Source organism: Desulfosediminicola sp. (assembly GCF_048381775.1).
GTDB classification, from domain to species: Bacteria; Desulfobacterota; Desulfobulbia; order Desulfobulbales; family Desulfocapsaceae; genus Desulfopila; species Desulfopila ganghwensis.
On record NZ_JBLXGE010000013.1, the window covers coordinates 1 to 115,343 of the forward strand.

The 115,343-nt window shown below is 48.0% G+C and carries 92 protein-coding genes, 1 tRNA gene and 1 pseudogene; 70 read left to right on the forward strand and 24 right to left on the reverse strand.

The window, feature by feature from the left end; genetic code table 11:
- The first annotated feature begins 422 nt into the window (after positions 1 to 422).
- The 10 genes and pseudogenes from ACN5NT_RS18850 (at position 423) to ACN5NT_RS18895 (ending at position 11,477) form a co-directional block, all read left to right on the forward strand.
- A complete protein-coding gene (locus ACN5NT_RS18850; RefSeq protein ID WP_419176470.1) occupies positions 423 to 1,763 on the forward strand; it encodes a lipopolysaccharide biosynthesis protein in 1,341 nt (446 codons plus the stop codon).
- Positions 1,764 to 2,139: 376 nt separating this feature from the next.
- Positions 2,140 to 2,329, forward strand: a pseudogene (locus tag ACN5NT_RS18855) (chloramphenicol acetyltransferase); the annotation flags it as partial.
- A gap of 193 nt (positions 2,330 to 2,522) precedes the next feature.
- A complete protein-coding gene (locus tag ACN5NT_RS18860) occupies positions 2,523 to 3,815 on the forward strand; it encodes an O-antigen ligase family protein (protein WP_419176471.1) in 1,293 nt (430 codons plus the stop codon).
- On the forward strand, positions 3,805 to 4,752 hold the full coding sequence (locus ACN5NT_RS18865; protein WP_419176472.1) for a hypothetical protein: 948 nt from the start codon (positions 3,805 to 3,807) through the stop codon (positions 4,750 to 4,752). Before ACN5NT_RS18860 ends, ACN5NT_RS18865 begins: the two co-directional genes overlap by 11 nt.
- Before the next feature lie 342 nt (positions 4,753 to 5,094).
- Entirely contained in the window at positions 5,095 to 6,261 is a 1,167-nt protein-coding gene (locus ACN5NT_RS18870; RefSeq protein ID WP_419176473.1) for a glycosyltransferase, read from the forward strand.
- Positions 6,262 to 6,451: 190 nt separating this feature from the next.
- Positions 6,452 to 7,564, forward strand: coding sequence for a glycosyltransferase (locus ACN5NT_RS18875; protein ID WP_419176474.1), 1,113 nt, complete (start codon positions 6,452 to 6,454; stop codon positions 7,562 to 7,564).
- A gap of 74 nt (positions 7,565 to 7,638) precedes the next feature.
- Positions 7,639 to 8,751, forward strand: coding sequence for a glycosyltransferase family 4 protein (locus tag ACN5NT_RS18880; RefSeq protein WP_419176475.1), 1,113 nt, complete (start codon positions 7,639 to 7,641; stop codon positions 8,749 to 8,751).
- Between the two features lie 49 nt (positions 8,752 to 8,800).
- Positions 8,801 to 9,598 carry a hypothetical protein gene (locus tag ACN5NT_RS18885; protein ID WP_419176476.1) on the forward strand — a complete coding sequence of 266 codons (798 nt, stop codon included), beginning with the start codon at positions 8,801 to 8,803 and terminating at the stop codon, positions 9,596 to 9,598.
- Positions 9,599 to 9,944: 346 nt separating this feature from the next.
- Complete coding sequence (locus ACN5NT_RS18890) at positions 9,945 to 10,859, forward strand: glycosyltransferase (RefSeq protein WP_419176477.1); 915 nt, start codon at positions 9,945 to 9,947, stop codon at positions 10,857 to 10,859.
- Between the two features lie 174 nt (positions 10,860 to 11,033).
- A complete protein-coding gene (locus ACN5NT_RS18895; protein ID WP_419176478.1) occupies positions 11,034 to 11,477 on the forward strand; it encodes a transposase in 444 nt (147 codons plus the stop codon).
- A gap of 161 nt (positions 11,478 to 11,638) precedes the next feature.
- Here the strand turns inward: ACN5NT_RS18895 and ACN5NT_RS18900 are convergent, their stop codons facing one another.
- Entirely contained in the window at positions 11,639 to 11,797 is a 159-nt protein-coding gene (locus ACN5NT_RS18900) for a hypothetical protein (protein ID WP_419176479.1), read from the reverse strand.
- A 400-nt stretch (positions 11,798 to 12,197) separates the two neighbouring features.
- Here ACN5NT_RS18900 and ACN5NT_RS18905 point away from each other — a divergent pair, with 400 nt between their 5' ends.
- The 6 genes from ACN5NT_RS18905 (at position 12,198) to ACN5NT_RS18930 (ending at position 20,183) form a co-directional block, all read left to right on the forward strand.
- Positions 12,198 to 13,547 carry a hypothetical protein gene (locus ACN5NT_RS18905; RefSeq protein ID WP_419176480.1) on the forward strand — a complete coding sequence of 450 codons (1,350 nt, stop codon included), beginning with the start codon at positions 12,198 to 12,200 and terminating at the stop codon, positions 13,545 to 13,547.
- 16 nt (positions 13,548 to 13,563) lie between these two features.
- A complete protein-coding gene (locus tag ACN5NT_RS18910) occupies positions 13,564 to 15,507 on the forward strand; it encodes an alginate lyase family protein (RefSeq protein WP_419176481.1) in 1,944 nt (647 codons plus the stop codon).
- 51 nt (positions 15,508 to 15,558) lie between these two features.
- A complete protein-coding gene (locus ACN5NT_RS18915; RefSeq protein ID WP_419176482.1) occupies positions 15,559 to 16,872 on the forward strand; it encodes a nucleotide sugar dehydrogenase in 1,314 nt (437 codons plus the stop codon).
- Positions 16,856 to 18,070, forward strand: a complete 1,215-nt coding sequence (locus ACN5NT_RS18920) for a glycosyltransferase family 4 protein (protein ID WP_419176483.1) — start codon at positions 16,856 to 16,858, stop codon at positions 18,068 to 18,070. The genes ACN5NT_RS18915 and ACN5NT_RS18920 overlap by 17 nt, the downstream gene beginning before the upstream one ends.
- Before the next feature lie 18 nt (positions 18,071 to 18,088).
- Positions 18,089 to 19,267 (forward strand): nucleotidyltransferase family protein, encoded by a 1,179-nt coding sequence (locus tag ACN5NT_RS18925; RefSeq protein ID WP_419176484.1) that lies wholly within the window; start codon positions 18,089 to 18,091, stop codon positions 19,265 to 19,267.
- A 193-nt stretch (positions 19,268 to 19,460) separates the two neighbouring features.
- On the forward strand, positions 19,461 to 20,183 hold the full coding sequence (locus tag ACN5NT_RS18930) for a sugar transferase (protein WP_419176485.1): 723 nt from the start codon (positions 19,461 to 19,463) through the stop codon (positions 20,181 to 20,183).
- Between the two features lie 125 nt (positions 20,184 to 20,308).
- Here the strand turns inward: ACN5NT_RS18930 and ACN5NT_RS18935 are convergent, their stop codons facing one another.
- From ACN5NT_RS18935 to gmd, 3 genes are read right to left on the reverse strand one after another with little or no spacing between them, the layout of a single operon-like run.
- On the reverse strand, positions 20,309 to 21,424 hold the full coding sequence (locus ACN5NT_RS18935; protein ID WP_419176486.1) for a nucleotidyltransferase family protein: 1,116 nt from the start codon (positions 21,422 to 21,424) through the stop codon (positions 20,309 to 20,311).
- A gap of 37 nt (positions 21,425 to 21,461) precedes the next feature.
- Complete coding sequence (gene fcl / locus ACN5NT_RS18940; protein ID WP_419176487.1) at positions 21,462 to 22,457, reverse strand: GDP-L-fucose synthase; 996 nt, start codon at positions 22,455 to 22,457, stop codon at positions 21,462 to 21,464.
- A 48-nt stretch (positions 22,458 to 22,505) separates the two neighbouring features.
- Positions 22,506 to 23,621, reverse strand: coding sequence for a GDP-mannose 4,6-dehydratase (gene gmd, locus ACN5NT_RS18945; RefSeq protein WP_419176488.1), 1,116 nt, complete (start codon positions 23,619 to 23,621; stop codon positions 22,506 to 22,508).
- Positions 23,622 to 24,251: 630 nt separating this feature from the next.
- Between gmd and ACN5NT_RS18950 the strand changes: the two genes are divergently transcribed.
- From ACN5NT_RS18950 to ACN5NT_RS18980, 7 genes are all read left to right on the forward strand, one after another.
- Entirely contained in the window at positions 24,252 to 25,757 is a 1,506-nt protein-coding gene (locus ACN5NT_RS18950) for a PilZ domain-containing protein (protein ID WP_419176489.1), read from the forward strand.
- Between the two features lie 259 nt (positions 25,758 to 26,016).
- Complete coding sequence (locus tag ACN5NT_RS18955; protein ID WP_419176490.1) at positions 26,017 to 26,466, forward strand: hypothetical protein; 450 nt, start codon at positions 26,017 to 26,019, stop codon at positions 26,464 to 26,466.
- Between the two features lie 91 nt (positions 26,467 to 26,557).
- Positions 26,558 to 27,874, forward strand: a complete 1,317-nt coding sequence (locus ACN5NT_RS18960) for an outer membrane beta-barrel protein (RefSeq protein ID WP_419176491.1) — start codon at positions 26,558 to 26,560, stop codon at positions 27,872 to 27,874.
- A gap of 185 nt (positions 27,875 to 28,059) precedes the next feature.
- A complete protein-coding gene (locus tag ACN5NT_RS18965) occupies positions 28,060 to 28,836 on the forward strand; it encodes a polysaccharide biosynthesis/export family protein (RefSeq protein ID WP_419176492.1) in 777 nt (258 codons plus the stop codon).
- Positions 28,837 to 29,159: 323 nt separating this feature from the next.
- On the forward strand, positions 29,160 to 31,412 hold the full coding sequence (locus ACN5NT_RS18970) for a GumC family protein (RefSeq protein WP_419176493.1): 2,253 nt from the start codon (positions 29,160 to 29,162) through the stop codon (positions 31,410 to 31,412).
- Positions 31,413 to 31,578: 166 nt separating this feature from the next.
- A complete protein-coding gene (locus tag ACN5NT_RS18975; RefSeq protein WP_419176494.1) occupies positions 31,579 to 33,921 on the forward strand; it encodes an O-antigen ligase family protein in 2,343 nt (780 codons plus the stop codon).
- A 262-nt stretch (positions 33,922 to 34,183) separates the two neighbouring features.
- A complete protein-coding gene (locus ACN5NT_RS18980) occupies positions 34,184 to 34,549 on the forward strand; it encodes a four helix bundle protein (protein WP_419176495.1) in 366 nt (121 codons plus the stop codon).
- A gap of 126 nt (positions 34,550 to 34,675) precedes the next feature.
- On the opposite strand, the gene ACN5NT_RS18985 is transcribed toward ACN5NT_RS18980, so the two are convergent.
- The 3 genes from ACN5NT_RS18985 to ACN5NT_RS18995 all read right to left on the reverse strand — a co-directional run bounded on the left by ACN5NT_RS18985 (position 34,676) and on the right by ACN5NT_RS18995 (position 37,029).
- The gene (locus ACN5NT_RS18985) at positions 34,676 to 35,215 is read right to left on the reverse strand and encodes a hypothetical protein (protein ID WP_419176496.1); all 540 of its coding nucleotides are present in this window, start codon (positions 35,213 to 35,215) and stop codon (positions 34,676 to 34,678) included.
- 618 nt (positions 35,216 to 35,833) lie between these two features.
- Complete coding sequence (locus ACN5NT_RS18990) at positions 35,834 to 36,676, reverse strand: sodium:proton exchanger (RefSeq protein WP_419176497.1); 843 nt, start codon at positions 36,674 to 36,676, stop codon at positions 35,834 to 35,836.
- Between the two features lie 98 nt (positions 36,677 to 36,774).
- Positions 36,775 to 37,029, reverse strand: a complete 255-nt coding sequence (locus ACN5NT_RS18995) for a thioredoxin family protein (protein WP_136797643.1) — start codon at positions 37,027 to 37,029, stop codon at positions 36,775 to 36,777.
- Positions 37,030 to 37,343: 314 nt separating this feature from the next.
- Between ACN5NT_RS18995 and ACN5NT_RS19000 the strand changes: the two genes are divergently transcribed.
- Positions 37,344 to 37,817: a CreA family protein gene (locus ACN5NT_RS19000; RefSeq protein ID WP_419176574.1), complete on the forward strand. Its 474-nt coding sequence runs from the start codon at positions 37,344 to 37,346 to the stop codon at positions 37,815 to 37,817.
- A 390-nt stretch (positions 37,818 to 38,207) separates the two neighbouring features.
- On the forward strand, positions 38,208 to 38,861 hold the full coding sequence (locus ACN5NT_RS19005) for a YkgJ family cysteine cluster protein (protein ID WP_419176498.1): 654 nt from the start codon (positions 38,208 to 38,210) through the stop codon (positions 38,859 to 38,861).
- A 64-nt stretch (positions 38,862 to 38,925) separates the two neighbouring features.
- Here ACN5NT_RS19005 and ACN5NT_RS19010 read toward each other — a convergent pair whose 3' ends face one another.
- From ACN5NT_RS19010 to ACN5NT_RS19025, 4 genes are all read right to left on the reverse strand, one after another.
- A complete protein-coding gene (locus ACN5NT_RS19010; protein ID WP_419176499.1) occupies positions 38,926 to 39,708 on the reverse strand; it encodes an ATP-binding protein in 783 nt (260 codons plus the stop codon).
- 223 nt (positions 39,709 to 39,931) lie between these two features.
- The gene (locus ACN5NT_RS19015) at positions 39,932 to 40,582 is read right to left on the reverse strand and encodes a hypothetical protein (protein ID WP_419176500.1); all 651 of its coding nucleotides are present in this window, start codon (positions 40,580 to 40,582) and stop codon (positions 39,932 to 39,934) included.
- A 137-nt stretch (positions 40,583 to 40,719) separates the two neighbouring features.
- A complete protein-coding gene (hcp, locus tag ACN5NT_RS19020) occupies positions 40,720 to 42,357 on the reverse strand; it encodes a hydroxylamine reductase (protein ID WP_419176501.1) in 1,638 nt (545 codons plus the stop codon).
- 465 nt (positions 42,358 to 42,822) lie between these two features.
- Positions 42,823 to 43,614 carry a class I SAM-dependent methyltransferase gene (locus tag ACN5NT_RS19025; protein ID WP_419176502.1) on the reverse strand — a complete coding sequence of 264 codons (792 nt, stop codon included), beginning with the start codon at positions 43,612 to 43,614 and terminating at the stop codon, positions 42,823 to 42,825.
- A 238-nt stretch (positions 43,615 to 43,852) separates the two neighbouring features.
- Between ACN5NT_RS19025 and ACN5NT_RS19030 the strand changes: the two genes are divergently transcribed.
- Positions 43,853 to 44,395: an NADH peroxidase gene (locus tag ACN5NT_RS19030; protein ID WP_136797654.1), complete on the forward strand. Its 543-nt coding sequence runs from the start codon at positions 43,853 to 43,855 to the stop codon at positions 44,393 to 44,395.
- Positions 44,396 to 45,251: 856 nt separating this feature from the next.
- On the opposite strand, the gene ACN5NT_RS19035 is transcribed toward ACN5NT_RS19030, so the two are convergent.
- From ACN5NT_RS19035 to ACN5NT_RS19050, 4 genes are all read right to left on the reverse strand, one after another.
- Positions 45,252 to 46,397, reverse strand: coding sequence for an MBL fold metallo-hydrolase (locus tag ACN5NT_RS19035; RefSeq protein ID WP_419176503.1), 1,146 nt, complete (start codon positions 46,395 to 46,397; stop codon positions 45,252 to 45,254).
- An 82-nt stretch (positions 46,398 to 46,479) separates the two neighbouring features.
- The gene (locus tag ACN5NT_RS19040) at positions 46,480 to 47,292 is read right to left on the reverse strand and encodes a rhodanese-like domain-containing protein (RefSeq protein ID WP_419176504.1); all 813 of its coding nucleotides are present in this window, start codon (positions 47,290 to 47,292) and stop codon (positions 46,480 to 46,482) included.
- A gap of 58 nt (positions 47,293 to 47,350) precedes the next feature.
- Positions 47,351 to 47,833, reverse strand: coding sequence for a hypothetical protein (locus tag ACN5NT_RS19045; protein WP_419176505.1), 483 nt, complete (start codon positions 47,831 to 47,833; stop codon positions 47,351 to 47,353).
- 40 nt (positions 47,834 to 47,873) lie between these two features.
- Positions 47,874 to 49,073 carry an FprA family A-type flavoprotein gene (locus ACN5NT_RS19050; RefSeq protein ID WP_419176506.1) on the reverse strand — a complete coding sequence of 400 codons (1,200 nt, stop codon included), beginning with the start codon at positions 49,071 to 49,073 and terminating at the stop codon, positions 47,874 to 47,876.
- Positions 49,074 to 49,395: 322 nt separating this feature from the next.
- On the opposite strand from ACN5NT_RS19050, the gene ACN5NT_RS19055 reads away from it, so the two are divergent.
- The 8 genes from ACN5NT_RS19055 (at position 49,396) to ACN5NT_RS19090 (ending at position 57,388) form a co-directional block, all read left to right on the forward strand.
- Positions 49,396 to 49,599: a ferredoxin gene (locus ACN5NT_RS19055; protein ID WP_136797663.1), complete on the forward strand. Its 204-nt coding sequence runs from the start codon at positions 49,396 to 49,398 to the stop codon at positions 49,597 to 49,599.
- 250 nt (positions 49,600 to 49,849) lie between these two features.
- Positions 49,850 to 50,566 (forward strand): TVP38/TMEM64 family protein, encoded by a 717-nt coding sequence (locus ACN5NT_RS19060; protein WP_419176507.1) that lies wholly within the window; start codon positions 49,850 to 49,852, stop codon positions 50,564 to 50,566.
- 75 nt (positions 50,567 to 50,641) lie between these two features.
- Positions 50,642 to 51,379 (forward strand): DUF547 domain-containing protein, encoded by a 738-nt coding sequence (locus ACN5NT_RS19065; protein WP_419176508.1) that lies wholly within the window; start codon positions 50,642 to 50,644, stop codon positions 51,377 to 51,379.
- A 155-nt stretch (positions 51,380 to 51,534) separates the two neighbouring features.
- Positions 51,535 to 52,461 (forward strand): ribonuclease HI, encoded by a 927-nt coding sequence (gene rnhA, locus ACN5NT_RS19070; RefSeq protein ID WP_419176509.1) that lies wholly within the window; start codon positions 51,535 to 51,537, stop codon positions 52,459 to 52,461.
- 245 nt (positions 52,462 to 52,706) lie between these two features.
- On the forward strand, positions 52,707 to 54,725 hold the full coding sequence (uvrB, locus tag ACN5NT_RS19075) for an excinuclease ABC subunit UvrB (protein WP_136797671.1): 2,019 nt from the start codon (positions 52,707 to 52,709) through the stop codon (positions 54,723 to 54,725).
- Positions 54,722 to 55,390 carry a lysophospholipid acyltransferase family protein gene (locus tag ACN5NT_RS19080; protein WP_419176510.1) on the forward strand — a complete coding sequence of 223 codons (669 nt, stop codon included), beginning with the start codon at positions 54,722 to 54,724 and terminating at the stop codon, positions 55,388 to 55,390. The genes uvrB and ACN5NT_RS19080 overlap by 4 nt, the downstream gene beginning before the upstream one ends.
- Before the next feature lie 182 nt (positions 55,391 to 55,572).
- On the forward strand, positions 55,573 to 56,970 hold the full coding sequence (locus ACN5NT_RS19085) for a cobyrinate a,c-diamide synthase (RefSeq protein WP_419176511.1): 1,398 nt from the start codon (positions 55,573 to 55,575) through the stop codon (positions 56,968 to 56,970).
- Positions 56,971 to 57,115: 145 nt separating this feature from the next.
- Complete coding sequence (locus tag ACN5NT_RS19090) at positions 57,116 to 57,388, forward strand: hypothetical protein (protein ID WP_419176512.1); 273 nt, start codon at positions 57,116 to 57,118, stop codon at positions 57,386 to 57,388.
- On the opposite strand, the gene ACN5NT_RS19095 is transcribed toward ACN5NT_RS19090, so the two are convergent.
- Positions 57,385 to 57,741 (reverse strand): hypothetical protein, encoded by a 357-nt coding sequence (locus ACN5NT_RS19095; RefSeq protein WP_136797677.1) that lies wholly within the window; start codon positions 57,739 to 57,741, stop codon positions 57,385 to 57,387. The two genes, ACN5NT_RS19090 and ACN5NT_RS19095, sit on opposite strands and share 4 nt — an antisense overlap.
- Before the next feature lie 815 nt (positions 57,742 to 58,556).
- Between ACN5NT_RS19095 and ACN5NT_RS19100 the strand changes: the two genes are divergently transcribed.
- From ACN5NT_RS19100 to secA, 6 genes are all read left to right on the forward strand, one after another.
- Complete coding sequence (locus tag ACN5NT_RS19100) at positions 58,557 to 58,742, forward strand: ATP-binding protein (RefSeq protein ID WP_136797680.1); 186 nt, start codon at positions 58,557 to 58,559, stop codon at positions 58,740 to 58,742.
- 170 nt (positions 58,743 to 58,912) lie between these two features.
- Positions 58,913 to 59,338: a hypothetical protein gene (locus ACN5NT_RS19105; protein WP_419176513.1), complete on the forward strand. Its 426-nt coding sequence runs from the start codon at positions 58,913 to 58,915 to the stop codon at positions 59,336 to 59,338.
- A 19-nt stretch (positions 59,339 to 59,357) separates the two neighbouring features.
- Positions 59,358 to 60,488 (forward strand): alanine racemase, encoded by a 1,131-nt coding sequence (gene alr / locus ACN5NT_RS19110; RefSeq protein WP_419176514.1) that lies wholly within the window; start codon positions 59,358 to 59,360, stop codon positions 60,486 to 60,488.
- A 150-nt stretch (positions 60,489 to 60,638) separates the two neighbouring features.
- Positions 60,639 to 62,297, forward strand: coding sequence for an arginine--tRNA ligase (gene argS / locus ACN5NT_RS19115; protein ID WP_419176515.1), 1,659 nt, complete (start codon positions 60,639 to 60,641; stop codon positions 62,295 to 62,297).
- 12 nt (positions 62,298 to 62,309) lie between these two features.
- On the forward strand, positions 62,310 to 62,570 hold the full coding sequence (locus ACN5NT_RS19120) for a hypothetical protein (RefSeq protein ID WP_136797688.1): 261 nt from the start codon (positions 62,310 to 62,312) through the stop codon (positions 62,568 to 62,570).
- Between the two features lie 530 nt (positions 62,571 to 63,100).
- Positions 63,101 to 65,659, forward strand: a complete 2,559-nt coding sequence (gene secA, locus ACN5NT_RS19125; RefSeq protein WP_136797690.1) for a preprotein translocase subunit SecA — start codon at positions 63,101 to 63,103, stop codon at positions 65,657 to 65,659.
- Positions 65,660 to 65,803: 144 nt separating this feature from the next.
- Here the strand turns inward: secA and ACN5NT_RS19130 are convergent, their stop codons facing one another.
- The 3 genes from ACN5NT_RS19130 to cls form a co-directional block, all read right to left on the reverse strand.
- Positions 65,804 to 66,781 carry a polyphosphate kinase 2 gene (locus ACN5NT_RS19130; protein WP_228721370.1) on the reverse strand — a complete coding sequence of 326 codons (978 nt, stop codon included), beginning with the start codon at positions 66,779 to 66,781 and terminating at the stop codon, positions 65,804 to 65,806.
- Between the two features lie 98 nt (positions 66,782 to 66,879).
- Positions 66,880 to 67,677 (reverse strand): metallophosphoesterase family protein, encoded by a 798-nt coding sequence (locus ACN5NT_RS19135; RefSeq protein WP_419176516.1) that lies wholly within the window; start codon positions 67,675 to 67,677, stop codon positions 66,880 to 66,882.
- Between the two features lie 29 nt (positions 67,678 to 67,706).
- Positions 67,707 to 69,200, reverse strand: a complete 1,494-nt coding sequence (cls, locus tag ACN5NT_RS19140) for a cardiolipin synthase (protein ID WP_419176517.1) — start codon at positions 69,198 to 69,200, stop codon at positions 67,707 to 67,709.
- 369 nt (positions 69,201 to 69,569) lie between these two features.
- Between cls and argJ the strand changes: the two genes are divergently transcribed.
- The 10 genes from argJ (at position 69,570) to ACN5NT_RS19190 (ending at position 80,925) form a co-directional block, all read left to right on the forward strand.
- On the forward strand, positions 69,570 to 70,757 hold the full coding sequence (argJ, locus tag ACN5NT_RS19145; protein WP_419176518.1) for a bifunctional glutamate N-acetyltransferase/amino-acid acetyltransferase ArgJ: 1,188 nt from the start codon (positions 69,570 to 69,572) through the stop codon (positions 70,755 to 70,757).
- Between the two features lie 13 nt (positions 70,758 to 70,770).
- Positions 70,771 to 72,342, forward strand: coding sequence for a CHAD domain-containing protein (locus tag ACN5NT_RS19150; protein WP_419176519.1), 1,572 nt, complete (start codon positions 70,771 to 70,773; stop codon positions 72,340 to 72,342).
- Positions 72,343 to 72,364: 22 nt separating this feature from the next.
- Positions 72,365 to 73,111, forward strand: coding sequence for a ParA family protein (locus tag ACN5NT_RS19155; protein ID WP_419176520.1), 747 nt, complete (start codon positions 72,365 to 72,367; stop codon positions 73,109 to 73,111).
- Positions 73,108 to 73,617 (forward strand): SixA phosphatase family protein, encoded by a 510-nt coding sequence (locus tag ACN5NT_RS19160; protein WP_419176521.1) that lies wholly within the window; start codon positions 73,108 to 73,110, stop codon positions 73,615 to 73,617. The genes ACN5NT_RS19155 and ACN5NT_RS19160 overlap by 4 nt, the downstream gene beginning before the upstream one ends.
- Positions 73,618 to 74,184: 567 nt before the next feature.
- Positions 74,185 to 75,141 (forward strand): nucleoside recognition domain-containing protein, encoded by a 957-nt coding sequence (locus ACN5NT_RS19165; RefSeq protein WP_419176522.1) that lies wholly within the window; start codon positions 74,185 to 74,187, stop codon positions 75,139 to 75,141.
- Positions 75,142 to 75,169: 28 nt separating this feature from the next.
- Positions 75,170 to 76,429 carry a valine--pyruvate transaminase gene (locus ACN5NT_RS19170; RefSeq protein ID WP_419176523.1) on the forward strand — a complete coding sequence of 420 codons (1,260 nt, stop codon included), beginning with the start codon at positions 75,170 to 75,172 and terminating at the stop codon, positions 76,427 to 76,429.
- Between the two features lie 40 nt (positions 76,430 to 76,469).
- On the forward strand, positions 76,470 to 78,332 hold the full coding sequence (locus tag ACN5NT_RS19175; RefSeq protein WP_419176524.1) for a hypothetical protein: 1,863 nt from the start codon (positions 76,470 to 76,472) through the stop codon (positions 78,330 to 78,332).
- Between the two features lie 406 nt (positions 78,333 to 78,738).
- A complete protein-coding gene (locus ACN5NT_RS19180; protein WP_419176525.1) occupies positions 78,739 to 79,374 on the forward strand; it encodes a DUF4177 domain-containing protein in 636 nt (211 codons plus the stop codon).
- 257 nt (positions 79,375 to 79,631) lie between these two features.
- Positions 79,632 to 80,210, forward strand: a complete 579-nt coding sequence (locus tag ACN5NT_RS19185) for a sigma-70 family RNA polymerase sigma factor (RefSeq protein ID WP_419176526.1) — start codon at positions 79,632 to 79,634, stop codon at positions 80,208 to 80,210.
- 10 nt (positions 80,211 to 80,220) lie between these two features.
- Positions 80,221 to 80,925, forward strand: a complete 705-nt coding sequence (locus tag ACN5NT_RS19190) for a hypothetical protein (protein ID WP_419176527.1) — start codon at positions 80,221 to 80,223, stop codon at positions 80,923 to 80,925.
- Positions 80,926 to 81,384: 459 nt separating this feature from the next.
- Here ACN5NT_RS19190 and feoB read toward each other — a convergent pair whose 3' ends face one another.
- The 5 genes from feoB to gltX form a co-directional block, all read right to left on the reverse strand.
- Entirely contained in the window at positions 81,385 to 83,604 is a 2,220-nt protein-coding gene (gene feoB / locus ACN5NT_RS19195; RefSeq protein ID WP_419176528.1) for a ferrous iron transport protein B, read from the reverse strand.
- A 45-nt stretch (positions 83,605 to 83,649) separates the two neighbouring features.
- Positions 83,650 to 83,883, reverse strand: a complete 234-nt coding sequence (locus ACN5NT_RS19200) for a FeoA family protein (protein ID WP_136797715.1) — start codon at positions 83,881 to 83,883, stop codon at positions 83,650 to 83,652.
- 324 nt (positions 83,884 to 84,207) lie between these two features.
- Positions 84,208 to 84,501 carry a FeoA family protein gene (locus ACN5NT_RS19205; RefSeq protein ID WP_167495780.1) on the reverse strand — a complete coding sequence of 98 codons (294 nt, stop codon included), beginning with the start codon at positions 84,499 to 84,501 and terminating at the stop codon, positions 84,208 to 84,210.
- Positions 84,502 to 84,795: 294 nt separating this feature from the next.
- Positions 84,796 to 86,487, reverse strand: a complete 1,692-nt coding sequence (locus ACN5NT_RS19210) for a glutamine--tRNA ligase/YqeY domain fusion protein (RefSeq protein ID WP_419176529.1) — start codon at positions 86,485 to 86,487, stop codon at positions 84,796 to 84,798.
- Between the two features lie 36 nt (positions 86,488 to 86,523).
- Entirely contained in the window at positions 86,524 to 88,005 is a 1,482-nt protein-coding gene (gene gltX / locus ACN5NT_RS19215) for a glutamate--tRNA ligase (protein ID WP_419176530.1), read from the reverse strand.
- Between the two features lie 540 nt (positions 88,006 to 88,545).
- On the opposite strand from gltX, the gene serA reads away from it, so the two are divergent.
- The 20 genes from serA to ACN5NT_RS19315 all read left to right on the forward strand — a co-directional run bounded on the left by serA (position 88,546) and on the right by ACN5NT_RS19315 (position 115,064).
- A complete protein-coding gene (serA, locus tag ACN5NT_RS19220; protein WP_419176531.1) occupies positions 88,546 to 90,138 on the forward strand; it encodes a phosphoglycerate dehydrogenase in 1,593 nt (530 codons plus the stop codon).
- 49 nt (positions 90,139 to 90,187) lie between these two features.
- The gene (locus tag ACN5NT_RS19225) at positions 90,188 to 90,526 is read left to right on the forward strand and encodes a DUF1844 domain-containing protein (protein WP_136797725.1); all 339 of its coding nucleotides are present in this window, start codon (positions 90,188 to 90,190) and stop codon (positions 90,524 to 90,526) included.
- A gap of 54 nt (positions 90,527 to 90,580) precedes the next feature.
- Positions 90,581 to 91,507 (forward strand): 4-(cytidine 5'-diphospho)-2-C-methyl-D-erythritol kinase, encoded by a 927-nt coding sequence (gene ispE, locus ACN5NT_RS19230; RefSeq protein ID WP_136797727.1) that lies wholly within the window; start codon positions 90,581 to 90,583, stop codon positions 91,505 to 91,507.
- Positions 91,471 to 91,546 (forward strand) — tRNA-Gln (locus ACN5NT_RS19235). The genes ispE and ACN5NT_RS19235 overlap by 37 nt, the downstream gene beginning before the upstream one ends.
- Before the next feature lie 48 nt (positions 91,547 to 91,594).
- Positions 91,595 to 92,533 (forward strand): ribose-phosphate diphosphokinase, encoded by a 939-nt coding sequence (locus tag ACN5NT_RS19240; RefSeq protein ID WP_136797729.1) that lies wholly within the window; start codon positions 91,595 to 91,597, stop codon positions 92,531 to 92,533.
- Positions 92,534 to 92,636: 103 nt separating this feature from the next.
- Positions 92,637 to 93,188: a 50S ribosomal protein L25 gene (locus ACN5NT_RS19245; protein ID WP_136797731.1), complete on the forward strand. Its 552-nt coding sequence runs from the start codon at positions 92,637 to 92,639 to the stop codon at positions 93,186 to 93,188.
- Positions 93,189 to 93,312: 124 nt separating this feature from the next.
- Complete coding sequence (gene pth / locus ACN5NT_RS19250) at positions 93,313 to 93,906, forward strand: aminoacyl-tRNA hydrolase (RefSeq protein ID WP_419176532.1); 594 nt, start codon at positions 93,313 to 93,315, stop codon at positions 93,904 to 93,906.
- A gap of 286 nt (positions 93,907 to 94,192) precedes the next feature.
- Positions 94,193 to 94,672, forward strand: a complete 480-nt coding sequence (locus ACN5NT_RS19255; RefSeq protein WP_176360070.1) for a CarD family transcriptional regulator — start codon at positions 94,193 to 94,195, stop codon at positions 94,670 to 94,672.
- A gap of 57 nt (positions 94,673 to 94,729) precedes the next feature.
- Positions 94,730 to 95,689 (forward strand): RluA family pseudouridine synthase, encoded by a 960-nt coding sequence (locus ACN5NT_RS19260; protein WP_419176533.1) that lies wholly within the window; start codon positions 94,730 to 94,732, stop codon positions 95,687 to 95,689.
- 23 nt (positions 95,690 to 95,712) lie between these two features.
- Positions 95,713 to 96,315 carry a dephospho-CoA kinase gene (gene coaE / locus ACN5NT_RS19265; RefSeq protein WP_419176534.1) on the forward strand — a complete coding sequence of 201 codons (603 nt, stop codon included), beginning with the start codon at positions 95,713 to 95,715 and terminating at the stop codon, positions 96,313 to 96,315.
- 434 nt (positions 96,316 to 96,749) lie between these two features.
- Positions 96,750 to 98,000, forward strand: a complete 1,251-nt coding sequence (gene rho / locus ACN5NT_RS19270; protein WP_136797738.1) for a transcription termination factor Rho — start codon at positions 96,750 to 96,752, stop codon at positions 97,998 to 98,000.
- Between the two features lie 174 nt (positions 98,001 to 98,174).
- Entirely contained in the window at positions 98,175 to 98,390 is a 216-nt protein-coding gene (gene rpmE, locus ACN5NT_RS19275; RefSeq protein WP_136797740.1) for a 50S ribosomal protein L31, read from the forward strand.
- 143 nt (positions 98,391 to 98,533) lie between these two features.
- The gene (prfA, locus tag ACN5NT_RS19280) at positions 98,534 to 99,604 is read left to right on the forward strand and encodes a peptide chain release factor 1 (protein WP_419176535.1); all 1,071 of its coding nucleotides are present in this window, start codon (positions 98,534 to 98,536) and stop codon (positions 99,602 to 99,604) included.
- Between the two features lie 119 nt (positions 99,605 to 99,723).
- Positions 99,724 to 100,599, forward strand: coding sequence for a peptide chain release factor N(5)-glutamine methyltransferase (gene prmC / locus ACN5NT_RS19285; RefSeq protein ID WP_419176536.1), 876 nt, complete (start codon positions 99,724 to 99,726; stop codon positions 100,597 to 100,599).
- 23 nt (positions 100,600 to 100,622) lie between these two features.
- Positions 100,623 to 101,903 (forward strand): UDP-N-acetylglucosamine 1-carboxyvinyltransferase, encoded by a 1,281-nt coding sequence (gene murA, locus ACN5NT_RS19290; RefSeq protein WP_419176537.1) that lies wholly within the window; start codon positions 100,623 to 100,625, stop codon positions 101,901 to 101,903.
- 637 nt (positions 101,904 to 102,540) lie between these two features.
- On the forward strand, positions 102,541 to 106,413 hold the full coding sequence (locus ACN5NT_RS19295; RefSeq protein ID WP_419176538.1) for a hypothetical protein: 3,873 nt from the start codon (positions 102,541 to 102,543) through the stop codon (positions 106,411 to 106,413).
- Between the two features lie 126 nt (positions 106,414 to 106,539).
- Positions 106,540 to 107,550: a hypothetical protein gene (locus ACN5NT_RS19300; RefSeq protein WP_419176539.1), complete on the forward strand. Its 1,011-nt coding sequence runs from the start codon at positions 106,540 to 106,542 to the stop codon at positions 107,548 to 107,550.
- Between the two features lie 182 nt (positions 107,551 to 107,732).
- Positions 107,733 to 108,224, forward strand: a complete 492-nt coding sequence (locus ACN5NT_RS19305) for a hypothetical protein (protein WP_419176540.1) — start codon at positions 107,733 to 107,735, stop codon at positions 108,222 to 108,224.
- A 136-nt stretch (positions 108,225 to 108,360) separates the two neighbouring features.
- The gene (locus ACN5NT_RS19310; RefSeq protein WP_419176541.1) at positions 108,361 to 109,425 is read left to right on the forward strand and encodes a hypothetical protein; all 1,065 of its coding nucleotides are present in this window, start codon (positions 108,361 to 108,363) and stop codon (positions 109,423 to 109,425) included.
- A gap of 122 nt (positions 109,426 to 109,547) precedes the next feature.
- The gene (locus ACN5NT_RS19315; RefSeq protein ID WP_419176542.1) at positions 109,548 to 115,064 is read left to right on the forward strand and encodes a hypothetical protein; all 5,517 of its coding nucleotides are present in this window, start codon (positions 109,548 to 109,550) and stop codon (positions 115,062 to 115,064) included.
- Positions 115,065 to 115,343 lie beyond the last annotated feature (279 nt).

Here is a 115,343-nt window from a genome sequence, read left to right on the forward strand (position 1 = left end):
CAACAAACCTAGAAGTGAAATGGTCGAAATACAGCATCGGAGCAGATATGAAAAAAAGGCTTAAACTAGCGCCATTCTGGTTTGTCCCCAATTAATTTCTGACTGAAATGACGCTAAAACAATCTGATGGTAGTCGAAGACTATTATATCCATAAATCGACTATAGATACTTACCTGCCGGAGTAATAAGAGAGAAATTGGTGGGCTATTAATGCTGTGCCTTTAAGCGGAAAGTATGAGAGAAACAGAAATGTGAAACCTAGCAATTAAGAAAAAACGTTGTCTGTGCCTGATTAATTTGACAAAGATATGCGCTTAAAAACAGATAAAGACTTAGAGAAGGGAAAGGAACAGCTTCAGCGCAAACTCGGCGAACTGGCAAATGGTGTTGAGTTTCCTGAAAAAGAGTTTCTTGGTGTAATATGAATGCTGGACATGTTAGAACCAAACGTATAAAGAAAAATGTAATTGGCTCTTTTCTTGTGAAAAGTGTCAGCATTGTAACAGGATTTATTTTAGTCCCCGTTACAATTGAATTTGTTGGTACAGCCGAGTATGGGCTTTGGTTAACTGTTGCCTCCTTTTTAATGTGGTTTGGGTTCTTTGAAATTGGTTTAGGTAACGGTTTACGTAATAAACTCGCCATAGCTTTGGCAAACAGCGATTACGATTTAGGGAGAAGGTATATAAGTACAACATATGCATTAATAGCGATAATCTTTGGGGCGTTACTTCTTGTTTATCACTTAATTACTCCTTTAATAAATTGGAACGCAGTCTTAAATTCTGATCTTGATGCATCTGTTCTGAGTAGTTTAACCACCATCGTTTTCACTTTTTTCTTAATCCGTTTTATCGTTAAACTTATAGGGGTAATACTTGTTGCTGATCAACAACCAGCGTTGTCAAATATGTTGGGGCCAATTGGTAATGTCATTGCTCTGTTAATTATATTGTTGGTTAAGGGTAATGTGCAAAATCCATTACTTTTTCTATCATTTTTAATGTCTGCAATGCCTGTATTTGTGATGATACTAGCCTCAATTTTTTTCTTTGGTGGGAAATACAAAAGGCTAGCGCCATCTATCAGGTATGTTGATTTTAAGTATTCCAGAGAACTGATGTCTCTTGGAGTACAATTTTTTTTATTACAATGCTTTACACTGGTATTATTTCAAAGCACTAACTTTTTAATAATTCATTTTTTTGGACCAGAAGAAGTTGTGTCATATAATATTGCTTTTAAATATTTTAGCGTTCTCAATATGGTTTTTACAATGATGAATGCACCATATTGGTCTGCATACACAGAAGCGTGGGAAAAAAATGACATTCAATGGATTAAGAATGCTATCAATTCGAAATTAAAGATTTTTGCTGTTTTTATAATCGGATATAGCATAATGACAATTTTCTCAGATGCATTTTTCCGAATTTGGATTGGTAGTGATAGGATGGAAAATTTGCATATTGGTTGGTCATTGAAGATAGCACTTGTTTGCAATTTTGCAGTATTGTCTTTCGGTAGAATATTTATTTTGTTTACTAATGGAGTAGGTAAATTAAAAGTGCAGATTCTATCCCTCTTGCTTGGTGCGCTATTATTTATCCCTTTGGTGTATTTTTTTGTAAAGATATTGCATATGGGAATAGAAGGAATTGTGGTCGCATCAATTTGTGCAAATTTCTACTCTTTGATTATAGCTCCGGTTCAGTACATGATGATAATAAGTGGGAGGGCAGATGGGGTCTGGAATAAGTAGAATTGTTAGAAATTTAAACCCTGTAAGAATTAAAGCATTATATAAAAGACGATGTCAGTATAAAGAATTTGGTGAGCCGACCCTTAAGCTTGGACTTTACTCAGAATTTATTAACACAAAGATCGGTAAGTTTAATTGTTTAGGTCCTAACCTGCGGTTCAAGAATGTATTTATTGATTCACATTCGTATGTAAATTATAACACAAAAATTCAGTTCTGTTCTGTAGGAAAATTTTGCTCTATAGGCGCTAATGTTTTAATATCAATAGGAGAACATCCGACAAATCTTATATCTAGTCATCCTGCGTTTTATACAAATTCTAAGAAATTTAAATGTTTTGCCGATAAAGGATATATCGAGGAGTATAAGGAAGTTGAGATTGAAAATGATGTGTGGATAGGTGAAGGCGTCACTATTATGGGAGGTGTTAAAGTTGGTAATGGTGCAATTGTAGGGACAAAAGCATTAGTTACGAAAGATGTACCACCTTATACGATCGTAGGGGGCGTTCCAGCGAAAGTGATTAGAAAAAGATTTTCAGATGATAAAATTGAATTTTTATTACAGAGCGAGTGGTGGAATAACTCGGAAGATTGGTTCCAGAAAAATTGGAGGGCTTTCTTGGAAAATGATATTTCTGTTTTGCAAAAGAGCACTTGTTTAGTTGATAAGCATAGACATGAATTGGATTAATTACTTGTTTTGAATTTGTATCTTTCTGGAACTAACTAAATATCTTGAATATGTCAAACCATGGCTTGAAGAAGAGATCACTTGAGAGGATAGATTATTTCTATTTCTTTGTTGTTGTAATTTATGCAGCGATGGCTGTTCCTGCTACCAAAAGTATGGTCCGGCCTTGGAATGGAGGGGTAATTGAATATCTCATCCCGTGGGGCACTACCATATTTATGGTATTGAGACATAGAATCCGATTTGATAACGTTATTCTTTTAAAAGTTATTGGGATTTATATGTTTTGGGTGCTCTTGCAAACTATTAAAATTGATCAGTTTTATGATGGTAGTATACTGTTTTTATTGAATATTATTATATCTTATATTTTGATCAAAATTTATGGTGTAACAATGTTCTCTTTATATGAGAAAATTGTCACGCATTTAAGCGTTGTTGCAATAATTGGCTGGGTTTTACAAGTTATTATTCCAGGTTCGTTTACTGAAGTAATGAAAGCCACCAGTATACATGATTTTCCATCATATAATACTATTATAGCCAATAATATCTTTTTCTCATTGTCTAGTTATCATCAATATGGCGGATATGAATATTTTTTACCACGCAATTCAGGTTTTTCCTGGGAGCCCGGTAGGTATGCAGCTATGGTTGTCTTCGCTTTGTATTTCAATTTAATGAAGCAAAGCAGAAAGGCAAAAGACATCCTCAGTTTTTGGGTGTTGTTCTTAGCTCTTCTAACTACCCAATCGACTACAGGCTATGCTGCATTAGTGGTTCTGTTAGTCTATTTTCTAAAAAAATATAAAAACCCTATCATTAAAATCTTATCATCATATGTGGTTTTTATTCCTCTACTTGTAGTGATTATTGTTGCACCTTTCATGTTGGAAAAAATATCAGCAGGATTATCTGTTGAAAGTGAGTTGGCAAGACTTACAGAAATTGCTCAAAATAGAACTCAGGGTGATCGAGTTGTGGTTCCACAGCGTTTTGTGAGTTTGTATTTGAACTGGATGAATATAAAGGAGTCTCCAATACTTGGGTATGGAATAGATAGTGCAAATTCGTTCGTTAAAACTCAAATATCTCCATTCCTTTCGCCTACAGGAGGTAGTTTGAGAATCTTTGCGCAATTTGGATTGTTGTTGGGTGCAATAGTATATTTTCAACTGTATAAGAGTTCAGTCTTCTTCTCAAAATATTATAAATATAAAGGGAATTGGTGTTTCTTTTTTGTTTTTTCAGTGCTGTCTGTGAGTTACTCCTTTTGGATGGTTCCAATTTATATGTCTTTATGGATGTTCACCTTATTTTACAATAAAAATGATATATTGAAAGATTATGCCTGCTAAAGCTAAGGTTTTGTATATTGTCTCTGCTGGTCATTCTGGCTCTACTCTCTTAGATTTGATTTGTGGAACTTTACCTGGTGTTTTTAGTATGGGTGAAACACATTTCTTGTCATGGCAACTTAAACAAGGGGAGATAAAAAATGATCCTCAATCTTATTGTTCTTGTGGGCAGTATTTTGATAAGTGCCACTTCTGGTACCCCATTTTACGCGAATTTACTGAAGATTTAAGATCTGATATATTTGCTAATCCTGAGAAAAGTGATTTTTCTTTAAATAGGGGGATAATTAGAGGAAAACGATATGTCCAGCATAGATATCTCAATGCCCTATTTAGCAGGTCTATGAGGTTTAGAGTACTGCGACCGTTAAAGAATATCATTTTTTGGGTATATAGAGAAAGAGTTAAAAATGTTTGGAAACTTTATGATAGAGTCGCTGCAAAATCAGGTTGCCAATTTGTAGTAGATTCCTCTAAAGACATAAATAGAGCGTTTTTATTAAAAATGTATCGTCCTTCTGATGTGCAAATTTTGGTGTTGAAGCGTGATGTAAGAGGGGTCGCATCTTCAAGTCATTATGGTTTGACAGATGAAATGGTAAAAGAGAGGACAAAACGTTGGGTCGAATTTTATTATAAAAAGTTGCCAGAATATTTTGTGCAGTTATCAGAGCAAGAAATTTATGAGGTGAATTATGAAAAATTGTGTTCAGATTATAATGGAGTGAGAGCAGATATTTTTGCTTTTTTAAAGCTTGAGCCAACTTTATTGAAACCAATTGAAAGTATAGCACCATACAAATATCATACTGTTCAAGGGAACCCTATGCGTCTTGCAAAGGAAGATTTGAATATAAAATATGATGAGAGGTGGAAGCAAAGGCTGAAAGAAAATCAAGTTAGGTGGATTAGCCAATATTGCGAAAATAATATATAGTTGTTTAACATTGATAGATTGATTATAAACCTTTAATAAGGTTGTTGAAAATAAATGATGATTATATCCAGTGAGTCATTTGAGGGTAGGTATTTCTTTGCACAAAAGTGCGTGAAGAGAGTGTTTGGTCGTATTTGTTCAGTGGAGAGAAAGCTAGTAATATTTAGAAAGATAATCGGCAACAAGATGTCATTTTTTAGGAAAAATGATATTTTAACTTCATTATATATAATGAGATAATTTGAAAACGTGCTACAGGGAAAAGCTAGTGGCTTGTTTTATATCTATCAATGTAATACTCTCAATAGATTATGATTGCAAAGGAAAAAGTGTTGCCTCCATATGAAAACAAATAATGAATATCACGTCACCTATGTTGGGACAAATAATTTCCCTAAAGGATTAGCAACAGTTCAACGTCAAACGTTAATTGCAAAAGGATTGATTACTAATGAAGTACAATGTATTGTTTTAAGCAGATTTAATACATCCACCGAAAAAAACAGGCTAGGAAAAGGGACTATTGAAGGTGTTGAATTTATAACATGTTCTCCACTTTTATACCGCCACAAGAGTGTTTTGGTAAGAAACTTAAATAAGTTTGCCGGTTTCGTTATCGAGTCGTTATATATAATTCGATTTAAAAAGAAAGGTGTCACTAATGTTTTGTTGAGTACAAGAACATCATTTATTAGAACCTGCTACTATAGAGTTTTAAGTTGGTTGTTGGGGATGATTTATGTTGTTGACATTAACGAGCATTTGTCAGGGGTAAGAGGCCTCCCCATAAGTGTACGGCTAAATCACTTTTTGTTTGAGAAATCAGTTTTGTATTTAGTGGACCAGCTTATTGTAATAAGTGAATATTTAGAAAAACATTATAAGTCTAGGACCCAAAAACCGATAATTAAAATACCGGTAATTTGTGATGTTGATTTTATTAAAGAAGTAAAGACTAAGTCACTCTCTAATGAATATGTGTTGTATTGCAGCTCTGCTGCTTATCTTGAAAGTATTCAATTTACAATAGACTGTTTCAAACAATCTCAGATAAAACAGGATTTGGTTCTTATTATTTCAGGTGATAAGAAAAACATCCAACGCATAGTAAAATATATTGAAAGATTAGGGCTAAGTGATGTGGTTAAGGTTTACAGCAATTTAGAATACGAGAAATTAATTCAAATGTATAAAAGTGCGAAAGCGCTTATTTTGCCATTACCCGAAACAGAGCAACATGAAGCTCGCTTTCCTCATAAATTAGGTGAATTTGCTGCATCTGAAGTTCCTGTTATTGTAAATGATTGGGGGGAGGTACGGAATTATTTCTCACAAGAGAATGCTTATATAGTTCCTCGCTATTCTGTGGAAGCCTTTGCAAAATGTTTGCGAAATGCCATGGAAAAAAACTCAGTAAATACGGGTGCTAGGGCTCTAGCTGTCGCGACGGAATATTTTGATTATAAAATGATAGGAAGAAAAGTTTCAATATTTTTTGAGAAGAGGTGATGCATAACAACTATCAATAGCTGTAAGCACGAATGTTGAACCCGAATCAATATGCTGTTACTTAGGGAAAAATATTGGAGACGATACGAGATTTGTGTTTTTCATAAGCGTGAAAAATACAAATCTTATAAGAATTGGAAGTAAAATAAAAAAGTGCCTCCATCAAGAAACGGTTGACGAAGGAAAATATATGACAAAAATGAAAATATTATTCTTTATAGCAAGTCTTAATCCTGGAGGGAAAGAACGCCGATTAGCTGAGTTGATTTATTTTTTAAGGATTAATACTCAGTTTGATATTCAGCTTGTTTTAATCGAATCAGCCATACATTATGAATACCTATATGATTTAAATATTAAAATAGAAATACTGGGTCGTAATCATATTAAAAAGGATCCTTCACTGTTTTTCCGTTTACATAATATTATTAAAAAATATGACCCTGATATTATCCATTCGTGGGGGATTGAGCCGTCTTTCCTGCTCATCCCAACCAAGCTTATTACAAAAAAAACAATGGTTTCTAATTTGGTTTCCGATGCCAAACCAAAACTTGGCAGGTTTTCTTTACGAAAGATGGCATTTATGGCAGCTTGTCACTATACTGATATGATTTTAGCCAATTCTAAGGCAGGATTGAGGGCCTACCGGGTACCAAAGAAAAAATCCAGATTAATATATAATGGCGTTAGATTAGATAGATTTGATCATTATTCAGATCCTCGGAAAACGAAAGAAGAACTGGAATTAGTAGGCTCCTCTTATATAGTCATGATGGTTGCTAGAGCCCATACTAATAAGGATTATGATTTGCTGTTAGATCTGGCGAAGCATGTCAAAAATGTTCGAGGCGATATAACCTTTATTGGTGTAGGTGAAGGGGTAGAGATGGAACGGTTAAAGGGGCGAGTGAAAACAGAAGAGATCAATAATATGCTATTTTTAGGTAAACGGCAAGATGTAGAAAAACTAATCTCAGCAGCAGATGTTACTGTTTTGTTTACTAATTGTGAGGAGCATGGTGAGGGGATTTCTAATTCAATCATAGAATATATGGCATTGGGAAAGCCTGTAATTACCACTGATGTTATTGGCGGTTCGGAGGAAATAATAGAAGACGGTCAGACTGGTTTTATTGTTGAAAATGATATTGGTATTATAACAACTCATTTGTTCCGCTTGCTTGATGATGATAAAAGCCGAAAGGAAATGGGAGAAAAGGCAAGGCGTGTAATAAAAGATCGTTTCTCTATAAATAGAATGGGTGATGAGCTTATTGAGTTATATAGAACCATCTTGTGATCTCATTGCTGGATTAGTAATTAACTCCATAAATTATATAATCTCATATTAGAGGTTAAAGCCTGGCGTAATACATGATAAAGATTGCCATAGTACCGGGATTTAAAGATGATACGTTTTCAAGCATTGAGAAAATGTATATTGGCCTTGACCGGTATCTCAAAGACAAGAAGTTAATGAAGTTGGTTTGGGTAGTTGAAAAGGTTCCAGGAGGAAAGAACCCGATATTTGTCCAGAAATTAATAGAAAACAATGGTGAAGTTTGTTTTTGTAGCACTGGACTATTTGGTAAGTTTCTAACGTTGTACAAAATTTTCAGAACGCATAAAATTGATGTAGTTTGGACGCATTTTGGAGCTATACGGTATTTTGCGCAAATAGTTGGGAAAATAGCAGGTTGTAAAACAGTGTTAAATGTTCATGGTGAATATTTAGCTGAATGGAGAAAAGGGCAAAAAATAAAACAATTACTTTGTAAGATATGTATTGATAATTATATTGGTGTATCTGAATTTGTATTGAAGCCCTTTGAGGTTTATGGCAATACATATTTACTACACAATGCAATTAACTTATGTGGTTCTGAATTTATAAATGAAGAGGAACTTAATGGTTTTAGAGAGCAGTATGGTATTCCTAAAAATAAACAAATAATAACCATGGTTTCAGCCTTCCGAAAAGAAAAAAGACATCGTTTGATGATTGAAATATTTTCTAAGATATTGAGTCAATATGACAATGTCTTGCTGTTTTTAGCCGGTGATGGTGAAACAAGATCAGAAATTCATGAATTGATCAAAGAACGGGATATAGCACATTCTGTAATAATGAGTGGGCACATTTCAAATGTAAATTTACTTTACGCCGTTTCTGATATTTTAGTACTACCTTCAGAAAATGAGCCTTTTGGGATGGTTTTGCTAGAGGCCATGTATAATAAATTACCAGTAGTCGCTTCAAAGAGTGGAGGAGTGCCAGAATTTATTGTTAATGGACTCGAAGGCTTACTTATTGATAAAGACAATGAGTCTTCTGCTTTTGTATCAAATTTAATCGGGTTGTTAGAACAGGATAAGCTGAGACAGGAAATAGGGCAGAACGCTCGAAAAAAAGTTGCCAGATCTTATAACATCGATTTGTGGTTTGAAAAACAAACAAAAATACTGGAACAAATCACAAAAAATTAACTAAAGATCAACGTTTAGGCGGTGGTTATAGAAAAAATAGAGGGCTGTGTTGGCAAAAAACATTTTATATATACTGGGATGTGGTAGAAGCGGGAGCACATTGCTCGGTTTTGTTCTGGGTAACGGAAATGGTTTTATTGATCTAGGAGAGGTCGTGGACTTTTGGCGGTTTAAAGGCAGACCAAATGGTTTTTCTCCGGACAGTGCAAACTATAAATTCTGGAGCAAAATATTAACAAAAGTAGAAAGAGAAACTGGTGATGAAGGCCTTGTGAATTTAAGAAAGGCATATGAAATAGTTGGAAAGCACAATTACTTTCCTTTTTTATTTTTCTCCTTAAGAAAGAATAAACGAGAATTAGAGTGTTATCAAAAAGGAATCTGTGCTCTTTATGATGCTATTTTAAATCAGAGCGGTGGGGTGCAGATCGTTGATAGTTCAAAGTTCCCAATTCATCTTTTACACCTTCTCAAAACCGGATACCGCAAAAAAATAGACACTCTTTTTTTAATAAGAAACCCTGTCGCACTATATCGGGCTTTTAACAAAAATGAGCAGTCTCACAAAAAAGATATATTTTCTTTTTTAGCATATTACTTTGGCGTTAACATAATGGCCATGTTGGTTTTAAGTTCTTATCGGATAAAGTATACATATATCTCTTTTGAGCAGTTATTGAAGGATCCAGAGGTGATATTGAAAAATGTAGAAGAAAGGGTTGGTTGCGATTTGAGTGTTGCGCGTAAAAAAATTCAAGATCAACAACCACTTGAAAGAGGTTTTATTTTTAATGGCAATAGGATGCGCATTAGCGAGAAAGTTGTGTTTAGGCAAAATGAAAAATGAATTACTGGTTCTAACCGCCGCGATTGTAGAAGTATGTCATCTTTTCTTATTATAAAAAAGAAAATTACTATTTTGTTTTGTTGGAGTATAACTGGCCATGACTAACAGGCCTAATCGCTGACCGACATTTGGAAGATCAATGTTATTTCGAGTCAGATTTATGATATAATCTATTTAGGGAAATATTACATTGAAGTATTTTGCGAAAATATTAATGGTTGGGACCTCACCTGGTACTTGTGGAGGTATATCGACGGTAGTGAGAGGGTATTTAGATTCCTCTCTGTTAGAAAATTATAAAATCAATTATGTTTCTACACATTGTGACGGTTCTCCATGTAGTAAGGTGAAAATTGCGTTTTGTGGCTTTGTGATTTTTATTACTAGGTTGTTTTTTGATAGACCTGATATCATTCATATACATGCTGCTTCTCGTGCCAGTTTTTATCGAAAGATACCGTTCGTCATTCTTTCAAGATTGTTCAGGGTACCTCTTGTTTATCATCAGCACGGTGCCGAATTTATGGTTTTTTTTCGTGATGAGTGTAACCCATTGCGGAAATGGCTTATTCGGTGTGTACTACGTCAGGCTGATGTGATAATTGCTCTTTCCATGAGTTGGAAGGAGAATCTTCACACTATTTGTCATGATCTTCCAGTTGAAATTCTGCCTAACGCTGTCCCACTTCCCAAGTTTACAGTCAGAGAAAACATAACAGTGCCTACTATTCTGTTTATGGGGCGAATTGGTGAAAGAAAAGGTGTTCCAGAATTGATTGATGCCGTTGAGATAATAAGCCGAGAATATACAAAATTTCATTTATTGCTTGGAGGTGATGGTGATGTTGATAAATGGAGAGAAGAGAGCAGGCGGCGTGGCCTGAATGAGATAGTTTCTTTTTTAGGTTGGGTTGCCGGAAAGGAAAAAGAAAAAATGTTCCAGAGCGCTGATATTTGCGTTCTGCCTTCACACAACGAGGGATTACCAATGTTTGTTCTTGAGGCTAATTCTTATGGCAAGCCTGTGGTTGCAACTGATGTTGGTGGGGTAGCCGATGCTATAGTTGATAATCTGAATGGCTATCTTATTCAGCCTAATGACGTAGAAATGTTGGCAGTTCGCTTAAAACAATTGATTGTTGATAATGATTTGAGGTTGACTATGGGGGCCGCAGCCAGAAAAATTGCGGAAGAAGAATTTGATATAAAAAAAATTGTTGAAAAGCTTAGTTTGATATACTCGAAGATGTTATGTGAATAACCAATTTGGTTATTTATTTCTTTATCTGATTACCCCTAAAACTCATTACGCAAAGTTTTTCTTAAGGGTAGTCACTACTTGATACCCATGGCAGGTCATAATTCCCTTGATAACCTTCACAATGAGAAATGACATGCCAAGAAACAAGGTTCAATTTCAAAAAAAGGCCTCAGTTTGAAGATTTTTCTAGATATATACGGCAAAGAGGAGCAGTGCAGAGATAAACTCTTCAAAACCCGCTGGCCAATGAACTTTATGTGTCCCCGATGCGGCCATGCCAAATACTACCTTGTATCGACAATAAATCTTTATAAATGTCGTGGCTGTCGATACCAGTGTTCGCTTACAAACGACACAATCTTTGCTTCTTCAAAAATCCCACTTACTAGTTGGTTTCTTGGCATTTTATTTATCACCCAATCCAAAGAGGGGATATCAGCTCTCAAGTTTAGGCGATCGCTTGGGATCTCTGTCTACGCTGCTATGAAAATGAAGCATAAACTACAGCACGTTATGAAAATCGCCGATGACAGTCTCGCTCTAGAAGGCTTGATTGAACTAGATGCGCTTATTGGGGTGGTAAGTGATCCGTTGACAAGCGTGGAAGCGGAGCACTAGGTAAAACCCCAATTCTTGCAGCTATAGCACTGAATGAAAAAGACCATCCGATTCATATGCGGATGAGCAAAGTAAAATGCTTTTCTTCCTTGGAAGTCAGCAAATGGTTATTGAAGCATATTCACCACGAAGGTGTTGTCATCAGTGACAAATTCATTCTGTTACGGAGAGTTGCTGACAACGTTGTTTTTCACTGAGTTATCAACACAAGCAAGACCTATGATAACCCAGACAACAAGATCTTCCACTGGGTCAACACCATGATCGGTAACGTCAAAAAAGCCATACATGGCACACATCACGCCGTGACTCCAAAACATTCGCACGTTATTAGGCTGTGTTCTGTTTTCGTCTAAATAACCTTTTTTGCATGGCCACCATGGTGGACACCCTTATTAGGTATTCTGCAGTCGCTGGTCCAGTACCTCAACGTAATTAAAGTTTGCTGAGGATGAGGGGTAAACAGATTCATTTTTATAGAAGAATATAATACACCTAGTAATAAATATAGAACAGTTAGTATATCTTAAAACCATACATTACAGAGCAACATGCAAGTACTGCGTATGAATTGGCACGCTGTCTATATTCGAGAGGTGGGTAAGTTAACAATCCTTATGCTTTTACGGAGTCAGATATGCTATATAGACAACCTAAGAGTCATGCTTGAAGAAAAGTTAGATGAAAAAGTAGTGACTTTAAAAACATATGGTGGAAGCTATGATGTTAGATTTTAAATATTCATTTAAAGGTCTTGTTTCTAAGTTGGTTCGTGAGGGGGCATCTTTTCAAAAATGTTGTGATTATTTGAACAAAACTCAGTGGTTTGACGAAAAACAACTGAATGATTTAATGTGTGAACAACTATCAAAAATTGTAAAACATGCAACGCTAAATATTACCTACTATAAAAAGAGTATTTATAAAAATATACTAGACGGGAATAATAATATTAATTTGGACTATTTTCAGGATGTTCCGTTTTTATCAAAGGAGCATTTATATAAATTTTCAGATGAGTTAAGGTTGCCGAAGTGGAAATGCCCAATTTATTCTGCTTCGAAAACAAGTGGCACAACAGGTAAACCACTTACTTTATATAGGGATATATATTCTGTTAACTTCGAGCATGCAACTATTTTTCGTCAATGGAGTTGGGCTGGATATAGGGTTGGTGATTCCTTTGCAACGATAAGAGGGGAGTTGATATCAAGAAACACTTCACCTCCAGTATTTTGGGCTTACAACAAAATCCAGAATGAGTTGATTATGTCCTCCTTCCATATAAGTGATTCGACGATAAAAGGGTATATAAAAACGTTAATCTCATTTAAGCCTAAGTTTATATATTGTTATCCTCAATCAATATTTACGATATTAAAGTATGCTAAAGAAAAAAAAATAGATTTACAATCAATGAGAGTTAAAGCCGTATTTACTTCATCTGAAACAGTTTCCAGTGAGCTACGAAATATGGTCAAAGAACAATTAGGATGTTTAATATTTGATTATTACAATATGGCAGAACGTGTAATGCCAATAGCCACTTGCGAAAAAGGGAATTATCATTTATTAGAGGATTATGGATATGCAGAATTTTATCCAGTAGAAAACACCGAATCTAAATATGAATTAATTGGAAGTGGCTTTTTAAATAAAAAAATGCCTTTAATACGATACCGAACTGGAGATGTAGTTGAGCTTTTACCTGATAAAGAAGATCGAGAATGCGAATGTGGCAGAAGATTTAGGCAGGTAAAGAGTATAGTTGGTAGACCGACTAATTATATAATAGGAAAAAACAATAGGCAAATAAGCGAGGCCGGTTTGACCCATATTTTTTATGGAGAAGATTTGCCTATATTTGAGTCACAAATAATTCAAAACCAATTGGAAGAAATAATAATCAGGGTAGTGCCATTAGATGATTTTGAGACCTTTCATGCCGACAAATTGATAAATGCAATTCAAAATTATACAGGTATCTATCCGTTGATAGAAAAAGTAGATAAGATAGATAGGACAAAGGCAGGGAAATTCCAATTCGTAAAACGATATGTAAATCTATAGTCAGATGGTAAAGAAAATGAGTTGGTATATAGAAAGGCTTTCAAAGATGCCGTCGGCTGAAATCGTTCATCGCCTTCATCATAAATTTAGGGAGAAGCTTGATGAGAAGAAGCTGTGTAATATTACTCCAACAATAAACTCTAATTTCGCTAGTTCTCTTTTTAATGATGGACCGATTACAAAATTGTCGAGGGACGCTATTCCACAGAGAATATCTGCATACCCCAAATCAATTGATGTCTTTGGGATAGAGATCCTATTTACCAGTGCAATCGATTGGCATAAAGACCCCAAAACAGGGAGAGAGTGGCCTTTAGACTTCTGGGCAAAGGTTAATATACGTGATGGTAAAAAGATTGGTGGGCCAAAGTTTGTGTGGGAAGCAAACAGGCTTTATTTTCTTAACCAACTTGGTCTAGCATATGCCAAGACCGGTGAGAGGCAGTACGCAGATAGAATCTTTAATTTGTTGGTTGATTGGATGGAGAAAAATCCATACGGATTAGGGGTTAACTGGACCAGTTGCATAGAGCTAAGTGTTCGGCTAACGAATGTGGTTTGGTGCCTTTCCTTACTCAAAGGATATGAAATATCGGCTGAACAGGAAAAGGCTTTAGGAGAATTTGTCCATTATCATGGGCGACATCTTTATCGTTATCAATCAAAATACTCCTCAAATAACAACCATGCCATAGCCGAAGCGTTCGGACTCTTTCTGATCGGTGTATACTTCCCCTCTTTTCCTGATGCGAAGAAATGGCTTGAATTTGGGAAAGGCGTGCTGGAGCGGGAGGGACTACGGCAGGTCTTACCTGATGGAGGTAGTTATGAATACTCCACAACCTATCTTTCTTTTGTCTTTGACTTTTTCCTGTTGTTCAAAGTGATTTGTGATAATCACGCTATTTCTTATGATAAAAGGCTGAACGAGAGGTTGGAAAGATCATGTGAATATATTGCCCATCTTTTAGATGAAAAAGGCAATATACCCAATATTGGTGATCAAGACAGTGCGGTTCTTGTTAATTTCGGTCTTAATAATCATGAAAACTTTGCATCCATTCTCAACACTGGTGCAATTTTGTTTAATCGACGGGACTTTGTTAGCAGTAATTTCCCAGATTTTAAAACGACTGCATTATTGGGAGAAAAAAGAATTGTCGATTTTAAAAATGATTTACTGCCCCAAAACGCGTTAAGAGAAAAAGCGTTTCATAAAATATATGAGCAAAGTGGGTTGGCGGTTATTTCCGATACCGTCGAGAAAATAAACATCCACTTTGTCGGCAATGCAACCCCTCTTGGCATGCCGCCGTTATATGCCCATGGCCATCTCGATGCTTTGAGCTTTTATCTGTCTGTTGATGGTTTAGAGTTTTTTGTGGACCCAGGGACATATCTGTATCATTCTGGTGGAAAGTGGCGAAGATATTTTAGAAGTACTGCCGCCCATAATACTGTGCGGATAAATCAGACAGATTTTACTGAAATGCCAGGTGATTTTATGTATGGTAAACCATATAAAATCACCAAGCATTGTCTTGAGGAGCAGGACGGAGTGGTTATCTGGCAGTCGGAACATGATGCATACATGAGATTGCCGGAGAAGGTAAAACATTGCCGTTCGGTGTCATGGCAACGAGTTGATGGAGAATTTATTGTAGTAGATAATATTCGAACTGGCGGATCCTGCGAAGGGGAATGGTTTTATCATCTCCATCCTGGTTGCGAGGTCTCCTGTGAAGAGAACAAGGTTTTTATTACAAACGGTAATGTAAAATTAGAAATGGAGATAGACAAATCTCTATCTCTTTCCCTATATAAAGGGAGTGAAGAACCGTTGTTAGGCTGGTTTTCAAAATCGTTCAATCATCTGCAGAAAACATATACTCTTGTTGCAAATGGGAAAGTGCAGAGTGGTGATAATAGGATAGTTTCAAAAATTAAAATCGTGTCGTGAAATTGGAAATAGAATTGCACGATTACCAATATTTTAATGGGTAGAGGGGAAATGAAGATAAGCATATTTGGCATGGGGTATGTGGGTGCTGTTTCTGCGGGATGTCTGGCCCATGATGGACATGAGATTATTGGTGTCGATCCTGTTCAGACCAAGGTCGATCTTATCAACAGCGGGCAGACGCCGATTATAGAAAAGGATATCGGCGAGATCATTGAGAAGGCAGTTGCGGAAAACAGACTTCGTGCGACAACAGATGGTATTGAAGCAGTGCTGGCAACCGATATTTCCTTTGTCTGCGTGGGAACGCCCAGTCAGTTGAACGGCAACCTCGATCTTAAATATATACGAAGGGTGTGTGAGCGGATCGGATGTGCCATAAAAGAGAAGAGAAGGTACCATGTCGTCATCATTCGCAGCACTATCTTGCCAGGCACTATGCGCAATGTCGTGATTCCGACCTTGGAGGAGTATTCAGGTCTGCAGGCAGGTGAAGGTTTCGGTATCTGCAATAACCCTGAGTTCCTGCGTGAGGGGACTGCTGTCTACGATTATTACAATCCTCCCAAAACGGTTATAGGTGAGATAGATACGAAGGCCGGTAATGTGCTGGCAGATATCTATGGCAAACTCGATGCGCCGATGATTCGTACCGAAATCGAGACGGCGGAGATGGTCAAGTATGTCGACAACTGCTGGCATGCGGTAAAGGTTGGTTTTGCCAATGAGGTGGGCAATATCTGCAAAGAGATCGGGGCCGACGGCCACAAGGTGATGGATATTTTCTGCCAGGACCTGAAATTAAACCTTTCTCCCTATTATTTGAAGCCAGGCTTTGCCTTTGGTGGATCGTGCCTCCCCAAGGATTTGAGGGCCTTGACATATAAAGGAAAGAGCCTCGATCTTGAGTTGCCGATCTTGAATTCAATTTTGCCTAGCAATGAGCGCCAGGTAGAACGAGGCCTGAATATGATCCTGCGCAAGGAAAAACGGAAGGTCGGTATTCTTGGTTTCAGTTTCAAAGCCGGGACTGATGACCTGCGCGAGAGCCCAGTGGTCGAGGTGATTGAGCGGCTTCTTGGCAAGGGCTATGATGTCAAGGTCTACGATAGGAATGTCAATCTGGCCAAGCTTGTTGGTGCTAACAAGGACTATATCTTAAACCGTATCCATCATATCTCCAAGATCATGGTCGAGAGCATGGATGAAATTCTGGAACATGCAGAGACGGTTGTGATCGGCAACGGTTCGCCGGAATTCTGTGATGTGATGTCGAAGGTAAGAAGGGACCAGAATGTGGTTGATCTGGTGCGGATCAGCAAGGAGCCGATAGGCGAGGAGGCCTACGATGGCATCTGCTGGTAAGGAAAAAAAACGCCGGGTCCTCATTATCATCGAGAACCTGCCTGCGCCCTTTGATAGAAGGGTGTGGCAGGAGGCAACGACCTTAAGAGATGCCGGGTATGGTGTCTCTATTGCTTGCCCCACAGGTAAGGGGTATAAGAAGCGTTATGAAGTTATAGACGATATACGGATCTATCGCTATCAACTCCCCACCGAGGGGGCTGGGGTCCTTGGGTATCTTGCGGAGTATTCTGCGGCGTTGTTCTGGCAGTTCTTGATATCATTCAAGGTGTTATTCGGGCCGGGTTTTGATGCCATGCATGCCTGCAACCCGCCCGACAATATCTTTCTGGTGGGTGGGTTTTTTAAACTGTTTTTCAGGAAAAGATTCCTCTTTGATCATCACGATATAAACCCGGAACTGTACGAGGCCAAATTCGGCAAACGTGATTTCTTTTATAAGGTTATGCTTGCCTGGGAACGTTGGACCTTCAAGACGGCCGATGTTTCCATCGCCACCAACGAATCATACAAAAAGATTGCCATAGAGCGTGGCGGGATGGCACCTGAGAAGGTGCATGTGGTCAGGAGCGGACCAATGCTTGACAGGCTGAAGATTATTCCGGCTGTTCCTGAGCTGAAGAAGGGCAGGAAATATCTTGTTGGCTATGTGGGCGTGATGGGGGCACAGGAAGGGATCGATTATCTGCTTCGTTCTGTTGAGCATATTGTCAAAAAGATGGGACGTGATGATATCCATTTTGGACTTGTCGGCGGAGGCACGGATCTGGATGGTATGAAGGAGTATGCGCGGGAGCTTGGTGTTGCTGAGTATGTTACTTTCACAGGCAGGGTTCCCGATCAGGAACTGCTGGAGATGCTCAATACCGCAGATATCTGCGTGAATCCCGATGTCGCCAATGAGATGAACGACAAGTCGACCATGAATAAGATCATGGAATATATGGCCCTGGGCAAGCCCATCGTGCAGTTCGATTTGACGGAGGGCAGATTTTCAGCTCAGGATGCTTCGCTCTACGCAAAAAAGAATGATATTGTCGATATGGCGGAGAAGATCGTTCAGTTGTTGGAAGATCCTGTTGTACGTGAGAAAATGGGGGAACTCGGAAGAAACCGTGTTATCAAAGAGTTGGAATGGAAATATGAGGCTCCCAAACTGTTGTTAGCATACGACATGCTGTTCGGCAGTACACGTTAAAAACGGATACCATGCCGCATGAGATACGAAGATCAGCTGCTCGTAAATTGTCTTCTTGAATCTGCTGAGTTTCCTGTGTCTGGAGAAAAGGGTGCACTTGGCTGCTCTGTTATTGATTGGGAGTATTTTCTTGAAGTGGTAGCTCGCGAAGGGACGGAGCTGTTTGTATTCCCGATCCTTCTTGATAAACTCACTTCTTTAGTCCCTGAAGACCAGAAGTCGGCTATCAAATCCATCCTGCTGAAAAAGACGGTAATCTCTCTCCGTTATACCGGGGTTTTAGTCAATATCATCACTAGATTTGAGAGAAAGGGTGTTGATGTAATTCCTTTTAAAGGTCCGATACTTTCGCAAAGGTTGTATGGAGATCCTGCGAAGAGGTCATTTGGGGATCTGGATATCCTTGTTAGGCCAGAGTATGTTTTTTCTGCGATCACGGTATTGAGAGATGCAGGGTATACACCTCAACTTGAGATTTCGGAAGAGCAGCTGGATTTGTATTGTGAACATGAAGACAATATTATCTTTAGCAACGCTTCATTATCATCAGTCATCGAGTTGCACTGGGAATTGTCCGGTAGGGTTTTTTCCAGACCTTATATGTATCTTGATGTTGTAGAGCGTTGCGCTGCTATCGATATTGCAGGCAAAGAGCTACTTGCTTTTGGTGATGAGGATTTGCTGGTATACCTGTGCGTGCATGGTGCCAAGCACAGCTGGGATCGGTTGGAGTGGTTGTTGAGTGTGAAAAAGCTTCTGGATATTTCTGGTGCATTGAACTGGGACATTGTTTTTCTGTTAATGAAAAGATTTAGATGTCGACGAAACGTGCTGTTTGGGTTGTATCTGGTTAAGGAGTTTTTCAACGTAAACTTTCCTTGGGATGTTTCTCAAAAGATAGAAGCAGAAAGAGGTTTTGCCGGCATGGTTAGCTATTGCGGCAGTCCGCTCTTGAAGGATAAACTTGGTGTCGTTTCGAAATCAGAGCATCCAGACCGTTTCTCAGTATTCCAGTTCGCCATTCAGGATAACCTGTATCAGAGAATTCGCTGGGGGGGGATTTTGTTGTTTCGGCCAACAGAACGAGACTGGCGGTGTTGGCCTTTACCTAGGCAATTGAAAGTCCTGAATTATGTATTTCGTCCTTTTCGGTTACTGGTGGCTGGATTTCAGCGTATTTGGTGGTGCTCAAAGTGAATCCGCGTTAATTCAGGTTGCGATAAAAAATGGAAGGAATGGACAAAAAAACATAGATCTTTCCAGATAGGGATTTCGTGTTTCTGCTTTTGTCAGTTTTAGTGGTTGGCAGGGAGCAGCTGATAAGATGTCTATAATTGCAATTGAATGTGAAATAGTTGATTGAATAATACTTTATTAAATTATTAAAAATATGAATACAGATACAGAACCCAAAGAGGCCTTTCCTTACACCCCACCATCAGAGGAGATTAGGGAAAAATATAAGCAAATATTTGAGATGGAAGGGCCTCTTAAGGTGCCACTGCCAAAGTTGATTTTTGACAAGATGGTAGCGTTGTTTTTCTTTATACTCACATCTCCGATGTTAGTATCTCTATTCATCGCCAATTGGTTGGAAGGGGTAATCCTACCTGAGAACAGAGGACCTCTTTTCTTTTATTATTATGGTGTGAGCCATGGCAAGAAGTTTAAAAAGTGGAAAATCAGGCTAATAAAAGAGTCCTATATTGATAAGGAACTCCAAGCCAAGGGTGACTGGCATGCCTATAAAAATGAGTGGATGCCTGAGGCTCATACCTATCTGGGGAAATTCGTAAAGAAGTTTTATTTAGATGAGATCCCGCAATTTTACCTGATTCTCAAAGGGGATATGTCATTTGTTGGGCCGAGACCTCTTGCAGTGCATCATTATGAGAGGGATTTGGGCCAGGGGAATGTTACTCGTAAATTAGTGAGGGGCGGTTTGCTTGGTTATGGCCATGTTCGTAAAGGAACTCCTGAATTCGGTAAGCCTATTTATGAGTACGAGTATGTCCATCGCTATTTGAATTCTTCTGCGCTAGGCCTTCTAGCCACTGATCTGTATGTGATCTGGAAAGGAGTTGTTGTTGTTGCTAAAGGTGGTGGGCACTGATTGCTTACGAGGGCCAGTCCGTTCCTCAGGCCTTCATGGGAATTCTTCTAAGCGAGACCTAACAAAGGTTAAAGCAAATGGTGAATAGGATATTTTCGAACTCAAGATATTGTTTTCACAGTTTGTCATGCACTAGTGTATAGATCTTTGAGTCTGGTCTGTACATAGTGTAGTTGGTATTTAATGCCTTGTCTGATTCGGTCAGGGAATGTCATCTGGCCTAGTAACTGTATTGCCCTATAGCTGGAAGACTTACTACTCCTTGCGTTTCGTAGTATCTGTGATTGCAGGATCCTCTTATTGATCAAATCGACATTTTGACCAGGGGCTATGCTGTCGAATAACTCTTCCGGGCAGGGTGTTCCGATAATGGTCTTGCAATTCGACAAAAGATAATATAGCACTTTCTGCGCCCCCCAGTCTTTTGCGAGTGCGATGAGTTTATCGTGGTCTGGCTGCCACTGCAACCAGACTTCATGGGCATCCAGCAGGTTATGGTTGCAAAAGTCGAGATCCCTAAATGCATGGACTGCCAAATGCAACAGCGTATCTTCTGATGAGAGAATTCGTATAAATTCAGAATCGTATTCAGGGTGTCGCCTGCTTGCTTCCCACATGGATTGCGGGTCGATATTGAATATATGTGGGTTGGTCAGCCCACGATGAATTTCGACAGGGGGGCCGAATCCCTTGCGAGGTGTAAAAACCCTTTCGAAAAGTGTTTCATGGGTTGCTAAACGTTTGCTATCAATAACGACAGGCCGCATCGTTTCTTCCATGAGGGTGCAGGCCTTTTGAAAATCATCTTCCCTGACCAGGAAGTCGATATCGCAACCAATTCGCGGGAAATTATCCGGATAGAGGTTATTCGAAAACGCTGCACCTTTCAGTAGAATGATGGGTATTTTTTCTTTTGCAAATTTGGGAAATTGGCCTGCTAAGCAGTGCTTATTCGCAAGATCGGTTGCGATGAGTTGCAGTGCCCTGTTTTTCAGAAGTGACTGTGCCTCAAGCGAAAGCTGACTGAAGACTCCTGTCTTGACAGCCTTACGGTAAATGAGCGGGAGGAATGGGCGAATTTCTGATTGGAAATTTGATGATAGTGATTCTAAATCATTGAACAACAGCTCGCTGTTTGCGAGCTGTGTTTCAGAATCCTCGTGGTCATCATGTATTCTCGCATAGCGGAGCAGGCGAAGATACCGATGTTGTTTATCAGGGTGGTAGTAAGGACATGACATCGTGATAAAATATAATCTTCGTTACTGTTATAATGCCTTATTGCCTGATGGCAGTTTGGTTTGCCAGGAACCATTCGTACGCTTTGCCCAAACCATTTTCAAGTGGCGTTGTAGCCTGCCAGCCTAATCGTGAGAGCCGGGAAACATCCAAGAGTTTTCTTGGAGTTCCATCAGGTTTTGATGTATCGAATACGACATTTCCCGTAAAGCCTGTCACTTTTGCCACGGTCTCTGCCAGTTCACGAATGGTGCAGTCAATCCCCGTGCCGACGTTTATGTGGCTGAGCATGGGATCTGTGCATTGCTGGTAGGTGTTGTTGTCCAGTTCCATCACATGAATGGACGCGGATGCCATATCATCCACATAGAGAAATTCGCGCATGGGTTTGCCGCTACCCCAGACGGTTACCTCCTTTTCACCATTTTCTTTCGCCTCGTGGAACCGTCTGATGAGCGCAGGTATTACGTGTGAGTTTTCAGGGTGGAAGTTGTCATTTGGACCGTAGAGGTTGGTCGGCATCACGGAACGGTAATCGACCCCATACTGGCGATTGTAGCTTTCGCAGAGCTTTATGCCCGCTATCTTCGCTATGGCGTAGGGTTCGTTGGTCGGTTCCAGCAGGCCGGTGAGTAAGGTCTCTTCTTTCATTGGTTGCTCTGCATGTTTGGGATATATGCAGGAGGAGCCAAGAAAAAGAAGTTTTTTTACCCCTGACTTGAAGGCTGAATGTATGACGTTAGCTTCGATCATCAGGTTTTTATAGATGAACTCCGCCGGGTAGGTGTTGTTGGCGACAATGCCGCCAACCTTAGCGGCGGCTAAATAGACCTGGTGGATTTTTTCTTTGGCGAAAAACTCTTGAACCGCTTGTTGATTGGTAAGGTCTAGTTCTGCAGATGAGCGCAGTATCAATTCAATATTAGAACGCTGTTTAAGTTGCCGCGCTATGGCGGAGCCGACCATGCCATTATGGCCTGCGACAAAGACTCGTGTTTTTGGGGTCATAACTGGTTCGTTTGTTGTGTGTTTCATACAGCTCTGAATTGAATTGGTGCCGTGGTCTCTTGGGATACTTTTGAGTTACTCTTGAGTAACTGATACATTGAAACCATTTGCCTTTAACAGCGCATGCTGTTTTGCCTGCTCGAGATCGTTGGCAACCATTTCGGCACACATCTCTTCAATAGAGATTTCCGGCACCCAGCCGAGTTTGGTTTTGGCGTTGGTAGGGTCACCGAGAAGAGTTTCGACTTCGGCGGGGCGAAAATAGCGGGGGGAAACCCGCACTATGATATCACCTACCTGTACTCCAGGTGCTTTATCGCCTGAGATTGCTGTTACTGTGGCGGTCTCTTCAACACCTGCACCAGAAAATTCTAACTCAAGGCCGACCTGAGCAGCGGTCATCCTCACGAAATCCCGCACTGAAATCTGCTTACCGGTTGCTATAACAAAATCTTCGGGCTTATCCTGCTGCAGCATCAGCCATTGCATACGTACATAATCCTTGGCGTGGCCCCAGTCGCGTAATGAGTCCATATTGCCGAGGTAAAGGCAGTGTTCAAGCCCTTGGGCGATATTGGCCAGGGCGCGGGTGATTTTGCGGGTAACAAAGGTCTCGCCCCGGCGGGGAGATTCGTGGTTGAAGAGGATGCCGTTGCAGGCGTACATGCCGTAGGCCTCACGGTAATTCACGGTAATCCAGTATGAGTAGAGTTTTGCAACTGCATACGGGCTGCGCGGATAAAATGGGGTGGTTTCTGATTGTGGGGTTTCCTGTACCAGGCCGTACAGTTCAGAAGTAGATGCCTGGTAAAAACGTGTTGTATTTTCAAGACCTAGGAAGCGAATAGCCTCAAGCAGGCGGAGTGTACCCATGCCGACAACATCTGCCGTATATTCGGGAGCCTCAAAAGAAACGGCTACATGGGACTGGGCACCAAGGTTGTACACTTCGTTTGGCTGCACTTCTCGAAGAATACGAGTGAGGTTTGATGAGTCGGTCAGGTCCCCGTAGTGGAGATGAAAACACTGATTTTCGGAATGCGGGTCCTGGTAAATATGATCAATACGCTCGGTGTTGAATGATGATGAGCGCCGTTTTATTCCATGCACCTCATAGCCTTTTTCTAGCAGAAACTCGGCTAGATACGATCCGTCCTGTCCTGTAATACCTGTTATCAGTGCTCTCTTCATAATTTCAATTTGTTGATAAAAGTTCTGGGTAGGGTGCTGTTAGTAGCTGTTTCCGGTGATTATTGGGATACGTGTGAAAGGTAGATACAGTTTGTGTTGGAGTTACTCAAGAGTTTTCAGAGGGCGGGTCGCAGAGTGCGAAAATGTGTGTGAGCTGGCGGCCATCCAAAAAGCAAAGAAGCGTAGTTTCCTGATGCAACTGAATTTACCTCATAATTAAAACTGGTTGTCGTTGTATAACAGGGGGTGTCGGGGAGGTAAATAGGTAATCATGCCTATTTTACAGCCTTAACTATTTTTTATCACTCATTGGGTTCAAGAGAAAAACAGCGAGTGAACGGCAATGAGTGATTAATCAGCGGTACGCAGGGTGACCAGCTCTTTACTAATGTTGACTGGTTATGTCTGCGGGATTTCATCTCTCAGTCAGATGTTGAGCTACCGGAGTGTGCGAACTTTTGAAAATGAAAACCCTGGTCAGGGAGGTCGGTCAGTTTTTTGCTGCAAAAATATCCTGAAGAATTTTGCCGAAATCGATGAAAAATAGGTAATTGTACCCATATCCATGGTGTAGATGGTGTGTTATACAACTGATTCTAATCATTATTTTGTTAATAGGGTCACTATGTCATGCTTACTGTAGAGTTACGCTTAATTCTGGTATTCCTCACTTCACTGTTTATCGCTCTCTTTGCCTTGCCGAAGCTTTCCAGCATTGCTTTACGACTTGGCTTGATGGATAAGCCAAATAGTCGAAAAGTGCACACTCAGCCTAAACCACTGGTTGGTGGGATAGGGATGATGATTGCAGTCACCTTTGCCAGCATGCTCTTTATCCCCATTGCTGGTTTGCGTGGTTTTTTTCTGGGGCTCGCAGTTCTTTTGTTTATCGGTTTTCTCGACGATTTTATGGAACTTGGGCCGAAACAGAAGTTTGCAGCCCAGATCATCGCCGCCTGTCTCATGATCTATTTCAGCAAGGCGGTTCTCTTTTCTTTCGGAGATCTGTTTGGTAATGGGGAACTGCTGGTACCCGGTGGTTTACTGGTTGCCTGGCTCGTGACGGTGTTCTGCGTGGTAGGGGTGATAAACTCCGTCAATCTCATTGATGGCCTCGATGGACTGGCGGGTGGTATTTCTTTTATTGCCTTTCTCTATTTTAGTGCCCATGCCTCTTTTGCCGGTAACACAAATCTTGTTTTACTCAATCTTGCTCTGGCTGGAGCAGTTCTTGGGTTTCTGCATTTTAACTGGACACCTGCCAGGATGTTTATGGGGGATGCGGGAAGTCTCTGTTTAGGATTTGCCCTGGTCTTTATGGCCATTGTAGGTTCCCAGGGAATTGCTCCGATACTTAAGCCAGTTTCAGCGCTGTTGATACTTGCGGTGCCGGTCACCGATACAATTGTCGTAATGGGCAAGCGGTTAATGCGTCGTCAGAACCCTTTTGTTGCCGATAAGTATCATTTGCATCATATCTTTCTGCGTTACGGGTTGAGCAAGGAGGGGGCGGTGCGCCTCATTTTGATGATTAGTGCAGGGCTTGGCGGTTTGACTTTATTAAGCCCGCTTTATTCTGCCTCTGAGTCTGCTCTTTTTGCTGTTTATGTGGTCTATTTTTCATGCTATTTACTGGCTTCATTCTATATTACAAGTTTTCTTCGTTTCACATATCGGTTTCGTCGGCATAATACCGAGAGGATAACGAAAAGTAATATGACATCGTTGCTTTTTGGAGTCTTTGATTTGCTGCAGGTTTATCGCAAGGCGAAACGCTACCCTGTTCGTCTCAATTGTAGAGTAACGACTGATGATGGTACGGTTTCCGCAAGAATTTTAAATATTTCCAGAATAGGAAGTCTGGTCAGGTGGAAATCGGAAATAGCCATGCCCACTAAAAGCAATTGCATGATCGACGTTCAGGTGCACGATATAACTGAACGGATGGAACTCAGGTTTGAAAGTGTGTGGTCTTGCAAGCAGGGAAATGCAACGTTTTATGGTGTGCGGTTTGAGGGCATGAGCGTTGAGAGCAGGGAAACGCTTGGAAGGTATATAAGTGAGTTGAAGAGGTTGGAAGCAGAGAAAATGGGTGTTCGGGGTTGGGCGTTTGAGGTTGGGGGGAAGGGTAGGTAGGAGGGGATTGCAACAGGAAATGCAGGTGGGACGGAACGGCGGGTTGGACGTTGGATGTTGGACGTGACTGCGCAGGCTGGAGAGGTGTTAGGGGTGAGGGGGGAGGAGTAACTGCAACGGCGACTGCGGGGAACTGCGGGTAGGGCGTTGGATGTGGGAAATATGTAAAAGCTGAAGAGTATTATATAAAGCTGAGTATATATATAGGAAACAGGGAAATTATATATCTGATAAGAATAACGGTCAGAGGAGGGAAGACATGAAAAAGATTATAGCTGCACTAAGTATTGTTGTTGTTTCTGCTACAGTGGCGCTTGCCGGTTGGTTGGAAGATTTTCAGACTGCATATGAGGCAGAGAATATTCAGGTTGCGGTTGAGGGTGCTCTCGAACAGGGAACCGCCCCGGCAGAAATCATTGAAAGCGCCTTGGGTATAGAGAGTCTGAACCCGCAGAATCTGGTTAAAGCTCTCTATTGCGCCGGGGTAAACGGCATTGATATTAATGCGGCAGCCAAGAAATACAAAATATCTGAAGATATTGTGATTGCAGGGCACAAACAGAGCGTCGCAGAGTGTGGCGATCAGGTAGTCGATGCCCAGGCATACCCCAACAACAACAGTCGGTTTTTCAACCCACCGCCAAATGGTAATGGCAATGGTCATGGGCCGCGTCATGGGGCCAGCCCTTTTCAACCTGAACCAAACTGATTTGAGTTGTGTAACGGAAAACCCGCTCAATGACTGTAATGAATTTCAGGTGGTTTGATTGAAAGAACGTTCTATTATCTGGTGAGTAAAAATGAAGCAATTACAATATATCGGGCTGGCAACGGCCTGTGCTTTACTGCCGTTCACAGCGTCTGCGCAAAACACCGTGGACGTCAATGATCTGGTTGTGGTTCCGGCCGAAAATGGTGGCTTTGCTGATGATGAGATCTTCGGAGTCCGGGGTGGCTATATTCATCCCTATCTCAGTCTGCGGACTGGCTGGACCGATAACGTCTTCAATGTTGACGACGATACCGACAGCAGCTGGCTCTATACCATTTCTCCTGGCGTGTGGTTCTCGCTCCCACGCATGCGTGTGGTTCCCATAACCATTGCCCCGCATAATACCTCTGCGGGTGGCTTGCAGCTGGAGCTTGATGACGATGTCGGTACGGATAAGTACCAGCTTTACGCGCTTGTTGGCTCGGATATCAACATGTACTCGTATGATTCCGACTTGAATTCAGAAGATTACTATGCGGAAGGAATGGCGCGCTGGAATATGGCCAGCGGCCTCTCCCTGCGTGTACTGGACCGTTTTACCCTTGGGCACGACGATTTTGGCGTGGGCGAAGCAACTGATGAAGACCTGCGCGAGTTTGATACCAACCTGCTCATGTTGACTGCGGACTGGGAGCTGACCGAGAAGCTGCGCTTCAAGGTGGATTATTCCAACTTCCTGCTTCAGTATGATGAGGCTGACAACGCCTTCTTCTTTGACCGTACCGATAATGTTATTGATCTCTACGGCTATTACAAATATTCTGAGAAGACTTCGCTGTTCCTGCAGTATCGTTATACCGACGTTGAGTATGATAACGATACGGCCAAGGATAACAGCCAGGACTACTACTATGGTGGTGTCCGCTGGGTTAGCTCCGACAAGCTGGCCCTGTTGTTCAAGGCAGGTCTGCAGAGTAAATCGTTTGATGCTGAGACTGACGAGTATCAGGACAGCGATAATTTCACCCTGGATCTTCAGGCCCATTATCGCATGACCGACAAGACCGACATGACCCTCGATCTGTACCAGAAAAACGAGGAATCCGACAATGCCGGAGCCTCGGAGAAGCTTGTTTTGGGTGCCCGCTTTGTTTACAGTCAGGCGATGACCGAGAAGATCACGGCCAAGCTGGGGATGGGGTATGAGAACTCAGATTACGAGCAGCTTGTCGGGCAGGCCGACCGCGACGAAGATACCTTTTACATCTCCCCTGCGGTTCAGTTCCTGGTACGCGACTGGTTGATGGCGGAGCTGTCGTATTCGTTTGAGACAACGGATTCGTCTGATGATGCTTATGACTATGATACCAATACTATTTATCTCAGTCTGAACTTCGCGATGTGATGGCTGGAGATGTTGTAGTCAGTATGCCACGCCAGTCTGGGCGGTGTTGGCCTCTGCGATGTTCTGAATACAAATGTAACTGCCGGGAAACGCAGTTTGCGTTTTGCCTCAATCCCCTCATTACGTGAGGGGATTGTTTATTATTAACTGAATGGTTAGAGAGAGTGGTTTTTGTGAGAAGGAGCGTGCTGTATCTTTTTTGTTTGCTGGCGTTGTGTGTAACGAAGATTGGTGTGGCAAGTGAATACCACGTCGGTCCGGGGGATGTACTCAGTATAACTGTGTATGACAATGATGACCTGGCAACCAAGGTTCGGGTTTCCACTGCAGGTACCATAGTCATGCCGCTGATTGGTCAGGTGGAGGTACAAAGCCTCACCGTAAATGCCATTACTGATAAAATCACGGCCTTGCTGTCCGATGGTTATCTGGTAAGTCCCCAGGTAAATGTCTTTGTCGAAGAATTTCGCTCCAAAAAAGCGGTAATCCTCGGAAGTGTACGCTCACCTGGCCTGGTAGAGCTTAGTGGCCCGACAAGTTTCCTTGAGCTGGTTTCAAAAGCCGGAGGTCTTGAGAAGGACGCAGGGGATACCGCCACCATCCAGAGAAAGAACAGCAGCAAAGAAAACCCCATTATTATTGTTGACCTTCAGGCCCTGATTGAAAAGGGTGATCTCACCCATAACATGGCTATTCAGGATGGAGATACCGTTTTTGTCTCCAAGGGGGGCATGTGCTTTATTACCGGCCAGGTTGAAAAGCCCGGCACCTACACCTGTGGTGATGACACCACAGTCCTCAAACTCGTGGCGCTGGCTGGTGGGTTTACCGGCAAAGCTTCACGCTCCGGTATTAACCTTGTTCGTATCGTCGATAATCAGAAGAAGGTCTATAAGAAGATCGATTTGTATACACAGTTAAAGGATAGCGATGTTGTTGTCGTTCCGGAAAGCTTTTTCTAGGGGTAGGAGAATGCACTTTTGGCTCATCTCCGCGTTATCGAAGAAAAATTAATGCTCGACATATTAATATATGCCTCCGCTTAATTTTTCTTCGATGCCTTGATCTGAAACCAAAATTGCAATTCTCTGACAGGGAGTTGCTTAGTGAGAGTTATGGGACAATGGACTGCTATTCTTCGTCGCTTTTGCGAATCGCATACTAAGGTAGAGCGATTCGCAAGTCTCCTTGACTAGCAGACTATCTCAACTCACCTAATCCTCCCGATGTAAACGTTTCAAATTCAAATAATTTATTAAAGAAACTTCAGGCTTGGCTCCACACAATGGAAAGAGATAGAAGAGATCAGAGAGAGTATCGGGATTACTATCCCGAGGAGTTTGAGGAACAGGAAATTCATCTTCGTGATTATCTGCAGATTGTCAGCAAGCGCAAATATCTCATTCTCACGGTGTTGGCGGTTGTTTTTCTGGTTGTTGCGTTGAAGACGTTTACAACTACCCCGATCTATACTGCCTCTTCACAGGTGCTGATCGAGAGGAATTACGGTTCTAAGGGGTTGGAGAACCAGTTTTCCCGCTGGGAGCCAGATTTTCTCGAAACCCAATCGCAGATTATTCAGAGCACCAATGTAGCCCAGAAGGTCGTGGAGCAGTTGAACCTCACCACCCGCTATCGCTCATATTTCTTTGAGGAAGATACCGAAGTTACTTTTGTTCAGTCCGTAAAGCAGTCAATCAAAGCTGTGATAGGGCCGGCTTATGACTGGCTGCGTAACCTGGCCGGGGGCAGTGAAGAGGTAGAAGCAGGCGTTGCCGGTGAGTCTTTCAATGATGAACCGATGACCGAAGAAGAGATTATCGCATCGATAATCCAGGGCGGTCTTTCGGTAACGCCTGTCAAGAATACCAAGATTGTCACTATCTCCTTTTCTCACGAAAACCCCGGTATCGCCAAAATCGTTTCAGATGCGGTAGTTAAGGCCTATATGGATGAGATGCTGGAAATTCGTTTGAGCACCAGCAGCTATTCGGTAAAGTGGATGACCGATAAGGCCAGGGAAGAGCGTGAAAAACTCGAGCATTCAGAGCGGCTACTGCAGCAGTTCATGCGGGATAACGACCTGGTGACAGTGGAGGATAAGCTTACTGTTTTGCCGCAGAAACTTTCTGGTTTTGGTAATCAGATCTCTAAGGCTGAAGCCGAAAAGAAAGAACTAGCCGATCAGCTTGCCCAGATTCGTGCAGCGGGTAATAACCTTGATAGACTTGAGAAAATCCCAACCCTGGCTTCAAGTGAGGTGCTGAAATCGATCCGTGAGCGTATTTATAAGGCGAATCTGGATATTCAGGAGTTGTCTAAAAAGTATGGGCATAAACACCCGAAGATGATCCAGGCCCAGAGTGAGTTGCGCAGTCTGACCGATGAAAAAAGCTATGAGATAGAGCGAGTGCTCAGCTCAATAACCAACTCTTATGAGCTTGCGGCCTCAAAGGAAGAGAGCCTGAAAGAACTGCTGGCCGATACCAAGTCGCAGATGCTGGAGTCGAACGAAAAGTTCATGCAGTATAAGGTGATGAAGCGTGAGGTAGACAGCAACAGGGCAATGTATGATACCCTGCAGGCGGGTATCAAGAAAGAGAGTGTTACCGAGCAATCCCAGAGCGTGAATATCTGGGTGACCAAAAAGGCGGAAATGCCGCTTTTCCCATCAAAGCCGAACAAAAAGCGAAACCTGATGCTGGGCCTCATTCTTGGCCTGTTTGGTGGTGTTGGTTTGGCGTTTTTTATCGAATATCTCGATAACACGGTTAAAGACGAAAAGGATCTTGGAGATCGGTTTGGTGGTTCTATCCTTGGTTCTGTAGAAGAGTTGAAGAAGAATGCTGACTCGATCGAATCGGTGGTGGTAACGAAACCCCTGAGCCCGGTTGCGGAGAGTTATCGTCTTATTCGCTCAAGCCTGCTGCTATCTGCTGCGGGTAAACCGCCTGAAACGATATTGGTAACTAGTATGGGGATGGGGGAAGGCAAAACTACCACTACCGCTAATCTGGCTCGAATTTTGGCCCAGAACGATAAAAAAGTGCTGGTGATTGATTGCGATCTTCGCAAACCACGCCTCGGTTCTTTTTTCGGCGTGAGAAATGAAGTTGGGCTTAGCTCGATTTTAACGGGCTCCGGTGGAAGTGAAGCTATTGTCCAGCCACCCAACGAAGGGATTTCCGCTATTCTTTCCGGCCCGATTCCACCAGCTCCTGCCGAATTGCTCGGTTCCGACCGTATGAAGATGCTTATTGAGAGCATGAAGCAGGAATACGATTTCATCCTCCTCGATTCCCCTCCTGTCCAGAGCGTCACCGATAGTCTCGCTCTCTGCCAGCTTGTTGACGGTGTGGTTGTTGTTGTCCGCGCAGGCAAGACCACTAATGAAATGCTGGAAAGCGGCCTGAAGAAACTGAGTGATGTTAATGGCAAGGTTCTGGGTTTTGTGTTGAATGGCATGAAGATGAGGGGGAATGGGTATTATTCGTATGGGTATGGGAGTTATTATGCGAGAAACGAAGGTGAGGAGTAAGGGGTTAGGTGTTAGGAGATAAAAGCAAAATGCCATGAGAAAAGACAGAAGCGTTGGTTGAAAGCTATTAGGAGTGAGGTGTTAGGAATGTTTTTTCCACCTCACTCCTATCTCCTAACCCCTCTCTATTGCCCCCCCCCTCACCATTGAATCCGCTCAGTAAGCTATGAAAATAATTACAACCCTCTACCTCGTAATATTGGTCTTCGCTCCAACAGCCTTCGGCACTACCGAACTCTGGTCGATGGTGACGGTGGAGATGCTCACCGGGTTGGTTGCGGTTGGGGTGTTTACCTATTTCTGTTTTTTGAAAAAGCGGCTCTACGTCATTCCCGGCATAGTGCCGCTTTTGTTGTTGCTGGCCTTTATGGTGGTGCAGCTGGTGCCGTTGCCTCCTGAGCTGGTGAGGGTGATTGCGCCCGCCAATTACTCCGTTTATGAACCGCTTTTTGCTGTCGCAGGAGAGCAGTGGTGGATCCCGCTGACGGTTAATCTCAAGGCGACCATACAGGAGCTGTTTCGGATAGGCTGCTACGCCCTTTTCTATATCGTTACAGTCCAGTTGCTGCAGTCTCACGCTACGCTCAAGCGAACAGTCAGCGTGGTGGTCTGGCTTGCTGCGATCATTGCCTTTCTGGCGCTCATTCACCGGGTGACTTCGCCTGATACGCTGTTCTGGTTCCGAAAAGGCCCTGAAGGGTCTTATACTGTAGGTCCTTGGGTATATCATAACCAATATGCAGGGTTCATGGAGCTTCTCAGCCCGCTGGCAATTGCCTTGTTTCTTTTCTATAAACCGAGAGTGACGCCCGATGAGGGATGGCGCCAGCGGATTGTGGATTTTTTTACAATGCCTGGGACTAGTCTGCATATGTTTTATGGTGTTGCCGCAGTGGTCATCACCATGTCGGTGTTTGTGAGCCTGAGCAGAGGGGGAATTCTCACCATCTTTGCCTCGCTCTTGATTTTTTTTCTGCTTTACAACCTGAAAAGACCCAAGCACGGCCGTTTGACCTTAATCCTGGTCATCTGCTGCGTTCTCACCTCCGTTTCCTGGTTTGGCTGGGATATTATCGTTGCCGAATTTAACCAAGGGGTTGACCAGTCTACCGGGGCGATTAAGGATGGCAGGCTTGACATCTGGCGAGATTGCTGGCAGCTCATCCTGGCTTTTCCAATATTAGGGGCCGGTTTTGGTACCTTCGTTGATATATTTCCATCATACCGGACTATACTGGGCAGTTCGTTTTTCGTGCATGCCCATAACGACTATCTTGAACTACTCACCGATGGTGGTGTGATCGGCATCGGGCTGGCCGGCTGGTTTGTGTTGGCGGTTCTCCACCATGGCTGGAAAAAAATTCGGATGCGCAGGGACAAATTTTCAGTGTTGCTGGGTATCGGTGCCATGACCGGAATCATTGCCATACTGATCCACTCCGTTACCGATTTCAACATGCATAATGGTGCGGTGGGGCTCTACTTTTTCTTTCTCTGCGGCGTTCTGGTGGCAGCGGGCAACAGCAGGTTTACTGCTTATGGGGCCCAGAGCCTGCTCGGCAGGTACAGCCTCGGCAGAAACGCCCTTTGCGGTCTTGGGGTATTGGGCTGCGTTGCTGTTATGCTGGTCGTGCAGTACCGAACCCTGGCCGGTTTCATGGCCTATGGGCAGGTGCAAAATATTTACCTCTCGCAGTATCTCAGGCCGGAGCGGCTGCATGATCTTATCGACGGCACAGAACGGGCCAGGCGGTTGGATCCTTTTGCTGGGGGGTATAGTTCTGCCCTGGCGAGTGCATATTTGCATCAGGGGGAATATCAAAAAGCTTATGATTTCCATCTTGAGGCAGCGAGGAAATCACCGACCAGCGGCGTCGATCTGCAATGGCTCGGGCTCCTGACTGAGAATGCGGACACTGCCGCCATCTTGATGGAAGAGGGGTATAAACGCGCCCGGCATAAGAATGATCTGGTCATGCCTTATTTGGAGTATCTGTTGCGGCAAGGCGAACGCCAGCGCGCGGCTGCACTTATGCAAGAGAAGTTGGAACTCGAAAATGGCTTGGTCAAAAGGGTGGCTCCATTTTTCTCAGAGTTTGATTTCTCCCGCGACGAAATTGATTACGCACTTCCCAAAACCCCTTCGGTGTGGATTATATATGGCGATTACCTGCAGAAAACAGGTGACATCGAAGGGGCGGAATACTATCGCAGCAACGCCCTGAACCACATCGACTCTACTGAAGAGATCTCTCCCCACTGGTATCAGCAGCTTATCTCTTTCTACAACTCAACCAAACAGCGTGACAAGGCGGTCCGCACCCTGCGCCTGGGCGTGGAATCTGTGCCCAATTACGCACCATTCCATACCCAGCTCGGCGATTACTATCGCACTGAGGGCATTACATACCGCGCCGAAGAGGAGTATCGCACTGCGCTCTTGTTAGATCCTCGTTCTAAGGGGGCGAAGCGGGGGTTGCGGTTGATGGGGTTACTTGACGCATATTGATCTGCTCGTTAGGAGAGAGGTGTTAGGAGAGAGGGGGGGACTGCTTCCCCCCCCAGTTAGGTGTGAGGAGTGAGGAGTGAGGTGAGGGACTGCAACTGTATGATAATTTGAAGAAAGGAGATAGGCGTGAGGTGAGGGGCTGTAACCGCAAAAAAACGGTTAGGAGGGAGGGGTTAGGAGTGTGGGGGGACTGCAACTGCAAAAAACCGGGTAGGGGTGACGCGTAAGGTGTGAGGGGGTAGGCCAAAAACAAGGGGGGAGTATGGAGCAAGTAAAGCGGTTGCATCATGATTTGGTTGTTTGGCAGGAAGGGATGAAGCTTGTTGAACATATTTATGGTGTTGCTCGCCGGCTACCCGATTACGAGAAGTACGAACTTAGCAGCCAATTGCGGCGGGCTGCAGTCTCTGTTCCTGCCAATATTGCAGAGGGCGCTGGTAGAAATGGGCAGAAGGAGTTTCTTCATTTTCTCACGATCGCACGAGGCTCTTTATGTGAATTAGAAACCCTTCTCTTACTGTGCTCCCGGCTTGATTATATAAAGAATATCGATACAGAATTAAAAAAGCTCAATGAGACTCAAGCACTGCTTAACGGTCTCATAAACGCAGTAAGAAAAAGGATCTGAAAAGTTTGTTTATTCCCTGCTTTGCTTTTGCAGTTCCTCCTTTCCCCTCCCTCCTCTCACCTCACTTTTCCCCCATAGAAAATAGCTGCCCAGCGCAGATAATCCCTCTCCCATCCCACGATGTCGTCATCGCGAAATCCTCTCCTCCACATACTCAGCCATCAATTCATGGATATCATAGGGAGGGCGGACCTGAAAGTAGTGGTCGACCACGGCGTGGCCGAGTTCGTGGGCAACTACTTTGAGTTTTGCATCGTCCACTGAGATGTAGATTGTGTTTTCAGAGAGAGAGTAGTAAGCGATGTGGTTGAATTTCTTTTGGTATTTCTGGCGGTATACTGCAGCTATGTCGTATCTTGAGGGAAGTAGGACCACCTTTATATCGAGGTTTGCAGGAAACATGTCCAGAATAATTTCCGCCTTCTCAACAAGGATATCAAGTTTGGCGGCAACCTCGTCCTCGACAGAGTGATACTCTAACTTCTTGAGGTTATATCTCAGTTTTCTGCTCAACTTCAGGTTGCTGTTGAATTCACGGAGCAGTTGACCATCACTGTGATACTCGACAGTAACATACCGCCCTTCGACTACAGCGGCCCGAGCTTCCGGGAGGCTGATGCCAAGAAACAGTGAAGCGAGAATTATTATGTGAATACACCTGTTCATTCTTCGGAGTGAAAGACCTGCTAAGCTGGGAACTTTCGAATTATACTCCGTCAAGAAAAGACAGAGCTTTGCACGTTCTTCTTCCGCGTCATCAGCTACATATAATTTAGCGACAGGGCCAATATTTGTGGTAGAGCCGGGGTAATGCTCATCCTGCAATTTTCTCAGGCTGAATAGGCGACCTAGCCACCATATCGTTGAGTTTTAATCAGATACAGACCGGTAACAAGCTTCAAGGTAAAAGATTCAATTGGTTGTTAGGCTTGCTTCGAACAGCATAACAGGTAATTGACCTTGCTGCAAATCGTGATTGGCCCATTTGGCGGTGAAATGACCAGGGTGCTGGCTCAACTGGGACTGTGGGTTGGACAGAACTACTACGGGATTAACAGTGAGGAGTGAGGGGTTAGGTGTGAGGAGGGAACTGCGATAGGAACAACAAGGTAGGAGTCGGGAGTTAGGTATGAGAAGGGAGCTACAACGGGAATAACGGGTAGGGGTAGGGAGTTAAGGGTAAGGTGGGAATTGCAGTTGCAGTTGCCTTTTCTCCTCACTCCTAACGCCTCACACCTACCTATTGTCGCAGTTCCTCCTCACTCCTCACACTCCAAATAGTTCCTACCTCAAAACCAAATACGTCGCCACGCCGGCAGCGGCAAGCCAGATATTAGTAATATTCGAGACTGTAATATTCAATATCGCAGCGAGGTGTTTCCTGCGGTTAAGCAAAGCCAGGCACGACTTGAATTCGGGCCAGCTGGTGAGAGTGGCCAGAACCAGGAAGCCAATCACTCCTTTGGGTGCGTGGGAGTGGGTGGCGGCGAAGGTTACAACACCGTCCAGGAAATAGCCGGTCACAGTGAGCAGGATAATCGCCGGTAACAACCAGAGTTTGGGGTTGATATGGTGATCTTCCTCTTCTTCTGAGTGGTTTTCATCCGGGCGCAGGAAGAACATAATAGAACTGAAAGTCACAGCACCAACCACCCAATAGAGATATTGTTCGGGTTTCATAAAGAAAAACGACCCGGCAAAGGCGGCGGTGCCAAGTACGGTGGTAAGGGTATACCCCGCTCTGGTTTTAGCGGTAGCCGCAATCTGTCCGCAAACCAATGCGGCGACAAAAAGCAGAATTGGGTTCATGAAGTTTGAGCCCAATGGGGTTGACGCAGCGAAGATAATATCACCCACAGCAAGACCGACGATGAGGCAGAGAGCCTCCGGGCCATTGGTGATAAACCCGGTGAGGGTGCCAATTCCCTTAGTGTTTTTCAAGCATTCTATGATGAGTTCTATAGCCATGCCGATCAGCAGCATCTCAAGAATTACCCCGCCTGCGCCGATAAATGAATATTGGAGATTGCCGCCAAACAGCAGGGCGCTGCCGCAAAAGAAAAGAATTACGAGTACCCAGACCAGCAGGTCGAGTTTGCCGATTGAGTCGAAGAGTATTTGTCTCATTGGATATGTCTGTTGTAGTCCCTGAAAAGCCAGCTTGTATGAACTGGTTTAATTATGACGGAAAAAAGCAAAATATCAATTGCCTGTGGGTTTCGGGCTCAGCCGGAAAAAGTGAGTTGTTCAATATATTGCTTGATTTGATCGTTACCAAGCCATATCCCGCTCAGTCGATGATCGCCACAGACCAGGGCAGGGATCATCCGCACGCCATCTTTTATGGTGCGCTGGGGGGCGACGAGTACATCGACAAGCTCTATGGTAATATCATCACGTTCAGCTGTGAGTTCTTCCAGGACCCTACGGGTAAAATGACAGCGAGGGCAAAGACTTGACTTATAAAGAGTGATTTTCATATTTGTACATTAAAATTTAAAGTTACGTCTGTTAAGTGCTCAGTTAAATATGTGCCTGAAAGTAGCTTAAAAAGATAGTGACTTCAACCCGACTTTGCCATACGCTGCACTTTCTATTGCTTCTTCATCGTCTGGTTGACGAAACATGCCATGAAAAAAACGTCGTATTATGGTATTTCCTGCACTCTGCTGAATAAAGACTCCTAACCAGATAGTCTGCATGAAGTCTGGTCGAAACCTTGAAAGTAGTGATCATTATGAAATCGCACAATAGAAGAGGTTACGTTGTGAATACTGATAACAGAACGAAAATAATGGGTTGTATTTTGGCACTTGCGATGCTCGTGCCGGCAACGACTGTCTGGGCGGACGGAGAGCTGATAGGTGAGGTTCGCACCAAGTTCAAGATGCTCGGCGCCAATGATAAAATCGTAATTGAGGCTTTTGACGACCCCGATATTCCTGGAGCTACCTGCTACTTAAGTAGAGCAAAAACAGGCGGCATAAGCGGGTCTATCGGGTTGGCGGAAGATACCTCCGATGCTTCCCTCGCCTGTCGTCAGACCGGTAATATTCAATTGCCGGGGAGCGTGCGTTCCGGCAAGGATGATGGCGAGCAGGTTTTTAAAAAATCGACTTCGGTGCTCTTTAAATCGATGCAGGTAGTAAGGTATTACGACAAAAAACGCCATACCCTTATCTATTTGACCTATTCCAACAAGCTTGTTGATGGCTCGCCGAAAAATGCTGTTTCGGCGATTCCGATTCTTGATAAGTGGAATGATTGAGGGAGAAGGGCGGAACGGCTGGAAGGCGTGAGGCGATAGGGGTGAGGTGTTAGGGGGGACTGCTGAACTCCGGAGCTACTGAACTGCGGAAAGGCGTTGGACGTTGGATGGGGGACGTGACCGCGAAAAGCAACTGCAACGGCAGGAACGAACGGCAGGAACGGCAGGAACGGCGGTAACGGCTGAAAAGCGTGAGGAGATAGGGGGTAGGTGTTAGGGGGGACTGCGAAAAGCAACTGCGGAACGGCAACTGCGGGGAAAGCTGGAACAGCGGAAAAGCTGAACTGCGGAACTGCGTTGGAAGTTGGAAGGCATGTTCCAAGGGCGGTTGTTGTGATTGCCGATAGATATATAAATTTGGATGAATTCGTTGAAGGACGTTGAAATAATATGAGTGAAAAGCAAGAAAGTTGTAAGCAGTGTGGGCGTTGCTGTAAGGCGGGTGGACCTGCTTTGCACACCAAAGATCTGGAGATGGTACGAGAGGGTAAAATTCCACTGAGGAACCTTATTACCATTAAAATGGGTGAGTTGGCTCACAATCCGATAACTGGTAAGATTGCACCGGCCAATGTTGAGCTGGTGAAAATCAAAGGTAAAGGAAAAGATTGGGACTGCTGTTACCTGGACGCGACATCAAAGAATTGCACTATTTACGGCCACAGACCTGAGGCCTGCAAAGTGCTGAAGTGCTGGCAGCCGGAAGAACTACTGGGGATGGTCGAGAAAGACACCATCTCACGACTGGATATCCTTGCCGAGGATAACCCGATCAGACCATTGGTGGAGGAGCATAAAAATCTGATTCGCTGCCCGGATTTTGAGGAAATTGCCGCCCTACGCCCGAATATCCCGGAGCCGAAGCGCAAGGCTCTTCAGAACCTGGTGAATGAGGATATCAAACTCCGCGTTTTTGCAGTGCAGGAGCATCAGCTCGAACTGAGCGAGGAACTGTTCTACTTCGGCCGCCCGCTGTTTCAGCTTTTACAACAGCTTGGGGCGAAAGTGAGAGAAACTTCGGAAGGGTTGGAGTTGCGGTGGTAACACCGTAAGGAGATAGGAGTGAGGTGTAAGGTGTATTTTCTCCTCCCACCTCACTCCTCATACCTTACTTGATTACTTCCTCTCCCCTCACAGAGAGAACAATCCTCTTAATCGGCACATCAACACCAGCACGTTCAATTGCCTTATTGATGATGACGTTCATGGAGGAGCAGCAGGGTACTTCCATAATCAGCACAGTGATTGACTGCAGGTTGCAGGTCTGGATGATGTCGGTGAAACGCTGAATATAGAGTTCAGCGTCATCAAATTTCGGACAACCCATCATCACGGCTTTACCGTCCAGGTATTTCTCCTGGAAGCTACGGGCGGCAACTGCGGTACAATCCGCGGCTACCAGCAGGTGAGCATTCTGCAGGAACGGTGCAGTTGGCGGAACCAGACGAATCTGCACGGGCCAGTGTTGAAGGCTGGAGGTGGCCTCGTCCGCAGCAGCCACAGCAAGTTCGCGCGGCTGGCTGGCAGTCTGGCAGGAACTCATCGGCTTGATTGGCTGGTTAAAGGACTGGATATGGCTGGATGCACACCCGCAATCCATTGTTGCTGCAGGTGTTGCCGGCTGCTCTTTTTCCTGCTTGCGCTTTTCTTCAGCCAGAAATTGCTCAACAGCTTCTTCGTCGAATTCGTCGGCTTCGCGCTCGATAATCTGCAATGCACCGGTGGGGCAGGAGCCCAGGCAGGCGCCGAGGCCGTCACAGAGATTATCGGCCACCAGTTTGGCTTTGCCGTCTATAATCTTCAGTGAACCTTCAGCACAATCCGGAACACAGACTCCACAACCATTACAGAGTTCTTCATCAATCTTGATAATCTTACGTATATTTTTCATGCTGCTCCTCCCAGATCAAATGACTGTACAATCCGCCTGAAGATCTATCGGTAACGTGTTTATTGCATCATTGCGCCGGTCTTCCTGCTTATGGGCGCTCCTTTACGATCATGACCACATAGTATCTGAAAAGGCGGTATGTTTCGTTGACCTGGGTCAAGTGATGTCGTTTTTTATTGGTTTATATGAAATAATTTTCCATCAATAAGGATGGAGGCTTTTATTACCCGTTGCCCAGTACTTCCTTTGTAAATCTATCTACGCCGTAAAATTCAATAAAACGGGCAGTGCGCATTTTGGGCTTTGCGTTTTCTAGGTAGATGATAAGGCATCTCAGAATCAATTCAACAGCTTGCTCGTCGGTCAGCCCGTCTGCTATTACATCTCCAATTTTTGGTCTGCCGCCACTGTTGCCACCGAAAATCAGCTTCCAGCCTTTTCGTTCGGCGATTAAGCCAATATCACGGACAAATGGGGCGGTGCAACACATCTTGCAACCGGCAACACTGACTTTCACCTTTGCCGGCAGTTCGCCGGGCAACCGTATGGCGTCGAGGAGATCAGTTATTGGGGTGATGTCCCGTATTCCATGTTTGCAATTAGTACTATCCGGGCAGGTTCGGACGGTGCTGAAACCAGATTGATTCTTGGCGATAGCTGCCGCTGATAGCCCTGGATCAAGATTCTGTAATCCTTTGGAAATCACCTGCAGGGAATGCTGGTCTGTCGGCGGTATGGATAATTGATGTCTGCCGGTGATCTTGAGTTCCATGACCTGATGATCTTTCAGCAGGGCAATGATTTTCTCTAAGGTTGCGACAGAAAGAGTGTTGGCGGAAAAGCCGGGAATACGAACGAAGGTTTTATCAGACATAACTTTTTAACAATAACTATTAGCCCAGATATTTCATGAAAATTTTGTGTCCTCGGGCGAGTCACACTGCAAAGCGAAAAAAAAGGCAGGATGCGAAGGTGCATCCTGCCTCATGAAGCGATGATAAGCAACAAAAACTAGTTCAGGATTGTTTGCAGATCTTCAGCGGCAGTGGCCGCGATTGGCTTGATATCGAAGTTTTGTACCAGTACATCAAGAACATTAGGTGTAATAAAGGCCGGCAGGGAGGGTCCGAGCCTGATGTCTTTAATGCCGAGATGCAGAAGTGACAGCAGGATGACGCACGCCTTCTGCTCATACCAGGAAAGTATCATGGACAGCGGCAGTTCATTGACATCGCACTCAAATGCGTTGGCTAAAGCAACGGCGATCTGAACCGCTGAGTATGCATCGTTACATTGGCCTACATCGAGCAATCTGGGGATGCCGCCAATGTCGCCAAGTTTTTTATCGAAAAAGCGGAATTTGCCGCAGGCCAGGGTCATTACTATACAGTCCTGGGGTACCTGGTCAACGAAATCGCTATAGTAGTTGCGCCCGGGCTTAGCGCCGTCACAACCGCCAACCAGGAAGAAGTGACGGATATCTTTATTCTTCACACCATCAATCACCTTATCAGCAACACTGAGTACGGTGTTTCTGCCGAAGCCGCACAGCACAGTGCCTTTATCAAGGTCGTCTGTGAAGCCATCCATTTCCAGAGCTCGTTCGATCACCGGGGTAAAATCTTTACTGTCTCCGATATGAACCAGGCCGGGCCAGCCTACCAGTCCGGTGGTGAATACATTTGCCTCAAACGATTCTTCCGGCTTCTGAATGCAGTTGGTGGTGAACAGGATGGCACCAGGGAACTCCGGAAATTCCTTTTTCTGATTCTGCCAGGCGGTACCGAAATGGCCGTAGAAATGGTCATGTTTTTTGAGTTCAGGGTAGGCGTGGCAGGGCAGCATCTCGCCATGAGTATATATGTTTATACCTTTACCTTCAGTCTGTTTCAGGAGTAGCTCAAGATCGCGCAGATCATGGCCTGAAACCAGGATCGCCTTGCCTTTCTTGTGCCCCAGCGGTACCTCGGTGGGAACGGGGTGACCATAGGTGCCGGTGTTGCCGGCATCGAGCAGTTCCATAGCTCTGATGTTCACCTCACCGCATTTGAGGGCGAGACCAACCAACTGCTCAAGTGATTGTCCTTGTCTGGCCAGATCTGCCATGGTGTCGTGGATATAGGCATAAACTGCGTCATCTTCCTGGCCAAGGATAGCTGCATGATCAGTATAAGCGGCAAGACCACGGATGCCATACAAGGTCAATTGCTTGAGTGAGCGAAGGTCATCATTGGTATCAAGTTTTTGTATCAGATCAAGTTGATCTCCCTGTTCTTCGAGTTCTGCAAGGGTCGGTGCGGGAGTGTAAGAAACCGGGGCTTCAGTAAAATTGACATTGCCGCCTGCATTTTTCACTTTCACTTTGAGCTCTTCACGAAGCTTGACCGCAGTGTTGATCCAGTTTGCGAAACGGTCCGGGTCAAAATCAACGTTGGTCAGGCAGGCAAATATTGCTTCCGCGGCGAAGCGATCGACGGCATTATCGACAACACCATTTTTTCTACCCTCTGAAGCAACGACTGAGAGTCCCTGAACTGCATAGGTCAGCAGGTCCTGGAGAGCTGCAACTTCGGCCTTTTTACCGCATACTCCTGCAGCTTTGGTACAGGCGATACCCTGAGCTGTTTGTTCACATTGATTACAAAACATAGGAAAACCTCCGGAGGCATGGTCCGCGATGCGGATATAGGTTAATTTGAACTGCACTAACTCTCGACGGATAAGGCAGAGGCTCAAGGTCAGGAGAACCTCTTTATAATTCAAGGGTACAAAAGTAGTGTCGCAAAAACCTTGACTCAGGTCAAGAAACTAGAATTTCTTGGAAAGGTGGTTTGTGGTGAGGGGTGACTGCGTTAACGACGACGGGAAAGGCGGGTGGGAACTGCAACAACAGTTAGGTGAGAGGGGTTAGGTGGGAGGGGGACTGCAAGTGCGGAACTGCAACGGGAACTGCGTGTAGGACGTTGGAAGTGGGACGTTGGACGGAACTGCTGCTGGAACGGCAACTACTTGTAGGATGTTGGATGGGGGATGTTGGACGTGACGGCAACTGCGTTAACTGCAAAGGCAATTGCGTTAACTACAACAGCTACTGCAAAGGCGGGCGACGAGTGGTTATTCGGTTTTGCGGCAATGGAGGAGGAGCATATTGGGGGAAGGGGTGGCGCTCGGGTAATAGCGGTTGGTTGAAGAAAGGATATCAAACCCTGCTGCTTCAATATAGCGCATCCATTGCTCCTGGGGGGCGGAATGCAGTTGCATGGTATGGCTGAAATTTGTGTTGGGTTGTCCGGCCTGCATTGGGCGAATCTTATAACGTTCAGTCATCTCGAGCACGCCAGTCTCTGGATTAATTTTTTTAATGATCTCCTTGACGATTTTCCCGCCAGCCGGGCGATCGAACATTTGAAATTGAAATGATGCGTTTCTGTCATCGGCATTTACAGCATTGGGAATGTACAGCTGTAACAGGAGTTGCCCGTCTGTCCGTAAATGGCTGTGGCATCCTGTGAGGGTGCGAAGAATATCCTGCTCGTCGGCAAGCAGGTTGAGCGTATGGTAAGGAATGATGACAGCGTCAAACTTTTCGGACAGCTGCAGGTCACGCATGTCCATATTAATATAACGTATATTGGTACCGCCCTTTTTTCCGGCGCAGGCAAGCATAGCTTCAGACAGATCAATACCTGTAACCTGGTGTCCCTCCTCAGCAAGCAACCGGCTCAACCGACCAGTACCGCAACCTATCTCAAGAATCGATGACCTGGCAGCTAAAAATTCCTTGTAATAACAAAGGTCAGCGTCGAACCTACCCATTTCCAGTTCATACATCTCTGTATAAAATCCGGGAGAAAGCGGTTCGAACTGATCCTCGGGTTCTTGATCGTAGTCGGAATAAATCTTCATGAGTGGACAAATTCTAATGGAGTTTTGCTAAAAAAAGACGGTCTGAGAGTCTGTCGGACTATCCCACAACCTCCCGGAGGATAAGAAGATACAGGCTTTATGGAAGATAAGCTCAGTATTATTAAAATTAAAGAAAAAAGGTCTTGCAAAGCGATTACGGACTATGTAATATGCCAATCAATCGAGTCAGTAATGATTCTCAATAACAAATGATAATAATTATTCAGGAGATTCTCCAATGCAAAAATATGTATGTACAGTTTGTGGTTACGTAGCCGAAGGATCCGCACCAGAGAAATGCCCGCAGTGTAACGCTCCGGCAGAAAAGTTCAAGGCTCAGGAAGAAGGTGCATTGGCATGGGCAGACGAGCATGTCATTGGTGTTGCCGAAGGCGTTGACCCGGAGATCGTTGAGGGACTTAGAATGAACTTCACCGGTGAGTGTACCGAGGTTGGTATGTATCTCGCCATGGCTCGCCAGGCAGATCGTGAAGGATACCCTGAAGTTGCAGAAGCGTACAAGCGTATCGCCTGGGAAGAGGCAGAGCACGCAGCGAAATTTGCAGAACTGCTGGGCGAAGTTGTAGTTGGTGACACCAAGGCAAACCTCGAGGCTCGTGTAGCAGCAGAGCACGGCGCATGTGAAGGCAAGAAGCAACTCGCCACCCGCGCCAAGCAGCTGAATCTCGATGCTATCCACGACACTGTACATGAGATGTGTAAGGATGAGGCGAGGCATGGGCAGGCTTTTGCAGGCCTCCTAAACCGTTATTTCAAGTAAAAACGTTGGATATGACCTGATCTCCTTCGTCAATGGCCCGCATCGTATATGAAAGATATTACGATGCGGGCAAATCCTCGGATATCAGGTCATCTACAACGTTTTCGTGGGTAAAGGTGATTGGCTGGCTATCGAAATATATCTTTTGTTCAAGATATTAGATGATTAAGTAAATTCTCGGATTTCAGCGCTCCTGGCTTGTTGGGTAGGTGGTGTTGGGGTGATCGCTAATGTCGTTTGGTAGCGATTGCAGGTAAATATGACCTGTAGAAAAGAACAGACCGGACCCACTGTTCGTGGTCAGTGGTTGTACTATGCCGCTGATCAGTTCTACCGGGGCTGGCACGAGATTATCTCTTTAGAGATGCTATCTGTATGTGCAATAAAATATGGGTAAGCAATCTGGAGGAAAAGGTTGATCTCATGCTTGACCAACTCTTTCATTTACCAGAGTGAAAGAGGTGAAAACTGGAAAATTAAGCAGGTAGAAGATGTCCTGCCGGCGAGGTGTTCCAGGATTTGATTCAGTACTGCCACTATCTCATATCCTCCCAGGGAACGGTTTTTAACCATATGAGAGCAAAAAAGGTTGAGCGGAATTTCTTTCCGCTCAACCTTTTTTATTAACATAACATCCTGGTATTATATCCCACCCGCAGTTGCAGTAGCCGTTACATCCAACGTCCGACATCCAACGTTCAACCTGCAGTTGCTATTCCGCAGTTGCAGTTGCCCTTGCAGTTCCGTCCAACGTCCCCCGTCCAACTTCCAACCTGCAGTTGCCCTTGCAGTTCCGTCCAACATCCAACGTCCAACGTCCTACATGCAGTCGCAGTTGCAGTTGCCGTTCAACCCTTCAACCCTTCCCCATCTGTTCCGCAGCACATTCATTTTTGCCGAGATCAAGTTCCTCTGCCCGGTCAGCGTCAACTTGCAGCAGGTTTGCGTTCACTTTGCGTATTTCGGCATATTCAGGTGGTTGTTCCCGAATGTTGGCTTTGATGAATTTCAGGAAATCGGTTTCGTTGCTGATGTCGTAAATGGCTTTGTTATCACGTATCGCCTGTTTGAGAGGGGCGGCGAAAGTGAGCTTTTCAGTGGCTTCCTGCCAATTGATAAAGTGGCCGGGTAGAATAATTACGGCCGGGTCGAGTTGCTGAATATTCTGCAGGGTTCTAAAAAGGTAATCGGACCACTCATCAACCTTGCCGCCAAGATCCGGTCTACCGACAGACTTTATAAAAACAGTATCTCCGGAGATTAAATATCGGTTGTCGATCAGGAAACAGGTGGAGCCTGGGGTGTGGCCAGGCGTGAATAACACACGAATCTCAGGGCCACCGGCGGCTATGGGGAGAATCTGGTCATTTTCAAGGGGTGTCCAGGTGAATTGGGCACCGGTAAAATCGCCTGCATTGGCGAGCACCTGACATCCTGTTTTTTCGCTGAGCAAACGACTGCCTGCGATATAATCAGCCTGCAAATGTGTCTCGCAACTGAGACTGATGGTATAGCCTCTCTCCTGGGCGAAATTGAGGTAGAAGTCGGTGGCCCGGGTGGGGTCAAAAAGGATTAACTCACCTTTATAACCGAGCCCATAACTGCAGGATGCTTTGCCCGGTCTGATGAACTGGTACAGTTCATATGGCTCATCAGGATTGAGTAATACGGGCACAAGCAGGTTGCCCCAGGACTTGATACCATCCTGCAGGTAACCGATATCGCGAAAACCATTTTTTTCGAGCAGATCGGCAACAAATTTGGCTGAGCCTTCCTTGGCGCAGACTATCAGGATCTGTTTATCACGGGGCAGTCGGGCGACACATTCCTCTTCGATCTCCATGAAGTCAAAGTAGGATATGTTCAACATTTCGAAAGGGTAGGGTGACTCAATCTGGAATCTTTGGAAATCCGTTGAGTTTCGAACATCGAGAACTACCAGCTCTTTTCTGGCGGTCAGCCAGTCGAACAACTCTGCAGCAGTGTACAAAAAAATACTCATACCTTCTTCTCCTTGAAAGATGAATACGGTTTTAACGTGACTGTCCCGGTCGTATCTGGTTCATGAACAGTCGGCCGGACTGCTAGTTCAATTGTTTGTTCAACTCCTTAGCGAGGATTTGCAGATGTGTCTTCTCTTCTGCAGCCATTTTGAGGTAGAAGTCTTTCAGCTCTGATTCGTCTGTTTTGTCGGCCAGCCGGTTGTACATGTCGTACGCCTGGGCTTCAAACATCATTCCCGCCTGTATAATCGACTCAATGTCTATGAGTTGGTCACTGTAACGAGCCAAAAATGCTTCGGGCTCAATCCCGCCTTCTGCAGGCGCGGGCCTGGCGATGGTGGCGTTGGTGGCGAGTGCAGGATACTGGGCGCGGAGCTTGGCCATATGGCTGTCTTCAAAAGTTGCAAGCCTGGTAAGGAATTGCTTGTTTTCCTGAATGTCGGTTCGTTCAGCCAGCAACATGTAAAGTTGTTTAAGGGCAACTTCCATGGCAAAAGCCATCTGGGAGGCTGAACTGAAATCGGCATCGAGAAAAAATTCGAGACCGAGTTCTTCTTCGCCGCTGGCCTGGTAACCCTGCCAACCGATGATGCCACCTGTCATATTCAAGACCTGAGAGAAATTCGCTTTGCTGAGGATCTGGCTGCCTGCCCGGCTGCGTACTCCACTCCGGCAGTAGACGATTGTCTCTTTATTCGGGTCAAGTTCATCCAGGCGATCGGGCAGTTCGCCCAGGGGGATGAGTTTGGCACCGGGGATATGCGACTGTTGGTACTCACCTGGCTGGCGAACATCCACCAGTTGTAGGGAACCGGGTGGGCTGGAGTCCAGGTATTTTCTGGCTTCATCCGGGCTGATGTTCTCGTTTTTGGCGAAAAGTGAAAACCAGTTCATCACAATTTCCTCGTTATTAAAATGATTCCCTAATCAGAGAATGGGTTTTCTGAAAGTATTACATATGCAGAATACCGGCTTCTTCGGGTAATTCTGAGTAACAGTCGAGATGAATCAGCCAATATTTGTCCGGTGCTGACTGGAGTTGGCTGCGTGCCTGATCTGACAGCCTGTGACTGTCTGATTCGATGCTGTAAAAGTAGGAGTCAATGCCAATGAAGCCATCGAGCAAGTGGGCCAGGATATGAAAGACTTTACTGCTGTATCCCGGGTCTTTGCTTCTCAGGTCACTAATTCTGTTGATACCAGCCGATTCCAGCTCATCGATCAATGAATTGATGGTGAGCTGATTCTTCTGCTCAGCTTTTTTGAGTTCCGGGAAAAAGTCTGCATCCGGACCGTGGTGGCAGAGCTCATCAATGACCTGGATGCAATCGTATATTACCAGCGAGGTGAGATCGAAGAATTTCCGGACTCTGTCGCAGCATTGCTCGAAAGAGTTGCCCGCAACCAGAATTTTATGTTGCGCAATCCGTTCCATGCTCACCTCATTGTGGTTTGTCTAACGCGAATCAAAAGAGCTATTCGGCGTTCTTCTCCTTGATGGTCGCGCCAATTCTGCGGCCCATCTCCAGACATTCGTCGAGAACTTCCGGTCCGGGCACGTATTTATGCCTGAATCCTTCTTCAACCAGTTCTATTTTTGCTTCCTCCAGCGCCTGATTAAGGAGCTTGACCGATTCACCACTCCAGCCAAAGGAGCCAAAAGCGGCACCGATCTTACCAACCGGTTTAAGGCCTTTCATGTAGGTGAGAAAGCCAGCCATTCGCGGCAGAAGCCCGTTGTTGAGGGTTGGGCAACCCACCACCAGTGCTTTTGCCTCAAGCACTTTTGTCATAATGTCACTATGGTGGTTATAACGCAGGTTGAGCATTTCAGTAGAAACCCCGGCCTCTTCAAGTCCCCCTGCTATTGATTGCGCCATCTGCGCAGTGGACTGCCACATGGTGTCGTAAATAACCAGTGCTTTCTCATTTGCCTGGCCGCTACACCACCTCTGGTAGGCTGCCAGAATCTTATCCTGGTTGGTGCGCCAGATAATACCATGATCCGGAGCGATCATCTTGATGTCGAGGTTCATCTCTGCCACTGAGGCGAGCAGTTTTTTGACCAGCGGGGAGAACAGATAGAGGATATTGGCGTAATATTTTGCACTCTCCTCCATTACCTCTGAGAGTGGTACCTGGTCATCAAAACGTTCGCTGGTCGCATAGTGCTGACCAAATGCATCGCTTGAAAAGAGGATGCCGTCTTCCTTGATGAAGGAGAACATGGAGTCAGGCCAGTGCAGCATTCTGGTTTCAAGGAATTGAATGGTGCGCTTGCCAAGGCTGACCTCGGTGCCGGACTTTACCACCTCGTATGGCCAGTCTTCCCTGTGGAAGTGATCGAGCAGGGCCTTCTGGCCCATTGGCGAGCAAAACAGTTTTTCCGGTTTGATGATATCCATCAATTCAGGCAGGGAACCGGAATGATCCATCTCCACATGATTAACGACGAGGTAGTCGATTTTAGCAGGGTCTATAATCGCGCTGACATGACGCAGCAACTCACCAAGATGAGAGCGCTTTACAGTATCGAACAGGGTTACTTTTTCGTCGACGATGAGAAACGCGTTGTAGGTTGTGCCACGGTTGGTGGAGTAACCGTGGAAATCGCGGACATCCCAGTCTACCGCACCTACCCAGTAAATACCTTTGGCTAATTCTGTCGGGTTCATTATCACTCCATTTGCAGAAATACGATATAAGAGTTAAAGCCAACCTCCACCTTCTACGACGGTTGCAATATGAAACAGGCAAGAGCTGCCATGCAATTGCGGCTCGGTCATATCTCTGCATTATCCTTAGATCTTATTTGAGATATGAGGCGATTACAAGAAGAGATGGTGCGAGGGAGCCAGAGTTGACATAGATGATTAAGTAGTAATAATTATTGGAAGTGTCAAGGGGATTGTGAGCTTTGATTGTATTGAAAAATCGGGCAAGCCTATAGGTTGGCTGAGAATTAAAAAATTATGTATGGCATGAAACAGGTAAGGAATGAAACGCATATTGGTCATTGATACCGGGCGCTGCAGTGACTGTCGTGGCTGCATAGAGGTTGCCCCGGAGATTTTTCGTTATAATGAAATAACCGGCAGAATGGAAGTTGTTGATGTGGAAACATATCCTGCCGAAATCGTCTGGGAGGCTATCAAGAATTGTCCCAAAGACTGCATTTATTGGGAAGATATAGATGAATGATCGGCTCTAAAACAAAACTTCACGAAGTAAGAGGTGGGAGGGGCACAGTCCGCGCATCGTCTTCATTTTTTTGCTGTTACAATAGGCTACTATCATTTACTTCCGGTGATAATTGAAGCGAAGGCTGCCTGAGCTGAAAAAAATGCGGGCTGGGCCTGTGGTGCGAGGAGAATGTGAGCGAGTCTGGATGAAACTCTGAACAAGACCGCAGTTGATTTGTATGACTGCAGATGAGGATGCGGGTCACCCTATGAAGAAAAATTTAGTGAAAAAGAGCATTCTGGGGGCATTGGTAATTTGTGTGGTAACTGTCTTCTTTTACTACGACCTTGGGCAATACCTCAGCCTGGAATATCTCAAGAGCTCCCAGGAAAAATTCCAGCTTCTCTATGAACAGCACCAGTTGGCGGTGATCGCAGCCTATATGGCCATCTATATACTGGTTACCGCTCTGTCGCTTCCGGGAGCGGCGGTTATGACGCTTGCCGGTGGCGGCTTTTTCGGCCTGGTGCTGGGAACTGTTGTGGTGTCTTTTGCCTCTACCATCGGAGCCGCCCTGGCCTGCCTGGTGGCGCGCACTCTGCTGCGGGACTGGGTGCAGCAGAGGTTTGGCGGGAAATTGCAGACGATCAACGAAGGCATTGACCGTGAGGGTGGCTTTTATCTCTTCACCATGCGTCTGATTCCGGTGTTCCCGTTCTTTGTCATCAACCTCGTCATGGGCTTGACGACTATGCGGTTGATCACCTTTTTCTGGGTCTCCCAGCTTGGGATGCTGCCCGGTACCATTGTCTATGTCAACGCGGGCAAGGAGTTAGCTAAAATTGACTCGTTATCGGGGATTCTTTCCCCCAGTCTCATCGCTTCGTTCGTCATTTTGGGGTTGTTTCCACTAACCGTTAAAAAAATCATGCAGTTTGTCCGGCCCCGGGTAATTGGGGCCGGACAGCCGAAGGAAGAAGAGTAACTGGTCTGATACAGACCACATATTTGTGAGCGGTTGAGCAACATAGCGCATGCTATGCAAAGAATGGAGGGAGCCATGCCAAAAGCGATTTGCCTGTTGCTGTTACTTCTTGTACCTCTCAGTGTTCAAGCAGTGGATCTGCATAGTGATTGGGATCAGTTGCTCAAAAAGCATGTCCACCAGGGGGAGGTGAACTATACGGCCCTTAAGGAGGATGAGAAGAAACTTGATGTATATCTGTCCCGACTTGATGCAACGAATCCCGGTGTGTTGAGTCGTAACGATCAGTTGGCGTACTATATAAATGCCTACAATGCCTATACTGTAAAACTCATCCTGCGTAATTTTATCTCAGGAAGACCTGTTGAGTCGATAAAAGATATCGGCGGTCTTTTCTCATCACCCTGGTCAATTTCTTTTGTTCATATCGGAGGACTGAAAATGAGCCTCGATGATGTTGAGCATGAAATATTGCGGCCACGCTTTAATGAGCCAAGAATCCATTTCGCCATAAACTGCGCTGCCAAAAGCTGTCCGCCACTCATCTCTGAGGCGTATACCGGAGCTGAGGTGGAAAAACAGTTGCAAAGAAATACGGTATCGTTTCTCAATGACCCCAAAGCAAATTATGTTGCCGGCAACACCCTCTATGTGTCAAAAATATTCAAGTGGTTTGGGGTAGACTTTGGTAATGATATCGGTGGATTTGTGAAAAAGTATGCCGCGCCTGAGATGCTTGGGGCGATAAATGGCGCTGGAAGTGATTTGCAGGTGCGATTTTTGAAGTATGATTGGTCGTTGAATGGGTTTTAATTGCGGAACTGTAACTGCAGGTAGGACGTTGGATGGGGGACGTTGGACGTAAGTGCTACAGCAACGGCAACTGCGGGTAGGGCGTAAAAGCAAAAGGAACAGCAACTGGAACCGCTGGGTAAGAGGCGTGAGGTGGGAGGAGAAAGGAGTGAAGGGTGAGTGAGGAGATGAAGGCAGAAGACGGTTTGCCGGAGGTGCGGATTTATACGGATGGGTCATGCAGCCCCAATCCCGGGCCTGGCAGCTGGGCAGCGATAGTGCTGGATAATGAGGACCAGCGTGAGACTCTAACGGGGACTGAGGAGGCAACAACCAATAACCGTATGGAGTTGACCGCAGCCCTGAAAGCCCTCCAGTCACTTTCTGCCAGTCACCGGGTGTGTCTGTTCACCGATTCCCGTTACCTGAAAGATGGTATTACCGAATGGCTCCCCAACTGGCAGCAGCGCGACTGGTCGACCATTACCGGAGATGCAGTGCGAAACCGGGATCTGTGGCGGGCTCTGCTGGTTGAGGTAAATCGGCATCAGGTCGATTGGAACTGGGTTAAGGGCCATGCGGATGACCCTTTGAATAATGAGGTGGACGAGCTCGCCCGAAGTGCGCGACCAGTACCGGTGTTGCCGTTGGGTGACCAGAACAGCGTGCATATTTTTCTGGCGATTACCTGGAGGCAGAAAAGTTCCTCGGGCGCCTGGGCGGGAATCATGCGCTTTCGCGATCACCATCGGGTGATAGGTGGAACCAGGCAGGTGGGAACCGGCAATGGCCTGCACATTGTCTCTGCCATAGAAGCGCTGAAACTGCTTAAACGCAAACTGCCGGTCCATGTCTACACGACTTCCGGCTATTTAAAAGATGGTGCCGGTAACTGGCTGCGACAATGGCAGCGTCGTGACTGGCATACCCGAGAAGGGCAGGAGGTCAGCAACCGTCAGGAATGGCAGGCGCTGGCTGAACTTCTCAAGTCGTACCCGGTCTTCTTTCATCAGATCGATAAGAAAGCTCCGCCGTGTCACAACGCAGAAGCAAAAGAGCTGGCGGGGGAATTTTATACAGAAATCATTCCGCAGGAAGCATAAGGCTGTTTCAGCCGGTCTTCTTGACGTATCGCTTTGGGAGATATACGGATTGTCTCTAGGGAAAATGAAATTCTGGTGCCTGTTCGAACCGGATTCACAGGTATATATTCCAGAAATCCGGTCTTCACACTGGTCCGTAGTAAATCTTCTCCTCATCTGGTAAATTATCCGTCTTAAGCAATTGCACCTCAAACTCTCTGATTGCAAGCGCAGCGTCATTTGAGAGGACTGCGTAATATATAGTTATGGAAAAGCCTTTTAAACTTGTTACCAAGTTCACACCCTCCGGAGATCAGCCTGAAGCGATAGAGTTGCTGACCAATGGAATTCAGAATGGAGCAAAGCATCAGGTACTGCTTGGTGTAACCGGCTCAGGTAAGACCTTCACCATGGCAAGTGTGGTTGAAAAGGTTCAGCGACCCACTCTGGTCATTGCTCCCAATAAGACCCTGGCGGCACAGCTTTTTACCGAGTTCAAGGAGCTGTTTCCGGAGAATGCGGTGGAGTATTTTGTCTCCTATTACGACTACTACCAGCCAGAGGCCTATATCCCCCAGTCGGATACCTATATTGAAAAGGATTCCTCAATCAATGATGCCATTGATAAACTGCGCCACTCCGCCACCCGATCACTTCTGACCCGGCGGGATGTACTGATTGTGGCCTCTGTCTCATGTATCTATGGTCTTGGTTCCCCTGAAGAATATAAAAATATGCACCTGTTTCTGCAGCGCGATAAAGAACATCCCATGGAGGATGTGCAGCGCAGGCTGGTGTATATGCTCTTTGAGCGAAACGACATCTCTTTTCATCGGGGTACTTTCAGGGTTCGCGGCGATGTTATCGACATCTTCCCCGTGCATGAGGAAGATCGGGCCATTCGTCTGGAATTTTTTGGCGACACCCTGGAGGAGATTTATGTCATCGATCCTCTTCGCGGCGTGGTTATCGAGAAGCTCGATGAATATACGGTTTTTCCAGGAAGCCATTATGTTACTTCTAAAGACAGGTTGCAAATCGCCAACCGGACAATCAAGGAAGAGCTGAATTGGCGGCTGGAACAGTTCCATAGTGAAAACAGGCTGGTGGAAGCGCAACGGCTGGAACAGCGGACCATGTTTGACCTGGAGATGATCCATGAGTTGGGCTATTGCAACGGTATCGAGAACTACAGTCGTCATCTAACCGGGAAACCGGAAGGCGCTCCACCGCCGACCCTGCTCGATTATTTTCCCGAAGATTTCCTGATATTCATAGATGAGAGTCACATCGGAATCGGCCAGTTGAATGGTATGTACAATGGTGACCGGTCCCGTAAGACAACCCTGGTCAATTTCGGTTTTCGCCTGCCCTCAGCCCTGGACAACAGACCTCTTCGCTTCGATGAGTTCAAAGGACGAATCCACCAGGCGATCTATGTTTCGGCCACCCCAGGTGACTGGGAAGTCGATAAATCCGAGGGGCGCATTGTCGAGCAGGTGATCAGACCCACCGGTTTGCTTGATCCTGTGATCGAGGTGCGTCCGGCGACCAGCCAGGTGGATGACCTGCTGGAGGAGATCCGTGTCCGTTCAGAGCGTGATGAGGCGGTGCTGGTCACTACCCTGACCAAGCGTATGGCGGAAGATCTCACCGACTATTATCACAAGTTGGGTATCCGGGTTCGTTATCTGCACTCTGACATCAAGACCCTGGAGAGGATAGAACTGATCCGTGATCTGCGAAATGATGAGTTTAACGTTCTGGTTGGTATCAACCTGCTGCGCGAGGGACTCGACATTCCGGAAGTATCGCTGGTGGCTATACTCGATGCGGATAAGGAAGGCTTCCTGCGATCGGAACGGTCACTTATCCAGACCTGCGGCCGCGCTGCGCGAAACGTAAACGGCAGGGTAATAATGTATGCAGATGAAATTACCGGTTCCATGGAGTATACCATTGCTGAGACGGAGCGTCGCCGAGCCCTGCAGCATGAGCATAATATAGAACATGGTGTGGTACCCCAGACCATTTTTTCAAAGGTCAAGGATACCATGCAACAGCATCTGCATAATTCCGGATACAAGATGGACGAGCGCCAGCAGGCCCTGCTGGAGGCTGCCGAAGAGTTGCCGAATTTCAGCTCGGTGGGTGAGCTTGAGAGAGAAATCAAAAAGCTTGAAAAAGAGATGCAACAAGCCGCCAAGGAGCTGGCCTTTGAAGAGGCTGCGGCACTGCGCGACAAAATAAAAACTCTGCGCAAACTGGAAATTGAGTTGGGATGAAAAAGTATTTGAAAAAACTGGCGATATATGTGCTACCTGTGCTTATCGGCGTGGCAGTGCGGCTTGTCTATGCCACCTGTAAAATACGGGTTCATGGAGCTGAAAATCGCAACAATACGATAGGCAGCGGCAAAGCGGTTATCGGCTCTTTCTGGCACTACTCCCTGCTGGGGATGTTTTATCATTGCCGTAAGGATAATGCCGTAATTATGGTGAGTTCCAGTGCCGATGGTGAATATATCTCCAGGATGCTGGAACATTTCGGTTTTAAAACCGTGCGTGGCTCCCGCAATAAGAAGGGTGTGCAGGCTTTAAAAGATCTGGTCAAAGCGGCGAGGAACGGCGAGAATACCGCGCTGGTCACGGATGGCTCACAAGGCCCGGAGCGGGTGGCTCAGCCCGGAGCGATCCTGATCGCTTCGATGAGTGGAACCCCTATTGTACCCATGGCCTGGGCAGCTTCCCGTTATGGTACCATTCGCTCCTGGGATCGGACCGCCTTTCCCAAACCATTTTCGACAGTAGATCTTGTTTACGGTGAGCCGTTTGGGGTACCGCCGGGGGTGAAAGGAGACGCGGTGGAGACCTACCGGCTGGAGCTGGAGCAGAGGCTCAATGCACTTTACCACGAGATGTGGGCTCTACACGGTAAGAAGGTTCACTGAAGGCCGGAGCAGAGCAGAAAGGCTTTGGGGCCAACCCGGCGCTATCGAGATAAAAAATATTGCTCGCGTACCTGACTTGTGGCAGAAAACCAGTTCTCCATCAGGCTTTGCTGAGCATATCATAGAATTTTACGGTTTAAACTTTAACAGGCTTCAAAAAAGAAAAGAGTAAAACGGAAATTATGCAGACTAAAGGGATAGTGGTTGCAGGGCTTGCCGGAGGTTCGGGCAAAAGTGTGGTATCGGTCGGTCTCACAGCCGCCTTTGCCGCCCGGGGCCAACAGGTTGTGCCATTTAAAAAAGGGCCGGATTATATCGACGCTGGTTGGCTGCAGTTGGCCTCAGGTGATAAATGTTACAACCTCGATCCGTATCTGGTCGATGAGCAGAAGTTGAAACAATCGTTTTACACCCATGCAGCAGGAGCAGACATCGCCCTGCTCGAGGGCAACCGGGGGCTCTATGACGGAGTCAATGCCGAGGGCGGGTTTTCCACGGCAGAGCTTGCCATTTCACTTGATCTGCCCGTTATTCTGGTGGTGAACTGCACCAAAACCACCAGGACGGTAGCAGCAATGGTACTGGGCTGTATGGAACTGGACAAACGCATAAATATTCAGGGTGTGGTGTTGAACCATATTGCCACAGAGCGCCAGAAACGTCTGGTGACGGAGGCGGTTGAACGCTATACCGGAGTACCGGTTCTGGGGGTGATTCCCCGTATGAAGCGTGATATTTTTCCGATGCGTCATCTTGGCATGATACCCCATCAGGAATATACCGATTCGACGGATGCGCTCTCTTTTCTCATTGAAACGGTCTCAGAAAATATTGACCTGGCACGGGTTGAAGAGATCATGAAACCTTTGGACGCTGATCTCGCACAGAAATACCTGCCGGTTGAAGTTGCTGCCGGGCCGGTCGCCAAAGATGTGCGTATTGGTATTCTGCAGGATGCGGCATTTCAGTTCTATTATTCAGAAAATCTCGAGGCTCTGGAGCAGGGTGGCGCAGAGCTGGTACCTATTAATGCCCTGGAAGATGAAGCGCTGCCCGAGCTGGATGGCCTCTATATAGGTGGAGGTTTTCCTGAGACCAGTGCCCGCTTGCTAGCCGCCAACAAAAGTTTCCGCCAGTCAGTCAGGAAGGCGGCGAATGACGGGCTACCCATCTACGCTGAGTGCGGGGGATTAATTTATCTTGGCGAATCCATTGAGCTCGATGGTGAAGAATTTCCGCTCGCAGGAGTTTTTCCCGCCCGTTTCGGCATGTCGGTAAAACCCCAGGCGCATGGCTACTCGGCCTTTACCGTGGACCGTGAAAATCCTTTCTACCCTGTGGGAACCAAGGTTAAGGGGCATGAGTTTCGTTACTCAACCGTGATAGACTGGGGTTGGGATGAGGAGAGTATGACAGTGGCGATGGAGCGTGGCAAAGGTTTCATGGAGTCACGTGACGGGCTCTGCCATAAGAACGTACTCGCCCTGTACACCCACGTTCACGCGGATGGTACACCTGAATGGGCGCCTGGCTTGCTTGCGAAGTGTCGGGAGTATAAGGCTAACTGCGAAAAAGCGTAATTGCGTAACTGCGTAAAAGCGTAAAAGGCGTTGGGCGTTGGATGTTGGAGGTTGGACGTGACTGCAACAGCGACTGCGAAAAGCAACTGCAACTGCAACTGTAACTGCGGGTTGGGTGTAACCGCAACTGCAGGTAGGACGTTGGATGGGGGATGTTGGACGTGACTGCGATGTAACGGCAACTGCGGGTTGGAATGGGGGACGTAACTGCGACTGCGACTGCGGAACTGCAGGTTGGACGTTGATCGATATGGCGACGCCGGATAGCGTGCCATATCGACTCAATCAGGATCAGTATGCTGGGCTTGAACCTCTAACAATCTATATCGAAGTCTCTCTTTGCTCGCTTGTCTGCGAGCATGACTTTTTCATCGATAACGCTGATCTGGGCAAAAACGATTTTTCTGTAGACTTCTAATGGGTTGGGCTGGAACCTATAACCTTGATATAGATTTTTTCCTGCTCCTCTTCCGAAGGTGCCGGATCTACCCAGTGAATAAAGGATTCGGTTACCCGCATAAAGTCGCCATTATCCTTCTTGCACTTGGCACAGATGGTTTCGGCATCGTCACGGTACATGATGATTTTTGATGCAGGTTCTCCACTTTTATCAACCGCAGCCATCTTGCGGCAACCGCAGTCAAGGCGAATGACAACAACCCCGATACCATCCGGGCTGCCTTCAAGGATTCCTTCGATCATAGCCAGTTCACGCTTCTCTGCCATGATTTCATTCTTTTTCTGGTTTCGTTCTGAGATCTTTTTTGCCATGATGTGATAATTGTTGTTTCAATGGATTATCTTAAACCACCGGAAGTTAAGTTCCGGCAGATCGTTTTTTTCTCGTTGGTGAAGAACCAGCAACATAATTACAAAGCCGTCCTCGGGTCAACTATAATCTCGATTTTTGACAGTGCGGCAAAATTACTAAACAGCGATTGCGCCGAAGGTTTTACCGGGAGCCCGGAATTCTCATCAGCTCAGGCGGGCATGATACCAAAAACATCCCTGTCAGTTTCAGCAGTGCATAGTGCTATAGAAGTGATGGCTCAATGGTGGTGCGGAATTTGGGTACGTCACAGTCAGAGGGCATAGCATGTTGCTGGTGCCGAAGCGATTTTGCCGACCACGTGACTATTTTGTAACATGCAGGGAAAGAAATACAGAAAGAGTCGAAAGACAGGTGTTTTTTTATCTCCCTGGAATAAGGTGCTACTTTGTGGTCGTGGCGGGTTGGCTGCAGCTTATGGCCCTTTATAAGGATTCCCGGCCATTACAAGATGCGAAGCCGGGGTATATGGGAACGGCCGGGAGATTCAGCACTCTATTTCACGGACTTGGGCGGCATTAAAACGAATGGTCTTAGGTGGGTGTATTATCGGCAAAAGTCTGTCTGGAAAGATTTAAGTTCCTGTAAATGCGGAAAAAATATACATAGAGTACGGGCTGAGTTTTTCCTTGACAAAAGACTGGCCGTACATTAAACGGAGTAATACACGAAAACACATGTTCGTGAAGGTATTTCGATTACATACAGAGTGTAATATAAATACTTCTTTAAATTATCCAATTCATGGAGGTGAAATATGTTTGAAGTAGTTGTAGATAAAGATAAGTGTACTGGCGATGAGGAATGTGTATCAGCATGTCCTGCACAGGTATTTGAGATGGCTGACGGCAAAGCAGAAGTAGTTGAGCCGGATGAGTGTCTTGGTTGTGAGACCTGTGTTGAGGTTTGCCCTGAGGGTGCTATCACTGTTACTGAGATGTAATAGTCCTCATCGCACAGTGTAATGCAGCAAGCCCATCTCCGATTTGGAGATGGGCTTGTCTTGTTTGTACCCGTTACAACGATCTCCATCTGGCACGAAACTGCAAAAGTCATAAGGGGATCAGATTTTCCACTGTGCTGTTCGAGCAGAGTAGAGGTTAGAGAAGTTCCATGCCATCAAAGCTGTCCCGATTCAAGCCGGGCGTGCAGAGGAAGACACATCTGCTGCTTGCGGCGTCTCTCTGGACCGGTGTAGGTTCCCTGCTGATGTGGAGGGGGATGCGCTGGCTGGATGTCGCAGACCTTCTCATTCTGGTTATACCAGCAGTAGCGCTTGGTTTTCTCAAATCACGCTTTATCCTGGACAAAGCTTCCCGGCGAGTTCTGGAACGTATCTCTCAATTCAACGATGGGACCTGTCTTGGCGCTGTCTATTCCAAGGGAACCTGGTTGATGGTGATAGTCATGATGGTTGCCGGCGTGCTGTTACGGGAGTCTCATATTCCCAGAACGATATTGGGAATGTTGTATGTTACTGTCGGCTGGGGTCTTGCCTGGTCGAGCCGAAACAGCTGGCGGGCATGGTTTAAAGAATGATCTTCAAGTGTAAGACGCGATGAATCCCACTCCGAGTTCCTCCAATATTGTCACAATCGATACGGCAGCGCTCACTCATAATTATCGAATTGTTTCCTCCTCACTGCCCTCGGGGGTAGAACTTCTTGCCATGGTGAAAGGCGACGGCTACGGCCATGGCATGGTCGAGTCTGCCAGGGCGTTTGCCAAAGCCGGTTGCCACCTTTTTGGTGTGGCCGAAGCTTGCGAGGGAGTCTGTCTACGACAAGCCGGGGTTGAGGGCGAAATATTCGTAATGGTCGGTTTTCAGCCCGATGCTGTCGAATATTTTTTCACCTCAAATCTCACACCGGTCGTCTTTTCAGCCGATGCGGTTGAGCTGCTTTCAAAGACAGCAGTTCGCCTGGGGCGGGAAATAACTCTGCATCTGAAGATCGACACAGGAATGAGCAGGCTGGGTGTGATGCCCGGTGAGGTAGCCACTTTTGCCGAACTGATCGAAAATCTGCCCGGAATACGACTCGGTGGTCTCTTGAGCCATTTTCCGGAGGCGGATAACGTTGACTCGCCGAATACCATCAACGCTTTTCGTGTATATTCAGATGCATGCCGCAGCATAGAAACACAATTTTCTGGTATCCGGCATATTGCTAATTCCGGTGCAGTGCTTAATTTTCCCGAGACCTTGTGCGACATGGGGCGGGCAGGTATAGCTCTATATGGTTATTCGCCCAGTGGACAATGGCAACACGGCAAGGTGGGAGATACATATCTCAAGCCTGCCATGAGTTTTACCACCAGGATAGCCATGGTCAAGGAAGTCGCTGCGGGGGTGGGCATCAGCTATGGCCACAGCTATGTAACGACCCGGCCAACCCGGCTGGCGGTGCTGCCGGTGGGGTATGAAGATGGGTACTCGCGCCTGCTTTCCAATCGTGGAGAAATATTGGTTCACGGTAAGCGTGTGCCGATACTCGGCAGGGTTTGCATGAATCTGTGCATGGTTGATATTACAGACATAGAAGGTGTGCAGGCTGGCGACGAGGCTGTGCTCCTGGGTGAGCAGGGTGACGAGAAGATCACCGCAGATGATATTGCTGCCTGGGCGGAGACAATCAGTTATGAGGTTCTCTGTATGCTCGGCAACAATAACCAGAGAAAATTTATTTGAAGTTCGGGAGAGTCTCCTCCGAAATTTAATGTAACGTACCTTATTCGACAGGGCAGTAAGAAAAAAATACAGCAGATTCAATGGGAGTGAAGCGCCAGTGGGCCTTCCTGTCATGTTGCCCTTAATGATAGCAATAGACGAGTATAATTCATGATCAGAGCACGAGTAAAAGAGGTAGTTGACAGGTGTTTCCAGCAAGGTGTTGAAAATGGCAACTGGTCTGACGCCGGGGCTGGTAAATATGCGGTTGAACTGCCCAAGCGCAAGGGCCAGGGCGACTTTGCCACCAATATCGCGTTAGTTCTCGCAGGTGTTGAGAAACGCAACCCACGTGAGATAGCACAACAGGTAGCAGATATGCTGGCGGCAGAGACCGCGCTTATCGCCAAGGTCGATATCGCAGGTCCAGGGTTTGTCAATGTGTTCATTCAGCCGGACGTATGGCGCGGTATTATCCCCACCATCGTTGATAACGGAACACAGTTCGGCTTGAGCGCAGTAGGCGATAAGCGTAAGGTTATGGTCGAGTTCGTCAGCGCCAATCCTACCGGGCCGCTCAGCATTGGTCACGGTCGTCAGGCTGTACTCGGTGACTCTATTGCTCGTTTGCTCGAGGCCACCGGTCATGATGTCTATCGCGAATACTATTTCAATGATGCCGGTCGCCAGATGCGGGTTCTCGGTGAGTCCACCAGGGCCAGGTACCTGGAAAAACTCGGTTTGCCGAATGAGTTTCCTGAAGATGGTTATCAGGGCGAGTACATCATGGATATCAGCCAGGAGCTTATCGACGAGCAGGGCGATAGCTTGAAAGATGAGCCGGATGTGACTCCCTTCAAAGAGAAGGCCAAGGATGTTATCTTCAAGGATATCGCCGGCACCCTGGAGCGCATGGGCATTAACTTCGACAACTATTTCAACGAGCAGTCTCTCTATGATGACGGGCATATCGATGATGTAGTGGCAAAACTGCGAGAGAAGGGGCTGGTCTACGAGAAAGACGATGCTACCTGGTTCAAAACCACTGAGTTCGGTCAGGAACAGGATCGGGTAATCATCAAGAATACCGGCGAGCCAACCTACAGACTGCCGGATATCGCCTATCACCGCGAGAAATACAAGCGCGGTTTCGACTGGATGGTAGACATCTTCGGTTCAGACCATATCGCTACTATCCCCGATGTTCTGGCGGGTATGCAGGCGCTTGGTTATGATGAGTCCAAGGTGACTGTTGTTTTGCACCAGTTTGTGACCTTGACCCGTGAAGGCAAGCAGGTGAAAATGTCTACCCGCAAGGCGAACTTTGTCACGGTTGACGAACTGATCGATATGGTCGGTGTCGATGTTGTCCGCTTCTTCTTCATGATGCGCAAGGCGGACAGTCAGCTCGAGTTTGACCTCGATCTCGCCACCAAGGAGAGCCAGGAAAATCCGGTGTACTATGTCCAATACGGTCACGCCAGGATGTGTTCCATACTCGAGCAGGCTGCCGGTAAAGGTGTAGAAAAAGTAGGCTTTGATCAAATCGACCCTTCTCTTTTGAAAGAAGAAGAGGAGATGCAGCTCCTGAAGACCATGTCGCAGCTGCCGGCGGTCATTGAAGGTGCAGCTCTTGACCTGGCCCCGCATAAAGTGATTTTCTACCTGCTCGACCTTGCTGCACAGTTCCATAGCTACTACAACAAACACAAGGTTATTACAGAAGATGTTCAGTTGAGTCAGGCTCGATTGTGTCTGATTGAGGCCTTGCGCCAGGTGTTCAGTAACGCACTTGCCATTGTCGGGCTGACCGCTCCTGAACGTATGTAAACGGGGTACGATATGGCACCAAGGCGAAAGCCGGCGGGAAAAAAGATAAAGTTCGAGTTGACCCCGAGTGGTATTGCCGGGGTCGGCATAGTCTGCTTCTGCATCTTTTTATGGATGTTTCTCTTCGGGGTCTGGACAGGACAGTCATTGCTGTTGCCTGCACCGAAACTGGGTGTCAATGAACGTCATATTGCCCGGGGAGAGGTCGAAAAGAATGACCCGGCCCGACATATTCAGGCTGAAGAACTGAAAAAAATCAGAACAAGGCAATAAAACAGGATCATTTTTCAAGTTATCGGACGGGAAAGAAGTGAATGTTTCTTTCCCGTTAGCGTGCAGCTTTTCTTTGATCTTTCAACCATTATATGTAATTGTACAGGGTTCGTGGGCTGCTTTGCTAAGCGCTCGCAGAAAGGCAGACCGGGTCGCGCTGCCAACGCTGTTTCCCGAAAATTTCTGGTAAGCAGCTTCAGGGAGTCTGTCGGAGGGCCGCCATTTTTTCTTAGATCAGGGCCTTGAAGGGAAGTGGTTCACAGTAATATATCGAATATTGCGGGAATTGGTTTCTTTCAGGGGCGAAGATAAGAAGAAAAAAAGGTATTTCTCCGATAGGCTCTTAGTCCGGATTTCTCAACAGTTGGAGTGGGTCCCAAGGGCATTCCTTCCTGGGCAACACCGGTGAGCATTGAAAAATTACCTCAATGAACATGAGAAATCAGGGTTTGTGCGCACCGCCAGTTGTCCTGCTGTTATATGCACTCCATAGTTACATAATTTATTACATCACAGAGTGACCACACATTATGATTGGAACATTATTAACCAAGGTATTCGGCAGTAAAAACGACAGGGTACTGAAGCAGATTAAGCCGATTGTGAATAGGGTGAACGAGCTGGAGAGCACGATTCGGCCACTGGACGATGCGGAGATTGCGGCAAAAACTGTTGAGTTCAGAGAACGCTTCGAAAAAGGTGAGTCCCTCGATTCCCTGTTGCCGGAGGCATTTGCAGTCGTTCGCGAGGCTGGTCGCAGGGTGCTTGGTGAGCGGCATTACGATGTGCAGCTGGTTGGTGGTGTTATTCTGCATAATGGCAAGATTGCCGAGATGAAAACCGGTGAGGGTAAAACCCTTACCTCCACTCTGCCGGTATATCTGAACGCTCTGAGCAGTAAGGGTGTTCACGTGGTAACAGTCAACGATTATCTCGCTGCCCGTGATGCCGAATGGATGGGCCAGGTTTACAACTTCCTTGGTATGAGCGTAGGACGGATCGTGCATGGTATGGATGACCAGGCTCGAAAAGAGGCCTATGCCGCCGATATTACCTATGCCACCAATAACGAGCTGGGCTTTGATTATCTGCGTGACAATATGAAGTTTGAGCTGGAAGATTTCGTTCAGCGCGGCTTTAATTACGCCATCGTGGATGAGGTTGACTCCATCCTGATCGATGAGGCGAGAACACCTCTCATCATCTCCGGACCTGCAGATATATCCACTGAGTTGTATGGCAATGTCAATCGTATCATCCCGCGCTTCAAGCCGGATGAGCATTATGTTATCGATGAAAAGGCACGTCAGGTAAGTCTTACCGAAGAAGGTATTGGCCTCGGTGAGGAGATGCTGGAGGTAGACAACCTCTACGACCCGAATAATATTGAGCAGCTTCACCATTTGAACCAGGCTCTGAAAGCCCACACCCTGTTCAAGAAGGATGTGGATTACATCGTCAATAACGGACAGGTCGTTATCGTCGACGAGTTCACCGGCCGCACCATGGAAGGCCGCCGCTACTCAGACGGTCTGCACCAGGCGCTTGAGGCCAAAGAGGGTGTGAAGATCGAGCGTGAGAACCAGACCCTGGCTTCGATTACTTTCCAGAATTATTTCAGGATGTATGACAAGCTGGCGGGTATGACCGGTACAGCAGATACCGAGGCTCCTGAGTTCAAGAAGATCTATGATCTCGATGTTGTGGTTATGCCTACCAACATGCCAATGGTTCGTGATGACTACGCTGATGTAATTTTCAAAAACGAAGCGGCTAAATACCGTGCTGTTGTTCGCGAGATTGCAGAGATGCATAAGCAAGGCCGTCCTGTTCTGGTCGGAACCATCTCGATCGATATCTCTGAAAAGATCGCCAATATGCTCAAGAAAGAGAAAATCGATCACGAGGTGCTGAACGCCAAGCATCATGAACGTGAGGCTGAGATCATCGCCCAGGCCGGCCAGAAGGGCAGAGTGACCATTGCCACTAATATGGCTGGTCGTGGTACGGATATCAAGCTCGGTGAAGGTGTTGTCGAGGCAGGTGGTCTGCATATTCTGGGTACTTCCCGTCATGAATCCCGTCGTATCGATAACCAGCTGCGTGGTCGAGCAGGACGTCAGGGTGACCCAGGTTCTTCCCGCTTCTTCCTTTCTCTCGAGGATGATCTGCTCCGTATTTTCGGTTCAGACAGAATTACCGGAATTATGGAAAAGCTCGGTATGGAGGAGGATGAACCGATCGAGCATAGCATGATCAGCAAAGCGATTGAAAACGCCCAGCGCAAGGTAGAGGGACACAACTTCGATATCCGTAAACACCTGCTCGAATATGACGATGTCATGAACAAGCAGCGTGAAGTTATTTATCAACAGCGCCGGGAAGTGCTTGAGGGCGGTGATGTGGCCGGTGTCATCCAGGAGATGATCAGCGATGTCACAGAAAGCGTTATTGAGGATTTTTACCAGGATCGCATCGACTCGATAGATTGGGATTGGGATGGATACCATGATCGTCTGACCGAGCTTTTCAATATCACCGAGAAGTGGCCGGAAGAAGAGCGGGCTGATCTCAAAGAAGCTGATTTCCGCGAAAGAACCATAGAGATGGTCAATAAAGCGTATGCTGCCCAGGAAGAGATCAACACTCCTGAGAATATGCGTCAGATCGAGAAGATCTTGTTACTGCAGATCGTTGACACTGCCTGGAAAGATCACCTGCTCTCCATGGATCACCTTAAGGAAGGAATCGGCCTGCGGGGGTATGGGCAGAAGAATCCGCTCAATGAATATAAGCGCGAAGGTTTCGAACTTTTCAATAAGCTCATGGAAGCCATCCGTGTTCAGTGTGTTTCTTCCCTGATGCGCGTTCGTATCATGCAGCAGGATGATGTCGAAAGGCTCGAGGAAGAGCGTCGCCGTAAAAAAGAGCAGGAGATGGAGATGAGCAGGGTCACCTCCTCCGCTGCCAACGAAGACGAATCGGCTGATGCCACCATCAAGCGTGAAGGTGACAAGGTTGGCCGTAACGCTCCCTGCCCATGCGGTTCGGGCAAGAAGTACAAGAAGTGTTGTGGTCAGGCAAACTGATCGTATACTTCGGGCGAGCAATTAAAAAGAAAAAGCCGGTCTCCGCTTTGGGAGACCGGCTTTTTCTTTTTTGGGTGTTATCTTTTTTTGTGGTGAGCTCAAGTGTGTCTTGGCAGGTGAACCGTGGTATTTATCCCTGAACAATCAGCGTAAAGCTGAACCATACTGTTTTTTCTCAGCCATCATCCTTTTAAGTTCCACATTTCCGGGGATAACGATATCAGGGTCCAGCTTGAAGTTTAATGATCGGCTTTTGCCACGGTATTTTACTGAATTCAGAATCAGCTTCATGGTTTCACGCCGGGCCAGGTGTTTATCATCCGAACGGACAACCCACCATTTTGACGTATTAGTGTGGGTTTTCTGCAAAAGAACTCTTTTCTTTTCAGTGAACTCATCCCACAGCTCCTGGGCCTGCAGATCGACCTCACTCAATTTCCACTGACGCAACGGATCATTGCGTCTGCGCTCAAATCGTTTAGCCTGCTCATCTTTGGAAACCGAAAAGTACAGTTTGAGGAGAGTGGTGCGGCCGGCATCGAGGATAAAATTTTCCTCATAGCTGTTGACCTTTTTCAAAAAGCGTCGGTATTGGTCCTCGCTGCAAAAGCCCATTACCGGTTCAACCATTGCCCGGTTATACCAGCTGCGGTCAAACAGGACGATCTCTCCTGCGTGGGGGAACTGTTCGATGTATCTTTTAATGTGCAGTTCGGTCTGTTGGATTTCGTTGGGTTTGCCGAGAGCCACCACGCGATAGCGCTTTTCATTCATGTAGCGGGTAACCCGACGGATGGTGCCGCCTTTGCCGGAGGCATCACGGCCGTCGAACAGAATGATCATTTTTTTGCCGGTCTTTTCAAGATGAACCTGCATTTTGATGAGCTCTGCCTGGTACGGTTTCAGCTCTTCCGCATAATAATACTTCAGAAGCGCTGCCTCAACAATCTCATCCTTATGCTTGGCAGGGAGCAGTTCCGACATTGCCTTGGTTATCCCGGAAGGCGGCACAGATTTGAGGTTCTTATCAAGGTCCTTGACGAGATCCCTGATTATGGAGGAGGCACCCCGATCAGGATCGAACATCGGTGAATTCTGTTTGCTATTGGTGGGTAAAGACATGAAAGGTGCTCCAATATATTAATATAACAAAAATGTGAACAGGATGATTGATAGCGGATATGAAAAATAACAGTAAATTGTCAGGAAAACATTAGGCTTTAGTTAAGTTTTCGCCCCTGTCGATACATCTCCACGTATACGGGGGGCAATTTCAAACGCTGAAGTTCTTGTGTGGTCAGGGAAATATCGTAGGGTATACGATGATGTCTGACCGACAGGCGAAGAGTTGTATCGGGGCTCAGCGATAAAGCCTGGTCTGTTTCCTGATAGTTTTGCCCTTCCTGAAGCTCTATCACCGCGCAGCTGACCGAGGGGTCGCTGTCAAACATTCGGCCGGCTGATCCAGGGTTTATGAAGTGGACCTCACCCAGATATTTGTGGTACGGACTGTGGGAATGGCCTGTTACAACGATATCAGAACTGACGTGTTCAGCTAACTCATAAAAGCGGGATTCCGGGGTAGAATCAGAAAGAAATTCATGAGGTCGAGCCGGGCTGCCATGGTAAATGCCGATGGTAACAAAAGTGTTTCCCGTTTGCACAGAGCCCATAGGGATTTCAATGGTGCGCTTCACCGGAAACGAACGAAGATATTGTTGGTTCGCTTCTGAAAGTTGTTTTGCCGTTACCTGGTACATGATGCGTTTTTCAGGATTCGATGGCTTCTTGAAATCTTCGCCTTGCAAAAGCTTGAGTACCTTTTTGTCGGTATTGCCCAGAATGGAAAGGGCTTGCTTTGCTCTCAGCCAATCAAGAACTTCATTGGGAAATGGTCCATAGACCGTAGAGTCTCCAGAATTGATTGTATATTCAAATGTATTACCTGCAAAAAAGTTGTCAATTGCTTCCAGGCCGGGGTAGTTGCCGTGAATATCTGAGAGAAGGAGAATTTTCATAATAGCACACTATATCGAACTATATTGAATTACAGCAATGGCCCCATGAGCAGTACCGCATTTTCCTTAAACTGTTCAAGTGTAGAACGATTCTGGTAGTCTTCCTTGTCAAGATCCCTGGAAGAGGAGATATATTCCTGCTGGAGTTCGCGAAGTTGGGTGCAGGCTGGTCTGTCGTAAATAACAAGCGTAGTTTCGAAGTTGAGCCAGAAACTGCGCATGTCGAAGTTTACGGAGCCAAACAGAGCAAAATCGCCATCTATGGTGATGGTCTTGGAATGGAGCAGACCACCGAAAAAGAGCTTGATATGAACCCCCGCCTGCAGAAGTTCACCAAATCTGGCACGGCTGGCGTAGTCTGCAAGTTTGGAGTCGTTTTGCGCAGGAATGATGAGGATGACCTGAACACCTCGCAGTGAGGCGGATTTCAGGGCAGCGAGCAAAGCATCATCCGGGACGAAATACGGAGTAGTGAGTATAAGCTCCTTTCGTGCTGCATATATGGTGGTCAAAAGCAGGCTGTGTATCGCTTCTGTGGTAAAATCAGGGCCAGAGGGAACAAGCTGTACAGCCACGTCTCCTTCCGGTTCAAGTTGATGTACATCGGCTGCCTTTCGGAATGATTCTACCGCGTGGGATGTTACGGCTAACGAAATCTGCCTGGAACTGGATTCCAGATACCAGTCGTTGATGAATGTGCCTGCGAGGCTCTCTACCACCGGCCCGCGGAGTTTGAGCATTACATCGACCCATTGGCCTACTCCGGCCCCGGCTTTAAAACAGCTTGGATCAGCCATGTTCTGGCTGCCGGTATAGGCGGTTTGACCATCGATCACTACAATTTTACGATGATTACGGATGTCGACCCTGGCAAAGAGCGCCTTGATCAGCCCAGCGGGAAGTGCTTCACGAATCCGCACCCCTCTTGCCTGCAGCTTTGCCGCAGAGTCGCTGACCAGGAACTCACGGCTACCGATGGAGTCGAGCAGTATGCGGCATGCGACACCACGATCTGAGGCTCTGCAGATTGCGGCCATGACATCGTCAACCATGCCCCCTTCCTGCCAGATGTAAAACTGGAGGTGGCAGGTGGAGCGAGCCTGTTCGATGTCGCCAATCAGCGAGTTTAAAAACTGTTCCGAGCTGTTGAGTAGTACGAGATTGTTACCGGCCATGGCGGGCAGCCCGGTGTGATGCAGAGCAAGGTTATGGAGGGGCAGGCACTCTGCGCCAAGATGTTGCCACTGTACCGGAGCACGGTCCTGCAAAGATTGCAACCAGTGCTGGTAATACTTAAAGGAATGCTGCATGCGCTTTGTTCGGCGTTCGGAGATACGGTTTTCGCCAAAAAGCAGGTAAAGAATAACGCCTATGAAGGGAAAAAGGAGTATCACAACTAACCAGGCCAGGGTAACGCCGTGCGACCTTTTCCGCATAATTACCCGAAAAGAGAGGCCTACCCTGATAGCGAGGTCCACCAGAAAAAACAGCGTGGAAAAGAGCGAAAAGTTGAGTTCCGGCATAAAGAGATTGGTAATAGTGTGGAATGATCTGTTATTAACGGCCGTAACGGCTACTGAAAGATGTTAGAACTGTGGTCGGTATTCTGAAGTATGCGGGTTGCCAATCACTATTGTTCCCTAGTGTTTTTAGATGGGGAGCAACACTGGTCTCTATGATTTTAGGGTAGCATATTCAGACAGATAAATGATAGATTGTATTGAATCACGCGCCCGGTTGCAAGGGAAATGATATCTTGCAGATCCGTTCCGGGGCTGAGATGCACAAAAGTCAGACGGGGGAAATTGGTCGGAGATGAAACTGAAAATCTCTGATCGGAGAATAATGGAAGCTTTCATTGAGTTTCATTCACACACAGGACATTGAAATACATGGGCGTTAAAGGATTTAAAACATCGGCGGTAGCTGCTGGCATTAAGTACAAAGACAGGTTGGATCTTGGATTGATCTTCAGTGAGAAGCCTGCTGTCACAGCAGGTGCTTTTACCACCAGCCAGGTTAAGGCAGCACCTGTTGTGATTGATATGGACCGGCTCAAACAAGAGGGCAAAGCCCAGGCGATTCTGGTAAACAGCGGTTGTGCAAATGCCTGTACCGGCAAGCAGGGTATGGATTCTGCCCTGCGGTCGAGTAAATTGCTTTCAGATGCTCTCGGGATCGCCGATAATATGGTTCAGCTTTCGTCTACCGGTGTGATTGGTGACCAGCTCAATATGGAGGCTTTTGAGACGAGTATTCCAACCCTGGTTGAAGGTCTTGATGAAGGGAACTTCGGCAAAGTAGCGGAAGCGATCATGACCACCGATACCGTTCCGAAGACCGCTGTGAAAAAAGTGGTGATAGGCGGCAAGGAGATTACTTTGATGGGTATGGCCAAAGGTGCCGGCATGATCATGCCGAATATGGCAACGATGCTGGCCTTTGTGCTGACGGATGCCCAGGTAGGTTTTGTTGAACTGCATAAAACCCTGGTCAGCAGTGTCGAGCGAACCTTTAACCGAATTACGGTTGATGGCGATACCAGCACCAATGACATGGTACTGGTAATGGCAAATGGCGAGGCCGGAAATCCTTGGCTTGATGAAGAATGTGCTGACGATTACGCAATATTTCAGGATGCGTTGGAGTCGTTATTACGCGATCTGGCGCTCATGATCGTAGCGGATGGTGAGGGTGCGAGCAAGTGTATCACTATTCGGGTTTGCGGTGCCCGGGAGGATGAAGAAGCGGAGAAGATGGCCAGGACTATTGCCAACTCCGCTCTGGTTAAGACAGCCTTCTTTGGAGAGGATGCAAACTGGGGGCGGATTATGGCGGCAATGGGGCGGTCGGGTGTTCGCTTCAATCCGGATCAGGTCGATATTGCCTTTAACGATGTGGTGATCGCCCGTGACGGTCAGGCTGTGGGCAAGGAGGCGGAAGCTGAGGCATCAGAAGTTTTGAAAGAGAAAAAATTCAACGTTTGCATCGACCTGAAAGAGGGTAATGGTTGTGAAGAAATCTACACCTGTGATTTCTCGATTGATTATGTGAAAATTAATGCCGATTATCGGTCATAACGGAGTTTCCTGCATGGAGAATAACGTATCCTATCTGTTGCCACCCGGCTATGATTTGTCTCGACTCTACCAGCAGCTTGAAGATCTCTATCTGCTTGAAGAGACCGGTGAGCAACAGTACCGCTCCACCTATCTTGATACCTGGGACTGGAGACTTGTTTCCAACGGGGTAATGGTGGAGCGTGCAGGATACAAATATACCTTTTCCAACCTCGACGGAGCTATCCTTGCTTCGGAGACCGGCTCAAGAAAGCCACGCCCTTTATTGCGGGATTTTCCCGAAGGTGCCTTGCGTGAACATCTGGCAAAATGTATGGACGTTCGTGCGCTGCTGCCGCAGTTCACAGTCGAAACTGCTCAGAATGATGTGGCCTTGCTGAACAAAGATCAGAAAACGGTTCTGCGGTTCAGCGTTATTCGCCAGAGTGCTGAGCATGGAGATGAACACCGTGAGCTGCAGCCCTTGCTCATCCTCAAACCATTGCGAGGATATAACAAGCCGAAGAAGAAGGTGGTAGCCCTTCTGAGAGCTGAGGAATTCCGGAAGTGCGGTGAGGATGAGAGCCTGATGGAGAGGTTGCACCAGGCTTTTGGAGTGGACAGGAGTATAACCAGTTCAAAATTTTCCTGCCGGTTATCGGCTGAGGCGAGTATCGCTGAGGCGGTGCAGCAGATTTGCATTGTGCTTAAAGAGGCAATGCTCAGAAATCTTAGCGGGACTCTGGACGATATCGATTCGGAGTTTCTCCATGACTTTCGTGTGGCGGTGCGAAGGACCCGCTCTCTGCTGTCTCTGTTGAAAAAATATCTCCCGCAGGGCGAGGTGCGCCAGTTTCAGGAGGAGTTTAAGTGGTTGGGTACCGTCACCGGGCCGGTTCGTGATCTGGATGTATATCTGTTGATGACAGACCAGTACCAGGGGATGCTGCCGGTGGAACTTCAACCCGGTCTCAAAAGTTTTTTTCTTATTCTGGCCAGCCAGCGAAAAAAGGATCTTCGTCAAATGAAAGCTGCGCTTCAATCGGAGCGATTTTCTCAGCTGATAGAAGGGTGGCAGCAGTTTTTAGAGCTGTTGCCGGATCGGGATGATTATCCAGCGGGAGCTGCAAACTGCCGGGAGGTTGCCGAGAAGATTATCCGTAAACGGTTTAAGCGCATCCTGAAAGAAGGTGGCAGGATTACTCCGGAAACAGGGGATGACAAACTCCATGAGTTGCGTATAGAGGGCAAAAAATTCCGTTATATGCTCGAGTTTTTCTGCTCAATATTTGCTGAAGAGGCAACTCTTGAATATCTGAAGCAGATGAAGAAGCTGCAGAATAACCTCGGCGATTTCAATGATTATTCGGTACAGCGGGAGGTGTTGCTGGCACGACTGCAGCAACTTAAACCGACTACACCCGACTCGTTGGCGCTGGCTGCGGCACTTGGCGGGCTCATTGTCCATATGGGTGATGCGCAGCAGGAGGTCAGGACCAAATTCGAACAAACCTTTCAGAATTTCGCAGCCAAAAAGAACATAGATCTGCTTGAGCAGATATTCGCCGGCAGGTGCGAACAGCCTCCTGAAAGGAAGGTAGATTGAGAGCTCGGATGTAGAGGGAAGGATGAAGATTTTTGCGGTATATAGCAGCAAAGGAGGGGTGGGCAAGACGGCTACGGCGGTGAACCTGTCATATTGTGCTGCGCGGCAAGGTCACAGGGTTTTGCTCTGTGATATTGACGCCCAGGGCGCCGCTTCATACTATTTTCGAGTTAAAGCCGCCAAGAGTTTCAGTGGTAAAAAACTACTGGGCGGCGGTTTCGATAAGTATATCCGTGCCTCTGATTACGAAAACCTCGATCTGTTGCCGGCCCATTTTTCTTTCCGCAATCTTGACCTTGCCTTAGCTAAGCTTGAGGCGAGTACCAGGCGCCGGGCTCTGAAAAATCTTTTTGACAGCCTGAGCGACCATTATGATGTACTGGTTATGGATTGCCCGCCCAATATAACCCTGCTCTCAGAGAATATCATTCTCGCCGCAGACTCTGTCGTTACTCCGGTCATTCCAACAACTCTTTCCCTGGTTGCCTTGAAGCAGTTGTTGAAGATCTTTCGTAAAGTCGGAGCAGAAGAGAAACGAATCAACGCCTTTTTTTCGATGGTTGAACCACGTAAACTGATGCATAAGGATGTGGTGGAAAAATTTCAGCACTACCCGATCTTTCGTGATACCCAGATCCCATTTCAGGCAGAGATAGAGAAAATGGGAATATATCGGCAGCCGGTTGGTGCTGTTTCTCCAACATCTGTTGCCGCACAGCGCTATCAGGAGCTGTGGCAAGAGTTGTGGGACAGGAGTGAGTTGATATGAAGGAGCTGTATCTGATACGCCATGCAAAGTCGAGCTGGAGCAATCCCGGCCTTGATGATATTGAGCGTCCGCTGAACAAACGCGGCAAACGGGACGCGCCTTTCATGGGTTCGCGTTTGAAAAAGTATGGAGTGCGGCCGGATATGGTCTATACCAGCCCCGCCAAACGAGCCAGGAAAACTGCAGGAACGATTGCCGAATGCGTCGGCTATCCGCAGGAACGTATTCAGCAGCGCGGTGATATTTATACCTCAGATATGAATAAGTTACTTCTCGTCGTTCGCCAGACAGAGAATCGAATCAGACGGCTTTTTCTGGTAGGGCATAACTATGTGCTTACCGATTTTGCTGAATATCTCACCAATGAGCCTTTAGGTAATGTTCCCACCTGTGGCATCGTCGGGATCGCTTTTGATATCGATGGCTGGCATCAGGTGGGAGAGGCTGGAGGGCATTTGCAGTTCTTCGACTACCCCAAGAGGCATCCTGAACATAGTCGCAAGTGACGGATCACTGTTCCATCGAGGGCCGGATCGATCCGGCCTGCCTGCCGTATCCCCATTACCCTTCCAACACAGTGCTATTCCTGTGGCATTTTTATATTGTGGTGGTATCTTTCCTTTTATTCCTGAGAGGATAATTGACAAGAGCTTCGTACATTGAGCTCTTCGCGATCAGGAAACGAAAGATTCCAGTTGGCTTTCCAGCCAATGTATATCGATAATTTTCAGCCATTGATGAAGAGGCGTCAGATGTCGTCTTCCCAGCGTTGTCGTAATTGCAAATTCTTCTATATGACCTACGAGGCTGCACGATCTTATGCCTGTAACGCCATTGAATTTATGAAGTAATCGCAATCCGGCCATAGTGGTATATGAAAACTCCGGTTTCGACTGTCAGCTTTCTTGCCGAAGACGGGAGGTAAGACGGGAAATTGGCAAAGAGTCTGAAACAGACCTTTCCTCTGGTGGTTTTCACGTATGGCATGATATTTAGATGTAGCTGTTTCTATTAAATCTTATGAATGTCTTGTAAGGATCTGCACCGTTTTTCGAGTGCATTGGGTGGTTGAGTTGGTAGAACGAATACGGAGCCTGGCGCTCTCTTTAGCAAAGAATACCTGGCTGACGAGCTGGGAGTTGATCAAGATCACAGTCCCGATCATGATCCTCACCAGAATTCTGGAAGAACTCGGCATGATTGTCGTAATCTCCAGATGGCTGGAACCGCTCATGGGCCTGATAGGTTTGCCGGGTGAGCTGGGTCTGGTCTGGGCTACGGCTATGCTCACCACCCTGTATGGCGGGATGGCAGTGTTCGCAGCCCTTGCATCGGGCCTGGAGCTGACGGTTGCGCAGGTGACCGTGCTCTGTGCGGCGATGCTGTTCGCTCACTCTTTGCCCATTGAGCTGAGTATCAGCAAAAAAACCGGAACTCCGGTTATGCCCATCGTGCTCCTGCGCCTGGGTGGCGCGGTGCTCTATTGCTTTATGTTGAGTCGCCTCTGTATTGGTTTTGATGTGTGGCAGCAGCCGGCTCCCACTATTTTTGCTGTGGCAACAGAGCATCTGAACCATTGGCAATGGCTGTTGCAGCAATGCAAAAATATCGGCCTGATCATTGTGGTGATCTTCTGTATCCTGCTTTTTATGCGGATATTAAAGGTACTGGGGGTGCTGGATCTGCTCGAGAGACTTCTTGCCCCGGTGCTGCCCCATTTCGGTATGGGCCGGGACGCTGCGCCGATTACCGTAGTGGGCATGATTCTTGGTATTGGCTATGGCGGCGCCCTTATTATCAGGGAAGTTGCCGCAGGTAAGATGGCCAGGGTGGAAATTTACAACTCGATGGCGCTGATGGCCCTTTGCCATGGCCTGGTTGAGGACACCCTGCTGATGTTTGCCCTGGGCGGCAAGCTCGGTGGGATTCTCTGGGGCAGGATAATTTTTTCCCTGGTAGTGATTTATATATTGGTGCGTCTGCGTGCTCAGTTTGCAGGCAGAAAAGAGATGTCTGACAACGTAATATGAAAACTTCAAAAGCTGAAGACAGTCAAATATGAAATTTACAGAATTTGGTGAACAACTTACGTGCAATGCGGGAATTCTCTCGCTGATGGATGACCTGGGTGAAGCAAAGGCCCTTGGTGGCGACAACATGATCATGATGGGTGGCGGTAACCCAGGAGTGGTTCCCGAGTTTCAGGATATGCTCAGGGAAAAGCTCAAAGACATGTGCTGTGACCGCAAGGAGTTTCATCGGCTGATCGGGGCCTACGATCCGCCACAGGGGGAGAGTCGTTTTGTGTCCGGCCTTGCGAAAATGCTGCAGCGTGAGTTCGGTTGGGAGGTTGGCCCGGAAAATATCTGCCTGACCAATGGCAGTCAGACCGCCTTCTTCATGCTCTTCAATCTTTTCGCCGGACGTTATGCTGACGGTTCGAGAAAAAAGATCTGTCTGCCGTTGGCGCCTGAGTATATAGGGTATGCGGACCTGGGGTTGAGTGATGACTTTTTTGTTTCGACCAAGCCCATAATAGAGGTCGATGGTGACCTTTTTAAATACCATATTGATTTTGAGAACCTGACCATTGGTGAGGATATCGGGGCAATCTGTGTCTCAAGACCTACTAACCCTACAGGCAATGTCATTACCGATCATGAGCTGGAAAAACTCAACCAGCTGGCATTAGAGCGTGGGGTGCCCCTGATCGTCGATAATGCTTACGGGCTGCCGTTCCCCTCTATGGTGTATTGCGAGGCCACTCCGTCATGGAACGAGAACATGGTGGTATGTTTCTCATTATCCAAACTAGGATTGCCTGCTGTTCGCACCGGTATAATTGTGGCAAAACCCGAAATAGTACGGGCTCTGGCCAGCATTAATGCCATCATGTCTCTTTCGCCCAGCAGTTTCGGTGCGGTACTCACTGAGCACATGATCGACAACGGGGAGATCATTGACATCAGCCGTTCCACCATCAGACCTTTTTATAAAAAGAAGATGGAACGGGCGGTGGAAGTGGTGCGAAAAGAATTTACCGGTGTGCCGTACCGCATTCATAAACCGGAAGGCGCGATGTTTCTCTGGCTCTGGTTTGAGGATATGCCGATTTCGAGCCTGGAGCTTTATGAGCGGCTGAAGAAACGTGGTGTGCTGATTGTTTCCGGGCACTACTTCTACCCAGGAATAGACGAAGAGTGGCAGCATATGCAGGAGTGTATCCGGGTAACCTATTCGCAGGATGACGATGACGTGGCGCGGGGGCTGGCTATCATAGCGGAAGAGGTTAAAAAGGCGTACTCTCAGGGAAAATAAGGGAGAAAAAGGTTAACCTAATCAGGAGTAAGGGGACACTGTGGGCGTGAAAAGAGTGTTGCAGCTGGGGGCCGTATGTGCGGTATTGACAGGTGGGGTTTGTAGTGCCGGTGCGGAATGTATTGAAGGGAACTGCATTAACGGCACAGGTGTCTATATCCATTCCGACGGGCGGGAATATCGTGGCGGGTTTGTAAACGCCATGGGGAGCGGTGAAGGTACCCTGCGTTACCCGGATGGTACTGTCTATGAGGGCAATTTTCGTAACGGCCGGTTTCATGGCAAGGGCAAATTGCTCGGTGCTGATGGCCGAAAATACATTGGTAATTTCCGTGAAAATGTCATCCATGGCCAAGGTGAGCTGATCAGCCCAGATGGCGTACGGTACAGCGGGGATTTCAACCTGGGTAAATACCATGGTACCGGTACCCTCATGTATCCTGATGGGCGCAGCTATACCGGAGAGTTCAGAAACAGCATTATTCATGGTGAGGGTAAGTTGGATTATCCGGATGGGACCCGGTATGAAGGACATTTTGCCCACGGGAAAAGAGATGGGGAAGGAACTCAGACCTATGCAGATGGCAGCCGCTATAGCGGCGGCTATCGTATAGGTCAGTGGCATGGGCCAGGCAAACTGGAAAATGCTGACGGGAGCGTCTATAGCGGCATGTTCGCGCTCGGCGGATTTAATGGTGAGGGGACTCTCATCTATCCTGACGGAAGTCGCTACAGCGGGATCTTTCGGCATAACAAGCGACATGGCAAGGGTGCATACTTTTCCACAGAAGGCTGGGTCTATTTTGGGCACTTTGTTGACGACCGGCAGGAGGGCACCGGTGTACTCGAATACCCGAACGGCAGCAGGTACGATGGTGAATTCATTGACGGCAAGCGGCACGGCTTCGGCACCTTTCATTATAAGGATGGCAGTGTTTATACAGGAAATTTCCGCAATGACCAGATAGAAGGTGAGGGCGAACTTACCCGGGCTGACGGTTCAAAGTTTGCCGGTGCCTTTGTGGCCGGTAAACCGGTTTATCCTGATCCGGTTGAGATACGAAGCCAGCCAACGAAAGCCATCGTTGACCAGGCATATCCGGCAGCTGAGTCTCTTGTGCCACGTGAGGAGCAGGTGGCAGATGAAAACAGTGATGAAGTCGTACCGGCAGCAGTTGCAGCAACTTCAGCGATAGCGATGGCTGTGACCGCCGAAAGCGGAGACGCCCCTGTGGTGAATGAGATAACTTCACCTGAAGAACTCTCACCGAATGGTGACGGGTTTGTTTACCATGATGGCCGTATCTGTCATGACAACATGACCTACGAGCCGGTGACCGGCTCGGCACAGATGCTCTTCCCGGACGGCTCAATCTATTCAGGCGGGGTGCAGGATGGTTTGATGCAGGGGGATGGAAACTTGCGTTTTGCCAATGGTGACGTCTATGAAGGTCAGTTTTCGTTTGGGAAAATCCACGGTCAAGGCATCTACACCTATTCAGATAAGCGTGAATATCGTGGTGAATTTGCAGACGGTGTAAAAAACGGAAAAGGAACGTTGACCTACCCGGATGCTACTTCATATACCGGTACATTCGTCAACGACCAGTTTTCCGGTGATGGCATTTACATTTTTGCGGACGGTTCCGTCTATGAAGGAAACTTCGACGCAGGCAAATTTAGTGGAACTGGCAGATTGACCTACAGTGACCTGAGTGTCTACCAGGGTGAATTTTTAGAAGATGTGCCCCATGGCAATGGCGTGCTTGTTTCCAACGATGGGAGCAGATTTGAAGGGCAGTTTGAAAAAGGCCGCCGTGATGGTACCGGCACTCTGACTCTACCGGACGGCGGGGTTGTACGCGGGGTGTTCGAAGATGATAAATTGGTGGAACGGCACTGATCTCTTGCCTCTCATGAGGCCTGTTCGACCGGATCGTCAACTATATACCCGATGATATCTCCCCTGTTGACGCTCAGGGTACCAGTGAGCAATGTCTTACCTCTGATTTCTCATAATGTACTGATGAGAAATCAGGGGCAACCCGAATATCTCATCAGTTTGCTGCTTCCATAATCGGGAAATTTGAGGTGTAGTTGCAAAAATCTACTGCCCGTATCTGATAAGGAAGAGTATGGTGTCAACAGATGTGACCGGGGGGTGGGAAGAGGATGAGCCACCAACGTGAGCAAAGTATCACCTGGAAAAGAACGACACGTCAGACGTAAAAAAGCGTCGCTCTTTTGCTGAGATCAGAAAACCTTTTGAGTTTTCATGAAATATTTTGTTGAAGCGTAAGGAGGTGGGTGTGCGCTGGAGTTATAAGACAATACATTTTGAGTTGAAAAAAGAGGGATTGCTTGGTTCCGCTTTTCTTGATGTACCTGAGATCGAACAGGTGCTGAACGATTATGGGCGAGGGGGCTGGGAGTTGGTTTCGATCGTTGAGACGGGTGATGGTATTGTCGGAGTTCTCAAGCAACCCATAAATGTTGAACGTGCCGACATTGAAAGAGCCGGCTCCCGAGCAGATGCAGTTTCGGTGTTCCCGGCGGAACAAAATGTTTCACCTGAAACGGTTGCGGTCATTGATAAGGATCTGGACCAGCAGATTGGGTTGCCTGAAGAGCCTGTTGCAAATGGTAACCATGCCTCAGGGGTGGAGCAGGCTGAATTCCCGGATCAGGTTCAGAAGTATTCGGCATCTGCCGGTGAGTTGAATATCAAACGGCCTGAGCAGGCTGTAGTAGATATAACCGCCGAGTCGGAACAATCGGCGGAGGAAGATCCTGATGAACTGCGGGAACCTGCCATTACTGAAAATCAGACCGGTCAGGGTGACGAAAATGATAACAGGTCACCTTCTCAACCGGAGATTGACCGGGAGAACGATGATCGTGTGGATGAACAGGACAGGAGGGTAGGGTCGATCCGTATCGAATAGCGTACTGATTTTAAAAAAATCTCCTGATTCTATAGAAGAACCACGAAAATCGGTTTATTTACTTAACAGAATCCTGTTGTCAAAGGGGCTGTCTCAAATACAGGGACAGCCCCTTTGCCGTTATAGCGGGCGGCTACAACCAAAACACAGATAATTTCTCTGGCGGAGCAGTGAAAGCGGAATAATTATCTTATCAGGTTTCTCTTTAGGAGTACTACCCGGCAGTTTTTGGGAAATGGTATTTGGTTGGAGATCAGATGGGACTATTACGACGTGTTGATCGCAAAAAATTCAAAGAAATTACCTACCCGCATCTTGATTTTCTTTACAACATGGCTCTGAAATATTCCATGAAGCCATACGACGCTGAAGATCTGGTGCAGGAGACGATGTATACAGCTTTTCGCAAATTTCACCAGTTACGGGATCAGCAAAAATGCAGGGCATGGCTGTTTTCCATACTGCGGAGTCATTTTCTGCGTGACCGGCGACAGTTTGTCAGACGTCCCTTGCTCGATGATGGCAGCGGCTATCTGAAGAATATTCAGGCGGAAGGAGCGGAAGACTTTGCAGAGGTGCTTGATAAGAAGATGAACAAGGCCAGGGTCCTGCAGGCGTTGGAAAAATTACCTGAAAAATTTAAAACGGTGGTAGTTCTGTACTACATGGAGGATATGACCTACCAGGAGATCTCGGGATTTCTCGATATTCCCATAGGGACCGTTATGTCCAGACTCAACAGGGGAAAGAAGCAATTGAAAAAAATACTGTTAAAATCAGTAGGTACAGCGAAGAAGGGTGGCAAAGTGATGAGACTGATCGGGGTATTGCTGTAGGAGACGGACCATGAAATGTGAACAATTTAAAACATGGTTGGAAAACAGGGATACCCATGATATTTCCGAAGCTGATAAAGCACGGCGACATGCCACCCAGTGCCATTGTTGTAGTGAACTCATGGCACATGATGAAGCATTGGACCGTCATATAGGCGCCTTGCTCGCCAGGGAGACTGTGCCATCACACTTGGAAAACATCGTGGACCTCAATCTCGAGCGCATTCTGCCGCAAAGAGGGACCAGGAGCATCTGGGCTCTGGTTGCAGTTTGCTGTATCGTGCTGCTGGCGGCAATTCCCTTTCAGGGTTGGATTACAGGGAAACGGGGGGAGCAACCGATGCTGTCCATGGAGCAATTGGGGGGCTATATCCTTGCTGATTATCAGAATCATGGCGACGGAGGCGTTGGTTTTGAACCGGTTAAGGATGCAGCAATCTGGCTCAATGCCAACCTTCACACCAGGCAGCTTCCGCCGGAGCGGATCGTTGCAGGGTATACGGTCAAATCTGCTCGGTTATGTAAACTCGGAGAGTGTCTGGCAGTACATCTGGTTTATGAAAAAGGTGGGAAACGTATATCGGTTTTTGTCATGGATAAAAGTAACGTGGACGGCAGCTTCGAGCAAGACAGGCTCTATGCCGTGGCTACAGGGAATACGAATATCCTGCTTAGCAGCCAGAACAAATATCTCTATGCCGTGATAGGTATTTGAATGTCAGTTTTTTGTTCGGCAACCGAGCCGGTTACGAATTTTGCACACTGGCGTACGGGAAAGTGCAAATATTTCCCGTTGGTTACAGGGTACTGCAAAAGGGATTAAATTAAGATATTCGTTAAGTGCCTGTATGTATGGGGTAAAGAAAAAAACGAGAATTTTCAGCAGAATGGCACCACTCTTGTAATAAGGATAGGCGAGAACTCAATTTCTCTTTTCCCCCCTATAAAAGCGCCCGGCTCAATTGTGAGCCAGGCGCTTTTCTTTTAGTTGAGAAGCATTGCTCTGTACTCCAATCAGCGCTTTTCATGTCAGTGTCGGGGTAGAAGTACGGTTGGCATGGTTCATAGTTTTAAGCCTCGAACCTGATATTTGCTGAACTGCAGAGAGGTGCGGTCGGTAACCAGTGCTCCAGGGTAGGAAGTACCCTGGAGCACTGGTGCGATGGGTCGTTGGTTAGCCCAGGTTCAACAGACTTCCAACCTGAAACACTATTGTGGCAAGAGCAAAGGCAAAGACGGTATTAAAGCCCATGGAGAATGCGGCCCATTTCCAGTTTGATTCCCTGGCGATACAGACTACGGTCACAAAACAGGGCGCATAGAACATTATGAATACCAGAACAGCCACGGCGGATACTTTGTTCCAACCCGGATCATTCTGCAGTCGCTGCCCTAAAGAGCGGGACTCTTCCACATCGACTTCACCCATGGAATAAGCTGTTCCGAGCGTGGAGACGATCACTTCCTTGGCAGCAATTCCACCTACCAGGGCGATATTTGTCCTCCAGTCAAAACCTGCCACTTCGCTTATCGGTTCAAGAGAAGTGCCGATGCGACCAGCAAATGAATGACGAAGAGCGGACTCTGATTCCGCATTGTCGATGGTCAGCAGCTCAGATTTCAGAATGAGAGCATTCTCCGAGAGCTCTTCCGCACCAGCTTCAAGCTCAGATGCAATTTCCGGAGAGGCAGTCGCCATAACTGCTTCCCTCTTTCCCTCAAAGCCAGCTCTCTCGGTGTCGGGTATGCCGGGAAAGGTCATCAATGCCCAGAGCAGGATAGAGATACCAAGAATTACAGTACCGGCCTTTTTAATGTATTGCCAGGTACGTTCCCAGGTGTGGATGAGAAGGCCGCGCATGGTCGGGAAGCGGTAAGGCGGCAATTCCATGACAAACGGAGTCGGTTCACCACGAAGCACTGTGGAGCGCAGCAATTTGGCTGCCAGCAGGGCCACAACCCAGGCAAGCAGAGTGAAGATAAACATGTACATTGCCTGGCTCTCGCTGAAGAAGGCACCAATCAGCAGGGCAAGTACTGGAATCTTGGCACCGCAGTTCATGAACGGCGCCGTGAGCAGGGTGGCCATACGTTCTTTCGGTGAGCGCAGGGTTCTGGTGGCCATAACACCCGGCACCGCGCAGCCGCCGGCTATTCCACCGGAAACAATAAACGGCATGACGGAAGAACCGTGCAGGCCGAAAATGCGGAAAATGCGGTCCATCATGTAGGCTATCCGCGCAAGGTAGCCAGAATCCTCAAGAATCGCGATGCCGAAGAACATCAGCATAATGAGTGGTACGAAGCCGAGAACGCCTCCGACACCATCGATAATACCGGAGACAATCATCGATTTGAGCAGGCCGTCGGGCATATAAGCTTCAACCGCATCGCCCAGCCAGGCAAATCCGTTTTCGAGCCAGCCAACGGGAATTTCACTCCAGGAGAAAGTCACGTGATAGAGCCCGAAGATGACACCAAGCATCACCAGCGGCCCCAGCAAGCGGTTGGTTAATACTTTGTCGATCTTATCAGACAGGTAGAGGCGGTCGCTGTCGAACTTTTGGGTGATAACTCCCTGGCGCACGATGGACTTGATATACCCGTAACGATGGTCGGCAATAAGTGCTTCTGGATATACCTCCAGAGTTTTCAAGGTGTGTTTGCTGACTTTCTCGACAATGGCTTCAAGTTGGGCAGCGATCTGGGACTGGGCAGCGCGTCCTACTTCAAGAATCTGCTCATCGTTTTCCAGGTATTTGATGGCGGAATAACCGGCAGGGTAGGTGGTAGTCAGAAAGTTGTTTTCCTCGATTATATCTACAATTTCCTGTCGGCTCTGATCAATGTCCTTGCCGTAGGTGATATTGCATAAGGAAGAGCTTGTGCGTTGGGAATTCCCGGCAACTGTGATAACAGCTTCAAGCAGTTCTTCTTTCCCTTTCCCTGATCTTGCTATAATGGGGACGACCGGTACACCGAGCAGCTTGGATAACTTGTCTGTCTTGATGTCAATACCGCGATCGTGAGCCACATCCATCATATTCAGGGCTATTACCATCGGCACTCCGAGTTCAAGGAACTGGCAGGTGAGGTACAGGTTGCGCTCAAGATTTGAAGCGTCGACGATGTTCACCACAACATCTGGTTTTTGCTGGACAAGAAAATCCCTCGCAACAAGTTCCTCGGCCGAATAAGCGGTCATGGAGTAGGTACCGGGGAGGTCTGTAATAACTATCTCACGGCTGTTGTATCGGGTACGCCCTTCTTTGTGATCAACTGTGATACCGGGATAGTTGCCCACATGCTGTCGCGCGCCTGTGAGGGTATTGAATAATGTGGTCTTGCCGGCATTGGGGTTGCCGGCAAGTGCCATGGTAATATGGGTATTCATAATAAAATTTCGATGACAAAAGATAAAAAAAGGAAAAAGGCAACTTTATTGAATATCGACCTGAATATGATCGGCTTCACTGTTTCTCAGGGTTAGAGTGGTGTTGAGCACTCTGAGGGCCACAGGGTCTTTCAGCGGAGCTTTGCCGCAGATGGTGACCTGGGTGCCGGGAACCAGACCCATTTCGCGAAGCCGGCGGCCCAGTTCGCCCGTGGCTTTAACGGCCTGTATTAAGCCGCTTTGCCCCTTTTTCATTTGTCGTAAGGGAATTGTTGTCATTTCCTCTCTCCAGATAGAAATCAATGTAAAAATTACAGCCACCAGTGCCTCATTACGGCAAAGACAACTGCCTAAATCTTTTTGGATTGCTCTTTGCAGTCAGAGACTGAACAGCCTGAACAACTGCAGCCGCATGACATCTCTGATTTGGGATCAACGGCAGACCGAACTGCTTTGTAAAATTTGTTCCCAATGTAGAGCGCGCAGCAGGCAAGTATGCACCAGAGAATTATGTGTTCAAGCATTGTTGTATTCTCCACAAATGTTTAGCTAAGCCTAAAACGAACGGCCAAAAAAAAAGTTGAACCTTGAGCGTGGGCTATCTCAGTCAGTTGTTACCAGTATGTTTTCTGAGATAGACCTGTCCAGGCAGATATTACCGCCGTAGACCTTGACCACACATTGATGACCGTTTGCAGGGCAGATCAATTCTGCTTCAGAACCAGGGAAGAGACCAAGAGAGGCGATTTTGGCACATAACTTGCGATCTCCTGTAATCTTGCAAACCCGAACCTTTCCGGCCTTGCATCGGCTGGAGAGCGGTGTTGTCTGATTATCCTCTTTGCTCTGGAAAAAGCATCCTTTCAACTGTTTTTTCCAACAACCTTTTTTGAACATCCCGGTCACCATGGTTCGTTTATTAAAGTGCAATATGTAGTGATTAGGTACAACAAACAAGAACGGGTGTCAATACATTCTTAAGAGCTCCTAAATAAAAATTAGACCCCTCTAACACAGATGTGATATGAGGAGAGTGAGGCGAGGAATGTGGAACAACTTTGCCAGAGGAACCGCTCGGAATCTTGGAGGAAAGAAGGAAAAAAGAAAACCCTCCCTGGTCTTGTTCGCCGGGGAGGGTTTTCTTTTGCTCATCGACAGAAGTCCGCAGACTTCTGTCGTTGCGTTCGGGATTTAGCCTTTCTGCTGTGCTTTAGCCCATGAGTCACGGAGGGTCACTATGCGGTTGAAGGCTGGTTTACCAGGCTGAGAGTCTATGGGATCTGCGGAGAAGTATCCGGTACGCTCAAACTGAACCTGCCTGCCGGGAGCTATCTCCGCGAGTGAGGCTTCAGCTTTGGCATGCTCGATTACCACTTTTGAGTCAGGGTTCAGATGCTCAAGGAAGCTGACCTCTTTATCGGCATCGGGGTTTTCGTGATTGAACAGGCGATCGTAAAGCCGAACCTGGCAATCAACACTCTTGTCTGCGGATACCCAGTGGATGGTGCCTTTGACTTTTCTGCCGTCAGGGGCGGATCCGCCCTTTGTCTCAGGGTCATATGTACAATGGATTGCTGTGATATTACCTTCTTCATCCTTGTCATATGAAACGCAGGTTACAAGATAACCATACCTGAGGCGAACTTCACGGCCGGGTCCGAGCCGGTGGAATTTCCGCGGTGGTTCTTCCATAAAATCCGATCGTTCGATGTAGAGCTCACGGGTGAACGGCAACTCACGGGTACCCATCTCCGGGTTCTTGGGATGATTTTTTGCGGTAACCATCTCAACAAGATCCTCAGGGTAATTGTCGATGATGACCTTGAGCGGATCCAGCACACACATGACACGTTCGGCTTTCGGGTCGAGGTCATCCCTGATCGATTTTTCCAGCACGCCCATATCAATCCAGCTCGATTTCTTGCCGACACCGATGGTGGAGCAGAAGTTGCGGATTGACTCCGGAGTATAACCTCTGCGGCGAAGACCGGAAATGGTGAGCATACGTGGATCGTCCCAGCCTTCCACATAGTTCTCGTTGACCAACTGCAGCAGCTTACGTTTGCTCATTACCGTGTAGGTAAGGTTGAGTCGGGCAAATTCGATCTGGCGCGGATGACACGGGGTCTCGAGGGTGTCGAGCACCCAGTCGTACAGAGGGCGATGGTCTTCAAACTCCAATGTACAGAGAGAGTGGGTGATACCCTCTATCATATCAGAAAGACAGTGGGTATAGTCGTACATCGGGTAGATGCACCAGGTATCACCGGTTCTGTGGTGGTCGGTCTTGAGGATGCGGTAAATGACCGGATCGCGCATATTGAGGTTTGGCGAGGCCATATCGATTTTTGCACGCAGTACTCTGCTGCCATCTGGGTATTCGCCAGCCTTCATTCCCTCGAAGAGTTCAAGGTTTTCCTCAATGCTGCGATTGCGGTATGGACTCTCTTTGCCGGGCTCGGTGAGAGTGCCGCGGTATTGGCGAATTTCGTCACCGGTCAGGTCGCAGACATATGCCTTGCCGGTCTTGATCAGCTGAACAGCGTACTCATAGAGCTTCTCGAAGTAATCCGAAGCAAAGTAAAGATGATTGCCCCAATCGAAGCCAAGCCATTTCACATCCTGCTGAATAGACTCAACATACTTGGTCTCTTCCTTGCTCGGGTTGGTATCGTCGAAGCGCATATGGCAGATAGCATTGTTTTCGACGGCGATACCGAAGTTCAGGCAGATTGACTTAGCATGGCCTATGTGCAGAAAGCCGTTTGGCTCGGGTGGAAAACGGGTCACAGGTGTTGCGTGTTTACCGGTTTCCAGATCTTCGGCTATGATCTGGCGGATAAAGTCTAAAGGCTTTTCTTCCAGTTTTTCTTTTGGTTCCATAGTATTGTATAAAGGTCGAATCTCAGGCTTTTGGTTTTAGGCCGGATACAATTTTGCTACTTCGCGCAGGCGGCGCACCACTCTTTCCTGACCGATAGTCACCAGGATGTCAAACATCGATGGTCCTGCAAGCTGGCCGGTGACCACGGTTCGCATACCATTGATGATGATGCCCGGCTTGATTTCAAGCTCGTCGGCGAGTTCACGTGCCACTCTTTCAGTCTCTTCCAGGTTAAAATCGCTCAGCTGCTCGAAACGATCTGCCAGCATGGGGAACCACTCTTTCAGCTCCTCGTACTTGAGCACATTCTTTTTCAGGGGCTTCTCCTCAACGTCGAAGTCATCGGCGAAATAAGCGCGGCCACGACTGGTGAAATCTTTGAGGGTGTGAAAGCGGTCACGGATCATATCCAATGTATGATGATACCACTGTTGCTTCTCACCTGCATAGGCTTCATCCCAGAGTCCTTCAGCTTTAAGCTCTACTTTCACGAGCTCACCGAGTTCTGTGATGTCCATGGTGCGGAGGTAGTGCTCATTAATGGCAATCGCTTTCGGGTCGGTGAAGAACTTGGCGTCACCCTTATTATAGTTGAACACCGAGCTGGATTTGTTAATGCGCTCGAGGGTGAATGCTTCGATGAGCTCTTCTTTGGTGTAGAATTCTTTGTCATCACCTGCGGACCAGCCAAGCAGCACCAGGAAGTTATTGAACGCCCAGGGCAGAAAGCCTTTGTCACGATAGAACTGGACAGCGACAATCTCACCGTGGCTGCGTTTGGAGATCTTGGCCTTTTTGGTGTCCAGCGTCAGTGGCATATGGGCAAAGACCGGTACCGGTGCTTCAAGTGCTTCGTAGAGCAGGATCTGCTTGATGGTGTTGGTCATATGATCCTGGCCACGGACAACGTGACTGATGCGGTCGCGGATATCATCGACAACATTGCAGAGCAGGTAGAGCGGCTTGCCGTTTGAGCGGACGATGACGAAATCATCTACTTCTTTGATATCGCATTCGATTCTGCCGAGAATTTTATCATCATAGCCGATTCTTCTGTCACCTTCCGGAACCCTGAAGCGGATAACGTACGGAATGCCTGCTGCCTCTTTGGCGTTGATTTCCTCTTCGCTCAGCCCGGCACAGGTGCCGTCATAGCCGAGGTTCTGTTTGGCAGCCAGGGCAGCCTCACGCTTGGCATCCAGTTCTTCTTTGGTGCAGAAACATTTATAGGCCTTGCCCTCAGCCAGGAGGCGCTCGGCGGCGGCTTTGTGGTCGGCTGAGAATTCGGTCTGGAAATATGGTCCTTCGTCAAAATCAATGCCGAGCCACTCGAGTCCATCAATGATTCCCTGGATGGATTCCTGGGTGGAGCGCTCTGTATCGGTGTCCTCAATTCTGAGGATGAGCTTGCCGCCGGTTTTTTTGGCGTAAAGCCAGTTGTAAAGCGCAGTTCGAGCTCCGCCGATGTGGAGGTAGCCGGTAGGGCTCGGTGGAAAACGTAATCGTGTCTCGGTCATTTGGATAATACTCCTGTCAGAACTTTATTTCCTAAATCCGTACTGTTGGACTACCGGATATTGTGGCTATGCAGAATAGTGGTAAGCACGAATTCACGCAAGTGCATCGTGATACTTTTTCGCAGGCGAAAACGCCAGCCTCTGGCGTGGCGAAATTACAGAAAAATTGTGAGAATCATCTCGACTTATCTGAGCTGCGGATAGAGTTTTCGTGCATGCTATATATACATAATGGGATCATTGTTCAATACCAATGATCTGAATTCCTGATGAGATCGGTCTATACATTTGATCGTGCGGGTGTGTGTGACGGCCGGCGCCGATATTTTTGGTTGTTCTCCCCTGGTTAACCCAGTATATTTTTTTGAATTTAACAGATTAGGTAACGTTTCTTCCTGATGTCGCGGCGGGCGATTTTAGTGCGCCTTGTTTTTGTGTTGTGTGAAAATTCACTGTGTTGGCTCTTCTCCCTTAGTTGGCGCTGCATAGCGGAGTGGTCGCCATAACCCTGAAACGTGCAAGCGAAAGAAAGGAGTAGAGATGAAAGTACTGGTCAGTGATAATCTTTCCCCAGTAGGGGTAAAGGTCCTTGAAGAGGCTGGTCTCGATGTGGATGTGCGTACGGGACTGGCTCCGGCAGAATTGCAGGAGATAATCGGGCAGTACCAGGGGCTGGTGATCCGTAGTTCCACCAAAGTTACCAAGGAACTGTTTGCAGCAGCAAAAAATCTGAAAGTTGTCGGCAGGGCAGGCATAGGCCTCGACAATGTAGACATCCCGGCTGCCAGTGCCGAGGGAGTGGTGGTGATGAACGCACCAGACGGCAATGCCGTAACCACTGCCGAGCACGCAATTTCCATGATGCTGGCGCTTGCCCGCAACATCCCCCAGGCTACAGCCTCCATGAAAGCCGGCAAGTGGGAGAAGAAGAAATTCATGGGCAGGGAGGTGACAGGTAAGACGCTGGGTATTATTGGTATAGGTCGTATCGGCTCGATCGCTGCGAGCAGGGCTCAGGGCTTGAAAATGAAGACCATTGCCTATGACCCCCACATGCCGCCTGATACGGCCGAAAGAAACGGGGTTGAGTTAGTCAGCCTGGAAGAGTTGGCGAAACGGTCCGATTTTATCACGGTTCATGTGCCGAAGACGAAAGAGACCGCCAACCTTGTGTCCAACGAATTCTTTAGGAACATGAAAAGTGATGCGATGTTCATCGATTGTGCACGGGGAGGTGTATGCGATGAACAGGCGCTCTATCATGCCCTTAACGACCGGTTAATTGGTGGTGCCGCGCTGGATGTGTTTGCTAATGAGCCGACCAGTCACGATAACTGCCCTCTGCTCGGTCTTGATAATTTTATCTGCACACCGCATCTTGGTGCGTCCACCAGTGAGGCGCAGGAAAATGTGGCACTCATAATCGCGGAGCAGATTGCCGATTTTCTCCTGCGCGGTACAGTGACCAACGCCATCAACGTACCTTCGGTGAGCAGCGAAGTGCTGGCGCAGGTCGGTCCGTACCTGACCCTGGGAGAAATGCTTGGTACTATGCAGATGCAACTCTCGCAGGGCGGGGTGAAAGAAGTGAACGTGGAGTATAGCGGTGAGCTGGCTGATGTAAATACCAGCCCTGTAACCGTAGCCTTTTTGAAAGGGTTGTTTACGCCAATTCTAAAAGATGCGGTGAACTACGTGAACGCCCCTGTGGTGGCACGAGACAGGGGAATACGGGTGGTGGAGTCCAAATCGGACAGAGCAGGCGATTTTACCAACACGCTCACAGCCAGAGTAGTTTCGGAGGAGGGTGAAAATATCCTGGTCGGTACTGTCTTCGGTAAAAATGAGCCGCGTTTGGTAAGGTTAAACTCTTTTCGCCTCGAAGCTTTACCCTCCGGGCCGATGCTGCTGGTATTCAACAAGGATGTTCCAGGGGTGATTGGTGCTCTGGGGACAACGCTTGGTGATAACGGGGTAAATATTTCCAGAATGACTGTGGGACGTGAGGAAACGAGTAATCAGAATATCATTCTGCTCAGTACCGATCAGTTGATCTCAAAAGAGCTATTAGAAAAAGTTCGCGCCCTTAAACACATTGACGCAGCACAGGGACTGAATTTAAATGGATTTTAGCCCGTTTTCAAAGGCGGGATAATTGTCAGAGAGAAAAAAGGAACCTACCATGACAGAGAAAGCAGCAAAAGATACAGTGCAATCCCCAGAGGATTGTGCTTGTGAGGAAGGAAAGGTGCCGAATACAAAAGGGCAGTGCGTAATGCCGGAGGTAACTTTTTCGGCGTTTGTGATGTCTCTGAATACTTCGGTCCTCTACCACCTGGGCGAAATAAGGGACCCACAGACCGGTAAAACCGAAATTAATCATGAGCTGGCCAGGCATGCCATCGATACCCTGGTGATGCTGCAGGAAAAGACCAAAGGCAACCTCTCCACCGAGGAAGAGGAGATGCTGAAGAATATAGTCTATGACGTTAAGCTGCGTTTTGTTAAAGCGGTGAAATAACATTTTGAAATAATTGTGTGTCCCTGGTCATCCTGTACGTTGATTCGGGGGTGGATGAAAGGAGTTGCTGTGGGTGGTGAAGTGTTGCATTTGCAGGCGCCCTGCAAGATAAATATGATGTTGCGGGTTGTCGGCAGAAGGGTTGATGGGTATCATGAACTTGAAACCTGGATGCAGAAACTTGATCTTTACGACGAGATCGAGCTTGAGCTTACCTCACAACCCGGTATCACGCTGGTGTGTGATGACCCCGACTTACCCGTCGATGAGACGAATCTGGCTTACAGGGCCGCAAAGATTTATTTTGAATCGAGCAAGAGGGCAAAAGGTTTTGGTGCAGCTCTTAATTTAAAAAAAAGGATTCCTTCAGGAGCAGGTCTGGGTGGCGGCAGCAGTGATGCCGGAACGGTGCTCAGAGGCCTGAATCATCACTTCGGAGATGAGTTTTCCCAGGAGGAACTGGTGAGAAAGGCGGCCTGCTTAGGCGCTGATGTTCCGTTTTTTGTTGTTCCCTATAGTGCGGTAATGGCAACGGGCATCGGTGAAGTAATGCAGCCGGTGGAACCTCTCACCTCATGCACCATCGTTTTGGTCAACCCTGGCTTTTCGGTTTCTACAAAATGGGTTTTTGAAAATTTAGCGTTGACAACTAAAATCGAAGAGTCTATATTACCTCGCTTTCGAAAACACGATATCGAAACCTTGTCGTACAACGATATGTGTAACGATCTGGAGCTGGTTACCAGCATGAAGTTTTCGGAAATTGAGCAGATGAAGCATGATCTACTCAATACCGGTGCTTCGCGGGCGATGATGTCCGGAAGCGGACCGACAGTGTTCGGTGTTTTTCCTGATGACAAGTCCGGTCAGGTAGCTGTACAAGACGCGGCAGAAATGTTGCGTCAGCAATATAAAGATGGAGTTTTTGTTACTCGATCGTGCGTTGGGGCGTGGCCAAGCGGTCAAGGCACCGGGTTTTGATCCCGGCATTCGGAGGTTCGAATCCTCCCGCCCCAGCCATTTTTGCGTTTGTATTATACTCTGTCCAAACACCACAAAAGTAGAACAATGCCAAAAGCACTGAAGGTAGTAACCGGTAATGCCCACCCCGAGCTGGCCCAGGAGATATGTAAACATCTCGGTCAGCCCCTCACAGCATCTGACGTTCGCAAATTCAGCGACGGTGAGATTTTCGTTGAAATCCAGGAAAATGTTCGCGGTGCGGATGTTTTTGTTGTTCAGCCAACCTGTCGGCCGGTTAACGACCACTTGATGGAACTGGTGATCATGGTGGATGCGCTTCGCCGCGCCTCAGCCAGAAGGATTACCGCTGTCGTTCCATATTATGGCTATGCCCGCCAGGACAGAAAAAATGCGCCACGCGTACCCATCACCGCAAAAGTTGTTGCCGAGATGTTTATGGCTGTGGGCGTTCGCAGGGTACTCTGTATGGACCTGCACGCAGGCCAGATCCAGGGGTTCTTCAATATCCCTGTAGATCATCTGTATGCTGCGCCGGTTCTGCTTGATTACATCAAAGACCAGTTTGAAGACGTGATTATGGTTTCACCCGATGCGGGTGGTGTTGAGCGGACTCGCGCTTTTGCCAAACGCATGAACGCCGGGCTGGCCATTATCGATAAGCGTCGCGATCGTCCCAACGAGTGTGAAGCGATGCACGTGATCGGCGATGTTCGCGGTAAGACCGCCATCCTGATGGATGATATGGTCGATACCGCAGGCACCCTCTGTAACGGTGCAGAGACTTTGATAAAGAATGGCGCCAAAGAAGTGCATGCCTGCTGCAGTCATCCGGTTCTCTCCGGCCCTGCCGTAGAGCGACTCAACAACTCTGTATTGAAATCACTGGTAGTCACGAACTCTGTTCCGCTTCTCCCTGAGGCGGCGGCCTGTGACAAGATCAAGGTTCTTTCGGTTTCAGAGCTGCTTGCAAACGCTATCAAACGCATTCACAACGAAGATTCTGTCAGCTCGCTCTTTGTGTAAGTTCGGGCTGATCTGATAAATAGAAGCAGTTTTATTTTTTTTTACAACTCGGACGTCTGTATACCTATCAACGGCGTACAAAAAGGCGAGCCCAGGAGGAATTATGATTCAGGTAGATATAAGCGCGGCTGTTAGAGCCGTTAGCGGAAAAGGTTATATGCGTCGTCTTCGTATGGAAGGCCTTACCCCAGCCGTTGTTTACGGAAAGGGTGGAGAGGCCCAGATGCTGCAGATGGACACTAAAACCCTCTCAGCAACCCTGATGGAGATCGTTAGACGTAACGCTATTGTTACTCTGAAAATCGACGAGGTTGGTGAAAAGAGTGTCATGGTGAAAGAGCTGCAAACCGATCCAATCAGAGACACCTTGATCCACGCAGATTTCTGCGAGATCGACCTTGATAAAGAAAAACAGTTTAAAGTGCCTGTTAAATTCAAAGGTACCGCTAAAGGTGTTGACCTTGGTGGTAGCCTTGAAGTTATGGCTACCTCAGTTGTTCTTGAGGCCAAGCCGCTTGATATTCCGGATGAGGTTACTCTTGATATCAGTGGCCTGAACATTGGTGACCAGTTGAAATTCTCTGCAATTGAGATTGCCGAGAACGTAAAAATGGTTTCCAACCCGGATGCAACCTGCGTTGGTGTAACCAAATAATTCGGGCAGGTCATCAGGCAGGCAGCTTCAAAGATCAAAATTGCATTTTTGCTGACTGTTTATAATCCGGAAGGGGATATGTTCCTTCCGGATTTTTTATTGTATGTGAAACACTTTTGGTTCAATGGCAGATACCGAATTTCTAATAGTAGGTCTTGGTAACCCGGGTCAGAAATACGCTGACACTCGTCATAATGTTGGTTTTGTCATCATAGATGAACTTGCCAGACGATGGGGCAGCGAGCTTTCCCTTGAAAAATGGAACGCCCGCTCTTGTCGCATTTCCCGCTGGGGCTCACGAATCAATCTGGTGAAGCCCATGACCTTCATGAACCTGAGCGGCAAAGCCGTGGCAGAGTTCGTCCGCTTTTATAAGGTGCCGGTAGAGAACATCGTAGTGATTCATGATGACCTCGATATGAACCCCGGGCGCCTGAAACTCGTACGTGGTGGTGGCGCTGGCGGTCACAATGGTATTCGCTCCATGACCGAGTCTCTTGGATCAAATAATTTTTATCGACTTAAAGTAGGAATAGGCCGTCCTGGTAAAGGTGATGTCCACCCTGATTTTCCGGTAGATAAATATGTCCTCTCCAGCATGTCCGGTGAAGAGGTTGATCTGGTGAATGAACGCGTTACTTCCATCGAAGATGGATTGCAGTTCCTTATTACAGAGGGACCCGCGAGAGCCATGAGCCTGATCAACAGTATCAAATAGCCTGAAAAACCTTCATATAGTCCCGTCGTTATCTTTATGAGAGCGAATTATCGGGAAAAGTAAGGGCAAGATTATGCTAGATATGGTATAATGACCCTTGGTTTTCATGATACGCAGGCGCGCACTCATGGTCAGAACTCTGAACTTTGGGTTATCGAGTCTGCATGTTTTGCTCCTTACTGAAGGAGACAAAACCGGCTTTTGCATGTTTAGCTTTGTTTGTAGCAGCTGTACAGGGAAAAGTCATTTTCGAGTTTTAATGTAGTATCCGACAGAGGAGAAAGTAGTGTTTGCTGAAGGTGATATGGCGGTTTATCCGGCCCACGGCGTAGGTGTTATTAAAGCTATTGAAACTCAATCTGTTGCAGGTGTCGATCACACCTTTTATGTATTGGAAATTCTTGAGAACGGAATGACCATCATGATTCCGACAGCCAGTAGTGAGAATGTTGGTCTCAGAGCGATTGTAAACAAGAAGCAGGTCGATGAAGTGATCGATATTCTCGAAGACAGGTCAACCGAGATTGGCAGTCAGACCTGGAATCGGCGTTATCGCGACTATATGGAAAAAATCAAGACTGGTTCTGTCCATGAAGTTGCCGAGGTTCTTCGTGATCTCTTCCTGCTGAGTGTTGATAAAGATCTTTCCTACGGTGAAAAGAAGATGCTTGATACTGCAAAAAGTTTGCTGGTAAAAGAGCTCTCTCTAGCACAACAGATTGAAGAAGCATCGGTTTCCCAGAAAATCGATACTATCTTTGCATAAATTTTCTTATTAATTATTGACTGAGCGGCAGCATTTCTCCTGCCCGATTGAGAAGAAATGAAATCAGCTCAATACGAAAGTGAGACAGAGTTGGGTGAAGATGAGACAATCTCTCTTCAGGTCGAGCCGACCACTGCCGGTGTACGGCTCGATCACCTGCTCGTCCAGCAAATTCCTGATGTTTCCCGTTCACGTATCATATCGTCTATAAAGTCAGGTCTTATCCTGGTGGATGGGGAGCCGTCTAAAGCCGGTTACAAGCTCAAAGCAGGGCAAAAGGTGACAGGATCGCTCTACGAGCCACCTCCGCTCTCTGTTGCTCCCGAAGAAATAGAATTTCCGATTATCTTCGAAGATGATGCTTTACTTGTCATCTCAAAGCCTCCTGGCCTGGTTGTTCACCCTGGCAGTGGAAATCACAATGGAACTCTGGTCAATGGCCTGCTTTATCACTGTGCCAATATTGAAGGGGTGGGTGATTCAATTCGCCCCGGTATAGTTCACAGGCTCGATAAAGATACCTCCGGCATCATGGTGGTCGCCAAGAATGAAACGGTGCACCGGCAGTTGGTGGAGATGTTCAAGAATCGTGATATCGACAAGCAGTACCTTGCGATCGTGCATGGAGTACCGGACAGGGTCGAAGGTCGAATTGTTGCACCGATAGGCCGGCACTCTGTCAACAGACAGAAAATGGCTATTCGCGAAGGCACTTCAGGCCGGTACGCAGCAAGTAGCTGGCGCGTGGAAGAGGAGTATGGCCTACGATATGCACTGCTGCGGGTAAACATCGAAACAGGGCGGACCCACCAGATTCGTGTGCACATGGCACATATAAAGCATCCGGTAGCGGGTGATACGGTGTATGGTCCCGGGCGAAACAACCGGATGTTCCCGCGACAGATGCTCCATGCTTTCAAACTTGTCTTTAAGCATCCTGTAACCGGTCGAAAAATGTCATTCACAGCACCTCTGTGGGAAGATATGCAGGGGATTTGTGATTCTTTAACTGAATAAAGTCAGTAATTACTTGACTACAGATGAATATCGCATTAACAGGGACTGTCGGGTCTGGTAAGAGCGTGGTTGCTGCCATGCTTTCCGGCTGGCTGCAATGTCGCTCCATTGATACCGACGCAGTGAGTCGGTTATTGCTGCAACCCGGTCAATCTGCCTATCTCGCCCTGCAGCAGCGATGGGGGAGTCGTTTTATAAGTTCGAACGGAGATGTGGACAGAGCGGCGTTACGAAAAGCGATTTTTGCTGATACGAACCTGAAAAAGCAGCTCGAGGCATTGCTCCATAGTGATATACGGTCATATGTCACCAGGCAGATGGAGATCGAAGCGGCGGCGGGAAAGCACCTGTTGGTTGAAGTCCCTCTACTTTTTGAAGTAGGCTGGCAGAATGATTTTGATCATACCATTGCAGTCTATGTGCCGACAGCTCTCAGCGTAAAGCGTACCATGCTGCGCGACACTGTTTCTGAGGCAGAGGCTGAGGCGGTGGTGGCAGCACAAATCAGTGCGGAAGAGAAGGCACTGATGGCTGACAGTGTCATAAATAATTCGGGAGTTTGGGGGGCCACGGTACTGCAGGTTTCCCATTTAGCCAGGAATCTGCAAGAGCTTGGATTGGAATAAAAAAAGCCAAGTTATATTGGCTTTAAAAGCTTGACAGCAAAGGGGAGAGCACGTATAAGAAATGTGTGGCCAGAGAAAAAAGCCCCTGCCTCCTGATGAGTCTTTTGTTCCAGCAGATGTACAATCCAGTTCAATAGAGCACCCTCTCAGGTAGGTGTATTTTTCCGTGTTAAATTCCTGAAAATTACTGTTGCTTAGCTTCAGGCCCAATATTCCACTCTAAAGCAGATCTAATACACTAAAAATACTGATTACAAACATAGGCCTCGCAGACAGTTTTTAGAAAACAACTGGTTTGCCGGGAATATTTTTTTATAAATTAATCATGCAGATGCATGCCCTTAGTCGACTACTTTATGTTGGCGGGGATGATATACAACTTTAGCAAAATGCCAAAGGATCCTGCCAAAAGATTGAAAAGGAGAGACTCGTTAATGAATCTGGCGGAATTAAAGCTTAAGAAGATCGGTGAGCTGGTAAAGCTCGCCCGTGAGTACAACGTGGAAGGCTTCAGCTCAATGCGGAAGCAGGAGCTGATATTTGCCTTACTCCAGGCCCAGGCCGATAAAGACGGCAAAATGCGGGGGAGTGGTGTACTGGAAATTCTGCCAGACGGTTTCGGGTTCCTGAGGGCTCCGGATTATAACTACTTACCGGGCCCGGATGATATCTATGTCTCCCCATCTCAGATCCGCAGGCTGAACCTGCGAACCGGTGATGTGATTGACGGTCTGGTTCGTGCTCCCAAAGAAGGTGAGCGTTATTTCGCCTTGCTGAAAGTTGAGAGTGTCAACTTTGATCCGCCTGAGGCATCGAAGCAAAAGACTCTGTTCGGTAACCTTACTCCACTTCATCCAAACGAAAAATTCACGCTTGAGTGGCAGCCTGACAACTACTCAATGCGGGTTATGGACATGTTTGCCCCGATTGGTAAAGGGCAGCGAGGGCTGATAGTTGCACCTCCACGTACTGGTAAAACGGTATTGATGCAGAAAATTGCCAACTCAATTGTCCGAAACCACAAGGAAGTGTACCTTATCGTACTGCTCATCGACGAGCGTCCGGAAGAGGTTACAGAGATGACCCGTTCGGTTAAAACCGCCGAGGTTGTCAGTTCCACCTTCGATGAGCCGCCGCAGCGCCATATCCAGGTGGCTGAGATGGTTATCGAGAAGGCGAAACGTCTTGTTGAGCATAAAAAAGACGTTGTTATTCTTCTTGACTCCATCACCAGACTTGCCAGAGCGTATAATACCGTAACCCCGGCAAGTGGTAAAATTCTCTCCGGTGGTGTTGAGGCGAATGCGCTGCACAGACCGAAGCGCTTCTTCGGTGCAGCACGAAACATCGAGGAGGGTGGCAGCCTAACAATTCTTGCTACCGCTCTTATTGAGACCGGCAGCCGGATGGACGAGGTTATCTTTGAAGAGTTCAAAGGAACCGGTAACATGGAATTGATACTCGACAGGAAAATGGCAGATAAACGCATTTTCCCTGCGGTTGATATTAAACGTTCCGGTACCAGAAAAGAAGATCTGCTGTTGAAGCCGGATATGCTCAATAGAATCTGGATTCTGAGAAAACTGCTCAACTCCATGAACCCGGCGGATTGCATGGACTTTCTTACAGATAAGTTGAGGAACCAGAAAAGCAACAAGGATTTCCTCGAGTCGATGAATGGCTAGTTGCTCGTGAGCACACGACAATTGGTATGCCGGGAAAAAGTACCAATTGTTTAAATTATTTTTTGTTGAAAAATTGTTTTGCCTCGGTATAATGCACACCTTGTGTCTTTAGACTGACGGCTTATACTGTAATTTGATCATCACATGTGTTGATGTGTTGGAGGATCGGGAATTATGAAGAATGATATTCATCCGGAATATAAGAAAATGAGTGCAACCTGTGCATGTGGCGCAGAGTTTGAGATGGGTTCAGTTATGGACGAGATCAAAGTTGAGATCTGTTCTGCTTGTCACCCATTTTTCACAGGAAAACAAAAACTTATTGATACTGCTGGTCGTATCGAGAAGTACAAGCAGCGTTACGCAAAGCATTTCGCCGAGAAGGGTTAATCTCCCCTGCGACGATTGCACACCAAAAAATGGTGGGCTTTACATCCGCTTCACGGCAGCGCAAATTGATCAAGTCCACAGTGATGAATCATCATGGCTGTGGACTTTTTTTATTCCATCTCTAGTATCCCATAAACAAAGCTATGTTTGGCAATTTTGAAGAACTGCAAGATAAGCTGTCCGAGCTTGAAGGGCGTCTTTCAGATCCTTCTCTGGTAAACAACCAGAAGGAGTACCGGGAAGTTGTTCGTGAGCACGCTCACCTGACGAAGCTTAACGAACTTTATGAAGATTACAAGAGTGTTCAGGAAGATATTGCTGAGAACCGAGAGTTGCTCAAGGATGAGAATGAAGATCCGGAGCTGAAAGAACTCGCCCGCGCCGAGCTCGAGGAATTGGCTGAGCGTGAGCTGCAACTCGATAAGGATATCAAGGTTCTTTTGTTGCCCAAAGACCCGAACGACGAGAAAAACACTCTTCTTGAAATCCGGGCTGGTACAGGTGGAGACGAAGCCGCTCTTTTTGTGGGTGATTTGTTTCGTATGTACACGAGATTTGCCGAGTCGATGAAATGGCGAGTTGAGACCATCAGTTCCAGTCCTCTCGGCATAGGCGGATTCAAGGAAATCATCGCCCTCATCAGCGGTGAGCAGGTATATTCCCAGCTGAAGTATGAGAGTGGCGTTCACCGTGTTCAGCGTGTACCTGAAACTGAGACCCAGGGTAGAGTTCACACCTCAGCGGTAACGGTTGCAATTCTGCCCGAAGCCGAGGAAGTTGAACTGGATATAGATATGAACGAGCTGAAGTTTGATGTTTATCGATCTTCAGGCCCGGGTGGCCAGAGTGTTAACACCACCGACTCCGCGGTTCGTATCACCCACCTGCCCACAGGCCTTGTGGTTACCTGCCAGGATGAAAAGTCCCAGCATAAAAATAAGGCGAAAGCATTGACTGTTCTCCGTGCCCGACTGTTCGATGCCATGCAGCGGGAACAGCAGGCTAAGATCTCGCAGGATCGTAAGAGCCAGGTTGGTACAGGTGACAGGAGTGAGAGAATCAGAACCTATAATTTCCCTCAGGGGCGTCTCACTGATCACAGAATAAACCTGACACTCTACAAGCTCGAGCAGATTATGAACGGTAAACTCGAAGATGTTATTTTTCCGCTCATAGCTGAAGATCAGGCTGAAAAGTTGAAAAAAATTCAGTAGATCTACCCAATAGAAACTACAGGTATAGGTTGCCGGCGTTGTTCCTCAAGTTGCCGGTAACCAGCCTCTGTACCAGCATCCACTCAAAACCTATCTCATAAGATATCTTCCCTCCCCTGATGCGTATAGCAGAACTCGTACAATATGGGATTTCCGAGCTCAAGGCCGCAGGTATTCCTGATTGTACAAGCGATGTGTACCTTCTCGCTGGTCATTGTCTGAATAAAAGCAGAACACAACTCCTCGCCTTTGGGCAGGATCAAGTACCGATCGAGCGGGAGAACCGTTTTAAAGAACTGCTTGCCCGTAGAGTGAAGCGGGAGCCGGTAGCCTATATCCTTGGGGAGCAGGAATTCTGGTCCCTCAGCTTCAAGGTGAACTCAAAAGTATTGATCCCACGACCTGAAACCGAGCTTCTCATCGAGAAGGCACTGGCCGCAACGAGCGGAGATTCTTTTCCCGGGGAAGGTAAAATTATTGATCTCTGTTGCGGTAGCGGTGTTATTGCTATTATATTGGCGCTGGAATTGAAAAGGGAGATCCTGGCGATCGATATCTCACCTGAAGCCCTGGCTGTAACAAAAGAAAATTGCGTTCTTCATGGGGTGGGCCAACTGGTGGAGCTGATGCAATCAGATCTGCTCAGTGAGGTGATTACCAGAGGCGATAAAGTCTCGATGGTAGTATCCAATCCTCCATATGTTACGACCCATGCAGTGTTGCATGAGGTTGAGCCGGAGGTGGGCGTTTATGAACCCCACTTGGCTCTCGATGGAGGAGATGAAGGACTTGATCAGATAGTGCGTATTCGCCGTCAATTATCGGACATACTTGTTGAGGGCGGCCATCTATTCATGGAGATAGGTGCCGATCAGGGCGCGGCTGTTCATGCCATGTTCAGCGAGCACGTTCCCGGGTACAGGGATTTCCGGAAAGTTGAAATTATCTCAGACTATGCGGGTCGCGACAGAATTCTGCATGCCATTATTGCCTGAGAAAGGCAGGGAAAGAAACTTAAATGGAAAAACTCATAATAGAAGGCGGCGTAAAGCTTGAGGGTGAAGTGCGTATCAGTGGTGCTAAAAATGCAGCGCTACCGCTTATTGCAGCAACTTTGCTGGCGCCTGGAGAACATGTTCTCAAGAATGTACCGGATCTCCGTGATACCCGTACCATGTTGAAGCTGTTGGAGAACCTTGGTGTGCGATCACAGCGGAATGGAGACGTTCTGAAAATTGATTCCACCGATCTCGAATCAGGTGAAGCACCATATGATCTGGTTAAGACCATGCGTGCCTCCGTGCTCGTACTCGGACCATTACTTGCCAGGCTTGGCAGAGCAAGGGTTTCCCTGCCCGGTGGTTGTGCTATTGGTGCAAGACCTATCAACTACCATATTAACGGATTGGAACTGCTTGGTGTGACATGTGATCTTGAGGGTGGGTATGTTGACGCCACCATAGATGGCAGGATGAAAGGCAACACAATCTATTTTGACCTGCCGTCTGTGACTGGTACCGAGAATCTGCTGATGGCTGCCGTGCAGGCAGAAGGTACCACTGTCATAAAAAATGCGGCCAGGGAGCCTGAAGTCGGCAATCTGGTAGACATGCTGAACGGTATGGGTGCCAGGATCGAAGGACGGGATACCGACAGACTCACAATTCACGGTGTCGAGAACTTGAATCCGGCAAATTGTGCAATCATTCCGGATCGAATAGAGACAGGTACCTATCTGATAGCCATTGCCGCGACCGGTGGAGAGGGGGTTGTGACCCATTGTAATCCGTCGCATCTGCCGTCACTGCTCGAGAAGCTACGGGCCACAGGTCTCAGAATCGAGGAAACCGAATCAACAATCACGGTCCGTCAGCCGAATGGCAGCGCAACACCTGGTCCACTGAAGGGCACCGACATAACCACTTCGCCATATCCAGGATATCCTACTGACCTGCAAGCCCAGTTCATGGCGCTCATGACTCTTGCCTCAGGTATCAGTGCAGTACATGAGACCATCTTCGAAAATCGTTTCATGCATGTGGCTGAGCTTCAGCGTCTTGGGGCAAAAATTAAGGTTGATGGACACACTGCAGTTGTTGATGGCTGCAGTATGAATGGTTTGAGTGGTGCCAGGGTGATGGCTACTGACCTGAGAGCAAGTTCCTCGCTGGTCATTGCAGGCTTGGCCGCAAGTGGCAGAACCGAAATTTCCAGAATTTATCATCTCGAACGTGGCTATGAAGGTCTGGTGGATAAATTAACCGCCCTTGGTGCCAGGGTCTGGAAGGAGCAGGAGTGATACCGAAGGGGAGACTCCCCTGTAAACAGTCGGCTGCGTAGCTAAGCTGATGGTGTAAATTGTTGTGATGAGCCTTGAGCCCTTCAACCGCGATGAGAGCGGTTGGGGGGCTTTTTTTATCCAAACCAAATCGGTAGACAATCTTTCCCTTGAACTTTGGAAAGACGAACCCTGTGAGTTGCTGGGGGGTGTTTTCAGATTGTATATGTGGCGATGAGGTTATGCCAACTACCAGTTATTGAACTTTATAGTAGAGTTTGAGGATTCTGCCAGGAGCTCATTCACCATGGTAGTTGCGTATATTGTCCGCTGTTTCAGTAACTCACTATTATATCAGTTATTTCAGTTATTTCTGCCTTCTTGATAAAATTTCCTGCTCTGGAACTGATAATTAATGGCAAAAGTGGTTGTTTTTCAACAAATAGGTAAATATACCTATTTACTTACCTATTGAAATATTGGTACTTTCCTTTTTTCTTTCAGGCAATTGCGTTAAATTGGGTTCGTCCGGTGCTTGGGTACTTCTACTGACAGTAGACTGTACATCGTCGTTGTATCGACAAGGTTACGGATGCCTTGCGCTACTAAGCGTTCTGTTTGCAAACCCTCCTTTGGGAGGAGGGGGCGTTAATCGTGTATGAACGCAACAACGATGGTGATGGTGAAAGTGAATCTCAAGAAATTATTAGGGATTGCCATACTGCTGTCCGCTTTGAACCTCCTGCTGGCAGCAACGGCTTGGGCTTGGCCCACCGACAGCCAGTGGCTCGAACTGGTCAAGAGTGGAAAGCCGATTCAAGACAGCGAAAGTGATGCCAACGGTGGGGTCAATGTCGTCCCGGACTATACCAATCCCGACCAAGACACCCCTGCAGCTGCCTACGTCTATAACGACGGCAGCTATCTCTACTACCGCCTGCGTCTGGACGGAGATCCCACTCAAGGCGGCAATGGGGTTTTTGCCCAGTTCGGCTGGGGCTTTGAAATCGATATTGATCAGAATGCCGATGATTATGAATGGCTGATAATGTGCGATGGCATCTCCCAGCCAGAAGTCATCTCCCTCCGCGAAAATACAGATAAAACAGGCCTCGGAGATCCCTCGGACAAGGCTGAATATGTCGCAGCGGAGTATCCGCTGGTCGGCAATCACCAACTGTCTATCGCCGACACCTCCATCGGCGGCGACACCGACTATTTCCTCGATTTCCGCCTGCCGTACGCTGTTTTCAAGGCTACGACAGGCATCGATGACAACACCCTCATCCGCTATTTTGCAGGCAGCTCCCGTTCAACCAATAACTTGACTGATGACGGAGCTGACCTTGTCTCTGGCTCGACCCTCTACGAGATGGGCTCCGACTACATCACTCCATTCGGTACCCCGCCGGAGACAGGAACTACCTCGGACGGCACGGTCCGTTTTGTCGACAGTCTGGATGGTTTCAACGATGTCAACCTGGCCGCCGGTGGCGAAACCATCTACGTACGGGTCGACGACGCGGATCAGACCCTGGCTGTCAATCCGGACCAGACCATTCGGGTAGAACTCACCGCGCCAAGCGGCGACTCGGTGGTGGTTATCCTCACCGCAACCGGTGTGGCCGGAAAGTTTACTGGCGCTGTGGTGACCGAGGAAGTCACCAAATCAAAGGATATTGATTCCTCTGATACAACTCTTCAGGTCTGGCCACCTGCGTCTTCTCCGACAGATCAGGAGATCATCACCGTTACCTATATCGACTCGATCGACGCCAGCGGCAATCAGGAGGTGAACCGCACAGATACCATCACCTTCACCACCACCGCCACCGACCTGGCTCTAGAAAAATCGGTTGATAGCTCGGTGGTACAGCAGAGCGATAGCGTTCAGTTCAGCCTCACCATCACCAACCAGGGACCCAACAACGCTTCTGGGGTTGTGGTCAACGACCAGCTGCCAGCCGGTCTCAGCTACCAGGCCAGCACACCATCGGTCGGCAGCTACGACCCGGTTTCGGGCAACTGGTCAGTGGGGATGCTGAACACCGGAGCTTCCGCCACCCTGACCATCGATACCCAGGTCAGTGCCGCCACCGGCAACATTGTCAACACGGCCACGATCACTGTACTCAATGAAATAGACGGATACGCCGGTAACAACTCCGCCAGCGCCGAGCTTTATGTCGGCGGTACGGATATCCGAATCAGTAAGTCGGTCGACGATGAGTATCCGGCCGAAAATGAACTGATTTTTTTCAGTGTCAGGGCTTTGAACCTTGGCCCCAACAACGCCAGCGGCGTTGTTGTTACGGACCTGCTCCCCACCGGTCTGAACTATGATTCGGCCACAGGCTACAGCGCCACCCAGGGCAGCTACAATGAAGCAACCGGAGTCTGGACCGTGGGCGATCTCGCCAGTGGTGTCGGGGCTGTCCTCACCATCCCGGCCCGTCCTGCGCCCGGTACCGCAAACACCATCTTGACCAATAGTGCAAGCCTTACCGTTATCAACGAGCCTGAGAGCAACCCGGCCAACGACTCGGCCGGAGTCGACATCAAGGTGAACTTCCACGACCTGGAATTGACCAAGATGGTGGGCGTGGGGCCTTCATACAACCCTCTGGTCGATATCGCGGTTCCCAACGAAGGCGACAGTGTCCGTTACGAATTGGTGGTGACCAATCATGGGCCCAACGATGCCACCGGCGTGGCGGTAACGGATCAGCTACCGTCCGGGATCAGCTTCGACAGCGTGGGCCAGATCAGCCAGGGCAGCTATAATCCAGCGACCGGCGTCTGGTCGCTCGGTGCTCTCTCCTCTGGCAGCACGGCAACACTGCAAATTGATGCCGACGTGAACAACGACACGGCAGGGCAGACCATCATCAACTCGGCCGAGATAACCGCTTCGGATTACTTCGACGACGTTGAGTCAAACAACTGGGCTGCGGCTACCATCAAGGTAGACGGTACCGACCTGCAGATCACCAAAACCGTCAATAATTCAATCCCAAGCCCGGGCGACTCCGCGACCTACACGCTGACGGTGACCAACAATGGTCCGAATCCGGCAAGCGGGGTTGCGGTCACTGACATCCTGCCCGAAGGTGTTACCTACACCAGCCATTCGGCCTCTGCAGGCACAAGTTATGATGCCAAGAGCAATGGTAAACCCAGCTGGGTATGGGATATCGGTAATCTCAGCGTGACAGGGAGCGCAACATTGACCATCAATGCCACGGTGGATAGCGGCACCAGTGGCCAGAACATCACCAATGTGGGCATGATTACCGAAAGTGATCAGGCAGATCCAAACTACCTCAACAACGTTGCCAGCAGTGTGATTTCCGTCGACGGCACCGATCTCGTCATCACTAAAACCGTCGATGATCCTACCCCGAACGAGCATCAGGATATCATCTACACCGTCACCATCACCAACAACGGACCGACCGATGCCACCGGTGTGGAGGTAAGGGACCTGCTGCCGCCAGAGGTCAGCTATATTTCCAGCACCGGCAACTATGACCAGGCATCCGGCATCTGGACAATCGGTAACCTCTCGGACAATCAAACAGCGCAGCTTAACATCATCGCCAGGGTCAAGGGCAGTACCAGCGGCTTGTATATCACCAACAATGCCTCGATCAACGCGGTGGACCAGGGGGACCAGAATCCAGCTAATGATTTTGCCAGCGTTGACGTTGCTGTGGCAGGAACCGACCTGGCTCTGACCAAAACCATCGATAACGCCAGCCCCGGGGTACAGGGGGCAGTGACCTATATGCTTACCGTTACCAACGAGGGGGCCAACTCTGCCACCGGCATCGAGGTGGAGGATATCCTGCCGGCCGGGATCACCTTGATCTCCAGCACGCCGAGCCAGGGCAGCTACTCCACCGGTAGCTGGCTGGTCGGCAGCCTGGCTGCGGGTGACAGCGCCACGCTGGATATCCTGGTCGGGGTTGACGGCCCGGTCGGCACCACCGTGACCAACTCGGCAAGTATCACCGGCCTTGACCAGACCGATAGCGACCCGGCCAACGACAGCGCCAGCGTCGATTTTACGCCTGTGGCCTGGCCGGTACTGACCGTGGTCAAGTCCGCGAAGACGGTCAGTGATCCGGAGCATGGCATGGTGAACCCTTATGACGTGCCCGGGGCCATCATTGAATACCGCATCACGGTCACTAACACTGGTCTGGCAGCCACTGATGCCGATTCGCTATTGCTGGTCGATCCCATTCCGGAACATACAGCGCTGGTGGTCACCGATCCGCCAGTCACAATCAGCAACGTCCAGGCGACCACCGGATTGACCCTCACCTATACCGCCTTAAACGATCTGACCGATCACGTCGAGTTCTCTGCCGACGGCACGGATTACAGCCAGATCCCAACCGCAGACGGCAACGGCACCGACCCCTCGGTCAAGTACCTGCGGTTCATGCCCGCCGGGCAGTTCAACGCTTCGGACGGGATCACCGATCCTTCCTTCACCGTCACCTTCAGGGTGCGGCTGCAATAGATGGAATAGAGGCAATAGAAACCATAAGGCCAGATACCGAAGAGGGAGGAGGTTATGACCAAACCAAACACAAACGACAATCAGTATGATTTTGATCCATCGATTTAAAGAGAAAGGAGATTGGAGATGAAGAAAACACTAAACCTGATAATGCTGACCTGCCTTGTTGTCGGTACCACAGCGTCGCTGGCGGAGGCAGCCGGTACCATTGCGGGCACTCCCATCAGCAACACGGCCACCGTCAACTACAACGTTGATGGCATCGACCTGGAGAAAGACAGTGACACCGTCACCTTCAATGTTGCCGAGTTGCTCGATGTTACCCTGGTTTCACGCGATGGAAGCAACGTTCCTGTAAAACCGGGAGAGTCCAAGGCCATGCTCACCTATGAGCTGACCAATACCGGCAATTACCAGGAGGGCTTCACCCTGACGGTTGATAACACGGATACTACCGATGATTTCGACCCGGAGACTCCCACTACCATCTATTTCGATGCCAACGATAACGACACCTACGATGATGGCACAGACACCCTGTATGACGGGAGCAACCTGCCTGCCTTGGCCGCAGATGAGAGTATTCATCTCTTTGTGTTCAATGATATCCCTGATACACCCGCCGACACCGAGCTAGGTATCAGCAACCTGCAGGCTGATGCCCAGACCGGAACCGGTCCGGAAGGAACGGCATATGCTAACGCTGGCTATAACGGCAGTGTCGTGGCTGTGGTCGGCACCAGCGGTGCGTCAGCCAACGCCGACGGCACCTACCAGGTCAGCCGCGTCGATGTTACCATTGACAAGACCGGGGTGGTGATCGAAGACGGGCTGACTGGTACTGGAACCGAGCCGGTACCGGGCGCCACCATCGAATACACCATTACCGTCGAGGTGGTTGGCGGCACCGCTGCCGGGCTGGTGATCACCGACCCGATCCCGGCTGCGACCACCTATGTTGCCGATAGTATGGAACTCAACGGCAGCCCACTGACTGATGATCCCAGCGACGATGAAGGTACGCTTGCGGAGCCGACAACGGATAATTTTGAAATTCAGGTCGACCTCGGTGATGTGGTCGGTGGCGCCGCACCCGGTACAACCAACACCATCACCTTTGAAGTCACCATCAAATAGGAGTCTGTCTGACTAAGCCCTTTTTCCACAACTCAGCGTTATCGAGCGGAAATTAATGCTCGCAATATTAATTATATGGCTCCGCTTAATTTCCTCCAGACGCCTTGATTTGTGAAAAAATTGCAGTAGTCCGACAGGCTCCTAGTACGTAAAGAGTCACACTTATTGACGGAGTAGTAATCATGAAAGCGTATCAGACACTGTTTGCCGTGCTGCTGCTGGTTTTGACCGGTATGGCTGGCTTTGCCGCAGCACAAGAGTCCATCTCCATCGTCTCCAAAGCCGAAATCGAGGAGACGGTGGTCAATGAACAGGGGGAAAAGGAGACCAGAAGGGTGCCGGCGGCGAAAGTCATGCCGGGCACCATCGTTATTTTCACCAACAGCTGCACCAACATCAGCGATAGCCCCATTGATGATGTGGTCATCAACAACCCGATCCCTGAGCATACCGTCTACATCGACGGCTCAGCCACCGAAGAGGGTACCACCGTCACCTTTTCCATCGACGGTGGGAAGAGCTTCGATGCTCCAGGCAACCTGTTTGTCGTCGAACAGGACGGTACTTCACGCGCGGCCACCGGTGCTGATTACACCCATGTCCGCTGGGTGTTCAAATCATCTCTCAAACCGGGGGAGAGTAAGAATGTGGAGTTTCGGGCTCGTCTGAAATAGATCAGCAATATCTATGGCGATAGAAGAACAGCTTTAGAGAAGAGATATTGAAACAGGTTCAAAAGCAGTTACTGCAAAACGGCCTTGGACAGTTGTTGGCCATGCAGCAAGGGAAAACTTAAAAGGAGAGGAAGAAATGAAACGAAACATGAAAAGAAATGTGGCCATGATGCTCGCAACTGGATTGACTCTGTTCTTTTCAGGCCAGGCACTGGCGATTGGCACCCCTGATGACAAGACGATCAGGAATACTGCGAGTGTGACCTTTGAAATTGACGGTCATTCCCCCCCTGCTGTCCAAAGTGAAGAGGTGACCTTTAAAGTCGATACTAAAATCCGTCCAGTGGTAGCACAAGCAAGTGACGTTTATGTTGTTGCGGGTGTAGATGACTTCCTCATGCCCTTTCTCGTCACCAACGAAAGCAACAGCGCGGCGGGATACGATTATTTTGACCTCACCCATGAAGAAATGGGTACATCCACTTTTTCCATGAATTCTGTTGAAATCTGGGAAGATTCCACTGGCGACGGCAACCCTGATAAAAAGGTTTCTGGAGCGGTACAAATCCCAAATACAGACGGGTCCAATTTTAAAACATTTTGGATTATTGCCGACACACCCAATCCAGGCAGTACACCTGATACGGGTGCCTCAAACCAAAGGGCTACCTATAGCCTTATCGCGATCGCGGTGGCGGATGAGAATAGTGCGGCGCTTACAGCCCCAAGGAAACCTAATGATAATAATAACACCCATGACAATTCTGAAATAGTTCTTTTCGATGATGGTGGATCGGCGACTGATGACATCATCTATGATGGAAAACATTCGAATTCCGGCACCTACATCACTCGGGCAACGCTTGATATCAGCAAGTTAGCAGGCAACGGTACCTCCAACTTCCACATTCCCGGCGACGTAGTTGAATACACGATTACGGTCACCAACAACGATCCGAATTTGGCTGCAAAAAATGTCGTGGTCATTGACGAAATCCCTCTAAACACTACATACCATTCCTTTTCTGACACTAACTGCCTTGGTACACAGGCATGGTTTGACAAGAATCTGAGTGTAAATAACTGGGTGCCTTCAGAGCCGGCTACTAAAGCTGACGTTGGGTTCATCCGGTGCACCTTTAGTAGCGATATCCTTAAAAATTCCTCCGGCACGGTGAAATTCTCCGTGACAATCAACTAGAACCACTATCGAAGAAAGAACTAAGAGTTAAACAATCGATGTTTTCACCTGATTCCCACATCCCGGCCGCAAGGCCGCTTTATGATCCCTGCACCACAACCGGGATGGGGGACAGGTGCGTCTTGGACAAGCAGAACAATACGGCAAACCAGCCGCGAAGCTGGTTTGCTCGTCTGCCTGGGGCGGCTGCCGCTATCGGTGACTGCTACAGGCAGGCGTTGTTGGGTTGCCTGGCGCTACTCAGCTGTCTTGTGCTGCTGTTGATGCCGGTCTTTGCAAAAGCTGCTAGGACCCCGGCCGGCACTGCCATCGATAATATCGCCTCGGCATCTTTTCAGACTGGGCCGATAAGCTCGGTCACCCTGCAGTCCAACCTGTCCAGAATTATCACGGTGGGGTTGAACACCCCGTCGACCATTGAATTTTTAAACTACGTGACGTCTTCCTCAGGGTATGAGCAGGTTCGGGTCAATGTAACGGGGCACAGCCCGAGCGGCAGCGAAGGCGGCCCATTCAGCCCTCTGCCGGCCCCGACGCCTTTCGGCTCGTCGACCCCGGTAGACCTCAGCGCCCTGTTGCCGCTGAACCCCACCGAGATCTTTCATATCGGTGAACCGATCTTTTTGCGGGTGACGGACCAGGATCAGAACCAGGATATTACCCTGGCAGAGACCATCGTCGTAACCGTCACCTCGACGGTCACAGGCGACAGGGAAGTGCTGCTTTTGACCGAAACCGGCCCGAATACCGGTGTCTTCACCGGATATATTCCCTCCAGCGGAGATGCGGCTGTAACCAACGACGGGACTCTGTCGCTGGTGGAGGACGACACCCTGACAGCCCGCTATCACGATCAGCTGGATGTCTCGGATGTCGCCACCAGCACCGCCCTGGTCGATCCGTTCGGTGTGGTCTTTGACAGCGACACCGGCCAGCTGGTAAACGGTGCTACAGTCACCCTGATCGATACCGTGACCGGGCAGACGGCATCGGTTCTGGGCAATGACGGGGTGAGCAGTTACCCGGCTACGGTAATCAGTGGCAGTGTCACCTACGATTCCAGCGGGCGAGCCTATACTGCCCCTGTTGGCGGTTATCGTTTTCCCTTGATCGTTCCCGGCACCTATCGGCTGGAGATCGAACCGCCTTCCGGCTACATTGCACCCTCGACGGTGCCGACCTCATCGCTCCAGAGTCTGCCCGGTGCCCCCTATGCCATCGAGTCAGGGTCACGGGGCGAGTCCTTCACCGTCAATCCGGGCCCGACAGTGCATATCGACATTCCGGTCGATCCGGTCAGGACCGGGATCTGGGTGCAAAAGGAGGCCAACAAGGACGAAGCCGCCATCGGCGATTTTGTCGGCTACACGATCCAGGTGGAGAATTTTGACCAAAACGATACCGCTGCCGATGTGGTGGTCACCGACAGACTCCCCATGGGTTTTCGCTATCAGACCGGCTCGACGCGGCTTGATGGGCTCAGCGCCGAGGACCCGGAAATTTCTGCAGATGGCCGCACCCTGACCTACCGTCTTGGCGACCTGGCCCCCGGGGCAAGTGTGGAAATCCGCTATGTCGCCGAAGTCGGCGCAGGAACCAGGACCGGATACAATAGAAACAGTGCAGCCGCCCAGGCACAGGGTGGCCTGTCTTCCAACACGGCTTCGGCGGTGGTCACGATCAGGGAAGATTTTCTAAGGAGCAGCTCGCTGTTGATCGGCCGGGTCATGACCGGCGGTTGTGACAAGCCGGATACCGAACTGGAAGGCTTGGGCGGTGTCCGCATCTACCTGGAAGACGGAACCTATGTCGTTAGTGACAAACAGGGCCGTTACCACTTTGAGGGGATCGAGCCGGGCACCCATGTCGTCCAAGTCGATCTGGCTTCACTGCCTCCGGCCTACGAACCGATCGCCTGTGAAGAGAACAACCAGTTCGGTGGTCGCAATTTCTCCCAGTTCGTGGATATTCAGGGCGGCACCCTGTGGCGCGCAGACTTTCACGTCAAACTCAAGGAGAAACCGAAGGGTGCAGTCACTATCGAACTGAACAGCACGCTTGATGAAGATCGTGTTTCCTGGCAGATTCCCCTCAACATCAGCCAGGTTGACCTGAAGAACCTGCGGCTCAGCGTTATTTTGCCTAAAGGGCTTGAGTATCTTGCCGGCAGCAGTCGCCTTGGTGACCAGCCAATCGAAGATCCAGGGGGGAATCCACCGGTCCTGACCTACCGGCTGGGTGACAGGCCGGCCGACTGGCAAGGGGAGATCACCCTGAAGACCAGGGTTGGCGAGGGCGCGCCACAGGAAATGGCACTCCGTACCGTGCTGACCTTTAACTCACCGGAGCAGCAGAACCAGAGAACCCCGATGGTCGACAACCTGATCCGGAACAAAGGAAAACGGGCCGATAGCACGCCGGTCCTGGATCTGATCAAGGCCAACAGCGGCCTGCAGCAGGCGGAGACCGTCGGTCCGCGGCCCGGTGCTGATGCCGATCTGCCGGAAAAAGACCTGCCGGATACAGAAAAAATGCCGGTCTACGACAAGGCGTGGCTGGCAAGCGCCGGTAGCGGGTCGGAATGGCTCTGGCCGCAGCCGGGCAAAACACCGGCGATCCCGAGTATCAAGGCCGCCATCAAACACGCCGCCGGGCTGAAGGTCAAACTGCGGCTCGACGGCCGGGATGTCAGTCCGTTGGCCTTTGAAGGCACCACTGCAAACCAGGCCGGTTCGACAGCGGTCTCCATCTGGCGCGGGATCGGTATCAACAAGGGCGACAATAACCTGACAGCCGATCTGTACGATGCGAATGGCAAGCTGGTCGAGCAGTTGACCCGCCTGGTCCACTACTCGTTCGGACCAGCCCATGCCGAGCTGGTCAAGGATCAATCGACCCTGGTTGCAGACGGCAAGACCCCGCCGGTGATTGCGGTGCGCCTCACCGACCGGGACGGCTATCCGGTCAGCAGCGGCATGATCGGAGAATTCTCGGTCGAGCCGCCCTACAGTCAATTGATCGACAAGTCGGAAAAAAACAGCAGCCTTGATACCGACAGGCCAAAATATCAGGTCGGCCCGGACGGAGTTGCCAGGATCATTCTGGAACCGACCCCGCAATCCGGTGAGGCAGTGGTCCGTCTGCCGCTGGAAGATGAGACTGAAGAGATCAGCGCCTGGTTGAAACCGGTCGCCCGGGAGTGGATCCTGGTCGGCTTTGCCGAAGGGACGCTGGGCTACAACACCCTCTCCGGCAACCAGGTCAGCCTGGATGAGGCGGAGGTCGACGACCATTTCTACGAGGACGGCCGGATCAAGTTTTTTGCCAAGGGCGCCATCAAGGGTGAATGGCTGTTGACCGTGGCCTATGATTCCGACAAGGAGGAGTTGGATGGCGACAGCCTGTACCAGATCATCGATCCGGATAGCTACTATCCCCTCTACGGAGACGAGACCCAGCAGAGCTACGAGGCCGCCAGCGCCCGTAAGATCTACGTGAAGCTGGAAAAAAATCAATTCTATGCCCTCTTTGGCGACATGCAGACCGGCCTGACCCAAACCGAGCTGTCCCGCTACAGCCGCAGCATGAACGGCTTTAAATCGGAACTGCAGGGCGAAAAGATCGAGTTCAACCTGTTCGCGGCCGACACCAGGCAGGGGTTTGTGAAGGACGAGATTCGCGGCGATGGAACTTCCGGGCGCTATTACCTGTCCCATCAGGATCTGGTCATCAACTCGGAGACCATCGTCATCGAGACCCGGGATCGGTTTCAGAGCGAGAAGATCCTCAGTTCCCAGACCATGCAGCGGCACATCGATTACAACATCGATTACGGGGACGGCACACTCTTTTTCAAGCGGCCCATCGCCAGCAAGGACGAAAGCTTCAACCCGATCTTCATCGTTGCCGACTACGAAACCAGGACCTCGAACCAGAGTGAGTTCAATTACGGCGGGCGTGCGGCAGTCAAAATGTTGGACCAGAAGCTGGAGGTAGGTGCTTCTCTGATCCATGAAGACTCCGGTGTCGACGAGGGTGATTTGTACGGTGTCGACGCCACTATCCGGTTCAACGCAAACAACAGTCTGCGGCTGGAAGCAGCCACCACCGACACCGAGGATGCTTCCCTGGATCAAAACGGCGAGGCCTATCTCGTCGAGTATATGCACACGTCCAGCACGCTGCAGGGGATTGTCTATTTTCGTGAACAGGATGATGAGTTCGGGCTAGGGCAGCAGAACGGCAGTGAGTCGGGAACCCGCAAGTATGGCGCCGAGGGGAGCTACCGCATCAATGATGAGGCATCGATCTCAGCGCTGGCCTATCATGAGGACAACCTGACCACCGATGCCCAGCGGGATGTGGTGGAGCTTGGCGGCGACCTGGAGTATGACCGGTTCTCGATCAGTGCCGGTGTCCGTGACGCCAGGGATAGTCTCGGGGATGGCAGCAGCAAGCACAGTCAGCAGCTGCTGACCGGCGGCAACTGGACCACTGCCGACCGCAAACTGACCCTGCGTGCCCAGCATGAACAATCGCTTGGCGGTAAGAACGAAAATACCGATTATCCCACCCAGACCCTGTTCGGGGCCGATTACCGGCTCAGCAAGCAGGTCAGCCTGTTTGCCGAACAGGAATTCAGCTGGGGGGATGATGTAACCAGCGAGGGGACGAGGGCCGGTATCAAGGCATCACCCTGGCGCGGCAGCGACGCACAGACCACCATTGAACGGCAGCTCAATGAGAATGGAGAACGGCTCTTCGCCCTGTTCGGCCTTGGCCAGACCTGGCAAGTGAGCGAGAACTGGAGCGTGGACGCCAGCCTCGATCGCAGCTACACCATCAAGGAAGCTGACAGCTACGATTTTGACGTGGATGTCCCTGACGCCCATGGCAGCGATGAGGATTTCACCGCTGTCTCGCTGGGCGCCAGCTACCAGCAAAAGAGCTGGTCCTGGGACAACCGGTTGGAATTCCGCCACGGTGACGACGAAGATAAGTACGGCGTGATTTCAAGCCTGATCGGTCAGATCCGCAAAGGTATGTCCGCCTCAGCCAGATATACCGGGTATTACACGGACAGTGCTGACGGTGCTACGAGCAACGAGCAGGAGCTGACCCTAGGCCTGGCCTACCGGCCCCGCGAGAGTCGCTGGATTATCCTGAATCGGTTGGACGCCATATACGAGCGGGATGAAAGTTCCCAGCATGACGACAAGGCGTGGCGATTTATCAACAACCTGCAGGGCAACTACAAGCCCAGTCGTAGCTGGCAGATCGCTCCCTACTATGGTTTGAAATATGTCCGTGAAAACATCGACGACTCACACTATGACGGCTTTACCGACCTGGTCGCCCTGGAGACCCGCTATAACCTGAACAGTCGCTGGGACCTCGGTCTTCATGGCAGCGTGCTGCACTCATGGAACAGCGGTCAGTTCGATTACAGCTCCGGAGCCTCGATCGGTTATCTTTTTGCGAACAATCTTTGGGCCAGCCTGGGCTACAATTTCATGGGATTCCACGATGAAGACTTCTCGCAGAGCACGTATACGGCAAGCGGCGTATATCTGAAGCTTCGCCTCAAGTTTGATCAGAACACCATGACTGAAGCTCTTACCTGGCTGAACAGTCAATAGAACAAGTAGAACAGTCAACACGCTTGGCGATACACGTCCCCACCCGGTTGCGGTGCCAAGGTGGCGCCGGTCGCATTGAGATCGGGATTGTTGGGGTTGGACGCTACTGCTTGAGATTTAAGGAAGATGTCGATGACCTGAAGAGCTGCTTAGCCCACATCCAGCCCGGCTTGCCAAGGGTGTATTCGGCAGGATGTTCCTGCAAAGAGAACTTCAGGCGGCAGATGGTCGAGCCTGAGGGCAATAGGGGCTCGGCTGGTGAATTGCCTTTGCCCGGTA

What these genes read in the sequence shown, in the direction of transcription:
- pth (WP_419176532.1), top strand. Translation starts at nt 93,313, where the DNA reads ATGGCAGATACCGAATTTCTAATAGTAGGTCTTGGTAACCCGGGTCAG.
- ACN5NT_RS19050 (WP_419176506.1), bottom strand. Translation starts at nt 49,073, where the DNA reads ATGAACCCGACAGAATTAGCCAAAGGTATTTACTGGGTAGGTGCGGTA.
- ACN5NT_RS18930 (WP_419176485.1), top strand. Translation starts at nt 19,461, where the DNA reads ATGAATACAGATACAGAACCCAAAGAGGCCTTTCCTTACACCCCACCA.
- ACN5NT_RS19190 (WP_419176527.1), top strand. Translation starts at nt 80,221, where the DNA reads ATGAAATGTGAACAATTTAAAACATGGTTGGAAAACAGGGATACCCAT.
- ACN5NT_RS19210 (WP_419176529.1), bottom strand. Translation starts at nt 86,487, where the DNA reads ATGGAACCAAAAGAAAAACTGGAAGAAAAGCCTTTAGACTTTATCCGC.
- gltX (WP_419176530.1), bottom strand. Translation starts at nt 88,005, where the DNA reads ATGACCGAGACACGATTACGTTTTCCACCGAGCCCTACCGGCTACCTC.
- ACN5NT_RS19130 (WP_228721370.1), bottom strand. Translation starts at nt 66,781, where the DNA reads ATGTCTTTACCCACCAATAGCAAACAGAATTCACCGATGTTCGATCCT.
- ACN5NT_RS18905 (WP_419176480.1), top strand. Translation starts at nt 12,198, where the DNA reads ATGATGTTAGATTTTAAATATTCATTTAAAGGTCTTGTTTCTAAGTTG.
- ACN5NT_RS18900 (WP_419176479.1), bottom strand. Translation starts at nt 11,797, where the DNA reads ATGTTTTGGAGTCACGGCGTGATGTGTGCCATGTATGGCTTTTTTGAC.
- ACN5NT_RS19310 (WP_419176541.1), top strand. Translation starts at nt 108,361, where the DNA reads ATGAAACGAAACATGAAAAGAAATGTGGCCATGATGCTCGCAACTGGA.
- ACN5NT_RS18920 (WP_419176483.1), top strand. Translation starts at nt 16,856, where the DNA reads ATGGCATCTGCTGGTAAGGAAAAAAAACGCCGGGTCCTCATTATCATC.
- ACN5NT_RS18990 (WP_419176497.1), bottom strand. Translation starts at nt 36,676, where the DNA reads ATGAGACAAATACTCTTCGACTCAATCGGCAAACTCGACCTGCTGGTC.
- hcp (WP_419176501.1), bottom strand. Translation starts at nt 42,357, where the DNA reads ATGTTTTGTAATCAATGTGAACAAACAGCTCAGGGTATCGCCTGTACC.
- ACN5NT_RS19155 (WP_419176520.1), top strand. Translation starts at nt 72,365, where the DNA reads ATGAAGATTTTTGCGGTATATAGCAGCAAAGGAGGGGTGGGCAAGACG.
- ACN5NT_RS19095 (WP_136797677.1), bottom strand. Translation starts at nt 57,741, where the DNA reads ATGGCAAAAAAGATCTCAGAACGAAACCAGAAAAAGAATGAAATCATG.
- prfA (WP_419176535.1), top strand. Translation starts at nt 98,534, where the DNA reads ATGTTTGGCAATTTTGAAGAACTGCAAGATAAGCTGTCCGAGCTTGAA.
- alr (WP_419176514.1), top strand. Translation starts at nt 59,358, where the DNA reads ATGAATCCCACTCCGAGTTCCTCCAATATTGTCACAATCGATACGGCA.
- rpmE (WP_136797740.1), top strand. Translation starts at nt 98,175, where the DNA reads ATGAAGAATGATATTCATCCGGAATATAAGAAAATGAGTGCAACCTGT.
- ACN5NT_RS19200 (WP_136797715.1), bottom strand. Translation starts at nt 83,883, where the DNA reads ATGACAACAATTCCCTTACGACAAATGAAAAAGGGGCAAAGCGGCTTA.
- ACN5NT_RS18880 (WP_419176475.1), top strand. Translation starts at nt 7,639, where the DNA reads ATGATAAAGATTGCCATAGTACCGGGATTTAAAGATGATACGTTTTCA.
- ACN5NT_RS19090 (WP_419176512.1), top strand. Translation starts at nt 57,116, where the DNA reads ATGGGGGATGTTGGACGTGACTGCGATGTAACGGCAACTGCGGGTTGG.
- ACN5NT_RS19100 (WP_136797680.1), top strand. Translation starts at nt 58,557, where the DNA reads ATGTTTGAAGTAGTTGTAGATAAAGATAAGTGTACTGGCGATGAGGAA.
- serA (WP_419176531.1), top strand. Translation starts at nt 88,546, where the DNA reads ATGAAAGTACTGGTCAGTGATAATCTTTCCCCAGTAGGGGTAAAGGTC.
- ACN5NT_RS18910 (WP_419176481.1), top strand. Translation starts at nt 13,564, where the DNA reads ATGAGTTGGTATATAGAAAGGCTTTCAAAGATGCCGTCGGCTGAAATC.
- ACN5NT_RS19040 (WP_419176504.1), bottom strand. Translation starts at nt 47,292, where the DNA reads ATGAACTGGTTTTCACTTTTCGCCAAAAACGAGAACATCAGCCCGGAT.
- gmd (WP_419176488.1), bottom strand. Translation starts at nt 23,621, where the DNA reads ATGAAGAGAGCACTGATAACAGGTATTACAGGACAGGACGGATCGTAT.
- fcl (WP_419176487.1), bottom strand. Translation starts at nt 22,457, where the DNA reads ATGAAACACACAACAAACGAACCAGTTATGACCCCAAAAACACGAGTC.
- ACN5NT_RS18980 (WP_419176495.1), top strand. Translation starts at nt 34,184, where the DNA reads ATGGAGCAAGTAAAGCGGTTGCATCATGATTTGGTTGTTTGGCAGGAA.
- ACN5NT_RS18975 (WP_419176494.1), top strand. Translation starts at nt 31,579, where the DNA reads ATGAAAATAATTACAACCCTCTACCTCGTAATATTGGTCTTCGCTCCA.
- ACN5NT_RS19000 (WP_419176574.1), top strand. Translation starts at nt 37,344, where the DNA reads ATGGGTTGTATTTTGGCACTTGCGATGCTCGTGCCGGCAACGACTGTC.
- feoB (WP_419176528.1), bottom strand. Translation starts at nt 83,604, where the DNA reads ATGAATACCCATATTACCATGGCACTTGCCGGCAACCCCAATGCCGGC.
- ACN5NT_RS19105 (WP_419176513.1), top strand. Translation starts at nt 58,913, where the DNA reads ATGCCATCAAAGCTGTCCCGATTCAAGCCGGGCGTGCAGAGGAAGACA.
- argS (WP_419176515.1), top strand. Translation starts at nt 60,639, where the DNA reads ATGATCAGAGCACGAGTAAAAGAGGTAGTTGACAGGTGTTTCCAGCAA.
- ACN5NT_RS19120 (WP_136797688.1), top strand. Translation starts at nt 62,310, where the DNA reads ATGGCACCAAGGCGAAAGCCGGCGGGAAAAAAGATAAAGTTCGAGTTG.
- ACN5NT_RS18995 (WP_136797643.1), bottom strand. Translation starts at nt 37,029, where the DNA reads ATGAAAATCACTCTTTATAAGTCAAGTCTTTGCCCTCGCTGTCATTTT.
- ACN5NT_RS19010 (WP_419176499.1), bottom strand. Translation starts at nt 39,708, where the DNA reads ATGAAAAATATACGTAAGATTATCAAGATTGATGAAGAACTCTGTAAT.
- ACN5NT_RS18960 (WP_419176491.1), top strand. Translation starts at nt 26,558, where the DNA reads ATGAAGCAATTACAATATATCGGGCTGGCAACGGCCTGTGCTTTACTG.
- ACN5NT_RS18865 (WP_419176472.1), top strand. Translation starts at nt 3,805, where the DNA reads ATGCCTGCTAAAGCTAAGGTTTTGTATATTGTCTCTGCTGGTCATTCT.
- ACN5NT_RS18935 (WP_419176486.1), bottom strand. Translation starts at nt 21,424, where the DNA reads ATGTCATGTCCTTACTACCACCCTGATAAACAACATCGGTATCTTCGC.
- uvrB (WP_136797671.1), top strand. Translation starts at nt 52,707, where the DNA reads ATGGAAAAGCCTTTTAAACTTGTTACCAAGTTCACACCCTCCGGAGAT.
- ACN5NT_RS19300 (WP_419176539.1), top strand. Translation starts at nt 106,540, where the DNA reads ATGAAGAAAACACTAAACCTGATAATGCTGACCTGCCTTGTTGTCGGT.
- ACN5NT_RS18875 (WP_419176474.1), top strand. Translation starts at nt 6,452, where the DNA reads ATGACAAAAATGAAAATATTATTCTTTATAGCAAGTCTTAATCCTGGA.
- ACN5NT_RS19005 (WP_419176498.1), top strand. Translation starts at nt 38,208, where the DNA reads ATGAGTGAAAAGCAAGAAAGTTGTAAGCAGTGTGGGCGTTGCTGTAAG.
- ACN5NT_RS19245 (WP_136797731.1), top strand. Translation starts at nt 92,637, where the DNA reads ATGATTCAGGTAGATATAAGCGCGGCTGTTAGAGCCGTTAGCGGAAAA.
- ACN5NT_RS19030 (WP_136797654.1), top strand. Translation starts at nt 43,853, where the DNA reads ATGCAAAAATATGTATGTACAGTTTGTGGTTACGTAGCCGAAGGATCC.
- murA (WP_419176537.1), top strand. Translation starts at nt 100,623, where the DNA reads ATGGAAAAACTCATAATAGAAGGCGGCGTAAAGCTTGAGGGTGAAGTG.
- ACN5NT_RS19035 (WP_419176503.1), bottom strand. Translation starts at nt 46,397, where the DNA reads ATGAGTATTTTTTTGTACACTGCTGCAGAGTTGTTCGACTGGCTGACC.
- ACN5NT_RS19025 (WP_419176502.1), bottom strand. Translation starts at nt 43,614, where the DNA reads ATGAAGATTTATTCCGACTACGATCAAGAACCCGAGGATCAGTTCGAA.
- ACN5NT_RS19260 (WP_419176533.1), top strand. Translation starts at nt 94,730, where the DNA reads ATGAAATCAGCTCAATACGAAAGTGAGACAGAGTTGGGTGAAGATGAG.
- ACN5NT_RS19065 (WP_419176508.1), top strand. Translation starts at nt 50,642, where the DNA reads ATGCCAAAAGCGATTTGCCTGTTGCTGTTACTTCTTGTACCTCTCAGT.
- ACN5NT_RS18925 (WP_419176484.1), top strand. Translation starts at nt 18,089, where the DNA reads ATGAGATACGAAGATCAGCTGCTCGTAAATTGTCTTCTTGAATCTGCT.
- ACN5NT_RS19060 (WP_419176507.1), top strand. Translation starts at nt 49,850, where the DNA reads ATGAAGAAAAATTTAGTGAAAAAGAGCATTCTGGGGGCATTGGTAATT.
- ACN5NT_RS19205 (WP_167495780.1), bottom strand. Translation starts at nt 84,501, where the DNA reads ATGTTCAAAAAAGGTTGTTGGAAAAAACAGTTGAAAGGATGCTTTTTC.
- ACN5NT_RS19160 (WP_419176521.1), top strand. Translation starts at nt 73,108, where the DNA reads ATGAAGGAGCTGTATCTGATACGCCATGCAAAGTCGAGCTGGAGCAAT.
- coaE (WP_419176534.1), top strand. Translation starts at nt 95,713, where the DNA reads ATGAATATCGCATTAACAGGGACTGTCGGGTCTGGTAAGAGCGTGGTT.
- ACN5NT_RS18955 (WP_419176490.1), top strand. Translation starts at nt 26,017, where the DNA reads ATGAAAAAGATTATAGCTGCACTAAGTATTGTTGTTGTTTCTGCTACA.
- rho (WP_136797738.1), top strand. Translation starts at nt 96,750, where the DNA reads ATGAATCTGGCGGAATTAAAGCTTAAGAAGATCGGTGAGCTGGTAAAG.
- ACN5NT_RS19085 (WP_419176511.1), top strand. Translation starts at nt 55,573, where the DNA reads ATGCAGACTAAAGGGATAGTGGTTGCAGGGCTTGCCGGAGGTTCGGGC.
- ACN5NT_RS19185 (WP_419176526.1), top strand. Translation starts at nt 79,632, where the DNA reads ATGGGACTATTACGACGTGTTGATCGCAAAAAATTCAAAGAAATTACC.
- ACN5NT_RS19170 (WP_419176523.1), top strand. Translation starts at nt 75,170, where the DNA reads ATGAAATTTACAGAATTTGGTGAACAACTTACGTGCAATGCGGGAATT.
- ACN5NT_RS19055 (WP_136797663.1), top strand. Translation starts at nt 49,396, where the DNA reads ATGAAACGCATATTGGTCATTGATACCGGGCGCTGCAGTGACTGTCGT.
- ACN5NT_RS18870 (WP_419176473.1), top strand. Translation starts at nt 5,095, where the DNA reads ATGAAAACAAATAATGAATATCACGTCACCTATGTTGGGACAAATAAT.
- ACN5NT_RS19295 (WP_419176538.1), top strand. Translation starts at nt 102,541, where the DNA reads ATGAACGCAACAACGATGGTGATGGTGAAAGTGAATCTCAAGAAATTA.
- ACN5NT_RS18985 (WP_419176496.1), bottom strand. Translation starts at nt 35,215, where the DNA reads ATGAACAGGTGTATTCACATAATAATTCTCGCTTCACTGTTTCTTGGC.
- ACN5NT_RS18970 (WP_419176493.1), top strand. Translation starts at nt 29,160, where the DNA reads ATGGAAAGAGATAGAAGAGATCAGAGAGAGTATCGGGATTACTATCCC.
- argJ (WP_419176518.1), top strand. Translation starts at nt 69,570, where the DNA reads ATGGGCGTTAAAGGATTTAAAACATCGGCGGTAGCTGCTGGCATTAAG.
- ACN5NT_RS19080 (WP_419176510.1), top strand. Translation starts at nt 54,722, where the DNA reads ATGAAAAAGTATTTGAAAAAACTGGCGATATATGTGCTACCTGTGCTT.
- ACN5NT_RS19015 (WP_419176500.1), bottom strand. Translation starts at nt 40,582, where the DNA reads ATGTCTGATAAAACCTTCGTTCGTATTCCCGGCTTTTCCGCCAACACT.
- ACN5NT_RS19150 (WP_419176519.1), top strand. Translation starts at nt 70,771, where the DNA reads ATGGAGAATAACGTATCCTATCTGTTGCCACCCGGCTATGATTTGTCT.
- ACN5NT_RS18950 (WP_419176489.1), top strand. Translation starts at nt 24,252, where the DNA reads ATGCTTACTGTAGAGTTACGCTTAATTCTGGTATTCCTCACTTCACTG.
- prmC (WP_419176536.1), top strand. Translation starts at nt 99,724, where the DNA reads ATGCGTATAGCAGAACTCGTACAATATGGGATTTCCGAGCTCAAGGCC.
- ispE (WP_136797727.1), top strand. Translation starts at nt 90,581, where the DNA reads ATGAAAGGAGTTGCTGTGGGTGGTGAAGTGTTGCATTTGCAGGCGCCC.
- cls (WP_419176517.1), bottom strand. Translation starts at nt 69,200, where the DNA reads ATGCCGGAACTCAACTTTTCGCTCTTTTCCACGCTGTTTTTTCTGGTG.
- ACN5NT_RS19305 (WP_419176540.1), top strand. Translation starts at nt 107,733, where the DNA reads ATGAAAGCGTATCAGACACTGTTTGCCGTGCTGCTGCTGGTTTTGACC.
- secA (WP_136797690.1), top strand. Translation starts at nt 63,101, where the DNA reads ATGATTGGAACATTATTAACCAAGGTATTCGGCAGTAAAAACGACAGG.
- ACN5NT_RS18915 (WP_419176482.1), top strand. Translation starts at nt 15,559, where the DNA reads ATGAAGATAAGCATATTTGGCATGGGGTATGTGGGTGCTGTTTCTGCG.
- ACN5NT_RS19225 (WP_136797725.1), top strand. Translation starts at nt 90,188, where the DNA reads ATGACAGAGAAAGCAGCAAAAGATACAGTGCAATCCCCAGAGGATTGT.
- ACN5NT_RS18850 (WP_419176470.1), top strand. Translation starts at nt 423, where the DNA reads ATGAATGCTGGACATGTTAGAACCAAACGTATAAAGAAAAATGTAATT.
- ACN5NT_RS19135 (WP_419176516.1), bottom strand. Translation starts at nt 67,677, where the DNA reads ATGAAAATTCTCCTTCTCTCAGATATTCACGGCAACTACCCCGGCCTG.
- ACN5NT_RS19045 (WP_419176505.1), bottom strand. Translation starts at nt 47,833, where the DNA reads ATGGAACGGATTGCGCAACATAAAATTCTGGTTGCGGGCAACTCTTTC.
- ACN5NT_RS19240 (WP_136797729.1), top strand. Translation starts at nt 91,595, where the DNA reads ATGCCAAAAGCACTGAAGGTAGTAACCGGTAATGCCCACCCCGAGCTG.